Genomic DNA, 114113 nt, shown 5'->3' with positions numbered 1-114113 from the left:
CATTTAATTGTATTTCTCCTTTATTATTCAATCTTTTAGCCGATAAAGTGATGGTTCAAAAAATCTTTCATATATTCTATCAATTTACCATTTATTAGAATTTAGAAAACATGATAAATATTTTATATTAGAGGCTGTAAATGTTTAATTTTAATACTAAAATTAAAAATAAAATTCTTATTTCTGTACTTATTCTCAGTATTTTAATGGTGGTTGCAATCTCAATCTCCACTGTTACTTCATTAAATAATGCCAAATCACAAGCAACAGAGTTATCCAGTAAATCATTAAAATCTGTTGGCATTGACCTTATCAAACAAATGGCAAATAAACGCATTGTTGAGATTGAAAGTGTCATAGAAAATGCCATTAAAATATCTCAATCTTTATCAAGTGATATCGCTTTTACTTATAACCGTAATACACTTGAACATTTTCCTGATGAAACTAAGCGAGAGATCGTCACACAAAAGCTACTCAATATGCTAAAAACGTATCCGAGTTATTTAGGTATTATGATGCCATTTGAACCAAATGTTTTTGGTAAAGACGCTGATTTTACTTATCATGATTCAAAAACAGTTGTAGGAACTATTGTATCTGGTCGTTTGGTACCTTATTGGTATAGAGAAAACGGTCAATACTTAATGGATAGTGTTAGCTCTGTTGTTGATGATACTAAAAATCAATATTACACCTGCCCGAAAAGTCGCCGATATCCGTGTATTATAGATCCAACAATTGTCGAATTAGATAAAAAAGAATATCTTCTCACCACAATAGCCACACCAATCATATCTAACAATAAATTTTTAGGAGTTGTTGGTTTAGACTTCTCAGCAAACTTTGTTAGCGATATGGTTGTGAAAAGTGATGAACAATTATACCAATCTCAAGGTGAGGTATATCTAATAAGCCAAAATGGCAATGTTATTGGATATAGTGAAGATAGTAACTTTAGTGGAAAATCAATTTCATCAATTAACACATTACTTCCTGATTTATTAGATGACGCTATCATGAAAAATAAACAAACAGTGTCTGATGACGAAAACAATACCTATATAATTACGCCAACAAAAATAAAAAATCTTGACAAACAATGGTACATGGTTATCTCTATGCCAACTCAAATAATTACTGAAAAAGCAGATGAGATAAATGAAACATTGGCAGATATTTCAAATAGCATGCTTTATAAAATCATAACTGTTTCTTTAGTATTAATAGGGATCTGTCTATTTGTGGTGCACTTACTTGGAAATAGCGTTGTAAGACCGCTTCATCAGGTAATTTCAATTATGCGCGATATTGCAGATGGCAATGGTGATTTAACAAAACAAATTAATGTTAAGTCACAAGATGAAACTGGGCAGCTCGCGGGGTCTATTAATCAGTTTATCTCAAACTTGAAAGACATAATTATTAAAATTGATGTAATTTCTAAAAATATTGATCAACAAAGCGATCAAGTTGCTGAACAAAGTGGGCAATGTAGTCAGCTGTTAATACAAAGAAAAGATATGATCAACCAATTGGTTGTCAGTGCAGAAGAAATGGCAGCGACGTCTTTAGATGTTTCACAAAATATAGCACAAGTATCAGATATAACAGATAAAACCCAAACACGAATAGAAGCTGGCCATACTAGTATGGGCACATTAATGAACTATATGAGTGAGCTTGGAAAACAAGTCAATTCTAGTAATGATACGATTAATCAACTTGATGGCAACATGGCTAAAATCAATGATATTTTAATTAATATTCAAAGTATTGCAGATCAAACAAACCTATTAGCACTCAATGCTGCCATTGAAGCTGCAAGAGCTGGGGAGCAAGGTCGAGGTTTTGCTGTAGTAGCTGATGAAGTGAGAAACTTAGCTAAAAGAACACAAACGGCCGTCGAACAAACACAAGGAATAATAACAGTCATAAAATCTAGTTCAGATGAGGCGGTAAGTGCAATGTCGAATGGACTTGAAATTACAGCACAGTCACAAAACCTCGCAATAGAAACAGAAAATCACTTAGATGAAATTAAGGCCGATATTGTAAATGTGAATGATATGACATCATCCATATCAGCGGCAGCATCAGAGCAAAATTCAGTTGCAGAATTAATGACACAAAGCATTACCGAAATAGGCTCCGAGCTAAATGATATAGCTAATACTATGGATGAGTCAGCAAAAACGACCAATGATTTAGCGCAAGAGAGTCATTCACTTCAAGATGTGGTCAATCTTTTTAAATATAAGTAATTTTAAAAAGCTGAAACAAAATAAAAAATATCTGCTGATATAAGAGAACAGCAGATATTTTAACAATCAGCAGTTATAAGTCTTTTATTTCAATCAATATTGGTTTTATTGACATATCAATATGAAATGCACTATAAAAATCTTTCATACCATCAAAATATGCCCAATAACCTTTGGTTTTTGGTGTTTGCTTAAATATTAATTCAAACCCTGTATTACCATCATTAAATAAATAGCTTTTTGCGCTTTTAGCTGCTTTATTATCAATCAGGTCATAAGTCAGAAGCTGTTTTAGCATGCTATTTCTACTCAAAGTGCCGCTGACAATAGGGTTGGGAACAGAGTAAATTTCATGATTGATAGTGGAAACTTTACTTTTATGTGCAGCGATCTTTTTTGTACTTAAACTAAATGAATCACCAGAGGATAAAAGGCTAATATCTATATTGTTAGCAGTGAGGCCTTTGGTTGTATCTCGCCTTATTTGTGAGTTTGAAATATCAACAACTGTAACCATACCAGGTCCAATAACAGTAAAGGTATTGCTACTTGCATTAAAAACCAGTGCTGTGTCTTCATCAATACCAAAACCTAACTTTTCATTTTGTTTATGTAAAACAGCAATGAGTCTGCCTAAGCGCGCTTTACGGTCAAAATGTTGATCTATCACACCATGAGCAAAAAAACCTAGCCCTTTAGATAACAATACAGGTCCATTTTCTTGTTCATCCATAGAGTTATAATGATCAGTAAAGCCCATTTTTAAAGCACTAAAGCTGTCACCTGAAGCTACCATAGAATTGCTCATTATCGCCGCACCAGCACTTGTGCCACCGATAGTGCCACCTTGATTGTAAATTCGACGTAACTGTTCTAACACTAATGAATCGGAACCATCTTGATTGACTAAGGTGCGTGTTATTCGTGTTTGATCGCCGCCTGTAAACCAAACTAGGTTTTTATCAGAAAGTTGCTTTGCAAACTTAATATCATTGGCATTGTTAATCCAAGTCGATTCGTCGAAACCTTTAGTTGATGCATCATCAGTTACCGCAATAGGCAATATGTGAATCGCTTTGCTATCAACACCTAATTCAGTCATTTTATTTTTAAATAAAGTGCCGTATCTACTAGGTTTGCTACTTGCTGCCGGAATAATAGCAACTTTAGCATTATTAACACCGCCAACTGAATTTAACATAGCGTTAAAAACAGCATAGTTACTATCAGCTAATGCACCGCCTACTATAACAAGTGTGCCAGAGCCTGATTTATTAATTTGTGATATCTCTTTGTTACTCGCTTTAATCTTGGTCGAATTAAATATTAAAAACAAAAAAATGAAAATTGATGTGGGAATTAATTTAGATTTCATAAAACACCTTAATTTAAAGGCGATATTAATAAAATTAATATCGCCTTTTTTTATTTAGTTTGAACACTTTTCTATCTAGAAATATGTTCAAACATACCTTTACTAATAGCTTGTTGTTTTGAAACGAGGTGCTTACCATTGCTCCAAACTTCTTGCGGGATAAAGCTCTTTTCATCAATTAATATTATGTCGGCATCGCCGCCCGCTTTTAATGTGCCTTTATTGAGCCCTAATACTTTGGCCGGATTAGAGGTAATGCTCATTAATGCTTGTTCAATAGAAACATTAAAAATTTGCACTGCTTGAATAAAAGCATCTAGTAAACTCGACTCCTTACCGATATCCATACCGATTAGTTCATTTTCTTCATTAAAAATAGGTAAGCTGGCATGCCCATCTGAACTCATCGTCAGCTGAGTATCATTAACACCATGGCTTAAACAAAAAGCTAAAGCTTCTGCGGCAGCCAGCTCACCATGAGCAAGATCATGATCTGTAGTACTGGTCGTAAAATCAATAACGCCACCTTGTTTACAAAATTTAATGCCTTGCATTACTAGGTCCGAATTGCGATTCATATGTGTCGGATAAAATTGTTTAATTGGAATATCTGTTTTATCTGCAACCTCAAATAACAGGTCTAGGCCTTCTTTACTTGGTCCTATATGAATACTTACAGTGCCTGCTTTACCGCTTAACATGCCTGCGACACGAGATTGTGAAGCAACTTCTGCTAATTGTTGCATTGTGGGTTGACTACTGCGATGGTCGGCAATAGCAACTTCACCAACACCAATAAATTCATCTATATACATGATGTCGTTAGTCAGTGAGTCGGTCAGTGTTGTTACCGGCAGGTGATAAGAACCAGAATGGCAAAATACATTTAAACCTTCTTCTTTAAGGCCTTTGGCTTTCGCAATTAAGTTATGTAAGCTACGACTGCTTGAATCAGTGCCAAGCGCTGCAACAACTGTTGTGATACCACTGGTACTCGCATCAGATAATTGCATTTCAGGTGTTCTACTGGCAAATCCGGCTTCACCACCACCGCCTGTAATATGTACTAGTGAATCTACAAAGCCTGGGGTTAAAATCATGCCTTGGGCATTTATTGTGTCGAAATGAAGATTCGAATCAAGTGTGATATTAGACTCTATTGCAAGTACCTTAGTACCCGCGAATAAAACATCTACTTTTCCGAGATGTTTAGGTGCATACACTTGTGCACCTTTAATTAGTGTAAACATAATTACTCTATTTAATAATGTGTTAAATGATTAAAGAAAATATTATTAATTGCTTTAACAAATATAATCAGTTTCTTTATTGATAATTGATAAAATGCGCGATGAATATAAAACAGCTAGCCATAAAAAAGAGGGCGAGTTGAAAGCGCCAAATAAATTTAGCCCATTGTGTCCAATTCAATTTCACGATACTTAAACAACCAATTAAACTAGCAGAAGTAGGGATAAATATATTTGTTAGGCCATCACCTAGTTGAAACGATAAAACAACCGTTTGTCTGGATACATTGAGTAAATCACCTAATGGAGCCATTAAAGGCATTGTAATTGCGGCTTGTCCTGAACCGGAAGACACAAAAAAGTTAAATAATGATTGAAATGCCAACATACCCCAAGCAGCAATATAATCTGGTACTTGAGAAATAATAGTTGCGCAATTAAATAACATTGTATTGAGCAAAGAAGAGGTTGTTAAATCACTGCCACCGAGTATTAAAACAATACCTTTGGCCATAGCAACTAATAATGCAGCAGGTAATAACTCTTGCGCGCCTTGTTTAAACGATTCCGCTGAATCATTAAAACTCAGTACTCCAAATAGCTTCGCTATTATGGCAGTTACGATACCGATACAAAAAAATTGCGCTGATAGCTCTGGAATATAATATCCAAAAGACATTACGCCAATAATGATCCATACAATGCCCATTATAAAAGCGACCAAAATAGACTTATCTGCTAAAGATAAGTTAACTTGAGGTTGCGTTGACTGCAGATCTTGTGTTGAGGTTTTACTTTTATTTGCATATTGTATTGTGAAAATTAATCCCATAATAGTAAATACAAACCAAGCAACCACTCTTAATGCTGCACCGGAAAATATAGGTACATCAGCAATGCCTTGGGCAATTGCAATACTAAATGGATTCATCCAGGAGGTGGCAAAACCAATTTGGGTTGCAACATAAGTCACTAAAACAGTCACTTTTGCATCATAACCTAGCTGCTTCATTATAGGTAAAAGCACAATACAAAAGGCAATGGCTTCTTCACCCATGCCAAATACAGCACCGCCAATTGAGAATAAAACAAACATTAACGGCAAAAATAGCCAGTTAATACTTTGTGTTTTATTGATCAGCGCTAAAATGCCGTTATTAATAGCACCTGTCTGCATGATGATGCCAAAAGCACCGCCAGTGATCAGGATAAAGGCCATAACACCAATTGTTGCGCCATATTTATCACCTGAAACAAGCCCTTCAAATAAAAAATTAGCTAATCCAATTTCACCATTTTCGGCAAATAGCGGTGTAGGCTCAGTAGTTGAAGATGTTTGATATTGACTTAAAGATACTGTTTTAGCATTTGCCTGTGTATCAAACTTGCCAGGTACTACTAGGTAGCTGCTTATAAATGCAAGCAAAGCAACGAGCATTAAAATGATCGATGCATCTGGCATTTGCAGTGTTTTTTGCTTCATAAATAATCTCGATAAGATAACGATTAAAGATTTTAATGTAGATATTTAATGGATATAAAGGGCCTAAATAGACCCTTTAGCTTATACCAATTCCAATAAATATGTGATCAATCTAAATGCTCTAAATATACAATAGCTACGTTGCTTTCAATCACAATAACCAGCTATTGCTCAATCAAGCGCCTTGCTCTTGAAAATTTATCCTAATTTATATTTGATCACTAACTTAATAGAATTGTTATTAGAAGGTAGCCTATTAAAAAGCGTAAGTGAAACTTACACGATAAGTTCTACCATCAGCATCATGATTAACCGAATCAAAACCACGTTGAGAAGCATAAGCAACTGGCGGTTCTTCATCTAAGATGTTATTTATTGATAAACCAATAGACATGTCTTTAAAATCGTACCCTGCATAAAGATCAAATACAGTCCAAGAATCAATAACATGATCACCGTTACTATCTAAAACGTTTAGTGAAGCTAATTCATCTTTTTGACGATCTTTTAGGCCCTCAATATCATCAAGGTAAGAATCTATATATTGACCTTTTAAACCTATGTAATAATCATCAGCAGACCAGCTTAACTTAGCACTGATAATGTTTTCAGGGTAACGCCAAGTGCCAACCAGTGATTCTATTTCATCTGAACCAGGTTTGTTTCTATCAAAAGTTAAATAATGCGTTGCATCAAATGCAAACTTGATATCTCCTTGATTAAACATAAACCTATGATCAAATTTAATATCAATACCTGCTACTTTTTGCGTACCAGTATTCTCTAAAGGGATCACATGATCACGATATAAAGAGGATACATTTCTTACTTCATCAGCAGGTAGGCCTTCTGGGTTATTATAATCATTCCAGTTAGCTAATATCTGATCTAAATTAGCATCTTCTTGAGAGATATTTAAACCATTAGAATCATAAAGACTGTCAACTTCACATAAATCAGCTTTAAACGAGATACCAGTTTCACCATCAGCAACAACACCACAATGACGTAAACTTGCATCTGATAATGCTTGAGCCATAATGCCTGTCATATTAGTATCAACAATATCTTCGTGCTCAAATTGCCAATAATCAACCGTTAAATTAGTATTTTCTGATGGGCTAAAAGCAAAACCAAAACTAATTGAATCAGACTCTTCAGCATTTAAGCTTGGGTTACCTACTTCTATGGTGTTAGGACTTACTTCATTCGTTTCACCATTACAATAGAAATCTGAAACCGCTTGATTGGCACCACAATCATATGTTGACGTTGTGGTTCTTAGTTTAACACCTGCTTGTGTAAGTGATGGCGCTCTAAATGATGTTGCCCATGAACCACGTATCACTAAGCTGTCAGTCGGTCTAAATGTCAGGCCAATTTTAGGGTTAAATGTACTGCCAAAATCATCAAAGTGGTCATATCTACCAGCCAGTTGTAATTCTATTTCATCTGAAACTGGCACATAAAATTCAGCGAAAGCACCATATTGCGTACGATCCGCTTCAGAGATACTAGAGCCATAACCAAATACATCAACTAAGTAATCATTATCTCTATTTGCTTGTGAGTTAAGTGATGGAATATCTGTTAGTTCTTCTTTTCGATATTCAACCCCCATAGCTGCACGAACATAATCATTACCAAACTCAAATAATTCGCCATTAATTCGTGCATCCCAACCGTAAACTGTACTTTCACCAGAACGTGTCGGTTTTTCTTGTGTTGCAGCTAAAATACTATCGTTTGCTACATCATCCGAAATAAATGGGTTATATGCGTTGAGTAAATCACCAGTATTACAGCTTAGTTCACCATTGTCAGCTGATGCCAATGAACCATCAGAGCATAATTCGCCAGCCAGTGCACCATGGAATTTATACCGATTATATATGCCTTTAGTTGCTACTTGATCTGAAGTTGAACGAGATAAGGTAATGCCTGACTCCCATTCCCACCCACCGATTTCGCCTTGCAAACTCGATACTAATCTAAAACTTTCACTTTCTACTTCAACTGTTCTTGGATCATTAAATCTGGCATCAACTTTAATACCATACAATTTACGATCGGCTTGTGTATAGAATGGGTCAAAATATAAGTCGTCGTAAGAAAATGCTAAATCAGCACCGTCACCAAAAGCATCAAATAAAGCATCTTCAGGTACCCAAACACCTTCACTATCATCAAGTTGATTGATTGCTGCAGGAGATGACTGTGCCATTGATTTTGTTTTACTAAAAAAGAAATCGGTATGCCACTCTAAATTTGAAATTTGTTTATTGAAAGTAAAACCAGATGAAATACTTTCGAATGGCGTTTCTAGTAAATCATCATCATTGCCATAATAAGCACAAATTTGTTCACCAAATTCAGTCTCAACAAGTTCAGTTTTACAGTTTGGTGAAGCAAGTTCATTACCGTCACGGCTAGAGAAGTAATAGATGTTTGGCGCATTTTCTAGTTTAGGTAAATATGAATAGTAGCTTTCTAACTTAGGATCTTTAGTAAAACTTCTATCTGTTGCTGAAAAACCATTACGGTCAAAGTAATTAGCAAAAACAGTTAGATTGCCATCAGCGACTTGTGTACCAAAAATGAAATTTAAATTTTTTCTGCTTTCATCAGTACTTGCTGTACTATCTTGAAATGATACATCAACTTCAGCACCTTCAAAATCATCTTTTAAGATGTAGTTTATTACGCCAGCAACTGCATCTGCACCATAAATTGCGGATGCACCCGTAGCTAATATTTCAATACGGTCAATTGCAGCTAGCGGAATACTGTTGATATCGACGAAGTTTTCTGTGCCTGAAGCAAATGAACTTGGTGCTACACGTCTACCATTAATTAATGTGAGTGTTGATGATGGGCCTAAACCTCTTAAACTTGCAGCTGCTTGACCAGCTGGTGTTGACGTTGAAGTACCGCCACTTTCAGAAGTAGAAAACGAGCCATCTCCGCCGCGAGTTTGTGCTAAATCTGATAATAATTCAGATATGGTATTTGCGCCGGAGCGTTTTATATCATCTTGATTTAATACTGTTAATGGTTGTGCGCCTTCTAAATCAACGCCTTTGATACGAGAGCCAGTTACAACTATTCTCTCAACTTCTTCCACTGAGTTTGAATTATTGTTTTCGGCCGCTTGAGTTGAACCTGATATAGCTGCAGATACAGCTAGAGAAATTAACATACGTTTCATCACATCACCTGTTGTTCAAGATAGCAGGGATCTATGATCACAAGGATCAATTATAAAATTGATCGCAATCAAGACAACTGTATCTTTAAAAATATTTTTTAATAATTAGAATTATTTTGTGAGGTGGCGGTTATTAAATAGCACTGCCACGAACTAGATATAGTTCGTGTGGCTACTCGTCGAACCACTCCGAAAGGTAGTGTGGCGAGTAGAAGTATGTAGTAAGCGATGGTGCTTTTTTTAACATTTCTACGTTCCTAAAAAGTTTTCTTTGACAGTTGTTAACACTAGATGTTAACTTGCCCCCGTTCTCATTTCATTTTTAGTTATAACACAACCCAAATTTTGGGTGCAACATTTTTTTAATAAAATTTTTGCTTAGAGGCTTAAAATGAAACTTTCATATTTAACGAATTTACTTGCTTTTTCGATACTTTTCCTTGTTTTATCTACGATTTTACCTGGTTATTTAAATGCAAAACCAGTTAACCAAAGTTTAATATTAATTGGCGGTGCTTTAAAAACATGCAGCAGTTTTTCACAAAAAAACTGTCAATCACTTACAAAAATTCAACAAATAAGTGCTAAAACTACGGCACAATACAAAATAAATTCAGCAGTAATAGAAAAAATAAAACTCTTTTGGCCAGATAAAAATGGCAAAATTAAAAATAAAACAGTACGAATTTTATCTTCGTTTAGCCATTTAAAAAATAAAATAATTGATAAATCAGTTTTAGTTGATACTTGGCGTAAAACGAATAAACAAAATCTTAATTCACTTACTGATCAGCAATATTATTTTGTATTTGATATGTTAGAAGTTCAGGTAACGAATAAAAATGGTAAGCGATTAAAAGAATCAGTTTTAACAAGCAATAATAAAATTGAGGCTTCAACACAAATCCTATCTGAAATCATCAAACGCTTAAAAATGGTAAATCAGCATCCTAAAATTATTGTTACAACAGCATCTAGTAGAGATCCTTATGAATCAGCTGATTTTTATGAAGGCTTGTTTGCAAATCACGGGGTTGAAGTAGAATGGTTACCGCTTACACCTGCTTTGGCTTTTGCAATTGATAATAACCAATGTAATAACTTGCCTAAACTAAGGCAGGGTTTATCTGGCAGTGTTAATCGAGATGCAGTTTATCCAGATAGAACAGCTGCGGAACTGACATTATGTAAAGCAGGTGAACAAGTTTTGATTAACAAGCTCAAATCAGCAGATGCCATCATGTTTAATGGCGGCGATCAAACCTTAACAAAATCTATTTTTTATCGTAAAAACAATACTGCATATCCTTGGACTAAAACAATTAGAGAAACCGGAATGTTAATTGGCACAAGTGCGGGTACTGCGGTACAAGGAGGTGGTATTAATAAGCTTGGTATGGTTCCGATGATCACTAATGGCTCATCAAAACAAGCGTTACTTACAGGTGCTATTTCATCTATCAGACCTTCTGAAGATTGCGAAAAAAATAACTCATGCTCTGAAAATGTGCCAAGTAAAACGCTGACATATGATGAACAGGGTGGTTTGGCAAGTTTCGATTTAGGTATACTAGATACCCATTTCAGTGAGAGAAATCGAAGTTTAAGATTATTTACGCTTGTTGCCCATACAAATCAAAAGTACGGTTTTGGTATTGATGAAACAACAGCTTTAGTTGTTGATACATATGATGGTCAAAAACAGTTATCCGTAGTAGGTCAAAGCGGTGTAGTTGTCATTTCACCCATATCTAAGAATGAGTTTAATTATTCATATTGGCCATCTGGTAGTCAGATTTCTTTTGATGGAAATAAATTTAGTTTATCTTCACAGCATGAAGTAAAAGCTAAAGCACACGCTAAAGTTAAAATGCCGCTTATTGAAAATGTTTTGTCATCAGAAAAAATGAAAAAGTTAACGCAATTAATGTGTTTAACAGATCAAACATCTGCTAATGCGTATGATAAAGACCAAGACTTGGATCTTAAGCTTACTTATTCAAAAACAGCCACTACACAGTTTTACGTTATGACAAAAACTAAACAAACTTGTGGTATTGAAAACCTTAAAGTTTCAATAGATAGAAATGTAATTTAGGAGTTTCTTTTTAAGGACTAGTCAATGTTAAATAAGAAAGCCCATATGGGCTTTTTTGATATTTCGTAGACAACATGATGATTCTAATTTGCTAATCAATTCCCCAGTTCTAATATCTTCACTGATCAAAAACCCCGACAAGCAAGCAATTCCATTACCCGATAATATGAGTTGCCTTATTGTAAGCTTGAATTATGCAAATTTGTTAAATAATCATCAAGTGTACAAACCTTTGCACCACCAAAAGTTAAAGATAACAAATTAGCGGCAATGATTTGTTTACCCTCAAATGATTCATCTTTATATGCTAATTTTGGTGCTGCTATTGCATCTTCAATTACAGTACATTGGTAGCCTTTATGTGTTGCACTGCGGCAAATTGTTTGTACGCAAGCTTGTGCCATAGCACCAACTATTACAAGATTATGAATGCCTAGCTCTATTAATGTTTGCTCCAGATCAGTATCCGTAAAGCTGTCTATATAATGTTTAACTATCACCACCTCGTTGTCTTTGGGAGCAACACTATGATGAATTTCAATTCCAATAGTATCAGGAGCAAAAAAAGTAGCTTGTTCATCTTCAAATATATGCTGTATATGAATAACAGGCAGATTTTCATCTCTGAATTTACTTAATAATTTACTTGCTTGATTTGCTGCTTTTTCGGTTTCTTCCAATTGAAATTTACCTCCTTCAAAATAATCATTTTGAAAATCAACTAATACTAAAGCTGTGCGTTGTTTTTCATTCAATGGTTCAGTCAATTGCGTTAAAACACTGAAATCATCTTCTTCTAAATACCATTGTCCATCATCAGCTAAAGTCCATAGCTCCTTACTAATAATGCCACTGGCAATATTCATGCTCCAATTTGCAGATAAAATAGCTTGTTTTTTGTTTAATACTTTAATCTGTATATTTTTATAAACTAAATCAGTTGGGTTACTTTTAGCAAAGTTTAGCCAAAAATCTGAAATTTCTTGTTTTGAATTAAACTTACCAAAAGGATAGACCTGCATAATTGCACTTGGTAAATATCTATCTATACATGCCTGAACATCGCCATTATTAAAATTTTTTATCCAGTTGAGAGATGCGCTCTTTACATTATTTCTAATTAATTGACTCATTTTGTATTTCCTTGTTATTTGATTGAGTAAAGTTTATTGTTATTATATTAAAAGATAATTAACCAAAAAGTGAAGTTTATGTTCATTAAATCTGAACAAAGAAAGCTGGCTTATCAAATGCTAGTATTTGATGAAGTCGTAAATAAAGGGTCTTTTACACTGGCGGCTGAATCTTTAGGTCATACTAAGTCAGCAATTAGTCATTACATAACGCAATTAGAAACAGCATTAAATACAAAATTATTGAATAGAAGTACACGCACATTAAATTTAACTGCAGTAGGGGTATTATTAGCAAAAAGAAGTACTCAATTGGTTGATTTACTAACTGATACTCTACATGAATTAGATACATACAATAATGAACCTGCGGGACGTATTACAATTACAGCCCCTCATGCTTTTGAAGCGAACTTAATAACACCAATCATTGCAGGATTATGCGATGAATACTCGAAACTAACACCTGAGTTAATTTATACTGATGAGCGCTTAGACTTGCTTAACAATAAATTAGATTTGGCTATCTCTGTAGGTCCACAAAAAGACAGTAATTATAATGCGATATTAATTGGAAAATTAGACAGTATTTTAGTAGCGTCACCTCAATACATTGCGAAATCTGATTTGATAACTGATGAGAACTTAACTCTCCAATCACTTATCTCTTTGCCTTGGCAATCAAAAAGTCATTTACGAAATCAAAAGTCTGACACTTTAGAATTTAATAGTGATACCTTAATTAAGGTGAATACCTCTACAAGTGCAATTAGCAGCATCAAATGTGGTCTCGGTATCGGCTTAATACCATCGGTGTTTATAAAAGAAGAATTAGATTCAGGTCAATTACAACAGGTTTTACCTGAATATAAAGGAGAAGTGAGGAATGTTTATGCAATACACTCATATCAAAATCGGCTGCCGTTAGTATTACGAAAATTTGTAGATAAATTAAAGAAAAACTTTATAAAAAAACATTATTAGAAAATTTTAAAAGCCAACTTAAATGTTGGCTTTTAGTTTCTTGTAAATCTAATTTCTAGTGACTGTGGGTTTCATCATCATGACTATGCATAAGATTAGTCAATCCAGGCCCTGTAGCCGTAAAACTAGAATCTGGTGATCCTTTAAAACAATTTAAAACCCAAGGAAAAGTATTGGTAATGTAATAACCATATTGATCATTTACTGTCATGCCATTACATTCATCTAGATCACCCGATGCAGATGTAAATTCATAATCTCCTCTAAATTGACCATCGTAATTATTACTATTGATACCGCCTACGCCTGAAATTGGAGTACTATACCCACTTATATCTTGGCGGATACCTGATTTTAAAGTATAACTAGAGCTTGCTTCTCTAATCACACCATTATCATTAATACAAGGACCAAAAATTGGATATCCATCAGCTGCAAAACCAATAACAGGTGACTCAGTTGCATGTGCTTCACATTCAATATCAAAAAGTGCTAAAGGGTTTCCATGATAATGGTAAGTACCATCTGGTTGGGTATGAGCATTATGTTTATCTGTACCAAAACCATTTAATGAAGACATTGGATCATAACGCCATGGGTGATTTATTTGATCTGGACCACAGCCTATTTTTTCTTGCCCTAAAGGTTCACCACCGATGTCATAACATGCGGCTGCGAGCAAATCGACCATAACGCCATTCAAAAAAATGCCATTTCTTGTAGCTAAGGTAATATCGGTTACATTGTTAGCCATTGTAGGAGAACTTTCTATTTGGTAGCTACCCGTTTGTGTTGATACGTTTGTTGCAAAAGACGCACTTTCATCATTAAAATCATGATTAGGAATTTCATTTACTGTCACACGACATTTTGAGCCATTCATACTAATTGAGATACTGCCATTAAAGGCTATATTTCTTTTTATATCAGATACATCTGAATAGTAATCACCTAAATATTCAGAGCAAGAACCTGCCTGACTTGTAAGTTCAATATTTGTAATATCTATTGATGTTGAACCTTGCTCAATTGCGTTAATTGTTACATTTACTTGGGGACTATTAATTATGCCGTCATTGACAACTAAATTAAGTATATAAGTACCAGCAGTATCAGCTGTAAATGAAGTAGTTTGATTTGTGACACTTGTTAATTGAGCATTACTCGCTGTAGGAATAGAATTAAAGGACCACTTAAAGTTAAGTGAGTCACCATCAGGATCTGAACTAAGAGCGGCCGATAAATTAACTAAATCATTAATTTGTACTGATTGGTTACTACCTGCATTTGCTGTTGGGGTTGTATTTACGTCAGTGACAGGATCGACTGTATTGCTATTATCGCTGGAAGAACCGCAGGCAACAAGTGCGCTTGATAAACATAAACTAATAAGTGTTTTTGTGAAAAGGTTATTGTTTTGCATTTGATTCTTCTCTTATTCATTAACTTAACTTCATAATTGCAAATAAATGTGCAAAAAGTGTGGAAGGAATAAGGAAGAATGTGTAAACATCCGATTATAAAAATTTAATGTTTATGGTTTACACCTACATCTGGTCTGTTTGTGTGTTGATGATTTACAGTATATTTACTATCAGGTGCAGGAGGGGGCATAATTTGATACTGGCGTGATTGCTGAAGTTCATGGCCTTCAGGACGAGGTTGGGGTGGTAAAGTATCTTTAGCAAGTTTTTGATTGCCTAGGTGTTTAATTACTTTGTTTTTCGATAAATGTATTTCTTCATTGTTGGTTATATTTTTAGAATTTTTTTGGCTTTGAGCGATATTTTGTACGTTATTGACTTGTTCATGATTATCAGCTCTTGTATTTGATAGACTTAGTACACGCGTTACTTGTGTAGTATCTTCATAAAAAAGTATATTTTTTTCTTTATTTTGAGAAAATATATATATAAAAGAGATCAGACAAGCTAAAAGGGCTAAAAAAATCATTTTTGTTTTGGTTGTAATTGTTTTCATAGTTAACTAAAATATATTGGATATTGCATGCAAAGTATCATCTTATATTGTAGCTAGACAAGTAAATTAATAAATTATTTGCTTCAAAAAATTAAAATTATTGTAACTATCAAATTTTATATCATTAATTCTACAGAAAATCATTTAGGTTTGGTTGCTTGCCTTATCAATGTGACGATAAACTTATATCTTATGGTCAACTAGTTGAAGTTATGATCCTAAATTGATTAGGCTTCGTTGGTCGCACCTTACACATGTATCCACAATATTTTAAAGAGCTTCCCGTTGAGCGTCTTATTGGTAAAAAGGGATCAAAGCTGAGTATATTAATGGCGATGTGCTAGGATGTTGCCTTGATAAACTTTATGAAACGGGCGTGTCAGACATCTATCAAACTTTATCGACGAGTGTTGTTGAACATTTAGGACTGCCATGCAAAGAGATTAATTTAGATTCGACCAGTATTCATGTTGAGGGTAATGACTTGTTGCTTAATGGTTTACGCGGCGCTGGAGCATAAAATTAGAAGAGAATTAAAGGCTCAGTCAGTCTATTTTCCCAACTTAAAATATAAACCTTGCCAAAACCCAACCGCATTTGGCTTGATGTTTTTGTGGTCAATAAAATAGGGCACATATTTATCAAAAGTGAGGTTATAAAGTTTTTAAGTCAGGAAAGTTAAAAGGTCAAACTTTAATTTATGTGGAAAAAGTAATTTATTTTCCAATACTTTAGTGTTCTGAAGTAATTTTCTATTTTTACATTTGTTACTTTCGCTGAATCAAAATCCAATATATAATTTTTATTATTAACAGCGTAATTGTATTAACCACCATTTGGTGAACTTTATCGGACTATATATACCCAAACCACTTCAAGATGCAGGATTCAGTTGGAATTAGAAATGCTTTAGGCAAGGCATTGATTGAAGAACATGGTTATTCCCTTTTCAAAATCAATAACGCTGCATAAAGTATTTATAAACCAACCTTACAGGGACTTCTGAGCAAATCATGCTCGTTGTTGCCTGCATGGATGTAGGTACTAGAGCAATGCAGGAGCATATTGCCGGTCCATCTTTTTTTAAGGGAGTAACCATTAATGCAAAGATGCGCCTAGATCATGAATTGCTCAGCAGTCCTGAACCTCACATCTTGAAGTGGCTTGGGTATAGTGAAAATAGATCGCAACAAACTTAATACGTTATTGCGTAGCGGTTTAAACCCAGAAATAAAAACACGTAAACATCTTGCTGCCCATTTAAGTTTAGATCCAACATCTCTCACCCGATGGTTTGCCAGTCGAGATCGATTAGGTAATCCAAGATACCCTGTAGTACCAGATAGACATGTTACAAAAATCCTTCAGCTGTTTACCTTAGATCCTGATAGCTTAAATTTAAATGATGAAAATTTCACCAATATTGTTTTGAAAAATAATTGTTACAGAGCAATCACCACAATGATTTAAAACAAAAAAATAAACAGAGGTTAGAAAACGCCTCAATCAGAAAATTAAACATACGGATTATTCAAGCAACAAAATGAAAATACCCCGCTATGTAATAAGTGCCTTATCAATATTATCTGTCGTGGGATGTTATTTTTTTATTGAGTATTATTTTAGTGATTCAATTTTGATAGAAACAAATAAAACAGAAAATAATGAAAAGTGCTGGATCGGGTACTCTGAGGCTTTGGGGGTCTTTTGCTTATGAAGATAAGGCAGATCCCTGTCATTACGCAAAGTTATTTCATAATGCTTTAATGCAGTTAAAAACACAAAATAGTAATTTAAATCTATCAATACAAACCAAAACAGATTTTTCTACGCAAGATTATATAAGCTTCCTTTTTGAAAAGTTAGAACACCGCAGGATCACAGATAATATAATTCTTCATATTGAACTGGGTAAAAGTGAATTTCATCGTTCAAATTACCTCGCTGCTAAAAGTTACTTTCACTCCGCGAGTGAAATGCTAACGACTTTACCAAATGAAAACTCAGAAATGTTTGCTGAAATATCTATTTATAGGTCAAGAATAAACTCTGAACTAAAATAAGTCACTTAGTGGTCAATCCGTCTATATTACTTGCAGATGAACCAACCGGAAATCTAGATATTAAAAATGGTGGTGACATTATGGATTTATTTGATGAATTGCATGATGAGGGCAGAACGATTTGTATGGTAACTCATGATGATCGCTTTGCTAAGCGAAGTAAAAGAGTTGTGCATTTAGAAGACGGTATATTGCGTTAAGCATCATTACTTTCTCAAAAAAAGATTAAGAGTTTAATTTAGTTAGGACAAAGTCGTTAGGATCAATACATGTTAATATTTCATATTATCGCGGGAAGTTTTGTCTTACTTTTTGGCTATACGGCTTTGCTTGCGCTGAAAGGTTTACGTCTTCATAAATTCGCAGGCAATATATTTTTTATTGCTATGGTTATTTTATCTTTAAGTGCGGCTTATTTAGAATATCAGTTAGGAGACTTCCCAATTATGGGTATTCTATCACTCTATTTTGCAAGTACTTCTTGGTTTACGGTAAAGCGTAAAGAAAAACAAATAGGCTTATTTGACTATTGTGCATTTATAAGCATTTTAGCCGTCGCTATTACGTTTTATAAATGGGGCTGGGACTTTGCGTATGGTTGAAATAAAAGATGAAAATAACGATTTGATCGCAAGTGTAAAGAAAACCATATATGTTAAGAAAAAAGGTAAAAAGTTGGATTGATAGCCAATTTTCACCTACAATTGAGCTTTTAATTTTATCAGTTTGTTAGCTGATAGTAGGAATATAATGAAATTAAGAACATTCATATTACTTCTCTTTAGCCATTTGTTTATCGCCTTTCTCGGAGTTGCGATTGGCATTTATTCACTGCCAATAATCACCGCACCGCCAGCTCCAACATTGGCAAAAATAGAAAAAATATCTTTAGCGGCGGATTATACGACCCAGTTTAAAATAAACCTCAAAGGCAGTGATATATTTCATTGGGGAGAAGGTGAGGTTTCAGTTGGAGAAGACTATATTACTTTAAAAGGAGAGCTCGCTCCAGGCCCTGATTATAAGCTTTATTTGTCACCTAAATTTGTTGAAACAGAAGCTGAATTTGAACAACTAAAGCACTCAATGATACAGCTTGGTGATGTAACAACTTTTGAAAATTTTATTGTTGAAATACCACCTTATACGCAACTAGAGCTATTTAATACTGTTGTGGTTTGGTGTGAGTCTTTTAATGAGTTTATAACATCAGCAAAATACCGTTGAGAAGTCCTCAATGTTCGATCTGGGGATTTATAGACTCAAGGCTATTCGTTTTTTAAATTAATTAACGTCCGTAATACGATCTAGGTGATAATGCTATGAAAAATGACCATGATCACAATAGACTCAAAATAGCCCAAAGTTATTGTTTAAGGGCTATAGCCTTACACGCATCGAATAATTTAATAATATGATATTATTCATGTTAACCTTATTTTCATTCTCTACCATAAAACCAAACTTCTCAAACAAAGGTTTAGCTACAATTGAAGCCTCTACATATAGCTCTTTTAAACCGTTTTTTTTTGCGATATACATTGCGTGTTTTAACAACTTTGTAGCAACACCTTTTCGTTCAAATTTTGGTGTAACATAAGTACAATCTATATGACCATCAGACTCTAATTCTATAAAGCCAGCTACTTCATTATTAATTGTGAGTATAAATGGTTTTTTTATATTAAATCTATTTGCCCACTTTAAATAATTAATAGGTAATGGAGCCCAAGCATGCTTTTGTTCAATAGAATATATTAACGTATTAATTGAATGCACTGAATCATAAAAAACATCTGTTAAGTCTTTTGCTAACTTAGGTGAGTACTGAATTATTTTCATATAGCTATTTATTTGTATAATGTGTATGCATGTTATTCTTGATTGTTAGAGGATATTATACCCGTGCTACTTGGATATATATTGTTATTTTTTTTAAACTTTCTTATTTTTGCACGCATATTTTTCATCGGCGACGAAGTATTAAATTGGATCATTTTTCCTAATGTATATTTATCGTACCAACATACACCATAAAGCGTATCATTACTCAAAGTCTCAACTAGCGACAATAGGTCGGAAGTTGTTGTTTGAAATTCTGCTACAAGATCGCTATAAGTCCATTTTTGGTACTGAGTATGAAAGGTTTGTGCCAATTTCCCTAGCTCATTCCACTTATACCCAGTTTCAGGAAAATCAACTTTTTTACCAGCGGACTTTCGTCTATGCCATTTTAAAACTAGCTTACCCCAACCAATTAAATAAGCTAGGGTATCACAGATGCTTATTTCAGTAGCCTTAACATTGCCTTCAACTCCTGGATAACGAGAATACTTTTCAGGAATTGACAAATAATCAGCAATAATTTTTTCATATGCCACCGTAATAGCCTGATGTAGTTCTTGCTTATTTTTTGGTACCGATGATGTCATTAATGACTCCATTCATATAAAAATTTAATATCATAACTTTTGGGAATGTCATTTGTTAACTTGTAAAATTACTAATAATATTTAGTAATTTTAATAGCTTATCATTTTAATGTATGAGCAACAATTTGATAAACGGCATTATTCTACATACCGCACATTATGAGAATCGCTGCCACCTGTGACTTCGCAGTCTTTAATTTGGTGTTTTTTATCCGTATTTAATGATTTTTAACTTAATTTAAAGATTTTTAGATTATTTATGCGTTGTCATTTTTTCTTTAATAACTATGAGTTCTTTAATTTTTGACTTGTTTAATTATATTAAATTCCATTATTTTTTAATTGTTTACGTTGTTATTTTGTGTTTTTTCGTTTTTAGCTTGTTATAAAACGCCTGTGTTTGTTGTAAGTTTTTTGATTTTATGTCAATAAATTGTTGTTTTTATTCCCTTGACAATAAAATGATTTCGAAGTACAAATGTGCATGGGTAAAATATAATCATTAAAATACACTCATAACAAGCAACAATTATAAGAATGTGCTTAATACTATGAATAGAATGAAAGGGGATTTATACATGAAGCCAGTCACACTACGAAAACACTCAAAAACGTTAATCGCATTAGCAGTAACACATATTTTACTGGGGCAATCAGTTTTGGCAGAAGAAGCAAAAACTGAAGAAAGCAGTAAAAAAATAGAACAAATCATGGTTACTGCGAACCGTCATTCACAAGATATACAAGAAGTTTCTTCATCTATCACTGTTTTAGGTGCTGATGATGTTGAGCGAGCTGGAATAATTGATATAACGGGTTTACAACAAACAGTCCCAGGACTAAAAGTTGGTAGTTCAGGTGGCGAAGTTAGACCTGCGATGCGTGGTGCTCGTACAAATGAAGTGGGTGTTGCTGGAACTGGTATCGCAGAACAAATCGTTGGTATTTTCCAAGATGGTATTTATGTGCCAACGACAACGGCTGGAATGGGGGCTTTTGTTGATATTGAACGAATAGAAGTATTACGTGGGCCACAAGGCACGTTATATGGCCGAAATACATTTGCTGGTAGTATTAATGTAATTACAAACAAACCAACAATGGGTGAAGTTGAAGGGGGAGTTAAAGTTACAGTAGGCGCTTACAATCGTAGTGCGTACGAAGGTATTTTAAACCTCCCCTTATCTGATGATTTAGCAACGAGAGTTGTTATTGCATCTGATCGTCATGACGGTTATATCAATAACCATTTTATTCCAGGTCCATCTGATGATTTACGTGAAAAAAATCAATTTTATTTACGTTCTGTAACACGATACGAACCAAGTGATGATTTTAATGCGACGTTTCGTGTAGATTACTCAAACAAAGATGCCAATTCTGAAGCTATTTGGGGTTATCAACAAATCGCTGGTTACTCTCTAACAGAAACAAGTCCAGGTTCTGGTGTATTTAGCCCAAATGCGACGGTAACTCCGGGTCATATTTATCAGCCAGGTGATGTGCAACGCGATGATATTGGACCATATGATGTTTATCGTAATGCTTTATCTATGGATAAACAGGAAGCATTCTCGGCTACAGCTGTTTTTGAATGGACAGGGGGTGATATTGCCGTTAAATGGACTTCAAATTATTCAGAGTTAAGTGGTAAGCAATTCTATGATAATGACTATAGTGATGGTGGATTAGATTTTGTCGGAGGCTTTGGTAGACAAGATGATCAAAAAACATTCTCTTCTGAATTACAATTAGCTTCAAATGATGATAGCCCGCTACAGTGGATTACAGGTATTTATTATTATGATCAAGAAGCAGATTGGGAATGGGTATGGCGTGAAGATACAACAGGCAACGGCACCCCTGACTCTCTTACAATACCAAGTTGGGGTAACCCAGATTATGACCCACATGAAGTAGAATCAGTAGCAGTATTTGGTCAATTACGTTATGAGTTTTCAAAAGACTTACGTCTAGTAGGTGGTTTACGTTATAACAAAGATGAAAAAACCTTTACTGGCAATAACATACCTGATTGGGATGACTCTGCAGTATTATGGAAAGCTGCATTTGAATACGATCAAAGCGATGATTTAATGCTCTATGCGAGTGCTGCTACTGGATATAGAACAGGTGGGGCTAATGATGCCCGTGTCGTAGCCCGTGGTGCGGATCCTTTATATGATAATGAAGATGTTATTTCTTATGAAGTGGGTATGAAAAGCAGTTTACTTGATGGTGCGATGCGTTTAAATATATCTGCATTTATTAATGAATACGAAGATGTAAAAGCTCAGTTGTTCGCTGTCGCGTGTAATGATAGTACTTCAGGACAAACAGTACTTCAATGTGTTGAAGCTGGAACGAATACAGGTTTCGAATATTATGAAAATGGCGGAAATATAGATACCTTAGGTGTTGAAATAGATATGCAATGGTATCCAGTTGATAACTTAACACTCTCTGGAACATTAGCTTGGCTAGACTCTGAATTTTCAGATGATTTTGCTGTAGGTAATTCTCAATTACGACCATTACTTGGATTAGGTAATATTGAAGACCGCCAAGACATAAATGACAATAATAGTCAATTTAGCTTCGCTGGTTGGTCTCCTGCTATGTCTCCAGAATATAGCCTTGGTTTTGCGGCGACTTATGAAGTTGATTTAGGTAATGATTCATATTTAATACCACATATTCAAGTTAACTATTCAGATGCTTATTATGCATTTGACCTTAATATACCTGAAACTAAAGTTGATGCTCATGCAATGATTGATGCTCGTATCAGCTGGGTAGTAACAGAAAATATACAAGTTGATGTATTTGTTAAAAACCTAACTGATGAAGCTGTCTTAACGCGGGCAGTTGTTCATTCGCAAATTGTAGACTCTAAGCCTGTTAATTCAGTACAAGCTAACTGGAATGACCCAAGAACATGGGGTGCTAGTTTAAAATATACTTTTTAAAATATAACTAAGTACTCATTGCAAACCGCAGTGGCCATTATGGCACTGCGTTTTTTTATATTTAATAGTTTTATACTTTATTATATTGCTGTTATGAAAAAGGCGATATATCTTACATAGTTGATGCTGTGTCAATATTCAAAACTCGAGATATTTTACATTCATTTGGAAAAGCATTAAATGCAGGTGAAATGTTGTTTTGCCAAGGAAATATCACAATATTGTATTCGCATGCTTATGGTGTGAAGAAGAGTTATACAAAGTCGCTCTCAATTATCAATAATATACTTCAAGATGCAGGATTCAGTTGTTGATGGGATAAAATATAAAGCGGTATTTATTAATTAGATCTGATGTTAGTTATAGAAAGAAGCTAACAAGTGACTGAAATTTGTGTTTATACCCAGCCACTTCAAGATGCGAGTTTCAAGACTGCTAAGAACTAGGCGCATCTTTGTATTAATGGCTTCTCCCTTGAAATAAGATGGACCGGGAATATCTCCTGCATTGCTCTAGTACCCACATCCATGCAGGCAACAACGAACATGATTTGCTCAGAGTCCCCGATGGGTTGATTTATAAGCGCTTTGGGCTGCGTTATTGATCTTGAAAAGGGAATAATCTATTCTCTGCAATTAATGTCTTGCCTAAAGTGTTTCTAATTCCAACTGAATTCTGCATCTTAAAGTGGTTTGGGTATATACAAGTATGATAAATAGCTTATTCATTAATCAATTTATCACACAAGGAATATAAATCTTGGATTTAACTAAAACTTAATTAAATCCAAGTAGAGAGGGTTGAAATTATTTAAATTACTGGATATGTCAGCTGAAATCGTTTACATAAAGACAACCAGTCAATTTGTAATTGCTCTTGCACAATGACATTATCTTTAATCGTTATAAAAGATAGAACAGGAACACGTATACGTTTTATATCCCCATTGAGCAAATAATCTCCCTCTATTTGCCACTGTATCGCGACCGTATTTTGTTGTGAGTCATAACATATGTTTTCAATTTGGCAATAACTTCGATTAATGCGGTTATGCATATTTATATGAAATGTTCTGAGCGATTTATAGCCATTACTATTTCCTAAACCTGCAATATTAATTTTGCTTTTTGCATTATAAATTAACTCAAAATCTGCAAATTGTTTTTCTTGCCAAATATGCCACCATTGATTTAACAAAGCCTCTGTGTCTTCTGGTAAATCGCAGAAATCACTTGGAATGGCATGATAACTTTGCGGGTGTAATTGGTGGTCAAATTGGCTCAATTGTAAGGGATCAACAGCAGGTAGCTGCTTTATTAATTTACTCACATCTTTATGTTTAAATTGAGTTGAAAGTAGGCTATCAACAATGCAATGCAACTTTTTAATATGCGTTTGATTATGTTCAAAGAAAAATGATAAAGAGATAGATCTATTGGCTGAATCTGCCGCTAGCTCAAAATATAAGGCACTAAATTTATCACTTTTAACGGTTTGTTGGTTTTTTAATTGTAAAAATCCAAACTGCTGTAAACTTTTAAGCCATTGACTTTCAATTTGCATATGACCATAGGCCGTAAAATCGTGCTGCTTCCATGAGGTGCTATGAAGAATACTTGAGGACAATTGAGCAAGATCACCCTTAGTATATAATGCTATTAATTTGTTAAACATGTTTAAGCTCCTGACTCAGACAATGTAATATTCGCGCCTGATTCTCTGATCATGTTGGCATACAAGGCGATTTCATCAAATACTGTGATTTCTTTAATAATTTTTTGATTTCTAACACGCAAATGCGAACAACCCAGTACAAAAAATTTGTTACCTTTCAATGATGCTAGACGTTTACTCTGTGGGTTATACGTACCTGAAATAGACCATCGAATAGCAATATCAATGGTATTTTCATCAAATTCAACTTCGGCTAAGTGGTCAACAGTCATTTTTGCATCAGGGCATTGAGACAGCCACTGTATCAAGCTACCACTAATTTGTGCTAATCCAGTCGATTGACGGCCACCAGGCCATTGATGTGAAGCCGCAACATGGTAAAAATCTGTCAAAGTAGAAAATTGTTTTTGATTAAATAATGTTTGTGTCCATGATTTAACAAAGCTTTCAGTGTCCCACTCCTTTGATGTTACTGTTAGATCTATTCGATGTTTTATGCCACTTACACGCTTATACTCACTATCAAACCAATTTTTAAATGTTGGATCTGGTTCTAATTGTGCAAAGCTAATTGCGGCATCAATTAAATCGATACCAAGTTGATTGATTAAAAAGCTGTTATCACGTACTAACCATTCTTTGACTATTTTATTTTCGAAACAAACACAGTCAGCAATTGTTGTTACTCTGCCAGTTTTGTGTGTTGCTGAACCAAACTCAGAATTACCAGTATTTGTCATGATGCTGGTTATTAAGTGAGATGAATAATAACTGTCATCAGCTTCAGCTTTCCAGATCACATTTTCACCGATTAAACTCCGATCAGGGAAAGCAGCGATAGTTTTTAATGTATTTTGAACTACTTGTTCAACACTTTGAGAATAACCCCCTAAAGTATATACAGGACAAACATCAGCGTAATATTTGTAGCATAGACCGATATTTTTTTGTTCCCAAATTCTATGCGTTATACGAATGATATAATCAACAATATCAATAAACTCGTCGTCAAACCCTATCAGATCTTGTGATTTTTTTCCTACTGGTTTTAGTAACTTAGCTAGCGGTTGCCAATATATTTGAGTTACTGGTCTATCTTGTTCTGAATTCATATTACTTACTCGCTGCTCTTAAATAAATTGCTCAAAGGAGAATAAAAATATTAATGTAAAAATAAAGAAGGCGAATAGTGCGTAGCACACCTTATCTACTTTACCTGGCACTAAATACCAGCCATTTTCAGTTGTTGGTGAACCGCTATCAGCAAAAGCTTTTATTTGACCTTTAATAGTGTAAGGTGAATAACTTTTCTGTTTTCCATCAATTGCGATACTGGCGATAATAGTTACAAAAATATTTACGAAGGCACCTATGGCTGCATACCAAGGCCAAGCGACATCTGTATAAATAGCTGTGTAAGCAACTGCAATAACACCAACAAAAGTCCCTACTAATAAACCGCGTTCACTTGCATGTTTAGAAAAGAATCCTAGAGCGAACATGCCAAGTTGTGCACCGACAAAGTACGAACCTACTTTGCTTAATACTTCTAAAATGGAGCCTGTACTATGTAAGTGATACATAATTGCAGGAAATATAATGACAGCAGCCCAAAATACAGTGAATACACGAGAAATAAAAAGGTAATGACTACTACTTTCATTTGGTTTGAAGTATTTTTTATAAAAATCTATGGTTGATACAGTTGATAAAGAATTGAATGCAGAGTCTAAGCTAGACATAGATGCAGCCATCACTGCTGCTGCAATAATCCCCATTAAACCGGGCATGCCATAATCAGCCGCGAACTCTAAAATAATGGTATTTTCATTGTCGAATGGTTTGCCTTGGTAGTAGTTATAAAACAAGATCCCCATGATAATAAAGAAAAAATAAACAAAGAAAGCAAGAAAGCCCATTAATAAATAGGACTTTTTAGCATCACCAATATTTTTAGCAGCTAATGTACGCTGCACCATCATTTGGTTCGTGCCGTACACTGTAATATGATAAAGCGTCATTGCGAGTATACCTGACCATACTGTTGTAACATTAGTAAAATCAAAGTCGAAATTTAGAGGATTAGTTTTACCCTGAGCTTTTAGCTCAGCTAAGCTCTCCATGACAGGAGTCGTACTACCATCAATGAGTGCATACATTATGATGCCAGCACCAATAAACAAAATACCTGATTGAATAACATCGGTCCAAATTACTGCTGTGATCCCACCTAACACGGTATAAATTAAGGCAATAATTGTTACTATGATAATACAAGGGATTTCAGGAATACCTGTAATAAAGCTCAGTACAATCGCTGTGGCGTATAGCACTGCAGCTGAACTCATGGTTTGAGATATTAACCAAATCCCAGAAACCAAGCCTCGTGCTTTTTTACCAAAGCGTTTTTCTTGGTATTCATAAATGGAGGCAACGCCTGCATTGTAGAAAAATGGGAAGAAAAATGTGATTACCGCAATAATCACCAAAGGGTAATTTAAATGAATCGCGATTACCGACAAACCATCTTTATAGGCCCATGCTGGGGCACCTAAAAATGTCATCGCACTGACATAAGTCGCAATAACGGAAATACCAATTGCCCACCAAGGGGTTTGTTTTTGTCCTAAATAAAAATCATCAGCAGTGTTGACTTTTTTACTGATCACAAATCCAAGTAACAAATTAGCTAAAATATAAACAATTAAAATAGTCCAATTAAGGGGTCCAAACTCAGTCATTTTTACATCTCTTATTATTTTCAGTCTGAAGTATAATTATATAACAATACAAATTGACTTCGAAGTCAAATAAAAATAACATTGTTTAAAATTTAATTAAAGAAGTTGTTGCATAAATAATGAGGCTTTTGAAGTTGGTTGCTTAGAATATCGTATTTGATTATTTAAAAGTGAGCATGTAAAAATATAAAAACTGACTTCAAATGCAATAATAGAATAGTAAATAAAAATTGGTGGAGCCAACATGAGTACCGAACAACAAAATAAAGAACTGATACTTGAATATTACCAAGCAATTGAGCAGGCAACACCAGAAACAATAGGCGATGTATTAACTCAATATATGAGTGAAAATTGTCAATGGTATGGTGTACATCCTTTTAATGAACAAAAGGGGCCAAAAGCAGTCAATAAGGCTTTTTGGCAACCATTTATGCATTCCTTTAAGCATATACAGCGTCGTCAAGATGTATTCATGGCTGGAGAAAGTGGACAAAATGGTGAAAACTGGGTAACCAGTATGGGCCATTTTATGGTGCAATTTGATCAAGATTGGTTAGGGATCCCTCGTTCAGGAAGAGTTGCGATGATCCGTTATGCTGATTTTAATTGTATAAAAGATGGAAAAATTATTTGTTCTGGTTTTTTCTGTGACATTATCAGTGTTATGCATCAAGTTGGAATTAATCCGTTGCCACAATCAACAGGACACTCGTTTATATATCCAGGTCCACGTACCCATGATGGCATTCAATTAGACGATAAATCACCTGAAGAAGGTGAAAAAACCATGAAAATTCTTAACCAGATGATTGATGACTTATCGCAACTAAATCAAACAGCGAATGACAATTACCCACCAGAAATTTTAGAAAAAACGTGGGCAAAAGATATGGCTTGGTATGGACCAGCAGGCATAGGTGCAACTTATACTATCCCTAAGTTTCAAGAGCAGCACTCTTACCCATTTAGACAAGGGTTAAAAGATAAAGTTTTTAATGGACATATTTGCCGATATGCAGAAGGTAATTATGCGTGTTTTTTTGGCTGGCCTAATTTAACAAATACATCTATAGGTGGTTTTTTAGGTTTACCGGGTGCTGAAATACGGGCAGATATGCGTGTGGTAGATGTTTATCGTCGTGAAGGGGATAAGTTAATGGAAAACTGGGTACTAATTGATATTCCATATTGGTTAAAACAGCAAGGTTTAGATATTTTGGAACGTAGTAGAAAAATAAATAACCCAAGCTAAAATAGAAATTGCATTTGTAATAAAGATAGCAGCACAAGTGGGCTGCCATTTTTATTTGTTTTTTATTTTCCTTTAAACTGTTGTTTCATCATTGTAAATACATCAAGACCCATTTGCATGCACATATCTATAATGTCTATGGCTACCCAGTTTTCTTTGAGGAGTTCACCTTCTCTTCGCCATATATCCATTACTCTAAGTGACAACTCTTTATTACAAGGTGGGAGACCTAACCAGCCGCCAAATGAGTGTGTGCCATGCATATGTGGCCAGCCACCAGTTGCAACGTAGTTACCATTAGCAATAAGAGTGGCTTTATGATCAACGCTACGATCTGGGAAGCTAAATACAAATGGTTTTTGATGATTCGCTCTAAAGCCTTCAATACCGCGAGTAGTGCCAATAGCGGCTGGTCCATACCACATAAAGTCACTGTGCCAAAAGTTATGCAATTGCATACTTTTTAATGACTTTCCATCAAATTGGCCTAATTCATCTAACATGTTAAGCACAAGTTGTTGAGACTTCTCTGATTCAGAATCTCTTACTTGTGTTCTAATTAAACCGTCCATAGTTGATGGCGGCATAATCAGTCCTTCATGACCTAAGCTTTTTCTTAAAGGGTTCACACCAGCTTGATTCATCGCATCTATAAAATCTAAAATAATAAAACACGTATTAATTTTATTATTATCTACTTGCACTAACTCTGTATATCGTAAATATAGGGTTCTATTAGTCGCGGGAATTTCAAATAAATCTTCAGAAAATGTACCTACAAAATATCCTGTGCTTGCAATCCATTTTTGGCCTTTATATTCATTTTCAATATTGATAAAGGGTTTACGTTCGATATCGGGTAACGAATGGTGTAAAGGTTTCCAAAATTGTTCGAGCATTTGTGATTTATTTTGCAGCTCATTAATTGGTGCACTCACGAACCATTTTACATCTTCACTTATATAATCATTGGCTTGATCTGCAGATGATGTGAGCCGTAGGTATAGTTTATCTATTATAGTTTTCAATTTAATTCCCCCATTAGGTTATTTTTACTTGATTTAGATATATTTCAGCGTACCATTGAGTGACTTCGAAGTCATTTGTTATTTTTAATTAATTTTAAGCACTCAGTTGACGTTTTAACATTAGGTTGGAATGAAATAAATTGATGAAAACATATATAAAACTGAAAGAGGAAAAAGATGAGCGACCTATATTCTACACATAAATCATTGCTTCAGCCGTTGCAACAAGCATTATTCAATTTTGAATCTAGTCAAGTTTTAACTCAGTTGAATAAAGTATTAGATCCTGAGGTCGTTGTACATCTCTGTTTTCCCTTTGAAACCATGAAAGGGGTAGAACAGTTTTATGAAAGAGCTTATGCTCCTTTATTAAAGGCTATACCCGATTTAGAGCGGCGAGAAACAATTGTGATGTCAGGCAGTTGCGAAGATAAAAGTGAATGGGTTGGTTTTTGTGGCTATTATACTGGTAGTTTTGAGCAAGCTTGGCTTGAAATTCCTGCAACAGGGCATCAAGTCGCCATGCGGTTTCATGAGTTTTATCGTATAGAAAATAATAAAGTAATAGAGATTCAAGCGATTTGGGATATTCCTGAAGTAATGATGCAAGCTAGCGTATGGCCTATGGTACCTAGTTTAGGTCGAGAGTGGCACGTTCCAGGACCTTCAACTCAAGATGGTTTAGCGATTGAAAATAAAAACTCGACACATGCAAAACGCAGTTTAACCTTAGTGAGCAATATGCTAAGTGGTTTGGGGAAATTTGCTTCAGGTGGTGTTGAGGCCATGCAATTAGAAAAGTATTGGCATCAGCGTAGTAGTTGGTATGGGCCCTCGGGGATTGGTACAGGTCGTGGCATTCAAGGTTTTAGAAATTGGCATCAAATTCCATTTCTGAGTGCGATGCCTAATCGTACAGCCAGTGTTGAGCAAGGGTATATTTTTGCTGAAGGCGATTATGTCGGTTTTACTGCTTGGCCTGGTATGTCTATGCATATCAGTGATGGCGGTTGGCTTGGTATTGCTCCTGCAAATCAAAAAATTACCATGCGCAGTTTAGATTTTTGGCGTTGTGAAAATAACATGATCAGAGAAAATTGGGTATTGGTTGATTTACTTCACGTTTACCATCAACTTGGTGTCGATGTATTGGCGAGAATGAGAGAGTTTAATAAGTCTCGCCGTTAAAATTTTATTGTTGAAATAATTAGGCGCCAATCATGGCGCTTTTTATTGATTTTTTGCAACGGCATCCGCAAAAATTTGTTGTAATTGTTGTGCGCCACTAAGCATAAAGCCATGATCTGAACCTAATAAAAATAAACTCACTCCTGATGCAATCCAATGAGGTAGTTCAGTCAGGTCTCCCACGAACATGCCACAATTTTTACCATGTTTTTGAGTTGATGTGACTATTTTCTCAACTGCTTTGAGTACATCAGGGTGACTTGGGGTCGTTTGCTTTAATGCGACGGTTAAATCCATTCGACCAATAAAAATACAGTCAATGCCATCAACCTGACAAATGGCATCTATATCATCTACTGCTTCAAGATCTTCAATTTGTGCTATCACGCAAGTATTACTTTTATTAGCAGCTAAATTACCGGATAATTCATGTGTGGTGTAACCTGCAAATCGTGTTGAACCAGCGTAGCCCCTGCCATCGGGTCCAAAAAAGCTTTTTTGCACTACACTTCGTGCATGCTCAGCACTTAAAATATGTGGTATTACAATGCCATCAGCTCCAAGATCAAGTGCGTTTAAAATCGTGGCGTTTTCACTATCGGGTATACGCACAACAATGGGTTTATTTTGAGACTTTGCCGCTAATATGCTCGTATCTATCGCAGCACGATCAAATGGCGCATGCTCTGCATCTAGGCATAATAAATCTAAACTGGAATACGCTAATACTTCAGTATTGTGAAAGTGTGGTGTTTTAACAAAAGTGCCAACTAACGGTGTTTTTTGGGCTAAGCTTTGCTTTAAGTTCATGACTATTTTCCTGTTTAACAGCACAAAGTTAATTGTTATTAGATAAATACCATTGAGATAAGGCATTGGATACCTTGTCGGTTTGTTCTAGTGGGGAGAAATGTCCACAATTGCCAAGCAGTATTAAATCACTGTCTGGTAATGCTTTATGCATTTCAAGTTGATGTTCTACAGGACAAATATTATCTTGTAGTCCACCAATGATTAAAATATCGGCTGCCAGTGCTTGTAATATGTGTAAGCCATCGGGCCTGTCTTCAATAGCCATTACCTGTGCTGAAAAACAGTCAGTACCTAAGGTAAGTGCCATATCAATAATTAATTTTTGCCAATCAGACCTTTGTTGATTTAAATAATTAGGCATAAATACGTCTTTGATCAGAGATAATAGCTCACCAGATTGTGCCTGTTTTATCTGAGATGACCTGTTCGCTTTTCTGTGTGGTAAATCTGCATGGCAATTAGAATTAACCATAGCAAGTTTAGCAATAAGGTGGGGGTGTGTTTTTGCAACTTCTAACGCAACAATGCCACCCATAGAAAAACCTATTATAGCTACAGGTTGTTTATGTGTCGCTTGAATTACTTTATCTGCCATTTCAGACAAGCTCGTTTCATTGGTAAATTGCACAACCGATACGTTATCGGTGAATTGTTTAAGATGTAATATTTGTTGTGTAAACATTGCCTCGGTACATAGGGTACCAGGCAATATAAGTATAGGTAATGTGCTCATGATTAATAACCAAATTAAGGTCGCCTAACTGAGTTGCCTTTGATTAACATACCTGTTAATACACGGGCTTCAGGTGGTGATTCTGGGTTTTCTATACGCTCTATTAGCATGTCAACAGCAGCTTTAACAAGTTGCTCAAGTGGTTGCTTGATCGTTGTTACTTGATAGCTAGACCAAGATGAAGAAGCGTAACCGTCAAAGCCAACTACTGACATATCATTCGGTATATGAATTTTGTGATTTTCTCTGGCTTCATCAATAACGCCTACCGCCATGCTATCGTTACTACATATAATTGCATCCGGAGCAGGGTGTTTTTTTAGCCATTTGGCTAAACAATCTCTACCTGACTGATATGAATAATCACCATATAAAACAGAGACATGATTTTCATCTGACTTTTTTAATAAATTCAGAGCTATTTCTCGGCGTTCATTAGCAACATCAGAGTCTTTTGGCCCAGACAATACTAAATAATTTTTTGGTTGATTAATTTGCAGTTCGGCAATAAGTTGTTTGATCCCTAATTCGTGATTACAACATACTGTATTTGCCATCGCATCAGGAACATTTCGGTTATAGAGCACTACAGGTATATTATGCTGCTTAAATTGTGCCAGTCGTTGGCTTTCAAAATGCGCAGCAAGTGCAATGACACCGTCGACCTGAAATGTCCTGATCTGTTCAAACAAATCGTCTGCACTTTCGGCGTCATCTAAGGTAAATAATAAAACGCGTTTATTACGAGCCGCAAGTTGTTTACTCACTTGCGAAAGTACTTCAGGGTAATTGATATTTGCACGTGATGAAACAATAACAGCCACCATACCTGACTGTTTGGTGATCAGCATTCGCGCAATAGCATTAGGCCTATAGCCCATTTTATTCGCTGTTTCCATTACTTTATCACGTGTTTTTTGTGAGACACTCAGTCCCGGACGAAAAACGCGAGATACAGCTGATTGTGATACACCGGCTTCACGTGCTACATCATAAGAAGTTACTTTTTTATCTTTATTCAAAGTTTACCCTTTATATCTTCTTAAGCGGATATCCGCTTGCTCCTTATGCCCTGCAAAACCTTCAACAGCACACAGTCGAGAGCAATACTCGCCAACAACAACAGAAGCTTCTTCGGTTGCGCTTTGGAAAGTACAGGTTTTAATAAATTTACCTACCCATAATCCGCCAGTATAACGTGCAGCCTTACGAGTTGGAAGTGTATGGTTAGTTCCAATACATTTATCACCATAAGATACGTTTGTTTCAGGGCCTAAAAATAACGCACCAAAGTTACGCATATTTTCTTTGAAGTAAGGTACATTTTGAGTCATTATTTGTACATGTTCAAAGGCTAAGTCGTTAGCAACTTCTACCATTTCTTCGTAAGTATCACATACGATTACTTCACCATAATCTTTCCAAGCAGCACCAGCTACTTCAGCTGTTGGTAAAATGGTTAATTGCCTTTCTATTTCAGCTAACGTGTCTTTAGCTAAAGCTTCGCTATTGGTTAATAAAATAGCAGGTGAAGTTGGGCCATGCTCCGCTTGACCTAATAGATCTGCGGCACATAATTCACCATCAACACTATCATCTGCAATGACTAAAGTTTCAGTTGGTCCTGCAAATAAATCAATGCCTACACGTCCAAACAATTGTCGTTTAGCTTCTGCAACAAATGCGTTACCAGGACCCACTATCATATCAACAGGTGGTATACTCTCAGTTCCAACAGCCATAGCTGCAATCGCTTGCACTCCGCCAAAACAATAAATCTCATCAGCGCCAGCAAGGTCCATCGCTACAACAATGGCGGGAGAGGGTCGGCCATCAAAAGGAGGTGCTGCAGCAATTACGCGTTTTACACCAGCAACTTTTGCTGTCACCACACTCATATGTGCAGAAGCAACAAGCGGGTATTTACCACCGGGTACATAACAGCCAACACTTTCCATCGGAATGTGTTTATGGCCTAAAGTAACGCCAGGTAAAGTTTCAACTTCAACGTCTTTCATAGAGTCTCGTTGAATTTGAGCAAAATTCCTAACTTGTTCTTGTGCCCATTTTATGTCTTCAATGATATTATCATCAAGCTCGTCATAGCAGGCTTGAATTTCTTCTTTAGCCAACCTAAATGACTCCGGATTCCATTTGTCGAATTTTTCAGAGTACTGTGAAATGGCTTGATCACCATTAGTTTCAATATCTTCAATTATTGTTTCCACAGTAGACTTAACCTGCTGTAAAAACTCTTTTTTATCTTCTTCTTCTTTACCTTTCTTTAAATGTTTAATCACTGTGACATCTCCTGTTGATTTGATTTTAATAAAATTATATTTTTAATCTTTACTTGAATATGAATTAATCCTACGTAATAATGACTTCGAATGCAATAATGAATTTCAGGATATTTTATATGAGTTTTAATAAGGGGTTATTTACCAATAAAACTATTTTGGTAGCAGGTGCAGGTAAAGGAATTGGGCTAGCTTGTGCAACTATGGCTGCGCAATACGATGCAAATGTCATTGCGGTTGCAAGGACGCAAGCAGACTTAGACAAATTAATCGTGCTTTATCCAGATAATATTACCGGATGGGCAATGGATGTAACCAGTGAGTCGTTTTTTCAAAAACTAAAGGCATTACCTGTTTTACATGGTTTAGTAAATAATGCGGGTATTAACCGTGTTGGTCAAATGTTAGGTCAAACTGATGAAAACATTGATGCTGTGATCGACCTTAATATTCGTACTTTATATAAAATCTCTCAAGCTGCTATCACTCCGATGCTTAATTCTGGTGGTGCTTCCATTGTTAATATGTCATCACAAATGGGGTTTGTAGGCTCACCTAATCGCACTTTGTATTGTATGAGTAAACATGCAGTAGAAGGCGTAACCAAAGCCATGGCAGTGGAACTTGCAGAGCATAATATCCGTGTAAATACGGTTGCGCCTACATTTGTTTTAACCCCAATGACAGAGCCCATGTTTAAAGATGAAGCATTTCATAAATTTGTTTTTGACATGATCCCACTGAGTCGCTTGGCCAAAGTCGATGATATTGCAAATAGTTGTACATTTTTATTGAGTGAATTGGCATCAATGATCACAGGTACAAGCATCAAAGTCGATGGCGGTTGGACCGCTAGATAATCAATAACTCTCATTGAATTTTAAGAAACAGGATAAATAATTATGATACTCGCGAATCGATTAATCAGATATTCAGATCTCAAACCTTGTACTAATGCTTTCATTGATACGCGTAGTCCAGGAAGTGATAAAAAAGAAAATTTTACATTGATTGGGCCTGGAGTTGCTGAAAATCCAGACCAACATATCCATATTTCTATTCCTCATGGTTTTAACATTGGCGGAGCACGCCAGCCAGCAGGATGTTTAAATTCACAACATAGTCATTTAACAGAAGAGGTTTTTGTAATTCACCAAGGAACTTGGTCATTTATAAGTGGTGTAAATGCTGATGATGGTAAAGTAATTTTAAATAAAGGCGATATCATTTCAATTCCGACGGATATTTTTAGAGGGTTTGAAAATGTGGGGGATGATATTGGTTATCTTCATGCTGTATTAGGGGGAGATGATCCGGGTCGTGTATTGTGGGCACCACAGGTATTTGAACTTGCGAAAGAATATGGATTAGTTTTATTAGAAGATGGTAGCTTGGTTGATACAACTTCAGGTGAAACTATTCCGGATGATAAAGAGCCTATGCCGATTACTTCAGCTCAACAAATTGCAGAACATAGAGTTGTAGATAGCGTAGATATGGAGTCTATAGTACAGCGTTTTGATACATTTTCTTGGAATAAAAATACTGGTCTAGCACAGTTTGATGGTGTTGAAGAAGTTGCGTTAGTTGGTCCTGAAAATCAAAGTGAAGACCTACCTGCAGCTAAGTTAGACTGGCAACATAATTTTGTTGTACGTGGACTTAAATTAAAAAAACATGCTGAAATACCTGAACATATTCGATATGAAGAGGAAGTAATTTTTGTTCAGCAAGGACAGTTTGAAATAACGGCTAGCGGTGAAACTTTGTTATTAGGCAAAGGGGATACTTTCACTACACCCATTGATCTTGCACGCAGTTTCAAGCAAAAAGGGGAAGAAGAGTGTATTTTATATATCACTCGCCGCCATAATAACCCTAAAGCACCTACGTTTATTTAAAAATATCAGAGGAATAACAAGATCATTAATTAAAAATAACTACTAGTTAACCTTGCGACGAGTGCCTGTACTTGCCGAGATTGTTGCTTATGATGAGATAAGCTTTTTATGGCTGCTAATGCTAAGAGTATCGTATGCTTTACTTGAGATGTTTGTTGTAGTTGTTGATAAATAACCATCTTTTTTTCTAACAATAATGCTTTGCGCAAACCAGCGGCGTTTTTTAGTAGTGTGTCGGTTAATTGTATGGCATGGTTATATTGCTGTAGAGCAAGGTGTAGTTTTATTGCAGGGTCAGCTAGACTGCTAATGGTTCCTAAGGTGTTAATACCTTGATGTAATATGGTTAATGCAAGTTGTTGACCTTGATCAGGCAATTTTTGTGCGGTGATGGCGGCATGTAAAAAGTCATTTGGTTGGGGTTGTTGTTGTAAGTTAAGAGCAGTTTGATAAAAACTCACGGCTTCACTAATCGCGTGTTCGGCTAAGTGAATATCACCAAGTAATCGATTGGCTTTAATTTTTCCTGCCGGGTTTTTGGCTTGTTGATAGAAACGCAGAATTTGCTGTTCGGCGCTTTGATAATTATTTAAGTGAAAGTTAGCTTGGGCCGCGTAATAAAGTGCATCACTATGCTCGGTTTCAAGCTGTAATACTTGTTGTAAATCGTGCAAGGCGGCATGATATTGTTTGTTTTTGTATTTTAACTTACCCGACTGTACTAATAAGTGAATGTTATGCTGGTTATGAGGATGTTGATTTAATTGGTGGTTGAGGCTGTGAATACGATGTGTTAAATCATTGTGAGCAATAACATAGGGGCTTATGCTAAGTAAGAATGGGATAACTACTTTTAGTACTGTTACTGGATATTTAATGATGTGATTCGCTAACATAACAGATTTCATTGATAATTTATAAATTTAAAAGCAAAGGACTAAGGTGGCCTAGCCCCTTACTGGTGTTATTATTACCGTATATAGCTTAAATACGGCTTAAGTTATATAGTTACGCTATGGTGTTGTTACATTTAACGATACTATTCTGGGCTATATACTTGTATTTCACTGATTTCATAACCCTCTGTATTTCCTTGACTACGGGCTTCGGCATATAGGCGTATATAACGATAATGGCCTGTTATAGATACGTTGTCGGTACGCGTACCAAAAGTGCCATCGGTTTGTTGTGATAATGTATCCCAGCTAGCATTGTTTAACGAGCCTTGTATGATGTAGTCGCTTGGGGTGAGCTGTTGCCAAAATATTTTCACTTTGGCAAGATCATAGGCTTGACCTAAATCAATGATAAACCAACTAGAATTTCCCCAGTAACTTGACCAGCTTGTGGTTAAATCGCCGTCAATAGCTAAGCTTGCGGCTTGTAATTCACTACTGCCTTCTGCTTGTACTATCGGTAATAAGTATTGGTTATCACCACTGCTGTCGCCGCTGTCAGTGTTTAACGTGAAGCTTAAGTCGTATAAGTTAAATTGCGCGCCATCGGCAACAAATTTTAGTAAATGCTGTCCTTGGCTAAGGCCAATGTTAATTAAGCTTTTACTTTGCCATGACTGCCAGCTACCTGTCGCTGGGGCGGTAATGGTGCCGGTAATATTTTCACCGTCTAATTCAAGATGGAAAGCACTACCAACACTGGCTGAAGCAAGTCGGACATCAATGTTATATAGACCCGTTTCAGCAATATTTACCGTATAGTTTAGCCATTCTCCGTTATTGATCCAGCCAAGGTTACAGCCTAAGCTACCTTGTTCCGTATCTACATTATCGCTACGGTTGTGGCAACTGTTGCCTGAATTACCTGCACTTGTGTCATAGTAACTAATGCCCGCGCCGCCTTGATCATACGAAGTTGCTAGAATCACACCTGGAATTGCTTGGCCTTCGCTTATAATTTCATCTTGGTATAAGCCAATATCAATATGCGTTGTGTTACTAGCAGCGGTTAGGCTTAACATGGGGCTTGTGGCGGTTGCTATTGCTATGTCGCTATTAAAGTTACGGTCATTACCCTGGTTTTCAGGGCTAATATTGTAAATTCCGGGGGTGAATTTTATGCTATAGTTGCCAGCGTTAAGGTTAGTAAAACTGTATTCACCTTGGCCATTAGTGGTTTTACTGGCAACAATATTTCCTTGTTGATTTATTAATTGTACAGCAATTGCAGCTAAATGAGTTTCATTGCTGTTACGGATCCCATTTTTATCTTGATCAAGCCAAGCTAAGCCGGAAATACTGGCTTTTTGTGGTGGTAATTCACCACTTTTACTTATGGTGAAATAGTCTTGTACTGCGCCGTTGTCATCAATAAAACGGGTATTTAAGGTGAGTCCGTCTACTTCAATAATAAGTGAGCCTAATTCGTTTAACGAGGTAAACATGGCAGCATGGTCAAGTGCACCACCGCTTTTTTTACCTGAGCTACCTGCGGTTATATATACTGCCCCTTGGTGTGCCGGGTTACCTTGTGCTTTGGTGTAAGCACCAGTGCCATCGGCATGACCACCGTTAGCGTCTATGGCGTGTTGGCTATTACTAAAAGTGTTTGACAAACCGTAGTGACCGTCAATAAATTTAGTTCTTTCATAAGAATGGCTGTGGCCATTGAGTACTAAGTCTACGCCATTTTGTTCTAATATAGGTAAAAAGTTTTCTCGCATTTGAATTAAATCACTTTCAGTGTCTGAGTTATGCGAGCCTTTGGTGTAAGGAGGGTGATGCCAAAATGCGATGGTCCAATCGGCGGTTGCTTGTTGTATATCGTTTTGCATCCAGCTGATCATGCTGCCGTCAAGGTGGCGCGAGGTTTCAAAAGAGTCGAGAACAATAAAATGTATGTTGCCATAATCAAAAGAATAATAAGCTTCGGTGCCAGAAGCAACACCGCCAATTTCGCCTTGACGTGGAAAAGTAAAAATATCGTAATAAGGACCAGACTCTGTCTCTGAATCGGCACTGTGTCCGTCATGGTTTCCTAACGTTGACCATACTGGAGTGGTACGTAATAGTTGTGGGTACATGTCAAATACCGCTTCTTGGTATTCGTGATCTAACCCGTCGCTGTAGGCGTTGTCACCTAACATAATAAATAAGTCAGTATATTGGCTACCGGTTTCTGCTAAATAGGCATTGTAAACATTACGCTGGTTATTGTTTTTGGTACCGGCATCACCAACTACCCACATACGGGTTGGTGTCGCTGTACCTGGTGTGGGTGAAGTTTCAAAATAGGTTGAGTTGTCGCCAAGTAATATACCGTCGTTGCCGGTTGAACCAATACTATAATAATAACGTGTATCTGCCGACAACCCAGATAAGACCACTTCATGCTCTGTAGTCACTTGGCTACTGCTAACACTTTGATCTAACGTATTAGGATCAGTGCCATATAGCACTAAACTGTCGGTTGATCCGTCAGTACGCCACTTTATTGTCATACGTGAGTCTGAGCCCATTTGTAAATAAGGGCCACGCAATAAGCTACCGTCACCGGGGGAAATTTCACCTGCACTGGTGATTAAGCTTAAATCAAAACTAACGTCTGAACTGCCAGAACTTGCTTGATGCACTTCAACGGCAATAAGATTACTGCCGTTGACTAATAAGTCAGCCGATAGTGTTTTGCTAAAATATTCTTTTTCACCACTGCCGCCAGCGGCATTTGTGGCAGGAGTTAAATAGTTAATACTACCTTGAGGTAGGTTAGAGCGAAATACTTCTTGACCATTGAGATATACAACAGCGCCATCATCACGTAATAAATTTAAGGTTAAGCCGTCTACTGTGCTGGTGTCGGTTACTTGAAAGAAGTGACGAAAATAACTGGTAATATATTTACTACTTCTGCTGTCGCCGTAGCTAATAACCGTGCTTTCGTCACCGTCGCCATAACCTAATTGCCCAGCACCTTGTGCCCAGCTGGTGTCATTAAAGCTGCTGGTTGTCCAACTACTGGAAAGTTCACTGCCATTGTCTAAATAGCGCCAAGTAGCACCTTTATCTATTAAGTTGTTGGCTACAGTTAATGCTGAAAATAAGCTGAGCACTAAAGCGATAGAAATATGCTTGACTACGGTGTAACTGTGTTGTTTTTTTTGGGGATGTTCTGTCATATATTCTGACTCCATTCGTTTTTTTATTTTTTTCAGTGGCTTACAGTGGAATAATAAATACTCTCATAAACGGGTTAATATCAGCTAACAGATATATTGAACAGTACAACGGCTAATAGGTGTTGGACGGCATATTACATCTGGTTAAATATAGTAGCTCTTTACATTATTACTGTAAGCGCTTTCATGGTAAATGTTTTTTTTAAATTTACAATTAATTAATTATTTATTTTAATTTTACTTTTTCAGGGAAAGAGTAATAAATGCTCTAGCTGAACCTGTTGTTAATAAATCGCTATACTTTTATTATCTATTGAAGGTTTTTTGTTAGTTTTTATGGGATTGTTATCATTAATGTAAGATTCCCTTGCCCTGTAAATAAAATGACATATTTTTAAAATAAAAGTGTCACCTATTCGAAATCTAAGTGTCATTATTTCCACCTAAAATTCTCTGTAATGTTTTTGTAAAATAACTTACCTATAGGGTTATAGTGATGAAATGCGTTAAACCTCTGTTGTTAGCGACAACAATTGCAATGAGCTTCAATAACTTTGCCAGCGACCTAGATAAAGTGATTGATTCTAGTAAAAAGATCAATCAATCAGCAATGAAATCACAAGATAAAATCGATAAAATTGCAGATTCAATGCAAGCAAGATTACAGCAATTTAAGACTTTAAATAAAGAAATTGATGGACTTGAGGTTTATAACCAGCAAATCACCAAACAAATTAGCAATCAGATCATAGAAATGGATGATTTAAATACATCTATGGATCAAGTGTCTGTTATTGAACGCCAAATAACACCTTTAATGCTACGTATGATTACCGGTCTTGAGCAATTTATTGAATTAGATATCCCTTTTTTAACGCAAGAGCGTACAGAGCGAATCAATAAGCTTAAAAGCATGATGGATAAAGCAGATATTACTTCAAGTGAAAAATTCAGACGTATTTTAGAATCATATCAAGTTGAAGTGGATTATGGCCGAACAATTGAAGCATATACACAGCTATTGACTGTTGATGGCATGGAGCGTGAAGTTGATTATTTACGGATTGGCCGCTTAGATTTTATTTATTTGACACGTGATGGTAAAAAAGCGGGTATTTGGGATAAAGAAACGCAATCTTTTATCGCTTTACCTGATTCTAATATCAGTCAAATCAGCAAAGGGTTACGTATCGCACGTAAGCAACTTGCTCCGAATATGATCAGTTTACCAGTTCAAGCTACGGAATAACTGGGCGAATATAGATGAAATCATTACGAAAAAAATTACAGCTTAGTAAGCAATATATCCATCTTTTATCAGTACAAGTAGCAGAGTAGGGAAATAGCAATGAAATTTATCAAATCACTTATTTTAACCAGTGTGCTAGCGACTGCTACTTATGCAAATGCGCAAGCAGTAAACCTAGATGAGCTCTTAAAAACAATAGACCAAGGTCAAAAAGCACAAGCGGCAGAAAATATTTCTCGTGAAAAGGCGTTTATTGCTAGTCAGTCAGAACAAGCTACAAAGTTAAAAAAAATTACTCAAAGTAGAAATAATCTATTACAACAATCTTCAACTTTAGAAACACAATTTGAAGAAAATGAAATTAAATTAGCAAACCTAACCGGTGCCCTTAATACAAAAATGGGTTCTTTAAAAGAACTATTTGGTGTTTTACAGCAAGTTGCGGGCGATACTAAAAATAAATTTGCCACATCAAATGTATCCGCTGAACTGCCGGGTCGTGGCGTATTTATGGATGAGTTAGCCCAAAAAATGGGTGCTAGTTCTAAACTTGCTTCAATTGAAGACATTGAAAAAGTGTGGTTTGAATTACAACGTGAAATGACAGAGCAAGGTAAAGTGAAACGCTTTGAGTCTGAAGTTATTGTTGCTGGAGGGGAAAAAATTAGGCAAGAAGTGGTGCGTGTTGGTGCCTTTAACTTAATTTCAAATGGTAAATACCTTCAGTACAACGATACCACTAATACTTTAGCTGAATTAACCCGCCAACCAACGGGTCGATTTTTAGCAAGTGCCCAAGCATTGCAAGACGCCAAATCTGGTTTTGTTGACTTTACCTTAGACCCAACAGGTGGTTCGATTTTAGGGCTATTAGTTCAAGCCCCTAAAATTGAAGAACAGGTTCATCAAGGTGGAATTGTGGGTTATGTGATTTTAGCTGTAGGTGTTATTGCATTACTGATTTCATTAGAGCGCTTTATTTCTTTGTTTTTTATTGGTGGTAAAATGCGTCGTCAATTAAAAGATAAAGTAGCACGTGATGATAATCCACTAGGTCGCGTAATGAAAGTGAAAGACCAATTCCCACATGTTGCTTATGACACATTAGAGCTGAAACTAAGTGAAGCAATTTTACGTGAAATGCCAAAGATCACACGTAACCTAACGTTAATAAAGATTATCTCTGTTGTCGCACCCTTGCTTGGTTTATTAGGTACTGTAACCGGAATGATAAATACCTTCCAAGCTATCACTTTATTTGGCACCGGCGATCCTAAACTGATGGCTGGTGGTATTTCACAAGCACTTGTAACAACGGTATTAGGCTTAGTGGTAGCGATACCAACAGTATTTATTTATACCATTTTAAATACGCGTTCTAAAGGCTTGTTATTAACTTTACAAGAGCAAAGCGCAGGGATCATTGCTGAACGTAGTGAAGTTAATGAGCCAAGTAAAGAGGGAGTGTAAATCATGGTTCTGATTCTGGATGCTATTACTGCTATCCGTGAATTTTTAGACACGGGTGGCCAAGTATTAGTTGTCATTGGTGTGCTGATATTTGCAATGTGGTTATTTATATTAGAGCGCTTTATTTTCTTATTTGGTGGGTTTAAAGCGTATAAAAAATCATTACAAGCAACTTGGTTTGGCCGTAAAGAACGTAATAGCTGGAATGCGCAACAAATAAAGCAAGCTAATGTATCAAGAGCATCAATGAAACTTGATGCCAACTTGCCAATGATAAACGTTATGGTCGCGCTTTGCCCATTATTAGGTTTGATGGGAACAGTGACTGGCATGATTGAAGTTTTTGATGTGATGGCAATTACTGGTACTGGCAGTGCACGTTCTATGGCTTCAGGAGTATCAAAAGCGACAATTCCAACAATGGCTGGAATGGTTGGTGCGTTATCAGGAGTTTTTGCATCTACTTATTTACAGCGCAAAGTAAAAAGAGAAGTAGAACTGTTAGAAGATAAGATGGTTTTAGATCATTAAAACAGTTTAGACAGCTAATTAGAGCGAGACGCTCGCTCTAATTATTTCACTCAACATAGTGATGAGAGCAAGATTATGAGAGCACCATTAGCACAAATTTTTCAAGAAGATGAAGCCGAAGAAATTAATATGACACCGATGCTAGATGTTGTATTTATCATGCTGATTTTCTTTATTGTAACAGCTACTTTTGTAAAAGAGTCTGGTATTGATGTCAATCGCCCTGAAGCGGCTACGGCTGTGAAAAAAGAACGTGCAAATATACTTGTTGCGATTTCTGATGAAGGTGTTGTTTGGATCAACAAACGTCAAATAGATATTCGTGCAGTACAAGCAAATATCGAGCGTTTAAAAGCTGAAAATCCACAAGGTTCAGTGGTGATCCAAGCAGATAAAAAATCAACAACAGATACTTTAATTAAAGTAATGGATGCAGCTCGTGCGGCAGGTGTTTTTGATGTATCGATCGCTGCGCAAGAAGCATAGTTGATAACAAGAGGATAAAAACAATGCGTTATTTAGTGTCATTTTTTATCGCAGTATTTATTACTTTGGCTTTATTTTGGGGTATGCAGTCTTTAATACAAAGTGGCGATGGTCAGCTAAGTGAGACTACCAAAGGCAATGTATTGGACTTTGTGCGTTTGAAAACAGAGCAAGCGGTTGAGAAAAAACAACGTAAACCGCAAAAGCCCCCAAAACCTAAAGAGCCACCACCACCTATGAATTCACCAAAAATGGATCAAAGCAATGCACAAGCTCAAACAGGTCATTTTGATTTTGGTGCCAATATTGAAGCTGATCTTAATTTAGCGAGTGGATTATCTTTAGGATCAAGTGATGGTGAATATTTACCAATTGTCAAAGTATCGCCTGTCTATCCTAGGCGTGCATTATCTCGTGGCATTGAAGGTTATGTTATCGTTGAATTTACGGTAACTAAAAGTGGCACAGTGACAACGCCAATAGTTGTAAATGCAAAACCGCAAGGTATTTTTGATCGTGCTGCAATGGATGCTGCCCTTAAATTTAAATATAAGCCGCGTGTTGTAAATGGTGAAGCTGTTGAAGTAGCTGGTGTGCAAAATAAAATTAGTTTTCAAATCAGCGGTTAATTAATCTATGCCTAAACCTCATCAGTAGATTTAGGTATAAATAGGCGTTTTCATTCGCCTTTTTATAAGAGAGAGCTCAAATGAAATTATTAAAATCAACTTTAATCTATAGTGCTTATTTTACTGCTGCTATTACTTTACCGAGTATCAGCGCGATTATTCCAGGTATCAATGTTGATAGTGTTTTTGCCAATGAAGTGAAAACTAAAAAAGTACCTTCGTTAAGAAATAAAGTTTATTCGCAATTAGCAAGAGCACAGAAATTAGCAGATGACGGTAAAGTTGATAAAGGTTTGGCTGCACTTGATGATATTCAACGTAAAAAATCGAGTATGAATGATTATGAAGTTGCAATGATGTATAACTTTTATGGTTTCATTCATTACAATCAAAATGATCTAGCAAAAGCTATGGCAGCTTTTGAGTTAGTTGTTGCTCAAGAAGCGGTCCCTGAATCATTAAAGCTTTCTACATTATTTAGCCTAGCGCAACTGGCTATGGCTGATGGAAAATATAAAAAAGTAGCATCTTATTTAGCGCGTTGGGATAAAGTAAATACAAAGCCTAAAACGGATGCTTATTATGTATTAAAGTCACAAGCTTTATATCAAGATAAACAATATCAATCATCACTTGAAAGCATTTCACAAGCAATTTCGCTTGTTGAAGATAAGCAACAAATACCAAAAGAGAATTGGTTAGTATTACAACGTGCCTTATATTACTCTTTAAATAAATCTCAGCAAGTTGCTGACGTATTGGAAAAAATGGTTAAGTTATTTAATAAACCTGAATATTGGCTGCAATTAGGCAAGATGTATGGCGAGTTAGGTGAAGAAACTAAACAGTTGGCAATCTTAGAAGCAGCTAAACAGCAAGGTTTTATTACTAAAAAATCTGATATTCGTAACTTAGCACAAGTTTATTTATTTAACGGTTTAGCTTTTAAAGCTGCGCAAACAATGGAGTCTGGTTTAAATACGGGTTTAATTGAAAATACCAATAAAAACTTGGCTTTTGTTGCAGAGTCTTTCATGCAAGCAAAGGAGGATAAAAAAGCGATTACATTTTTTGATAAAGCTTCAAAATTAACGCCAACAGGCGAATACGATCAAAGATTAGCTGAACTGTATTTAAATAATGAAATGTTTGAAGAGGCAGCTGATTCAGCACGTGAAGCCTTAGATAAAGGTCTTAAAAATGGGGAGTCTAACTCATATATTGCATTAGGTATGGCGCAGTATAATTTAGAAAACTTTGATGCTTCTATTTTGGCGTTCGAACAAGCTGAAAAACACAAAAAAGCAAAAAAATTAGCATCACAATGGCTTAAGTTTGTAAAACGTGAACAACTCAATGCAAAAGCTATGAGAACAGCTTATTTGTAAATCAGGATAAGTCGCCTGACTTTTATTTAACTAAACGGTTATCAAACTTAAAATCTAGTTTTATGTGAGTTGATAAAGCTTTTGGAAAGTTAACATGTTTAATATTTATTAAATAGTTAGCTTCTCTGATGACGATAGTAGAAGGGATTTTTAGGGCGAGACTAGAATTGGATTTTAGCCAATCGTCACCAATTTCAGCAGTCTCTGAAGGTGCAGGATCTGCTTGCCAGCAATCAGGTAAAAATTCATGGTTTAATTCCATGATATCTGCAGGATTAATATCAACGGTAAATAAGGTGTAATGATCTAAGGTATCTGAATTATCTAAATGTACTAGTATTTCTAGAATCGCAAGAGACTCAGAACTAGCTAAATATACACAAGATTGCCCTTTACTATTCCAACGTCCGCCATAAAGCCTTGCACCTTCACCATCAAAAGCAGAATCAGCCCATTTAGTTTTTACGATACGATAAGCTGTGATCATACTGATTTAGTGTTGCTTTTAAGAAACTTAATATATATGTTCACGCAAAAACACCATGCTCTAAACGACCAATTAAATCCAACACCGCTTCAGTTTCTGCAGATGTTGCAAGCATATCAACAGGACGTTTATTGCCAAGACCTCTCACTTGGCTTTTAAGCCATAGAGACGCGCTGTCATTATTGCCTTCAAATAAATCTAAAGCAGCTTTAAATACTTCAGCAAAACGATATAAACGATCGCTTTCATCTCGGTTAAACTTGCCTGATTTTGCTCTACGTTGCAGTGTGGCACTGGCAATCACAGTGGCACTGGCTAGGTCTGATTTATCTAGACCTGATAATTTAGCAAGCTTAGAATAAACATCAAATGGAAATCCGTCATGTAAAGCTTGATGTAACTTTGGGCCGCGAGCAGGAAAGCCGACTTTTCCCCAAAAGCCCAAAGGTTTCTGGCTAGGTGTAAAAACATTAGCTTGATTCATATTATTGCTCCGAACTATCATTTGATTGGTTAAGTATATATCAAATGGTTTTTAAATCAATAATCAATTATTTTTTGCTTTCTTATACTTGCTATACCTTTATTTTAATATTGGTTTATTTTGAAAGAAGCGAATATAGAATGTCTCAAATTTGAAAAAATAGAGGAAAAACGAGAAAGGATTAAAAAAGAAATGGGCATAGAACTAGGTTTATAAAATCAGTATGCTGCAAAATGCATCAAGAAAATTTGATTTTGTATTTCATAAATTTAAAATAAAACTGTCATCTTTTCTTTAATAAATCGTCACCTAACTGTCACAAGAAATAATTACCTTATTGCATTAATTAATTTAGTTAAAAAATTAACACTTAGTGGAGATGGTAATGAAAGGTCCTGAATTATTTAAAGTAAGTATGCTAACTTGTGCTTTATCGCTAGCTGGTTGTGGTGGTGATATTAACTTAAATGTTGAAGGTGAAACTGTTGTAGCACCTACACCGACTACTCCACCAATTGGTGGTTCGGATAAAGTATTAGCTGGGGTTCATAGCCCAAGTCTTTCAGCAACGGTATCTGCTGCTTTAGGTAAAGATGTTACAGTTCAAGTTTTATCAGGGCGCATTACAGCTGATACAGAATTAACTACAGATGCATTTTGGGCACTAGATGGAGCCGTATTTGTTGGAAACGATAATGCAGATAGTGCAAGTCTTACAATTAATCCTGGTGCGGTTATATTCGGGAACAGCGGTAAAGATTATTTAGTTGTAAGTCGTGGTTCAAAAATTGAAGCGACTGGTACAAAAAATGACCCTATCATCATGACTTCTCTACAAGATGTTGTGGGTGATACAACAGCTTCAGGTCAGTGGGGTGGTGTTGTATTACTGGGTAATGCACCTTCAAATAAATGTCCTGCAGAGGGTGATTGTGCACTTCAAGTTGAAGGTGTTGAATCTGGTGCGGTATTCGGTGGTACTAACTGGGAAGATAATTCAGGTACTTTAAAATATGTTGTTGTTAAAAATGCAGGTTATGAAATCGCACCTGGTAACGAATTAAACGGTGTTACGTTCGGTGGTGTAGGTTCACAAACTGCAGTTGATTACTTACAAGTTCATAATAACTCAGATGACGGTGTTGAGTTCTTTGGTGGCGCTGTTAATGTTAAGCACTTAGTTTTAACAAGTAACGATGATGATAATGTTGACTGGGACAACGGCTATAAAGGTAAAATGCAGTTCGTTTATATCGAGCAAGATAAAAACGCTACAGATGCAAACCGCGCGATTGAAGCTGATAACGATGGTAAAAACCCTGCAAAAGATCCTAAATCTCAACCTATCATTTCTAACTTAACTGTTGTTGGTAATAACTTTAAAGGTGAAGATGAAGCAGAAGGTATCTATTTACGCGAAGGTACTGGCTTACACTTATATAACTCCGTTATTTCAGGTCCATCAGAAATGGGTGAGTGTTTTGAAATTGAAGGCATCCCTAAAAATTCTACTTTCACTGAAAGTGAAACAGTTAATAATGCTAATAACGGTCTTATCAAAGTAGAAAATACTGTTATGGCGTGTACTAACGATGAAAACTTTAAAAACCCTAAAGATACAGATGGTAACGTTTTACTTGACTTAGAGCCTTGGTTTACAGCACAAAATGGCAATAGCGTTAATGATAAAGCCATGATTGGTGTAAACGGTGAACCATTAGCAGGCTCTCCATTATTAGAAGCAGGTCAAGATGTAAACAACACTGTAGATTCTTTCTTTGATTCAGTTGATTTTATTGGTGCATTAGACGGACAAAATGACTGGCGTGAAGGTTGGGCATTTGGTTTTGGTGGCGGTGAAGTAACTGCACCAGCACAAGCTGCAGGTTGTCCAGCAGGTACACAGTCAATTTCACCAATTGATGGTTCAACTACAACATGTGAAATCAGTGGTCGTATTACTGCAAACTTAACGTTAACAGCGGGTAACTACTACGCACTAGATGGTGCAGTATTTGTTGGTGGCGATAAAGAAAATTCAGTAACTTTAACAATAGAGCCTGGTGTAACAGTTTATGGTCGTAACGGTGATGATTACATCGTTGTAAGCCGCGATTCAAAAATCATTGCAAATGGGTCACAAGATAAGCCTATTAGCTTTACTTCTAAGCAAGATGTTTTAGGTGAATCAACTTCTGCGGGTCAATGGGGTGGTATGGTATTACTTGGTAATGCACCATCAAATAAATGTCCAACAGATGGCTCGCAATGTGCGCTACAAGTTGAAGGTGTAGAAGCCGGTGCAGTATTTGGTGGAACAGACTCATCAGACAATTCAGGTATCTTGCGTTATGTGCGTGTTATGAATGCAGGTTATGAAGTTGCACCTGGTAACGAATTAAATGGTATTACGTTTGGTGGAATTGGTGCTGGCACGACGGTTGAGTATGTTCAAGTACACCAAAATGCTGATGATGGTGTGGAATTCTTTGGTGGTACAGTACAAGCAAAATACCTTGTATTAACAAGCATTCAGGATGACAGTATTGACTGGGATAATGGTTTCCAAGGTAAATTACAGCATGTATTAGTTAAACAAGCGGCAGACAACTCAGATGCAAATCGTGGTATCGAAGCGGATAACGATGGTAAAGCACCGGGTAAAACACCACGTTCAAATCCAACACTTGCGAATGTGACGATTATAGGTAATAACTTCAAAGGTGAAGATGAAGGTGAAGGTATTTACTTCCGAGAAGGTACTGGTGCACAAATGTATAATATAGTTGTAACGGGTGCCGAAGGTATGGGGGAGTGTTTAGAACTTGAAGGTATTCCTAAAGATTCAGCTTTCACAGAAAGTGAAACTATCAATAATACACAAGATGGCACTATTAAGTTTGTAAGCTCTGTGATTGCATGTTCTGAAAGCTTTAAAGACCCATCAGGTATTGATTTTAACTTAAGCGATTGGTGGCGTAATGTGCTTGGTAATACAGTAGCTCAAAGCCAAGAGAATGTCGTTAATGGTATCTTTACGACAGATGTAACAGTTGCAACTGATGTGAAAGCAATCGACGGTTTCTTTGATACAACAAACCATATAGGTGCAGTATCACAAGATAATAATTGGACAGCTGGTTGGACAGTCGGTCTGGAATAAGACTAATCCCACAGTATGCCAAGCTAGTAATAGTTTGGCATTAATAAAGTGAATTAATTTAGCTTATTTCGTCGAGGCAAAAAATGAAAAACACATCAGTTAACTTCGGTTTATCGGCAATATCAACAGCAGTTTTATTTTCATTAGCTGGAACTGCATTTGCAAATGAAGTAATCGAATCACAAGATGAAACAGTATTAGAAGAAGTAGTTGTCAGTGCGAGTCGATTAAAAGGCACTGCAACTGCTGTATTAGAAGAGCGTAAACAACAAGCTTTTGTAGCCGATATTATGGGAGCAGAGCAAATATCACGCAGTGGTGATAGTGATGCTGCCGCTGCGCTTCGTCGTGTTACAGGTTTAACATTAGTTGATGGTAAATTTATTTATGTACGTGGTTTAGGAGAGCGTTACTCAAGCACGCAATTAAATAGTGCAGCAGTACCAAGTCCTGATCCTACTCGCTCTGTTATACCTTTGGATTTATTTCCAGCAGATATTATTGAAAGTTTATCAGTACAAAAATCATTTTCGCCGTCTATGCCTGCTTCTTTTGGTGGTGGAAATGTTGATATTCGTATTAAAACAATTCCAAATGATTTTGTATTTAATATGAGTGGTTCATTAGGTACTAATTCAAATAACTCTGATGATGGCATAGCATATCAAGGTGGTGACGACGACTGGCAAGGCTTAGATGATGGTACACGTCAATTACCAGCTTCTATAAAAGCAATCTATGATTCAGGTAAATCATTAGATGATTTAACTACAGAAGAAAGTCGCCAATTAGCAATAGATTTAAATAAGAACTATGACCCTAAAAAAGTAAATGTTAATCCAGATTATAGTGTGAATTTTACATTAGGTAATAGTACTGAATCTGGTGATTGGAGATACGGTTTTTTATCATCAATTAGCTATGATAATGAATACTTTGTTGGTAAAGAGTACCAAGGTGAGCAGTTTGTTTTAGGTGAAAGTAGTGCTGCGATGATACAAGGCTATGATGATGTTAAAACAACAGAGCATACGGTTAAATGGTCTGGCATGCTGAATTTTGGCATCGAGTGGCGAAAAAATCATCGTGTTGATTTAAGTTCAATGATTTTACATGATACTGAAGATACGATACGTGATAAAACAGGTATATCAGAAAATGTAAATGAATCAGATAATCGTCGTATTCGTTCTTATGATGTGTCATATGAAGAAAGAGAGTTAATCGTAAATCAAATTAAAGGTATGCATACTTTTGATGAATTAAACTATGCAGGTTTTGATTGGAAATATTCAATTGGGCGTTCAAATCGTTATGCACCTGGCAATATAAATACGCGTTTTATTGTGACTGATAGCAATTTAGATGGGATCTATAACGTATCTAATGAAGCCGCACTGTCAAATTCAACTACGGCTGCACGTTATACATTCCAGCAGTTAGATGATGAAGTTGAGAATTATGGATATAATTTCACACTGCCGCTGTCGCTAGAATCAACTGAAATCGAATTAAAAGCAGGCGCTGATTATATTTCTAAAGAGCGTTCAGCGAGCAACCGTCGTTTTGATATCAATACACGCGCCTTTGAAGATGTAGATTTTAAAGGCGATACGTTAAATGATGTGTTATCAAATGAAGTTATCCAAGACGCAGCTTTAACCCGTACAATTTTAAATGACACTACAGTTGATGGTGATGATTATTTATCAGCACAAAAGATTGACGCATATTATTTAGAAGCCGACTTTTTCTTTGATAATACATTTAGAGTTAGTGGTGGTGTGCGTTGGGAAGATTTCCGCCAAGTATCAGTGCCATTAGACCCTTATACAGGTCAAGTTGTACTTGATAGTGATGCGACTAATGATGATTATCAAGAGTTAGCCTTTCAAAATGATGATCTTTACCCAGCTTTGGCATTAACTTATTTACAAGATGCTGAAACGCAATACCGTTTAAGCTTTGGTCAAACAGTTATTCGTCCAGATTTACGTGAAATTACTAAAGCGAGTTACATCGATCCACTAACGGAATATCCTGTAGGCGGTACCCCTGGGCTACGTACAACCTCTATCAATAATTACGATTTTAGATATGAAAACTATTTTGATACAGGTGAAAACTTCTCTGTTGGTGTGTTCTATAAAGATATGACAGATCCAATTGAGACAGTGCAATCTCCTGGTCAAGATGGCCCACCATTAATTCGAATTGCCAATGCAGAAACAGGTTATGTTGCAGGTGTGGAATTTGAATTTTTGAAAGATTTTTCATTCTTAGAAGGTATTGGTCAAGATATTTTCATGACGGGTAATTTAACTGTCAGTGATTCTGAGATTGAGTTAAATAGACAAGCGATTGTGGAACAAACAGGTGTTTCTGCAGCGATCACGAATGAAAAACGTCGTTTAACTGGTCATTCTAAATATGTTGTCAATATGCAGTTAGGTTACGATGCACCAAATGGTAATCATGCTGCAACTTTAATTTATAACGTATTTGGTGAACGAATTATTATTCCAGGAATAGAAGGGCAACAAGATGCGATGGAACAACCATTCCATTCACTTGACTTGAACTACAGTTATTTTCCAGATTTTAATTCAAGCATTAAATTTAAGCTTAAAAATCTGTTAAATGAAGAGCAAGAAATATTAGCTGATAACGTACTGGTGCGTAGTAAAGAAAAAGGGACTGAATTTTCTGTTCAATATACTTACCAATTTTAAAGTCATTTGACTTAAAATCGAGCAGTCAGTTCACTTAGGTGAACGGCCTAAGCCCCTTCAAATGAAGGGGCTTATTATAGTGTTATAACTCGAATGAAAAGAAAGTATCGGGAAGTTGATCTATAGATCATTTAGTTACTAATGTTCTACGCAACTAAATCAGGACACTTTTCTTAAAGAATTTTCATAACTAATTTTATATTCAATTGGCGACATATCATTCTCATATGTAATGTCATATATATGACGTATACATAAATACTTTTCCTTGCTGCTGTGAAACAAAAGGCAACGTAAGGAAGAGGTTGTGGGTATGCAGCTAAATACAGAAAGAGTAAAGCAAGAACGACAGAATAGAGTATGGAGTCAAAGTCATTTGGATGAGGCTTGCGGTGTTAGCTTAAGAATAATCTAAAGTATTGAGAGGTCAGGCACTGCTTCTCAGGAATCGGTCAAAGCTTTAGCCGCTGTATTTGACTTAACAATTGAAACTTTATGTTACCCAGACAAAGACAATATAAACACTAGCCCAGTGAATACTAGAATAAAACGAGAGATCACCAAGAGCAAGTTATTTGTACCTGCGCTATTTCTATTCTTAATGGCCATAGCGTTCCAGTTTGGTTCTCAATAAGTCACTTGATTTTGGAGTGAAAAGGTGCCGATAGATATATTATTGGGTATGGGGTCATTCTCATGTTGGTATTTAATCTCTTGGGGTTTTACAGAGCGTATCCACTACATGGAACTTCAAAAAAATTCACATCATGTCTTCAGATTAATGTATCACTTTGTGTGGATACCTAAGTATCGACGTAAAGTTTTTTCTGAGCCTTATCGTGAAGCGATGAAAATTATAATTCAAAATATTGGCTATGCAACAGAAGATATAATTCGAAAATATTTGCAAAACCAATTGGTTGAATAGGATAAAAAAGAAGCTCACGGAAATCAGTTGGGACTCTTTTAAACTCGGTCGCTTGCGGCCGATTCTTTTATATAGAAAAGTTCAAAAGAAAAAAAGACATACATCGATTAACTTGATTTTTGTAATGTTGCAGTAACAGCTCCTGAACCGATTAACATTGAGCCACTAATTTTATCAAAAATTATCTGGAATTTTATTGAGTTAACTTTGCTACGCAAATAGCCAGAAAAAAATGAATAAAAAGAAGCACTAAGTACGGAGGTAGCTAAAAATGATAAGCCCATTATTAGCATTTGCGGTAATGCGGCATTATTTGTATTCATGAATAATGGAAAGAAAGCTATAAAGAAAATGATACCTTTCGGATTTAAGGCTGTAACAATTAAAGCTTCTTTAAATATTTCTCCACTTTTTTTCTGAGCTGTATCAAGTTCTTTCGTGTGAGGTTTAGTAAACCATGCTTTTAATCCAAGATAAACTAAATACCCAGCAGCAATCCATTTTAATGCACTAAATAATACAGCAGATGTTGCCAATAAAGCTCCTAATCCGACAAAAGATATGCTCATTGCAATGATATCACCACAAAGCACACCCGTAATCAAAGGAATTACCGATTTTTTCCCGTGATTTAAAGATTGGCCAATAACGATAAAAACCGTAGGGCCAGGAGTGAAACACAACATCATTGATGTTAATAAGAATGAAATCCAAACTTCAATACTCATACATGCTCCTTTAAAGTAACCGAATTAATTGGCAAAAAAGTTGTTGGTTAAAATGAGTGACGAAAGAGTAAAATCCAAATTTCTTTATTTTTTTAATGGCTTGTATGGATAGTATACTTACCTATAAACCTATTCAAGTTTTAGCAGTAACTAGTTACTAAATGTCGTGACTCTGCATACATTGCTAGCAAAATTTATTTTCTGGTCTTTTTATACTCTTGTTATGTATGTTAAATATATGCTTTGTGTGAAGTTGAATATTTTTTTTATTTTTGGTGATTTTTATAAAAAGATGCAATATCTGTTGATGTGCATTATGTTATAACATATCATCTAGTAGGTGTTATATTATCACGTTTAATAAAGTTTATTTATAAGAGGCATCATGAAAAAAATATCACTAATTATGAGTGCATTACTTGCTATTAGTGCAAGTAATCAGGTTTATGCAGAGCAAGTACAAGGAAAAATCATTGGCAATAATGGAGATGTTGTTGCTGGTGCGACTGTAAAAGTGATGGGAACAAATACTTTGACACACACTGATGAAGAAGGTGTATTTAATTTAAAAATAAAGCCTGGTCGTTATGAATTACATATTGTTGCTAATAACTTTGCTCATAAAAATATAACACTCGATATAAGTGATAATAAGACAGCACAAGTTAACGTATTGCTTGATAAGTCTGCCATTGAAATTATTGATGTGAGTGCCACACCTTTTCATAGCTCTAATATTGAATCAGCATTACCTATTACTGTGTTACATGGTGAAAATTTACGTATGCGTCAAGCTAATACTTTGGGTGATACTTTAAGTAAAGAAGTGGGTGTACATAGTAATTTTCATGGTGGTGTTGCTGGAACGCCTATTATTCGTGGACTTGATGGGCCAAGAGTTTTAGTTACTCAGAATGGTTTAGATGCTGGTGATGCTTCTCGTGTTGGTCCAGATCATGCGGTTTCAACTGAAACAGTAACAAGTGAACGCATAGAGGTGCTTCGTGGACCAGCAACACTGTTTTATGGAAGTGGTGCGATTGGTGGTGTAGTAAATATTGTTGATGAACGAATTCCTACTAGTACAGATATCAAAGGTGAATGGTTAGCAGAATATAATAGTAATAATGAACAGCAGCTTGTGTCAGGATCTTTTACCAGCGGCATTGATAATGTTGCTGTGCATGCTGATGGCTTTTATCGAGAGAGTGAAAACTATCAAATACCAGAAAAAAATGGTGTAAATGAAGTAGATAATTCAGCAGCCCAATCAAGCGGGTTTACACTAGGTAGTAGTTATTTACTTAATAATGGTTATGTCGGTTTTTCTTATCAAAATCTAGCACAGGAATATGGAATTCCAGGTCATAGCCATGGTGATGAGAATGTACAAGTTTTTGCCGATTTAGATCAAAACCGTTGGCAAGTTTTGAGTGAACTTAATTTTGATAACGCATTGATAAAGTCACTGAATACTAAATTTTCTTATACAGATTATCAACATAGTGAAGTTGAATTAGGAGTGATAGGTACTACTTTTGATAGTGAATCTTTAGAAGCGCGCTTTGAAGTATTACATCAAGATATTTTTGAATGGCGTGGTGGTTTTAGTTTTCATTATAAGCAAAGTGATTTTACTGCTATCGGAGCTGAAGCGTTTACACCTCCATCCAAATCAGAATCGATAGCATTTGCTTGGATGGAAGAACGTCATTTTTCAGATGTGTTATTTCAATTAGGTGCGCGTATAGAGCAAACAGAAATTACAGCAGGAAAAGTACGTTTACCAGAAATTGAATTATTTTCAGCACATGATAATGAACATGAAAGTGCAGGTTATACTAGAAACTTTGAAGTAGATCATAGATTTACACCAATGAGTTTATCTGCTGGCTTAGTTTGGGACTTTACCGATGGTTATAACATGGGCTTGTCTTTATCCCACTCCCAAAGAGCACCATCTGCATCTGAGCTATTATCATTTGGTCCTCATATTGGCACGCGTTCTTATGAAGTAGGGGCTTTATTTGCATTGCATGATGATGAACCGTATTTTGGTTTAACTGAACAAGATATTGTAATGGAAACCGCAACTAATATTGATTTAAGTTTACGTAAATTTAAAGGTGACTTTGGTTTTATTTTAAATGCATTTTATAATCAAATAGATGATTATTATTACGAACAAGCAACAGGTTTTTCCGCGGGTGATGGACATGATCACAGTGGACATGATCATGGTGATCATGAAGAAGAAGAATCACATACTTTACCTTTATATACCTTTACAGCGAAAGATGTCACTTTACATGGTTTCGAAGCGCAAGCTGTATGGCAAGTCACAGACACCTTTTCGTGGCGAGTTCAAGGGGATATCATTCGTGCAAGTTTAGATTCTGGTTCACAGTTACCACGCACACCTCCTGCACGTATTGCTACAGAGTTTAGCTATCAGGGAGAATCTATCTCAGCAGATTTATTTGTAAGTCATTATTTTGAACAAACTCATACAGCTGAACTTGAAAGTGCCACAGATAGCTATGTTATGGTTGATGGCAACATTAATTACCACTTCAACAAAGCGCAGTATGATTTAGCTGCTTACCTTAAAATTAATAATTTAACTGATGAATATGCCCAAGTGCATACCTCTTTCTTAAAAGATCTAACGCCATTAGCTGGTCGCTCAATTATTTTTGGCTTACGCGGCACATTTTAATTAAATTCGTACTCAATGCCTATGTAAATATGGGCTATTAACATCTAACTTTAAGGAAAAACATGAAAACCATGAAAACCATTGCATTAAAAATCTTATTACTGACATGTGCAACAGCGGCATTAATTGGCTGTGGTGATAGTGATACCAATATTACTGAAATAGAGCCGACACCAATCCCTAAAGAAGATGGACATGATCATGATGACGCGCTAGGGAAAGGACGTTTAGCTATTGCAGACGCAGAGCAAGCCGTTATTCATTTTTTTGATTTAGAAGACAATACACTGGTTGAATCGGTCAATATTACGCATCCGGCTGAATATTTATATGCCAGTCCAGAGAGTCGCTATGCGGTTGCTGTTCAACGCTCGGTAGATCACGTTGAATTTATTGACGGAGGAATATGGCAAGAGTTACATGGTGATCATTATGACCAACATACTGATGCACCGACATTGAAAAATTTTACCTTAAATGATGTTAAGCCGACGCATTATGTACCGCGAGGTGATAAAGCTGCTGTCTTTTTTGATGGTGATCAAGAAACTGGCGCAAATGCGAATTTAAGTTTATTAAGTGATGAAAGTATTGTGCAAGAAACTATTATCGCAGAGCATCATTTTGATACGTATATGCATGGCACTGCTGAAATTAGAGGCGACTTTGTTTTAACAACTCTACGTGATAGTAGTTCACAAAGTAGTTTACCCGAACAAGTTGTCTTGTTAGAAGTTCATGGCGACCACTTTCATCAAGAGCAAGTATTCGAAGAAACGTGTCCTGCTTTACATGGCAGTTTTCAAACAGAAAACTACATTGCTTTTGCATGTGGTGATGGTGTACTTGCTATTGAACAAAAAGGAAATGTTTTTACAGCGCATAAAATTGCTAATCCAGTGGATATGCCTGAAGGTGTTCGTATTGGTTCATTAAAAGGCAGTGCTGAAAGTGATGTGATGATTGGAGGTTCTCGTGCAGGATTATTTTTAGTGGATTTAAGGGCTGAGCAAATTACTTCATTTAATTGGCAACCTGAAGAAGATCTTTCTTTGATTTCATATGGTTTAGATGGTCATAATGAACATAGTTTAATTATTGATAATACTGGATACTTAAATGTATTTTCAGCTGAAAATAATTGGGAATTAGATAAGCGTATATCGTTATTTAGTGATTTAGCCGAAGATGCTAAACCATCAATTATTGCTTCAAAAGCACATGAGTTAATTTATATTATTCATGAGCAAGAAGTAACAGCAGTAGATTTACATGATGGTGAAGTTATTGGCCACTTTGACTTAAACTTTGTACCAGCTAAAGCCACATGGCTAGGTGTCGCATCAAAAGAAGAGCATGGTCACTAATTATTAGTAAATAAAAAAGTAAAAAGGAGGTCGAAGTATATTAATTTAATGTACTTCGATAATCATATAGCAAGCGCCTAAGTGTTAGGCCTACCTAAATACTTTTACGAACACTAGAGCACCGATTAGTTTAAATTATTACCAAACAATCCTTGGAGTAACTTATAGAATTATGCAGCCAAGAACAATGGCAATCTATTATTGAAGAGCAAAAATCTAGCTGTTTAACTATCGTTGAGTATTGTCGCCAACATCAATTATCAATATCCAGTTTGTATGCATCCCGTAAAAAGCTAAATTTAGCTAAAACTCAAAATTTTGTATTGGGATCAAACTGGCTTTATTTAAGAACGAGAGTTGATGAAACTCTTTGAGTGTATGGGTGACCCCAGCCATTTTCACGTTATATATTACTCTGCTTAAAGGTCTGCTTTTTGAAAATATTTAATCACTGGAACTGACGCTAAATATGAAGCCAGCTCACCTAATATACCATTACTTTCAATATGTTTTATATAGGTCTGATGATACTCAATACTAAGCCACTCTTCTTCAAGTAACATTTCTGAAGCCTCTTTATCAAAATAAACAGTCACACTCATGCAGCCGATAAACCCTCTAACATTAGGTAATTTTTTTTCTAAAAAAGGTAATAATACTTCAAGTTGATCGGGCTTTACTTGGCAGTTAAGAGTTACTCTTACTCTCATTATTTTACTCCGTTGATTAATTAACAATGGTTATTTAATCACGAGAGAAAAGGTAAACTACTCATAAACACGCAAAAATGACGTTTTTCAATCAGTTATTTTGTTTTAATTGTTTCGGTGTTGTTTTGTACCTTTCTTTAAAAGATTTAATAAAATGAGATATATTTTCATAACCTAAATCTGCAGCCACATGTGTCACTGTCAATTCTGTATTCGTCAATTGTTCATAAGCACGAGCTAATCTTTTATTTTTTAACCATTGTTTAGGAGCTATGCCATATATACCCAAACCACTTCAAGATGCAGGATTCAGTTGGAATTAGAAATACTTTAGGCAAGGCATTGATTGAAGAACATGGTTATTCCCTTTTCAAAATCAATAACGCTGCATAAAGTATTTATAAACCAACCTTACAGGGACTTCTGAGCAAATCATGCTCGTTGTTCCATCTTTTTTTAAGGGAGTAACCATTAATGCAAAGATGCGCCTAGATCATGAATTGCTCAGCAGTCCTGAACCTCACATCTTGAAGTGGCTTGGGTATATTGATTTGAAATCTCGAGTAAAAGTAGAAATACTTCTCCCTGATAAATTTGCTAAATCACTGATCGATAATTTTAGAGTATCGCTACTATTTAATAAACGAGTAAGGTTTCGTTTTGGAGGGTTTGATGCTTGGTTTGATTGAACCTTTAACTTAACCATTCTAATAAAGTTGAAAAATAAGTATGCCCAAAATTGAAGAAGCTTTTTTAATTAAATTTTTGGTGCGAAAAGACAGATTAACTTTGGAACTAAAAAATTACTGAGGCTTAACAGCTAATAGCTGTAGCCATACTATAAATAGGCTGACTACGAAGTTTTAATTCAGATGGGTGACGGGTGCATATTCACACCAATAATACGAATTTTGTGTGTGTATTAATAAACAACTGAACTGAGTGCACAGAAATATGTTTGCTTGGTTTTAAAAACCTCAAGCAAACACGCATACTTACTTGATCAGAGCTTACTAATGAGTGCCATGACCCAATAATTATTTTTCGTTAATAAATATTTTGACGACCAAAAAATAAGATCTCCTTGTTAACGCTAATCTAAATCCCGGAATATAAGTTAACTAAGCTAAAAATCATCAGATAATAAGGTATGTGGTGAACTTAAAGGTGGCAATTTATAATCAATAAGATAAAAGTGTCTTAAAATTTTATTTGATAAAAATTAGACTATAAAAATAGGTGATTTAATTACTTGTCTGTCATATTTTTCCAATTAACTTATAACTTAATTGTGTAAGTTCATGTTTTTTATTATTTTAATTTTTAATATGTTTTTACAAATTATAAAACTTTGATGTTGACAGGTGTTAAGTTTTACACTAAATTACGGTTTCAAATTTAGGTCAATATTATGGAAGATATATGAATACCCTAAAAAATCAGCTCAGCCAACTTATGTTGGTTAGCCGACATTGGTTTTATGTCGCACTCGCTTTAATTTTTGCAATCACTTATATTATCCCAACATATGTACTTAATAATGCAAGCACTGCCAGCTATCAAACATATGATTTAACCACGCAATACAGTAATCAACTAGATTATTTTCCCACGAAAAATGAAACAAAAAAAGTAGTTGTTATCGATATTGATGAAGCAACATTGGCATCAATGAGTGATGAATATGGTCGCTGGCCTTGGCCACGCTCTGTTTTAGCCGAATTTTTAGAGTATCTTTCACTCGCTGAACCTGCTGCGGTTGGTATTGATGTTTTATTTACTGATCCGGATAAACAAAATATAGAAGGTGATAGTTATCTTGATGAGGTTATTGGTTCACTTGAATATATTTATTTATCTGCATTAAGGTTACCGGCACATAATGACAAACTATCTGCTGTTTCGGTTGGCATGTTACCTAGTATGGGTAAAAAACCATCTGCTAAAGATGACAAAGTAGCTGTTTTGTTACCATTTTTGCCTCAAACGCTCGATAGTCAAAAGTTTGGTATGACGAACTTTGCTCACTTATCGAATGGTGACGGGATTGTGAGACATTATCCCGTTGCGTTAGATATACATGGTTACCGAATTCCAACGTTAGCAGCACAGTTGGTAAAACAGTCTGGCGGTACATTACCAAAAAGAAATAAAATATTGCTTAACTATTTATCAGCTAAAAAAAATATACAAGAGTTTAGCTTTGCTGAGACATTTAAAGCATTACAAAATGAAGACACAAAAGTTATCGAGGATCTCTCTGGTGCGGTAATTGTTATTGGTTCGTCTGCGCCGGGTTTGTTCGCGGTAAAACCGACACCTATGAACTCTGAAACACCAGGCGTGCTGATTTTAGCAACTGCAGTTGAAAATTTACTTAATAAACAATGGTATGAAGAGTTAAATGCATCTATTGGTTTATATTTCTTAATCATTATGCTTATATTTGCGACTATTGTATTTATTTTTGGCTTAGGTAGTAAGTTACTGGATTTAATCTTTATTGGTGTGGATTTTATTGCAATATTTATTGCGGCAGGTTTGATCCTTTCAATGGATAGTTTTGCTGATATTACTTTTGCGAGTCACTTTGCGATTGGATTTTATGCAACTGCACGTATATGCCAGGTGATTTTCAGGCAACAACTCCGAGAAGGGCGTTTATTAATAGGTCATAAAGATCATCCATCGATTGATCTTGTTTGTGGTTCATACCGCTATAAAGTAGAAGAAGATCACATTAAAAACGCAGTGAAATTGAGAAAAGTAATTGAAAAAACGAGTCCTCATATCGCTTTTTCAGATACCGTATTTAATAAAGAAATTGGTCTATTACTCGATTATGCTACCAATGGTGGGCTATTTTACGCTGTTACGCCTAAGGGAACAGGCGAAGAAATCATGCGAAAAGTAAAAGATGTAATTATAAAGCTTCATCCTGAAAAAGCTGTAATTGATGTCGTAATCAGCTGCAATACGATAGAAAAGAATAGGAAAGATTTTGTTGAGAAGGCCTTGTCAGAATCAATGCCGTCTATGTTGGAACATATTAATAAGGAGATATAACTTGAAATTTGAAAAGATAAAATTATTGGCTGCTGTGCTGGCTGTCTTGTCACCATTGGGTGCACAAGCTGAGTTTGCCAGCAAAGATATGGATTTGCTCGATAAGCCTTCTCGAAAAGCAAAAAGCCTGAGCTCTATCGCGGCTAGTGCAGAAGTTGTTATTAATAAGAAAAAAGGCTTGTGGTTAGAAGTGAGTGTTGATGGTGCAACTGGTTGGGTGCGAAAATTACATATTCGTAAAACACTCCCCAGTGTTAGGAGTACTGAAGGTTCATTAAGTTCCGCAGCAAGTATGGGTACAGGGCGTAATGGCTCAGCTAATGTGGTGAGCTCAACTGGTGTCAGAGGTCTGGATGCTGATGCATTATCAACAGCAGAGTTTAATAAAAAAGAATTTGAGAAGTTTCTGATACTTGCCGTATCAAGTAAAAAAGCTAAGAAGTTCGCCAAAAAAGCTAAACTGAAAAAGGTGAAAATATAATGAAATTATTAACAACAATTACCCTAGCATCTGCATTAACAATTTCTGGTTATACTGCCGCTATTAGTTTTGGTGATTTAGTGGATAGCGCCACAAAAGTAAAAGATAAAGTAGATAAAAATCCTGCACTTTGGACTGGTTATACTTATGAAGAAGAGCGTGCGATCGGAAAGCAACTGGCTGGTAGCATATTAGGGGCATCAAAATTAGTAGACGATGCTAAATTACAGTCTTATGTCAATCTAATTGGCCGCTGGTTAGCTTCACAGTCTGAGCGTCCAGATATTGACTGGGTATTTGGCGTTATTGAAAGCGACAGTATCAATGCGTTTGCTGCACCGGGTGGTTATATTTTACTGACTAGTGGTTTATACCGTCGTTTAGATAATGAAGCACAACTGGCTGCAATTTTAGGTCATGAAATTGCACATATTACCAAAAAACATCACCTTGATTTAATTAGAAAAAGTAGTTTAGTTAATGAAGGCTCTAACTTGGTTAAATCACAATCGAGTGGTAAAGCGGGTATGGCAGATGATTTTGTACAAAATCTGATTGGTAATGGAGCTGAAATTATGGCACGTGGCTTGGACAAATCATCTGAATATGAAGCCGATCGGGTAGGTATGATGTTAGCGGCAAAATCTGGCTATACGCCATTAGGTATTGCTGAAGTAGTCACTAAGTTAGCAGAAAAACCGCCTGTTGGAGGCACTATGGAGCTATTAAAATCTACACATCCTAGCCCGGCTCAGCGACTGGAAGAAATTGACGAGGCCTTAGGTAAAAATCTTGAAAGGCGGATAGATCAACCTTCTCTAGAGTCAAGGTTTGCTTCACATGCATTAAAATAGGCTGAGATTAATATTGATACTTTTAAGTAAGTATCAATAAAAAATCACTATTAACTAAAAGTATATAAATAGACTATATTCCCATGATACCTCAAAATGCCCGATTTCAGCGAGAATTAAATAGGATTTAGATAAGGCATTAATAGAAGATAATGGTTGTTCCCCTATCAACATAAATAACGCGGTAGTTGACCATTTAAAACCCGCCCGTAGGGAATTTATCAGGTAAGTAATCACTACGTTACATCAGTTAGAAAAGCAATAAGCATTCCTAAAATGATGTGCCTTGTGCTAACTCACCTGATAAATTATGAAACAAGCATTATCAAGTGGCTTGGGTATAAACCCTGTTTAAACTCGCCGAGAAGGCGTTTCTGAGCAAACCCACTTCATCGTTGCGTTGCTTTGAAAGGTGCCTACTTTCTGCATCAACACGCCTTGAATTGGGCTCGCTCAGATAGCTCTGAAACATGCATTTTGAAGTAACATGGGTATATTTTGTGTTTTAGATAAAAAAACAGGAAAATTAAACTGGCATTTTATAGGAAAAATATCGTCAGAAAATAACCATGCCGATGTCATAAACAAACCCAAAGTTGAAATGCATACTTTAAGTTTCAGCCAAAAGGCTGTGTATTCTACTTATACTTCTGTTTTAAGTCTTTTATTCATAACTAATAGAATAAAAACATGTGATTATATTGACATTTTTTTTGCGATAAGTAGGCTACTTTAAAACGAGCTGATCTCCAGCTTTGATTAACGGAAATTATCATGTCTTATCCTTATTTAGAAAGTGTTCTACTGGATTTTACCGGTATTGATACTGGTACACAATTTATCCCTATGTTTGGCTTATTAGTGATTTCAGCTTTATTGATTTCACTGCATTTTGGCAAAAAAAAATTAGCGCAACTTAATCTTAAAGATTTAGATGGTGAATACTTTGAAACCACAATATTTTATGCTTTTGTTGGTGGTTTGTTAGGTGCAAAGCTTTTACATGTATTTGAGTTTAGAGAATACGGCATCACCGAACAATTATTTTCTCGTGGTGGATTTTCAATATATGGCGGATTAATTTTAGGGTTTATCACAGCGATTTTTATGCTTAAAAGAAAAAAAATAGCGATATTACCTACCACGGATATCGTTGCGCCATATTTAATGCTTGCTTATGGTATCGGTAGAATTGGTTGTCAAATTTCAGGTGATGGTGACTGGGGACAAAAAGTAAATATGGCAGCTAAACCTAGTTGGTTACCAGATTGGTTTTGGACACAAACTTATGATAACAACGTAGCAGGGCAGTTAATTCAGGCTCCAGGCGTTTACCCTACACCTATGTATGAAACACTATTAGCTTTTATCAGCTTCTTTTTATTACGAGCTTGTTTTAAATATAAAGCATCGGCAGTTGGTTTTACATTTGCAATGTACTTAATGTTGTCGGCAGTAAATCGTTTTATGGTAGAGTTTATTCGCATCAACCCAAGATACGATGTATTAGGTTTTGAATTATCTCAATCTCAAATCATTTCTTTAGTCGTATTAAGTGGAGGTTTATTTTTTCTTGTTAAATCTTTAAAACAAAATAAGTAACTTTTACCTTTTTAGTATTGGCTGCTAATTCAGACAATACTATATCTAAGGGCTGTTGATCTTTCGAGATTACTTTTGCAGAGAATTGTTGGGCGTTTATACAAGGCAGAGGCTTTGTCATGTGGTTGTTCCACATAAAAAGGCGATAACGCAGTAAAAATGCCCAACAAACGCTGTCCGAAGGATTCGGCTAAAAGCATTTTATTCTTTGTTGAGTCGTATTTACTTAGAATGACTAGGCGACACACGACTCGCCGCGACTAAAATGCTTTTATCTCGAAAAAATTTAACCCTGAAAGATCAACAGCCCCTAGTTTAATTATAAGCACTAATTTAATCCCACATTTTAATTTCAATTCTATTTTCAATTTCAATGATTACTCTTTGGCTGCCTGTTTTATTGTTTATAGGTTAGCGTATGTGACCTTTAGTACAAAACCCAATGTAAATTATTTGTATATAAAATGATTTTTTTGTTTATCTTTTAGGTCCAGAATGTTATTGATATAAAGCTGTAAGCTTTTTATTATTGTGCTTGTTTAACGCTAATAAATCGGCTCGGTTATTCAAAGTACGATCAATAATTGAATGTCATGCTTATTAATAAAGTATCGATTTGTTACTTAACCAGAAAATTTTGGGTTAATAAATAAAGGGCTTTGATAAGTAAATGATGTTTTTAAAGTAACATAATCTAAATAAAAGATAATAAATACGAAAGGTAATAAATATGATTATAAAATTTTTAAAGTTTTTTTTAATAACCACAATTTTATTATTTTCTGCGCAGAGCTGGACGCAAAGCTATATCTATTTAACCAATAATACCCACCAACCATTAGATATTTCTGTTAATCAAAGTGGTTCAGCCCTAGTTGAAGGTGAGCATTGGTTTCAACACGCTGTGTCTGTTCCACCTTTGGCGACCGTTCGTTATTTAGAAACTAATCGTGATACGGGAATTAAATGGGGCAAAGATTATTATTTTGATACTACTGTTACGGCAGTAGATGGCACTAATACTGTCCTTAAGCAAAAATTAACAGGTACTTGGAATTTTAGTAATATTTGGCACGGTGCTCAGGACTCACCTTGGTATAATGATCGAAATATTCATAGTGTTAGTCAAGACTTTTCAGGTGTTGACACAACTATCGCTTTTAAAGCCCAATATGCACGTGTCAATGGAGATGATTATTATTATGTAATTCACCCTCAGCAATTAAGTATTTCGCGTGGTTTAGATAATAATCTAAATGTATTAGCTTATAATGTATGGGCCTTATTACCGGGTGTTGTTTCTAAAAGTGTCAGTGAGCGTTTGAACCAGATTAAAGACAAAGTTAATGGTTATGATATTATTGTGTTCTCTGAATTGTTTGACAATAGCCGCCGCGAGATTTTTCTTAATGCATTAAAAGATGAATACCCTTACCAGACTAAAGTGGTAGATAAATTGAACTCTATCGAAGATGGCGGTGTAGTAATTATAAGTCGATGGCCGATTGAAAATGAGGCACAAATTACTTTCAATGACTGTGATGCAGAAGATTGCATGTCTGCAAAAGGTGTTATGTATGTGAAAATTAATAAGGGTGGTAATCCTTATCATATTTTTGGTAGCCATACTCAAGCATGGACTAAAGAAAAAAATCAAGTAACACGTACCAAGCAATTCCATCAAATGCGTGACTTTATTGATAACCAATACATCAGCGAGAGTGAACCAGTAATTATTGCCGGAGATCTTAATGTAGATAAGATCAAATATCTTGATGAATATTACGCAATGTTAAATATTCTAAACGCGCAAGAGGTGCCAAGAGTGGAGGGGTATGAGTACACCTTTAACGGTGCGGTTAATAATTGGACTAGTGGCACAAAAGAAAACCTAGATTATGTTTTATATTCAACGGCACATCTTATACCGATAACGTCATATTCTAAGGTATTGATACCTCGTAGTATTCACGCTGATGTATTTACAAAATATGATCTTTCTGATCATTTTGCAATTACAGGTAATTTAACATTTGATATGCCAGAAGGAGATAAAGATACAACCGAATTTAATGGTGTTATTAACGCAAGTTGGCTCAATTCTGGGGGTAGAAGTCGTTCTTCAGTTGATAATCCTCGCTATATACTTACTGCTGAGAAAGGAGCAGTCATTAGTATTGATTTAATCTCTGATATTGATAGCTATTTATATATTGAAGCGATGGCAACAAATGAAATTATAGAAAATGATGATGGTGGTCAAGGCCATAATGCTCGAGTATCGATTGATAATGAATCAGGGGAGGGCCTTACTTATTATAAGATCACCGCGGCAACATATGCCAATGGGCAAACTGGCAACTTTAGTTTAAAAGTCAGTTCGGGTATTAGTCTTGTGTTACAAACGGATTAGTGAGTATTACACATAATATACCCATGCTCAGAAGTCCCCTATGGGTTGATTTAGAAGTGCTTTAAGCTGCGTTATTGTCTTGAAAAGGGTAATAACCATTCTGTGCAATCAATGTCTTGCCTAAAGCGTTTCTAATTCCAACTGAATCCTGCACCTTGAAGTGGTTTGGGTATAAGTAATTGTTTCATTTGTTAACTAGGGGCTGTTGATCTTTCGAGATTACTTTTTCAGCGAATTGTTCGGCATCCATACAAGGCAGAGGCTTTGTCATGTGTTCCACATAAAAGGTGATAACGCAGTAAAAATGCCCAACAAACGCTGTCTGAAGGATTCAGCTAAAAGCATTTTATTCTTTGTTGAGTCGTATTTACTTAGAATGACCAGGCGACACACTACTCGCCGCGACTAAAATGCTTTTATCTCGAACAAAATTTAACGCAGTATACGGAAATTTTAGCCTCGCCCGCAGGGAAATGGCCGGTGATATTAATTCACTGAAAATTCACGAGAAGTACCTGTATATGGCTTGATTTCTCCCGTCCAGCCATTTTTCCAATCACCTAAATGTATAATACGATAAGTACCGAGATCAGCCGTGTTGGGTATGTGCCAGGTTATCTCAATTAAAGAGCGATCTGTACTTTCTCGGTTCCATTTATAAAGTGTATTCCAATCAGCATCATTGGCAATTGTTATCCAGTGGTTATTTACTTTCTTTTGAACTTTTAGAAATGTGCTTTGGGTTTTCAGATTGTTTTTTGGATGTCCACCACGATAGTTTACTTTAACAATATCACCACGATTATAATTTGGCTTGGCATCTGTTTTTACCTGACCAAATGCTTCCCATAAGAATTTTCCGTCCCAGACGACACCTGTGCGTTCATTTCTCCATTCGTGCAATCGATCAAGTGGTTGCTTATCATCAAAAACATCTTGATTGTTGCTAATGGCAGCAGCTAAGGAATTAAATTCTTGTCTATAAGCAGCTAAGGTGTATTGGCCATAGACAGTTGAAGCGCCCTCATAATGTTGTTTTTGGTATTCTTCTTTTGTTGCAATATAACCACTGTAGGTATTAGATAAACCTGCAATCACAACACTTGTCACACCCTGTGACTGTAGTTGAGATAAGACATCAGCTCTGATTCTTCGTCCTGCCATCGTCGTAATTTCGCCCGGTGCGCCAATAATAGCAAGTTGACCAACAACAAAGATCTGGAAAGGAAGTGTTTCAGGCACCCAATTTAATTTTCCTGTCGGTAATAAGACGGGCTTAGGGTGCTGACAGGGATCATCTTCGGCCAATTTTACACTACTGAAAAATAAATTGATGATGCCAGCTAATGCCGAGTCTTTAAACGAGTCTAGTGCCCTATCAACCCCTGTATTTTGTATGGTCATGCCTTCATGAATACTCGGGATGCCAGAAGGACCATTTTCAGCCCCTGCGACAAAAGAAAAACCTCTGGCTGCACTACACAGAGCTTGGTCATTGGCATCAGTAAATTGATTGCCGACAATATAGTTTTCCATATCTGCCCAACGATGGCGATATTCAACGCTGCCATTTAGCGTTAAACCAGTTTGATTATAAAGTTGCCAACCTTTGTTAAATAGGCGTACTCCTCCTGCTGTTGCATTGGCAATCTCGTCAGAGCTACCTTTAAAGTCTCCTCGTGAATTAGCATTGCCATCAACAATAAGAGAGTCTCCTAAGTCTGAAGAGGCGAATGAAGCAACAAAAGTTTCACTACCATCGAATTTAGTCGCTTTTTCTTTTTCGAATTGGTTTTGTGCATAACCTGAAATATCAGCACTTAAATAATGCCACTGATTACTGAAGCCTGTAGGATGAACGGCAAACCAATTGATCATGCCGACTTCTTTGCCATTGTCTTTTTTAAATTTTAAAACCGTCATAGCATTATTTGTCTGTGACGCTAATGGATCATAGTCATCATTATTTTCATACGCTGGTAAAGATCGGTTACGAGTCGCACCATCTAAAACACCTTGGACTAATTCAATTGAACCAGGTGACATAGTGTTATGGGCGCGTTGGATAGCATTGACGATACCTTGCACTATGACTTCAAAATTTTCTGAGCTGTAACCACCCAAAACCATGGCTTTGCTTGCTGATGCAATCTCAAATAAAGTGTAATGAGACGAACCACCAGCACCTACGTGTGTATGTGTAGCGGATAGCATGACGTTTTTAGCAGTATAAGTTTCACCATATATACTCTTGAGCCGCTTGATCACCTCAATTTTTACCCCTTGAGAGATCATGCCTAAATCAGCACTGACATAAACTAAGCGATTATTTGAATTTTGGCTTTGTATTATGTAAGCGTGCGCACGTAAACGTGTATGCAGACCTTGCGTTTGTTGCTCCCAGTTTGAAAACCCAAAAAATCCATTTTCAGCTGCGGGGCCTGTAATATCATAGACACCTGTTCCAATGTTATAATCACTCCCTGCTTGTGCAGAAGAGACACCTGTAACGAGCAAGGCTGTTAGGATCAAGCTTTGGTTAAAATTTCGTATTTTCATTAATTATCCTTTATATGTTTAATGAAATACCAATCAAAAGTTAAATCAAACGAGTTTTACAAAATTAATTGTTGTGATTGAACTTTGAACAGTTGGTATTATTTTTTGTTGTAACTTATTTGTGTTTTATTTGTAAGTAACTTGTAATTAAAGTACCTTTACTAGGTAATTTAGAGTAAATACTTTCAATTGTAAAATCCATACTTTTGTTCGTGTTGGCTATTTTATAGTCTAGGCGCTGTTACGATATAGCATCTTGACTACTTTTTGTGTACTAGCACCAATTGCATAAAGAAGTTGAATATTTTATAGAGTCAAAATTGTGGGTAGCTACGTTAATATTATTTACTTAAATTTAGTTGATGTAGCGTCATTCGATAGGCAGGAAAATACTTTGTGTCGATATAAAATTGCTTTCTTTATTTATGCAATAGGAATAAATAGATCGGAGTTACTTTATGGGTAGTTATAAAAAAATGTTGTTAATGAGTATTTTATTGTTAACTTCAAGTGTGGGTTCTGCGACGGAATGCGAAGGATTAAATGATGATGGTGCATTATGCGTGTGGTTGAGAAATAAAACCGACGAGCCTATAACAGTAGTTAGTTATGGGCCATATTCACAAAGTGCAGATCTCAATGATGATTATTACATTGCTAATTTTCCCCTTGTTATTGCGCCGGGACAATCCAAAGCCTTAGCCAACATTGATGACCAGGGGTGGGGGATCTTTAATTACGACACAGTGAAATTTAGAGCACAACTAATACTAAAAAAAAATGGTAATAACGTAACCACTTATGGCGCCTACGTTAAAGCAGATTTAGGCGCTGGCATTGTAAATGATTTTGAATATGGTACTAGAGACTCTGCTTGGGTTGATAATACAGTTAAAGCGATTGAAGATTATGGCGACGCGGGTCGATACCAAGTTACTTTTGCTGAAAAGTCGTATTTGGAGGGATATTTTACCTATATTGATGCTGATCAAAAACCAGATTTAACAGATCAAGAATGTGAATACCTTGATAATGATGGTGCATTATGTATTTGGTTAAGAAATACCACTAGCGAGGCAATTACGGTAACCAGTTTTGGACCTTATTCAAATAATGCTGATTTAAATGATGATTATTATATTGCGAATTTTCCAATGGTGATTGAACCTGGGCAAGAACGAGCATTGGCAAATATTGATGATCAAGGCTGGGGAGCATTTAATTACGATATCATAAAAATGAGAGCACAATTGCTGCTAAACAAAGGAGGAGATCAAATAAGTACTTATGGTGCCTTTGTTAAAGTGAACATTGATGCAGGCATTGTTGGTGATTTTGAATATAGCCTTGATGGTAATCAGTGGGTCGACTATTCAATCAGCGATGTTAAAGATTTAAATAGTAGCCTCTATCAAGTTTCTTTTTCAGAAGAATCTTACCTAGAAGGCTATTTTTCTTTTATGGATATACATAAAAAATCAGGAGTTTATGCATTATCAGATTGGGTATCACAAGTCTATAAAGAACGAGGAGATACAACATTAAGGCAGATGGTGATACCGGGCACCCATGATGCAGGTACATATAATATAAATGAAAACTCTGATCTCGCACCTGATTTATCTACAGAGTTAAAAATTGCTTATGAAGCTGCCAAAAAATCAGCTGTTGGTTGGTCAAAAACCCAATCTTTTAACGCCAAAGAGATGCTTGAGCAAGGAATTCGTCATCTAGATTTAAGAATTAAAAAACATCAAGGTAAATTTGTGATTGTACATGGCTTTGTCGGCATGAGAGTTGATGAACTATTGAAACAAGTAAGAGAGTTTGCAAACGAGCATCCGCAAGAACCTATTATTCTTGAAGTTGCAAAAACACCATCGACTGCAGATATGCCAGCATTACTTGATATATTTGATCAATATGTAGGTGATCGAAAACCAGATAGTAATATTAAAATCACCCAGTTAACCTTAGATAAGATCTGGGAAAAAGATCTTAATGATGATAAAAATAATAATGTGATAGTTATTTGGCGTTCAAGTAGTTTAGAAGGAAAATCAAGAGGTTACTACGGTAGTGAAGCATTAACTGGTAGTTGGGCTAATACCGAGAAAAAAAACGAATTACATGATTATTTATTTAACGCCTTAAAAGAAGCACCGACCGATAAATTGTATTACAGTGCTTTCACTTTTACACCAAAAGATATGACTGTTGTACTCGATGCACTCAACCCATTTTTTGACCATGATTTACTGAGTTGGACGACGAATAAAATGCGTAGCTATATCGGTGATTGGGTACCAAAATGGCATGAATTAGGCTATCGTATAAATATTATGACTGCTGATTTTTATGAATATACCACATTAGTTGCGACTGCAATTGAGCTCAATACTGTCGCGTCATCAACCCCTGATAAAAAGCTAATGTATAAATTAGGTCACAGTTATAACGTTTGGCAAGGCCGAAGAGCACATGAAGATGTTGATATATGGCGAATTACTCCTGAATCAGGTTTTTATTCACTCGGTGACATCGCAAACTCAGACAATAATTTTGCTCTTAATGTTAAACCCTTATTGATTAAAGGCGAGCAGCCTGGTGTAACCTCACCACTTGGTTATAATTGGGTGTGGAATAATAAAGGCGCTCATGACAGTCAAAATAATAAAGTCAGTATTTGGCGTCCTATTGCTCCTGCTGGTTTTGTCTGTTTAGGAGATATAGTCACATTAAATCATGGTATTGCACCCTCCGTTGATTTAATGCGTTGTGTGCATCAGAGTTATGTTGAAATAGCTACTCGTGTTGCAAAAACATGGGATGATAGAGGATCGGGGGCTGATTTAGATGTATCATTATGGTACAGCGATAATACAATTGAAGAAACTCTTAATATAGGCAGTATGCGAGCTAATTTAGGATATAGCCAACCTGAGTTTGATATACTTTACGTGTTAGATAATACCAAACTGTGTAACGAAAGTGACTGTACTACTGATTAAAAGCGACACCGTTTAAATTTGTTTTCACACAGTGGATATCTGTGTGAAAACAACATTGATAAGTGAAACTATAGATAAAATAAAAAAATTCACCCTGTACGCTGAGATATTTAATGTAAACTATCAATCTCATAATTTTCCCAACCAACAAGACAGTTTAGCAAGACGTTGCAATTGATACTGAGTCACTTAGTATCAATCACGAAGTTAATTTAATCGTTAGATGTGAAAGCACTGTGCACTAATTGTGCAAATAAATAGGAAGTTTAAAAGAATTATATAAAAATCAGCGTGAGTGCATTAGATTAATACTATTGGCGTAATTAAGTAATAGATATTACAAATGAAGATCCACATTAAACTCTTTTTGATTATATTTAGTTTTAGTTTGGTTATGGTCGCTAGCTTAATACTTCTAATGCAGTGGAGTTTAGGTAAAGGTATGATCGATTATGTGAATACTAAAGAGATTGAACAGCTAAAGCCTTTAATTACGCAATTACAAACCGTGTATTCAAAAAAAAATAGTTGGGACAGCTTAGAAAATAACCATAGACAATTTCAACGAATGATCGCATCACAATTACAAAATACTGAATTTGAACCTCCTATTAAAAAACGGCCACAAAGACGAAAAGATCAAAGAAGGCCGCCTAGAGATGGTTACAGACAAAAATATCAAACCGACTTAGAAGGTTTTCCTGAACCTAAACATCCTAAAAGGCCAAAAGATGTTTATGGCAATGAACATAATAAAAAATCGCCCTCAATAAATGATAAACGGCCACCACCAAAACCAAAAGTCAGTTATGCGGTTTTAGATAGTGAACAAAACTATATAGTGGGTCATTTTGATAAAAAAAGAGATTATTCATTAACGCCTATTACCTTAAATACAGCTGTGATTGGTTACTTTGCAATTTCTAAAAGACATAAACTGGCGCAAGGCTATGAGCTCGACTTTATAAAGCAGCAGCAGTCTTATATATGGTTAATTGGTTTAGGTGTGATGGTATTGGTGATTATTATTACATTGCCGTTAGCGAGACATTTAGTACAACCGATTAGACAACTAAAGTCAGGCATGCATAAACTCACTCAAGGAAATTACAGCCAAAATTTAGATGTAAAACGTCAAGATGAATTTGGCCAATTAAATCGTGATTTTAACGAGCTTACACAAGCATTAGATAAAAATGAAACAGCACGTAAACGTTGGCTAGCGAATATTTCTCATGAATTACGAACACCTGTTGCTATTTTAAAAGGTGAAATAGAGGCTATGCTAGATGGTATTAGGCCTTTAAACCTAGATAATATTAAATCAACACAAGAAGAAGTCGCGCATTTACAAAAGCTTATTGAAGACCTGCACCAATTAACAAGTGCAGACATAGGGGCTATGAAATATCGAAAAAAAAATACAAACTTGGCTGATTTAATAAACAAAGAATCAAACCGTTATGAAGGTTATGTTACAGATGCAGGACTATGTTTTGAATACACACAATATGCAAAGGTCATTAATGTATATGTAGATCAAACACGTATTTGTCAGTTGCTCGATAACTTGATTAATAATGGTATTAAATACGCATATAGCGGCTCACAAATACAATTATCTTTATCTGTGAATAAAAAAGTAGCAAAAATAATAGTAGAGGATGATGGCCCAGGGGTAGCAGAACGCCACTTACCATATTTATTTGAGCACTTATATCGCGTGGAGAATTCTCGAAATAGAGGGACAGGGGGGACAGGGTTGGGATTGTCAATTTGTGCACATATTATTGAAGCACATCAAGGTGAAATTACTGCTTCTAGATCTATATTAGGCGGCTTAAAAGTAACGATAACCTTACCATTATTCTGAAATTACTTTCAAAATTTAATAATAAAGGGAGTGACGTAAACGTCTGTTATCGCTATGATAAAACTACTTTTGGCTAAATGTAATAAATCCAGTGAATATAGAATCCGAAAATCGTATTTTAATTGTTGAAGATGAAATAAAATTAGCAAAATTATTGGCCGACTATTTCACTCAAGCACAATTTGCACATCACTGCATTCATGATGGTTTACAAGTAGTTGATTGGGTAAAACAAAATAACCCTGATGCAATTGTATTAGACATAATGTTGCCAGGTAAAGATGGCCTACAAATATGCAAAGAAATTCGCCAATTCTCAGATGTGCCAATTTTAATGCTGACAGCCAGAGTAGAAGAAATAGATAAATTACTTGGTCTTGAAATCGGAGCAGATGACTACATTTGTAAACCGTTTAGCCCTAAAGAAGTTATCGGTCGCGTAAAGTCGGTATTAAGACGCTCACAGGGAAAGCTTATTCCAGAAACAAGCTTTAAATTAGACGAAACTCGCTTTGAAGTAAACTTCAAAGGTCAGAAACTTGCCTTAACAGTTGTTGAATTCCAATTATTAAAACCGCTGTTTTCAGAACCGGGTCGTATTTTTTCAAGAGCGCAACTGATGAATACTATGTATTCAGATAACCGTGTAGTAAGCGATCGTACAATCGACAGCCATATCAAAAAATTGCGTAAAAAACTCAATGAAATTAGCCCTGAACAAGAGTTAATACAATCAGTATATGGCGCAGGGTATAGGTTGAACTTTTAGTTTTTTAAGCTGAAGAGCCAATTTTTAGGCCCTATAATTTATTTTTTAACATCATCAAGTACTTGAAATCTTAACCAGTCTTTAAATTCTTGTGAGTTACCATTTTTCCGCTCAATAACTTGGCAGTCGTTGGCATCTTTTCTATCAGAAATACAATAACTTATTGCTGTTTTATTTGCGTCTTTTTGGTTTTTTAATCCATATGAATAACCATAATACCCATTTTGAGAAATAGCCCAGCTTTTAAAGTTTTTATCCTGGGTATATTCTTGGTAGTGTGCTGATAATTCAATAAGGTCATTATCCCTTTGCATTTCAAAAGAAGATGCTTTATCAAAGTAGAAGGTTGATTGCTTTGATCTTGTGATAATTCTCTGTTATTTAAATAAAAGGTGATCAACCAAGACTGTGCATAGAACATGCTTAAATCAGTGCTTTTCCAGTCAGTCATTTCACTAGGATTAATGATATCTTTGGCTGGTAACCATTTTTCATAGCCTAACCATGCTAACCTGCCTTTTTGAATAGTCCCCAAGATGAGTTTATCATTACTGATTTCTACTCCACTTAGGTATTCTGCTGTGCCTTCTTCAAACCAGCGAGGAAAGCTAGCCTCACTTTGGACATGAATATAGTGAACATATTCATGTAAAATTGTGCTGATCATTTGTTCGGTTTTTCGATAATATCTAAGGTAAATAATATTTTTATCTAAATTATTATCGAAATAACCACCTATATTTTTAGAAATACCAAACAGGCTAGCTTCATCTTTACTCATGACATAAATATTAGTCGGAAAATCACGCGTATTATTGTCTTTGTTAGTTAAATTAATAAGTGTTCGAAATGCTTCTAAGTTTTCTAATATAGATTTATTTTCAGTCTCATTTAATGTGCTATATAAGGTAAAGTTATTTGATTGACTTTTGAGCCAGGCTTCAGATTGTAATTTTTCAACACTGGCACAGCCTTGTATTAAAAATATAAACACTATTGAAATTAAAACTTAAACATAAAATCCTCATATGGATGAAAGGGAAGCTATTACTCGAATTATTGATTTTTGAAAAATAACATAATAAATGATGATTTTTAACTGAAGTTTTTGAAGGGTGATTAAGGTTTCCTTGACTGAGTTAATAAATTTTATTTTAAATCAATGGATTTTTAAAATTCAGATTTAATGCTGTGGAATATGCTACTAAACTATTAATAATAGCTAGGCGTACTGCCTAGTTGCCCACTTACTGAACATAAACATAACTTTTCTTTCTTAACGGATGGATAAAGTAATTATGTTACTACATACTATTGGACTTTAAACCCTTATTAGTACTATAGTCTGCATTTGTATGAATGAGATATTTATTTCATTAAATAAATCCTGAATGGAGGATACTATGAAATTACGATTACTTCGAAGATCAATTAAAGATGCAATGTTTGGTAAAACAACAAACAAATACATGCTTAATATTCAAGCTAATGAAATGGCAGATGCTCGTTTAGGGGTTATGTATTTACTAGGTAATACGACGCTTACTAAAGCCGCTTCCCTATCTAATGCGCATATATTCGAAAATTTGATTGTTGGACTTGAGCCTTTGGCTGATCTTAAAAATGCTGCAAGTAAAATTCTTGAGAAAACAGATGCCGTTAATAAAATATCGAATAGTAAACTCGGAGATAAGGCTCGCGCTCTATCCTCCGCGACAGGAAACGCAGCAAATCGTTTCAAACAGACTCAGGGAGGACAAAAAATCGTTAAAGTTGGCGAGGCAGTGGGTGGTGCTGCTGCTTCAGTTGTCGCGAAAATTAAGCAGCTAATTTCAGATTTTTTTAGCATGATGATGAATAAAATACGTAATGTTTATGGTGAATTACTTCATGGTGTCGAAACATTTGCTGAGATTGGTACTTGGTTGACCGCTGAGTTTTCTTGGAACTTATCAAGTTTAATTGACTCTTGGGGATATGCTCAGAATGCTGCTGATACCTATTCTGGTGTCAAGCAAGCTATTTTTAAGTCTAAGGACCTCATTACACAGATTTATGCTGGTCGTGGCGTAAATTTATTAGGTGGTCACCCTAGCATCATCGCAAATGCACTAGCTCGTCATTCTGCTACTGGGGTATTAGGAGGTATCAAGGATACGGCTATAGGCATAACAGGTATTGCTCTACAAGCGGGGGGAGACGCATTTGCTGGAGCAGGTACCTTAGTTGCGCTTGTGAAGGGAATCTTTGACCGAATTGTTAAAATGGTTGATTATCTGATACAAAAAGCTCTGTTGAGTAAGGTGCTTAAGAGAGCAAAAAAAGAATGGACAGCAAGAGAAACACAAGGATCTTTAGTTAAAAATCACAAACAATTTTCAGAGTGGTTTCAATCAGCAGTTATCTCAACACCTATCGTAGCAGCATTGGCTATGGGAAGTGGATTTGCTGCTCACCCATACAAATTTGCGCAGCTTCTAACCCCAAAATATGATTATATATCTCAGGGAGAATATGAAAAAGCAGTTGTGTATATTAATAAGCTTAAATCACTATCAGGTAAATATGTTCAAGAATATACCGACGGGTATGGGGTTCAGTTTTCTAGTACAGATGGGCTTGTAGACTCTCGTTTACGTGAGTTACAAGAAGGTAAAGGTGAGTTAGATGGATATGAGTTTGTTACGACTTGAACACCGTTTTTTGCGGTATAATGTAACAACGACTGAAAAAAGCTCTATTACCTAATCGTTCCCGTAGGGCAAGACGATAAACGGTCAACTGTGTTGTGATAGGATATTTGTTGATAATGACTTAACGACACATTTTCTGTCTCGCATTTGACATGCTTATCGACTTGCTGATAGTGCACATGTCCATGTAGCATGGGTATGACTAACTTTGCGAGTAACACTGGTAGATCTTGTAAAAAATACAAAATAAACATTTTATTCTTTTTTTGCTTAACATTTGCCAATGCGTTTCTATCAAAAATAACCACTCTAACTCTCATAAAATGCTTTTATTAATTGAATATATACCCAAGCCACTTCAAGATGTGAGGTTCAGGACTGCTGAGCAATTCATGATCTAGGCGCATCTTTGCATTAATGGTTACTCCCTTAAAAAAAGATGGACCGGCAATATGCTCCTGCATTGCTCTAGTACCTACATCCATGCAGGCAACAACGAGCATGATTTGCTCAGAAGTCCCTGTAAGGTTGGTTTATAAATACTTTATGCAGCGTTATTGATTTTGAAAAGGGAATAACCATGTTCTTCAATCAATGCCTTGCCTAAAGCATTTCTAATTCCAACTGAATCCTGCATCTTGAAGTGGTTTGGGTATAAATAACCTAAAGCTAGTTATTTTTTTGATGCATCACCCCTTACCTATAGATAAATAATGTTAAACTTCATTCAAAGTACATATTTACCACACAAAACACACCATTCAAGCTTTTATACCGCAATACGGCAATTTTGTAGGTTCTAAAGCTTCTTCTCATCACCATAGTTGATATAAAGACAGCTGTAATCAATTAAACAATGATATTATCGCTCTCAGTAAATACTAGTCGTATTTTATGAGCTAGGAATACATGTACAGCTATTTTTAATTTTTCCTAATTGAACCGGGGGTAGCCTTAAAGAATCTCTTGAATGCTTTTTGAAAAGAACTATCGGAGTCATAACCAACTTCTTCAGCAACTAAATTTATTGGCTTGTTTGTGTTTTCAATTAGTTCCAGAGCAAGCATCATACGCCATTCGTATAAATATTTAATTGGAGATGTTCCAATACAGTCGGTAAAACGTTTGTGAAAAGCAGCTCTAGACATTGCGACCTCTGAAGCCAGCTTCTCAACACTCCAGTTATATTCAGGTATTTTATGTATAAGTACTAAAGCTTGTGAAAGTTGCTCATCGACCAATGCAGATAAAAAATTTTTGTTATTTATATTCTTGTTGGCAAAGGCTCTTAAAACTTTCACAAACATAATTTCAGTATATTTATCAATGATAATACTCGTACCAATATTAGATTCTGAACTTTCATTTATCACTTGTGTAATGATATTATCTAACCAGCAAAACTGCGATATAGTGGCTTTGTTTATATGTATTAAATCAGGTAACTGTTTCAGAAATGGATGAGATAGAAACCGAGAAAATTCAACATAGCCACAAACAATCGTATTTTTTTCATCCGGTCCTATAAATAATGGTATCTTATTTTGATAGGCATCAATGACTTTTTCAGCAGGGATACATTCAGAATTAACTGTATCTGAAATAGTATGAGAAGCACCTGTGGGAAACAGAACAATATCACCTTCGGCTAATCTTCGTACCTCTGAAATAGAGTTAATCTTCAGCCAAGCTTCACCTTTAACAACAATATGGAAAATACACTTCCCACTTTCTGCTACACTCATACCCCAAGAAGTACCAAAACATTCATTAAAATAAACGCTACCTTTTAATCGAACTACCCTCAGGATTTCTCCTAGTACATCCATTTTCTACTCAACTAAATTTGGATTAATTAACTATTATTAAAGATTCTCAGACAAAACACAACGATAAAACTCTACTACAATACCTCACGAAAACATAAACTAAAGAGAGAGTATGAATATGTTAAACTTCACGAAAAGATTATTTGTCGTTACAGCACTTTTATCTGGCAACAGCATTCTTAGCGCCCAAGCCGCATTACCCGACCCAGGAGTTGTATTTGAAAAAGGAAATACTGCAATTGTTATTACTGACCCACAGAATGACTTTTTAAGTCCCAATGGTGTGACATGGGGACTAGTGGGTAAAAATGTTACAAAAAATCAAACAGTAGAAAATATTGATCGTCTTTTCAATATTGCAGAGGATAAAAATATACCTATGTTTATTTCCCCACATTATTATTATCCAAGTGATCACAAGTGGGAACATGGCGGTGCTTTAGAGAAAGCAATGCATAGTATGGGGATGTTTGATCGTAAAGGTCAACTATCAATAGATGGCTTTAAGGATTCAGGCGCTGACTGGTTGAAACAATATAAACCGTATATAAATAACGGTAAAACAGTAGTATCAAATCCACATAAATTGTATGGTCCAGAATCCAATGATATGGCTCTACAGTTAAGAAAGCGTGGAATTGATAAAATTATTTTAGCGGGTATGTCTGCTAATTTATGCACAGAATCTCATCTGCGTGAATTTATGGAACAAGGCTTTGAAGTTCAGGTGGTTTCTGATGCAACAGCAGCAGCACAACTTCCAGGTTTAGATGGTTATAAAGCAGCAATGACAAATTTTAGAATGATTGCGAATTCAGTAAAAACGACAGAACAAACGATCAAACAAATTAAAAAAGAACTTTAAATATACTATTAAATTATGTAGTTATATAAGCTATTCAATAAGTAGCCAGTTAATATAACTAGATATAGAGTTTAGCCATCTAAACGTTAATGAACTAAGCTTAAACAGTCGTTTCATTAACGTTTGGGGTGGATAATGGTTAAAGCGAGCATCGCACCCAGAGTTTCTTTAATCGATGGGCTTTTATTTTAATAATATTTATTACATATTTAATTTCTAACATCATTACTTTTAAGCTAATGTTCGAAGGATTATGCTAAATTACTTGATCAAACATACTGACCGTGCGTTCGTAAAATCATATATAGAAATTCCATTGCTCTATCGGCTACCGATGGTAATATTTATATTAAAAGTATGTAGATCTAATAGACTAAAAACGATATCTACCTTGTGCTGATTAATTGGATAATATTTCATTAACCCGCTGCTTAAGCGGTGGTAATAAAGTATTTTCAAACCAAACATTGCGCTTTAACCAAATATTATTTCGTGGGCTAGGATGCGGTAAAGCAATCATCTCTGGCCAATAGGCTTGCCAATTTTTCACGTTTTCGGTGAGTTTTTTACTGGCATTTGGTAAATGATATGCATGGGCATATTGGCCAATTACAATTGTGAGCTCTATATTTGTTAGTTCAGCTAATAGTTGTTCTCGCCAAGCTACTGCACATTCAGGTCTTGGCGGTAAGTCCCCAGACTTAGCTTTTCCAGGATAACAAAACCCCATAGGTAAAATGGCAAATTTTTTATCATCATAAAAATCGTTTTTATCAACCCCTAACCATTCTCGCAATCTCTCACCACTGGCATCATTAAATGGTGTGCCACTTTGATGTACTTTTAGACCCGGGGCTTGACCGGCAATTAACACTTTAGATTGAGCACTTATCTGAACAACAGGTCGGGGCCCTAGAGGTAAATGGGCTTCACATATAGTGCAGCCTTGAACTTGCTTTATTAAAGTGTATAACATTTTTCTCTTATAAAAGTAGGTATATAAAGCTAAATTCAGCAACGAGAGGAAAAGATACAAATAAAAGCAATAATATAAAAATATAGCCTAAAAGGTGCTTTTGTATAGAGTGCAAAGGGTGAAAGTGACTCATCTTAAACTCCAAGTACAGATAATTTACGATACTTATAAGTATAGTTGCTAAGCATTCTGAAGGTTATATTTATTGCCCTGTTATTATAAATTTTATTTTTAAACTAAAGACAATTAGCAGTATTTCATGTTTTTAATTCAGTTAACATCTTAGATAAACGTTCTATTTTTATATTTGATAGTTGGCGATAATCTAAATAAGGACAAATAATAAGCTTATTTTTCTTATCTATAGCGAACTCATCATCTAACCAGATGAGTTGAGCCAATAATTTACCCGAGTTAATCAGTTCTTTTGCATAAGTTCTTCCACAAATGATATGTAATATCTCTAAGTTTGAATTAAGAACCGGAGGGTTAAATAACAGTGCGGTACGATAGTTATTTTGTAATAAATAGTCATCTCGGTATTTTTGCCAAGTATCTGAACTTTTGCAATAATTAAAATCGTTATTATTTAATGCAAAAAGTAGCTTAGCATATACATTAAATATTTTGCGCCAACCATTGCCACACGCTTGGCCTATTGAATAGATTTCACCTTGAGTTAGCGATAAAACAGTATCAAGATTTTGATATTCAATCATATTAGGCTGATTATTGATGTAAATTGCAAAATCAAATTTAGGGCAGCCAAAGCCAATTGGAGTGTTCATGTGATAATATTTTAAAAAATCAGAGTATCATTTATTTTAAATCATTGATGTTTGCATTAATACTTAAACCTTTGAATTCAAGATAGGGTTTTATTTGTGTTATCTCAAATAATACACGCCTTAGCGCAAATATACTTTTTGTATATTCAATTGTTATACATTAAATTATTGAGATATGGCTTAGATGCTAATCAATTTAAGATGAAATATAGAGCTTACATGTGACGTATATGCAAGAGATAATAAAAGACAATACACTGGAACTTTCACCCAATACATTTTCAAATTTAAATAGTCAATTTTGGACTTTACAAATTGCAGGTTGGCTAGGCTATGCCGTTGTGGTTTTTATTGCGATAGTGAGACCGCAATTAGATGATCCAAACTTTAATTTTTCAGGTCAAATTATTAACTTATTAGTTGAAACCATGAGTGGTTTTTTCTTGTCATATATTCAATGGCGACTTATTCGCCGTATTGTTCACTTACCTTTAAAATTCACTTTGAGTCTTAGTTTTATCTTTGCGGCAATCCTAGGTTTAGTTTATAACATCATAAAGTTAAGCTGTTTTAAGGTCATTGTTTATCATCAACAATGGAATGAGGCATGGAATATGCTGGAGTTTGGTGGTTGGCTATTGTTTTCGCTAACAACTATGTTTGTTTGGACGGCTATATTCTTTGTGATGCTATATAATACGAGACTACAAAAAGAACATGAAATGCTACTAAGGGCGCAAACTGCAGCTAAAGATGCGCAATTACAAATGCTTAGGTACCAACTTAATCCACATTTTATGTTTAATACCATGAACGCAATATCAACACTTATATATAAATATGATAATGATAAAGCCAATGAAATGCTGGATATGCTCTGTGATTTTTTTCGTTATACGTTAGATAAAAATGATAAATCGAATACAAGTTTAAAAAAAGAAATTGAATTATTAGATCTTTACCTTTCAATTGAAAAGGTGAGATTTGGTGAACGATTAAATATTGAAATGGATATTTGCTTTTCTGTACTGCAAGCACAAGTGCCAAGTATGTTATTACAACCTTTAGTTGAAAACGCAATCAAATTTGCCATAGAACCAAATAAACTACCCGGCACTATTTTTATTATGGCTAAGCAAGAAAATAATCGATTGATTTTAAAAATTATAGATGATGGTGAAGGAATAAAAGCAAAATCTAAAACGGGATTTGGTATTGGCTTAACCAATACTAAAGCACGCTTAGATGCGATGTTTAATGGTAATTATGAAATAAATATATCCCAAGGTGATAGTAAAGGCACTGAGGTTTATATTTCTATTCCTTTTGAAAAGTGAGTGCATAAATGAATGAGCAACCTCTTAGCGCGATAATTGTTGATGATGAACCTCTTGCTCTTGAGGGCCTAAGGTTAAGGCTGGAAAAAATACCTCAAATAAATGTCATTGCCGAAGCCTGTGATGGTGATCAAGCAATACAGCTATGTCATGAATTATGCCCTGATATATTATTTTTAGATTTACAGTTACCAGGCTTAAACGGTATTGAAGTTGTGCAAGCTTTGCAGTCAGATATTTTACCTATGATTGTATTTGTCAGTGCTTATGGGGAATATGCAATTGATGCATTTGAATTAAATGCCATAGATTATGTATTAAAACCAGCTAATCTTGGGCGACTTAAAAAAACAGTTGAACGTATCATGCAAAGGCGAAGTCCACAACATGCAGATAAAGAAAAATATAAGCTACTAAAAGCATTAGAAAAATCCTCTGGTCTTGCAATTTCTGAACTCGAAGATTGGCTAGAAAGTGATTCAGAGCTACCGACTAATTTTTGCCAAGAATTAGTGATAAAAAATAGCGATCATGAAAAGGTATTTTTATCTGTAAAAGAAATTCGTTGGATTGATGCTGCAGGAGATTATATGTGTGTTCATACTGCTGATGAAACACATATTGTGCGTGTAACCATGAAAAAGTTAGCAGGCCAATTAGATGAGCGTATTTTTAAACGGATCCATAAATCTACTTTAGTTAATATCAATAGCATTAAAAGTATTCGCTCATTACGTAATAGTGAAAGTATTTTAGAACTAGGTGACAACATTCAATTAAAAGTCAGTCGAAATTATAGTAATGCGATTCAAGAGTTATTAAATTCAAAGCAGCTATAATTTTAGCTTATGGGTAGTGTTTTATATTACATATTCATTGTGAACCGAACAATATTATATTTAAGCTGATTTATCGTAAAGGTGAAGTTGATTTTATAATCATAGAGCCTATTATTTTTAGGTTTCTCTATTTTTAATTTTGCATCATGGATTGCTGAAGAAGCAAAGTTTTTAGTCAACAACTTAGCATGTAAGTTTTGTAAAACACCTTTAACTAAAACACTAGGGGCTGTTGATCTTTCAGGGTTAAATTTTGTTCGAGATAAAAGCATTTTAGTCGCGGCGAGTAGTGTGTAGCCTAGTCATTCTAAGTAAATACTACTCCGCAAAGAATAAAATGCTTTTAGCCGAATCCTTCGGACAGCGTTTGTTGGGCATTTTTACTGCGTTATCGCCTTTTTATGTGGAACAACCACATGACAAAGCCTCTGCCTTGTACAATTTCCCAACAATTCGCTGCAAAAGTAATCTCGAAAGATCAACAGCCCCTAGAGTAATTCTAAATATTGAGGCGAATTTTCAATACTTTATAATTTTCTTCAACTCCCCAGCATTGGTGATATAAATTAGCGAAAACAGAAATTGGATAAGCTTTAAGATCTGTTAATGATGAAGCCAAAACCTCTGTCATAAATGACTAAGTCGCCTGTTTGAGTTTTATTTAAATACTTTATCGTCATTTCACGCTCTCCTGTTGAGTGAATTCCTATCTGCAAACCTAGGGTAATATTATTATTAACATCATAAAGTTGAGAAAGTAGAACGTCAGGCATATACCCAAGCCACTTCAAGATGTGAGGTTCAGGACTGCTGAGCAATTCATAATCTAGGCGCATCTTTGCATTAATGGTTACTCCCTTAAAAAAGATGGAACAACGAGCATGATTTGCTCAGATGTCCCTGTAAGGTTGGTTTATAAATACTTTATGCAGCGTTATTGATTTTGAAAAGGGAATAACCATGTTCTTCAATCAATGCCTTGCCTAAAGCATTTCTAATTCCTACTGAATCCTGCATCTTGAAGTGATTTGGGTATAGTTGTATGTGAACACGCTTTACCAAAATGCTTAAATAGTTCATCAGAGATAGATAATTTGTGACTGAGCCATTAACAGCTAACAGTCGATGGCTCTAACATTCATCAATGGTTGCAGTTTCATAGAACTCTTGGCAAAGATAAGGGACGTCATTCCAATAGGAGAAAGCATTTATATACGCTCATGCTATTTTAGTTAATTTCAGCAAAAATAACTCTTGCCTACAAAAAATACAGAATAGGTGATAAACCATGTTTAGGAACTTTGAGGCCAGTTCTTGAATCGTGTATTATTAGTACCGATTACAATACATTTTTGAACGGTAAATATACGAAATATACCTAATATAATAAAAAAAGGTCAAGACAAATGCTAATTCATGGGGTTGTAATACGCGCTAGAAAAATTGCAGATAATAGTTGGTTTTTACACTTATCCTATCACAATAATCCACTTTAAATTTTGACATATTACGAGTTTAATCCTCCTTATTTTCACCTAATTAAATTTCACATTTAGGAAGATTTTATACTCGTAACCAAAGTTTAACATTCATGATATATGCTCATTTATAGCAAGCAGAATACCTAAAACTTTTATTTAACGCGCTTTAAAAAGTGTATTTTTTACATTAATCGCACAGTTTTCTGTATTTTAACCACATGATATTTACATTATTTTTACGCTGAAAAATTCCTTAAGTAATTGTTGTAAAAAAAGATTGTTTATTTTATGAACGCTTACAGTATGAAATTCGATCAAAAAGTTGTTGGCAGTGTCAGGTTATGGAAATAAGGTACATACAGGATACCCAAAAAGGGTACTTGAAATTTCCTGTTGTATGGAATGACTTTTATACAAACACAGAAAGGGAAATTGAATTGAAAACTATTTTGATTCAATAATCGGCTTGGGATTAGAAATTTATTTGAGGAATTTTGCGTAATGGTGAAATTGAAAAAGACATTATTTGTTATTGTGTCAGTAGTGCTATCCGGGGCCTTGTGTGCAGCAGAACGGCTATCGATGGATATATTGCAAGAGCGCTTTTCCAAACAGTCAGATCCTGAAAGTTTGCAAAAATTGACGTTAACAGATGACTTAAATTGGCAGCTAAAGTTATTAAAAAGAGATCAGGAAAGTGATCAAACCTATCTTACTTATCAGCAGTCTTATCATGGGATTCCTGTTTGGAATAAACATGTCATTGTTGCTACTTCTAAAGAAGGCGACTTTAAACAGGGTTACGGAGAGCTGTTTAAAGATATGTCTTCAGATTTAAAGAAATCAAGCAAGTATGAGAAAATATCTGCTGAAAAAGCTAAGCAGGACTTTTTAAATACGATACAGAATGAGGATAAGCAATTACTTAAATCATCGGCTGAAAAAATTATTTACATTGATAAAAATGACCAAGCACATTTTGCCTATAAAATTCAGTGGATGACAGTTCAAAACAATGGGAAGACAAAGGTTGAAAAAACACTCACCATAGTCGATCAAAATTTATCGGTGCTTGCTATGTTTGATGCTTTACAACATGCGACTCTTGAAGGTGGAAGCGGACCATCAGGTAATAACAAAGTACCTCGCACAGATTATCTTCAGGAAGGATATCAATCTTATCCACCAACGACGTTTGTGGTTGAGCAGTCTGATGATGGCCAAGGAACAAGTGTTTGTGAATTTGATGCACTTGATGTTGACACTCGTAATTCAAATCATGATGTGCAAACTCCAGTAGAGACATATAGTTACGATTGTACTGAATCAACATTTAATGATTTTAAAGCATATAATACGGCGAAATCCCCGCTTAATGATGCGCACCATTATGCACAGGTGACACAGCTTATGTTTCAAGATTATCTTGGACTTAAAGCGTTTAATAATGAAAAAATAGTTCAACATGTACACTTTGGCCAAAACATGGATCAGGCTTTTTACGAAGATGGTCAGGTTTATTATGGTGATGGTGATCTTTTGTTCTATCCAATGGTGGCATTAGATGTCGTAGCTCATGAGATTGCTCATGGTTACACTGAAGAGTTTGGAACAAATAGCAAAAAACAAATGCTAACAGGGCAAGCCAGAGCTATCAATGAAGCTTTTTCTGATATGACTGGTGAAGCTGTGGAGTATTTTTTACGAGGTTCAAATGATTGGCGTGCAAATTTTGATGCTTATCAATTTGAAGGGGCACTGCGTTATTTTGACCAACCTACCCAAGATGGGGTTTCAATTGACCACATTAAAGATTATGACAATACGGTGAGTGCACATCATGGAGCCGGAATTTTTAATAAGGCGTTTTTTCAGTTATTAACACAAACAGTTGATAGTGTCGAAAGTAACCCCTGGACGCCTAAATATGGTTTTGTCGTTTTTGCTAAAGCCAATCGACATTGTTGGACTGCAACTTCGACCTTTCAAGAAGCTGCACAATGTGTGTTAAATCAAGCTTCCTCAGCTGCTAATAGTATGGCGACAGATAGTGTTTACAAATCCGACAATCAGACCTGGCAAAGTGTTGAATTAAAAAACCATATACGTAAGGCATTCGCACAGGTAGGGATCAACCTCGTTGTTGGCGCCGGTATAGAAAGTGATTTCTCTACATCTCAGTCATTTTTATCAGCTCAGTTTAATAATATTACCAGAAAAGGTGGGCAGCAAATCAGTCTTGAGGATCAGGGTTGGCAGTGGTTGTGGTCATTTGGGGAGTTTGATGAACAAGGTGCCGAGATCACCAGTACTCAATTCAGTCCAAGTCATACATATGTAACAGCAGGGAATTTTCCAGTTAGTTTGACAGCTACCGGACCTAGTGGTGGTATAGATGTTTACCAAATAATGCTAAATACCTGGAATGATTATTGTGCTGTTTCTGGTGGTAATGAAGATAGATATTTCATCGATTCAGTGACTATTAACGGCCAAACTAAAACTAGCGGTAGTAGTACATACTCAAATTTTACTGCAGATCCTATTGATGTCATCAGTGGTGGTCAATTCAATCTTGAGATCAAAGCGGGATCTCATGAGAGCACTAATGATAAATCTAAACGTTTTTATGTATGGATAGACAGTAATAGTGACGGTATCTTTCATAAGACTGATGAGCTTGCATATAATGGTACGGCAACTGATAAGGTTAATACGTTTTTGTCCGTTGCTGGTCAAGTCGACGATATCATTCGGGTTAGAGTCATTAGTTCATTTGGTTTACTTACCGAAGCATGTGGCAATTTCACCTGGGGTGAAGCTGAAGATTACAGTTTGAAAATATCCAGTGTTGATACAGCGCCCACCTTGGATATCCAGATAAAACAACAAGTTAATCATATTTCATTTGATAACAAAACTATCGACGGGAGGATCCATAGCTGGCAATGGGATTTTGACGATGGTAGCGCAGTGAATAATGAGGTTTCGCCAACACATTGGTATCAAGCATCAGGAGATTATCACGTTGTCGCCAAGGCACTTGATTTCAGCAACAAGGTTTTGGCTTCTTGGGAAAAAGACATATCTTATACGACTACTACCACAGCGTTATTTGAACCAAGTATTAGCAACCGTAGTGTATCGTTGAATGTTGAGCAAAGTATTATGCCGGCAGGCACAACTGTGCACTGGGACTTTGGTGATAATGATACGTCCACCCAATCCACTATCAATCATCAATATCAACAAGATGGAAACTACACTATAACGCTCACTTTAGTTAATCCAGATAATCCACAAGGCGTTAGCTTAAGCAAAGACGTTTATATTTTTAAAGGACAATATCAACCTATATTTCAGGCGAGTTATGTGGAAAATCAAGACGGTAGTTTCACAGTGACATTTGATAACAGCAGCGCAATACCAGAGAATGCCAACTGGCGCCACAAAATTAAGATGATTGATGCAAAGTTAGAATGGAGTTTTGGAGATGGGATAGAAGATTCACAATCCACTACGGATTTCGACAAGGATAACTCTCATAATTATGCTAAAAAAGGAAGTTATATCGTCAAGTTAAGTATCACCTATCGCAACACTTGGGAGAAAATAAAAACGGCTAGCACTGAGATCAATCTCGAATTGAAAAGTAGCCAAGCAGTTGAATATTGTCAGGCAAGTGGATTAACTGATTATGAACATATCTCGGAATTTATGATTGTTGGCAGTGACCCTTTCAGTAATGGCATTGCGGGTGGGGTTGTCAATCCTGAAAATCCAATCCAGTTACAGGCAGGTGTACCGATAGATTACCGTCTTCTTGCTGGTTACAGCGGTGCTGATAAGTATGCGGAAAACTATCATATTTGGATCGACCTTAATGGCGACGGTCTATTTGGTGATGGCGATTGGCGTAATGATAAAAGCGAACGCCTAGTGGCTGAGTTTGATCAGGTTTCTGGTGAAACAGGAACAGGAGAGATAACGGGAAGCTTTACCATTCCTACTCATCTTGTGAGTTCTGATCAGCTAGCGACAAGAATGCGAATTATGCAGTATTACGATCTTACCAGAGTCAATTCTATTGACCCATGTTCAGATTATTCAAACAGTTCAACAAGCGGTAGTGGCGAGATTGAAGACTACCTGATCGTTATCAATAAATAAGCAATAAACAACTATAAGAGACTAAATGATATGAAACACTCAAAGACCTTATTATGTCTACCACTTACTGTGGCTATCGCTGTTAGCTTAGCGTTGACAGCAAATGCAAGCGAGAAAGATATATTTGAAACACCTTTATATAGTCAAATAAAACAGGTAAAAAATATCATAGTTGAACGCGATGAAAATGGCGTTCGAAATTTGGATTTGACTAATATAAACCATTATAACCTAGCGAAATCTAGATTACAGAAAGCGGGTAAATTAGAAAAAAGATTCCCACAATTACACAATAGCCTGAATGAAATACGACAACAGCAACTGTTACATAAAAAATTGCCAGAAAAAACAGCAGTCAATAATGTAGCAGAGGTTCCAACTCAAGTCGATATTATTGAAAATGCCCATTTTTTCTTAGATATGAATGTAGCTGTTTCTGGCGACAATAATGAACCTTACCTGATGATCCGTGCTAAAAGCTCAGTATACGGTGGAACACAATCTACTTATATTGACCTATTGATAGAAGATGGTAATGGTGGTCAATTAGCCCCAATGGGAAGCACGTTAAATGTGCTAGATGGGAAAAACACCATCGTTTCTTCAGTGGTTTCTTTAAAAACCCTTAAGCAACAATTTCCAAATCTAGAGAACATTTATGCGAGCTCTTATGTTGAAACAGAAAACGCTGACGGTAGTTATACCTCTACTTTAAAATATACTGAATATCCTTTTTCGTGGGGGCATATCGATATTGCATACGGTGATATATTAACTGCTGATAAAGCAGACAGTCCATCATCAAATCAAATGGAAATTCTAAATAATGATGGTCGTCCAGTTTATACCGCAGTTGATCCCGTAGATAAGAATAACGATGCCGTGATTAAAGTATGTTTGAACAGGGACCACAGTGATTGTGATTATGCTGCAGATCAATATCAAGATCCTAATGAAATCACAGATGTAAATATACCTTTTCAAGGGCAAATTCGAGTAGGTCATGAAGTGACTGAAATTTATGCAACTGATTTGGCCATTGAAGACCGCCCAAACGGAGTAGATGAAATTACCAATATCTACTTGCAGGAAGGAAATTATGGCGGAGCAACCAAACAAAGTTACTTAGGTTTAGATAACAGCGTGAAGAACTTTTCTGATTATTTACAGTTTGATGTAGATACTGAAGCAAAAGAAACATTAATTAGCTGGGACATTCCAAGAGAAGAAGGACGATTTGGTAATGCGAAACTTTTTTCTAATATTGCTGAAGCAAATTGGTATATCACATTTGCAGTTAAAGGGTATCCGTATTTTATAAAACGTGGGCGCGGTGCGACGGCAAGAGCATTTCAAATATCAATTACCTCAGAAGAAGCAGCACGCTTTGGCAATTATTACAGCACGATACTTCCTAAAATTAAGTTAGGTTACAGCTGTCTGGCTAAAGGCACAATGATCACTATGGCTGACGGTAGCCAAATGGCAATCGAAACTATTGGAATTGGTGATCAAGTTAAGGGCGCATTAGCAATGAATCCATCGATTAACGAAGCAATGGAAGTGGCTGATGTATCTGTAGGTATAGAGGCGATTGAAATGTACCGCCTTCACTTAGCTGATGGAAATTCAATTCTTATGACAGAAACACATCCAATTTCTACCTCTAATAAAGGAATTGTTTGGGCTAAAGAGCTTGAAGCAGGAGACAGAGTACTTAACCTATCTAAGTCTGTGTTGATCACCAAAATTAGTAAAGAGTCGTACAAAGATAAGATCTACAACTTGAAATTGAAACCTCTGGAAGGATCAAAGATCTCGTCTGAAGCTGATTTAGGTATGTTCGCTAATGATTTATTAGTGGGTGATTTGTCTACACAAGATAAATTCAACTACAAAGATCAAAAAAATATGCTTTCAAAAGATCAAATTCTTAAACAGCTTCCTAATAAATGGAAAACCGATTACCTCAACAGCCTTTAGTTTTTAGGGTAACGCTTTTGCGTTACCCACAGTTTTGAAGGAAATAAATATGAAAATTAAACCTATATTGATTGGAATTGCAATGGCTCAGTGTCCTATAGCCATAGCTGATGTAACCACAATGCAAAGTAAGCAACAAATAGAAAGACAACGTTCTGAAATAAGTGGTGAAGGTATAGATACCCTAACATTAGGTACCGCGTATCATAGTGAAAAAGATGGGTTTTATTCGTTTCACAGTGTTACCGGAACTGAAAGTGAGGAATACGGTAATACGGAGCTCGACTTCACAGTTGGTGTGGATATGAGCTACAACCGTTTAGCAAATATGCTAGATGGAAATTTAGGCGCACAACTAGATGTGCCAGCGGTTAAGGTAGGCATAGGTGCTAGTTACGCAAAAGAAAATGCGGCAGACGAATATACAGGTACTTATACCCTTTATTTGTCGGTAAAACCTAAGAAAAAAATACTTATTCCATCTGATGGTAGTGGCTTAAGGCCGACTCAGGCAGCAATTGATTTAGTTAACGCTGCACCTGGTGATAAATTTGACAATGTAGGAAATGAGTTTGTTTCGGCCATTGAATATGGTTCACAGGTTATGGTTAATCTTAAATTTGAATATAAAAATGATGAAGACAAAGTGAAATGGGGAGGCCAGCTGGATGTTGATTGGGTTGGAAAAGTAAGCCTCAGCGGTGCTTTGGAAAAAGTTGATGATGCAACCAAGCGTGATATTAAAGTAACTGTGTCGGCAATTCAGTTTGGTGGAGACACCAACGCATTATTGTCTGTCATTCCAGATCAGTTAATTAACTGTACTATGTCTGATCCAACGCCATGTTTTCAAATTTTTGAAAACACCATTAATTATATTAAAGGTAATTATATCAACCAGTTTACTAGCCTAGATAAATATAATGTAGCGAAAGTTTATACTAATACTTACACCCGCTCTGGCCCTGAACTAAATCAGCTGGTACCAGATAATCCGTACCCAAGTAGAAATGTGTTGACCAAAATGGCTACTAAAAACCTGAGTGAATCATGGATAAATGCAATTTTGGATAATCGTAGAGCTGAAAACCTTCTTAATTTCTATACCAATGAATTGAGTTCAGCTCATAAAACAGCACTTGAAAACATTCGTGATGATGCCCTATTCAATTCATTCTTATTGGCTGATGCAGTGTCTTACTGCAACAGTAACCCAATTGGAGATTATTGCAGAACACGAGAACTAGAAAGTAACAGTAGAGTTATTAACTATAACTCCGATTGGCTGGAATTATAAGGATTGATGATTATGAAACATAAAACTAAATTTTTATTTGCTACAACATCCTTACTGTTTAGCAGCTTAAGTCTGGCCCAAGTAAGTGTATTTGAATCAAAAGATATTTTGACTAAAGAACAAGCTCTTGGCAGGTATCAATGGTTACAGCAATGTTATTCGGACGTATTGATCTCGATTGCTGAGCAAATACTCGACCCTACAATTCCGAGGACGGGAGAGCAAAAACAAGCAGCGTTAAAAGAAGTATTGTTATACAAAAACGGGCAATTAAAGGATGACGCAAAATACGTTACTTTTGGTGATGATACGGGGAAAAACCCGAAGCGTTGGTATGCGGGAAAAAGTGCATCAGATACGTGTACACAAATACCATCCGATTATTCTATTAGCGCTTTAATGTTAGTAAGTTCTTTGCCTGCTTATTGCCCGGCACAATCGCGAGAAAAAGGCTATGAATACATTAAAAGTGTGAAATTTTCAAAAATGGAAAATAACTCAGATGCTGCTTTTTATTCAAATTTTGTTGGTCAGACTGCTCGTATTTACAAAGACAGAAGTTATGAGTTAACACTGACACCAGGGTTTACTGATAGCGAAAGTTATCCGGAAAGCTGGCATGTATTTGTTGACTGGAATCGAGATGGTGATTTTCTGGATACCAGTGAATCACAATTTGCGGGCGTTTCTCAACAGTCGGTTTCACTGCAACTTACGCCACCATCTGGTACGCAACCGGGTCTGACTAAAATGCGTATTTCAATGGATTATTTAGGTGGAAGTTTAAATGCATGCAGTGAAATTGATTCGGGCGAAATTGAAGATTATCTTCTTTATATTAAATAGTTAGGAGGCAATATGAAAACTCTAATATGTCTTGGGCTGGCTATGGCCTCAAGTGCTGTACTAGCAAAAAGTACACAAGAGCAGGATCTCGTTGAGATGGCAATGTCCAGTGCGCGTAGCAGCGAGTTTCAATCTTATATTCCGGGTCTGATCAACGATCATGTGATATTGGGTACCGCATATAACAGTGATACTAATGAATTTTTAAATGTACAACCTATTGCTGGTTCGGTAATAGAGAACCTGGGTAATACTCAGGTTCAATTTGAATTAGTTAATAATGCCTCATATGAGGACGTACTTAGCCAACTAAATGGTAATGTAGATGTAGATGTTGCCTTCCCTGTAGTAAGGGTAAATGCAGGAGGCCATTTAGCAAAAGAAGCTGCATCTACAGAATTTTCTAATACTTATACTTTTCAGGCTTCGTTAACACCAAAAAAGAAAGTGCTCCAACCATTAGACATTAATCAAGGGTTTAGTCTTTCCACTGTTGGTAACGAGCTCGCCACCAATTATCAAAGTAAACTGATGAATTTAGCGGGTGATTCATTTATCACTGAGATTGAATATGGGGCGCAATTGTTCATTAATATGAAGATTGAGTATTTGAGTGAACAGCATAAAAGTGAGATTGGTGGATATCTGGGTGTGAGTTATGGCGCTGGTAATATTGGTATTAATGTCGATGGTAAGCTCAATTACATTGATGAAGAACTGAAAAAAAGTGTGAGAATTACGGTAAGAGCATTGCAAAAAGGAGGGGAACCCACAGCCTTATTGAAAGTGATACCAAACAATATCATTTCGTGTTCTTTAGATAACTATACCCCTTGCTTTAACTTGTTTGAGCAAGCAGTCAATTATGCAAAAAACGATTTTGGTGATCAGTTTAATGCATTATCTGACTATAACGTTGTTCGTTACAAAGCTGTGCCTTACAAATATAGTTCTTTAGAGGTAAAAAAATTAGCCGCAGAAGAACAAGAGATCCGCTTTGAAACCAGATATCGCACATTGTGGTTGGAGGAGCAGTTTAAGAAATCTGTGAATCATGAACATCGTGCTCGATCAGTATTGGCAAAATATGCTTCCTGGATGACTCAAGAGCAGAGAAATACGGTACAGACAATAAAAAACGGTGCCTACAATAATGCCTGGATTTACCATGAGTTTGCGACTCACTGCCGAGATAACCCTTATGGAACTGCTTGTGCTGATAATTGGACTGATTATCAAAATAGCTGCAGTAGCAGTGAATTACCTTGTGTTGTTAGTTATAACTTAGGTGATCTTAATATTCCATCTGAATCTTTATCTACCTTCTTCAAATGTGAAAATGCTCGTGAAGCAACCGCCAATTTTGGGGTTGAAGATAATGATACTTCTTTGGGATTCCGTAACCTTGGCTGGGCACCTACTTTTGTTGATCCAGAAGAGCCAGAAACTGGAGTTATGGTTTGGATGTCTTGTAAACAAGCGTTAGATACCTATGGTTCTGCATTTGCCGATTAAGATAGTAGGGGACTAATCCTCCCCTATTAAATTTTGTTAACGAAGAGGAAGGCATCATGAAACTAACCTTACCAGTGTTATTGCTGTTTTTATCTAGTGACGTACTAAGTACGACTTATTATGCACTAGGATCTGAAAATGAAACATTGGGCCGAGGCTTTTCAACCAGTTTAAGTATGCCGCTTTCAAATTGTCTTACAGGAGAGCGTTTATTTCATGGCGGCAACAAAGGAGAATTAATTTATCATCAATCGATGGAAAGTAATGAATTAATGAGCTCCATGACAGGAAGTGTAAAAGGTGGCGTGAATTTAGTCTTATTTGGTGGTTCAGCTAAGTTTTCGATGCGTAAAAAAGTAACTGAAAATACCAATTCTGTCAGTTCTGTATTGCAATTAGGTTATGTACATGGCACCCATTCTTTCGAAAATCGTCAATTAAATGATGTGGCAAAAGGTGAATTGCAATCGCAACCGGGAGCGATAGAGAATATCTGCGGAGATGGGTTTATCAGCAGTATTACAACAGGATCTAATCTGTATGTGACGGCAAAACTCTATTTTAGAGATAAAAGCGAATATGAATGGTTTCAAACTAAGATAAAAATACGTGTATTGTTTTTTAGTAAAACTATCACCAAAACGAAAGAGTTTTCAAATGCCATTAAAAATGCTGTATATAGTGTGCAGATACATACGGATGGTGGCTTAACCCCATATTTAAACACACTTGGAACAGAACGTTTTTGCCGTGGTACAGACGTGACCGCATGTATTGATTATGCAGAAACATTATTCAAATATTTGTTAGATGGAGGAGACTATCGCAACGACATTCAACCTGAACTGTTAAAAACCATAAAATACACCGTTGAACCTTATGAGAACTCGGGGCATATGCAGTTGATCCCGCCCCCTGCATCCAATATGCCCGAAGCTTATATTGCAATATCAGGACGACTAAGGGGATATCAGGATTTGGTGAATGATGAACTGGAAAGATTGAAAGCTTTTATTGCTGTTGCAACAGAAAGTGAGCTGGCCAGCTTACAAAATGAATATGATTTGCGCCAGACTGAAGTTTCTACATTAAATGCCGCGAGTGATTATTGTGCGGGATTACCGGGAGTAACTTTGTGTGAACAGCAAGTCGAAAGAGCAATTAGTGAAGTACATTAGTGATTAAGTAGGCATCACATAAAAGAGAGCGTTCATAATTCTGTGTCAGTGTATAAATTCTAAATATCGAGTACGCTGTCTAAGCCCCTTCAAAATAAATAACCAACTGAGATAAACAAAGATTCCAATTGTGAATTGGCATTGTCCATTTTTCTGTGGCGTTCGATATTTCTATTTTTATTTTACAATTTAGCACGTTATAGCCGATTGATTAATAAATAATCAATAAAAGTAAAATGGTAATAGTTTGCATTAACATTTTACTTTTGCCATAATTGCTCACCAATTTTTAGCTAATGGTTTCGCTGCAAGGCATAACGAATGAGTTTTTTAATTAATGCAGCTGCACTTTGTTTGTGTTGGTTTAGCTGTGTAGCTGTGTATCTTGCTTCAGATCGACAATTAATATTGTCACGACAAGTTACGAAAAAATTTGGATGGTCGCTTTTCTCTATAGGAGGACTTAGTTCGTTTATCTTGCTGCTAAACCTACATCATTGGCTATCAGCCTTGTTGATTCTTATCGTGCTAATTATGTTAGTTTGGATCGTACTTGCTTTAGTTGTTCCTTATTTTCCTCATCAGCCTAAAACACTAATATATGGCACTTCAATGATAACCGTTACGGCACTTATCGGAGGTTGTTATGTGGTATGAATCATTGTGGATAAAATCTTTTGTTGGTTTTTTTCTCGGTTTTTTATTGAGTATGAGCCTGTTTATGAATATTGGCTTTATCGCTCCTCTATCCAGAGATGTTTTTTTATTCATTGCTGTTATTGGAGGCTTTACGGTATGGAGCGCACTAATTAGCTGGTTTTATTGTGTGCAATCAATTAAAAAGCCAACATTAGTTTGTTTGGTAGGGTTATTAATAACTAGCATGGTTAACGTTTATTTTTATATTCAGGCAGGCGCATGAAGTCAGAAACATTGAAAAATGCATTAAATGCACATGGTTGGGTAGGTTTAATTATTTCATTACCGTTGTTTATAGTTTTTTGGGCTGGCGCTATAACATTTTTTCATCCAGAACTAGATCAATGGGCAAAATTACCCTATTACGATATTGATACTAAGGCTAAAGCGCGGGGAGATTATATTGATTACAACCGTTTAATTGAAGAGCAGATAACAGCTCATGGTATTTTGTCTGAAGATCGAATTTCATTACGCTTGCCCAATGAAAAAACACCTTATTTACGTATGTTTTTTCAGGCATCTGTAGTGTCTGAAGAACAACAGATTAACACGACGAGTACTGATGGTTCTGCCGACTTTAAACCTATAGACAAGAAGTTTTTTGATTTACTTATTGATCCATATAGTGGTGAAATATTTACTGAGCATAACCCTTTTGAATTGGCAGGTTTTTTTTATAAGTTACATTACAACCTGCAACTTCCACAGGGCTTGTATATTGTAGGTGTTATAACGTTATTTTTCTTTGTGATCACTATCACTGGGGTTGTCGTACAGCTCAAAAAAATTGTAAAAAATTTTTTCTTGTATCGTAAAGATCAAACGACACGCTCGCAAATGACAGACATGCATAATGTCGTTGGTGTGATAAGTTTGCCGTTTGCTATTATGTATGCTCTATCAGGTGTCATATTAAACTTATTGATTTTAGTACAAATCCCTAGTGTGTTAGTACTCTACAAGGGAGACTTAGATGGTATAACTAGAGATGCTGGCTTTTACACTCATAAGAGTGAAGCAAGTGGTGAGCTACTTGATATGCCTGATCTTACCTCTATTATTGCTAACCTTTCTCAAGAACATAAAGCTGAAATCACCCAACTAAATATCTATGGGTATGGTGATAAGAATGCTGTACTGCAATTTAGTGGGCTTTATAACACTGGTTTTAATCGTTCGTTTTCCCGATTTTATCAAGTATCAACTAATAGCTACCCTCAAAGCATGAACTTGCCTGAAGATAATGTTTTTTCAGTAGGTCTTCAAATGCTGTACTCCATGCATTTTGCCAATTATGCAGGTACCGATATGCGTTTAATCTATTTTGTTTTAGCTATTGCGTTTTGCGGAATGATAGTCGCAGGTAATGTGTTGTGGATAGTTAAGCGGCAACGAAAAAATGAATATCCAAAAACACTCGCTTTAACCCGAGGCTTAACACTTGGTGCCTGTATTGGTGTTATAACAGCGACCGCTTTGAGTTTCTTTTTAGAACGCAGCTTGCCCGAAACAATAAACGAACGAGAACATATTATTGAATATGTTTTTGGATTTACATTATTACTGATCACGATAACCGGCTTTTTTATCAAAAAATTACGACCTTTTATCGGATATAACTTGATAGCAAGCAGTGTTTTTCTTTTTGCGACTGTAGCATTCGAATGGTTGATATTGGGTAAAACAATGCTTGCGATGATAACAAGTGGATATTGGCTGCTGGGCTATGTCAGTGCTGGATTTTTAATTATCGCTGTGCTGCTTTTTTGGATAGGGTTTAAAACACTAAAACTTATTGAATCAGTGGCTATAGACAAAATAGATGATGTTTCAATGAAGACTTCCCTCATCTGAATTGATACTACGGTGGTTAAACGATCATAACAATATTTAAAAATTAATTTTAATATAAGACCTAGGGTATACCTTAATGAAAAACTATGCAAAAAAAAGGTTAGCACTTGCTGTTAGCATCGCCTGTTTCTCCGTTTCAGCTGAGCAAAATGAGACAACAGAAACTAAACAAAATGCTATAGAAAAGATTGTAGTAACAGGTCAAAAGTTGGCCAACACCTTGCAGGATACTAAAGAAAGTATTGCTGTTTTTACACAAGAATCACTTGAGCAACGTAACTTGCAAGAGTTAACCGATGTTTTTTTACAAACACCAGGTGTTAGCGGTAGTCAATATAGTTTTCGTATTCGTGGGGTTCGAAATAGTGATGGCGCATCGCTACCAAATAGAGGTGATCTCGCGTCGGTTGTGGTTGATGGTGTAACATTATCAGGTTGGGTGAAAAGTGAAGCGGCTGGAAACCTGTGGGATGTTAGCCAAGTAGAAGTACTACGTGGGCCTCAATCCACTAACTTAGGCCGTAATGCATTGGCTGGTGCTGTCGTTATTAACACCACAGATCCTACTTTTGAAAATGAAGCTAAAATTCGCTTAGGCTTTGGTGAATACGGTAAACAAGAAATTAAAGGCGTAGCTAATATCAATTTAGTTGATGATGTTTCTGCCATCCGCATTGCGGTTGAACAAAATAAGTCTGATGGCTATGTTGATAATATTACTCGAAATGAAGATGACTATGGTCATGCTAATAATGATGTTTATCGTTTAAAATGGCTATATCAGCCAAATGATGATTTTAGTTCTGTTTTTTCTTACCAGCGTATTGAAAGTAAATTAGGTAGTACAAGTAGCTATTTAGTGGACGGTTATACCAGAGAAGATCGCGTAATTAGCGCTAATGATAAAGCAGTCTTTGATACAGAGGCGGACTTATTCTCACTCAACATAGATTATACAATTAATGATAACTGGTCATTAAAAAGTATTTCTGCTTATCAAGGCGGTGAACGTACTCGGTTTAGCGATTCAGATAGAACATCGAAGTCAGTAGAGAACGGTGGTAGTATTGTCAGCCGTCTTAGTGAAGATAATAACTGGTCGCAAGAATTTCGCTTTAACTTTGAAGGCGATAGTATACGTGGTAGCTCAGGTGTCTACTTTTCAGGTATTGAAGCTAAGCGTAGCCAAGAATATTCTGGTAATTATAATTTACCAGTGTTATTTGATGAATTTATGCCCGGTTTAGGCGCTGTTCTAACCACGACAGCGGTGTTACCTGTAGCACTTTATGCCCCGTTATTTCCAACAGTTCAATCCGGTGTGACCAATGTAGACACATCTACTTATGCCATTTTTTCTGAATGGCAAGTTGATTTGAGTGAAAAATGGGTTCTGAATGCTGGCATTCGTTATGACAATGAAGAGCAAAAGTATTTAACATCTTCAATCACTGAGAGCAGCTATGAGTCACCACAAATGGGCGGGCCATTTGGCGCTGTTGATTTAGGCGGCATGACCATTGATCAGGTTATCTTTTTAATTAACAATCAAATAACGGGGTTAGTTGCTGAAGTACCAGAAACAGAGAAAACAGAAAGCTTTAATAATTTTCTTCCACATGCTGGCATAACGTACAAATGGAATGATGATGTAGCAACGAGCTTTTTTGTGAAAAAAAGCTATCGTTCTGGCGGTGCAGAGTTGACGTTACTTAATGGAATTAATCATTTTGATGCAGAAGAGTTATGGAACTATGAAGCCTCTCTTCGTGCGGTTGTACTCGATGGTAAAGGTGTACTTAACGCAAACGTTTATTATAGTGATTGGACGGATCAGCAAGTCGCTATTCAAGAACCAGGGACAACAAATGATTCATTTAAGATGACCATTAATGCTGGTGAATCTACTTTGTCTGGTACTGAAATTAGTTTTACTTATGAAGTGAGTGAAAACCTTGCGTTGTACACAGGCTTAGCTATTTCACACACGGAATACAATAAGTTTGATTCTTCTAATGATGACCATCCCTTTAGTGGCAATGATTTTAAATTCGCGCCTAAAGAAACGGCTACTCTTGGACTAAGCTACACCAATGACAGTGGCTTTTTTGGTAATGTTAATATGACCTACACGGGCTCTTCTTATTCAGATGTCGCTAATGAAAGTGAAATGGCAAGCTATACCTTAGTAAATATCAATGGTGGCTACGAATTTGATAACTTAAAGTTAGAGGCTTATGTTCGAAACTTAACTGATGAATTGTACGATACGAATAATAGCCTGACTTCATCAGAGGGAGATCATGGGTCTATATTAGGTGCACCTAAAGAAGCGGGCGTTAGAGCAACATATTCATTCTAATTTTATTAGCAGCTTTATTGAACGACTAAATGAATCAGCTTAGCTATTAATTATTCAGTTATTACTTCACGTTAAACAAAACGTGTGAATAGTATTGTTTTATCTAGCTTATCGGTTGACTTTATGATTTTAGATTCCGCTTACATTTGTGAGCGGATTTCTAAAATTTACTCTTCGTATTTAGCAATGCTCCATGAAAATAAATTTTACATTTACTTTGAGTAAGCTTAATGCCTGTATTATCGGTTCAATTATCGCTTGGTTTAAATCCTCAATGACAATTCAGGTAGCTTAGATAAAGTTAGGTCAATGCTTTCTGAGTAATAAAGATAGCGCAAGAATCTATTGATGTTAATGTCTGCAATGTTTAGAATCTGCCTTTTCAGAAATTTCTGTCATTTATCAAAACTGACAGTTTAAGTAAAACTCCATTGTAATTTTTCAGTTCAAATGCAAATTAAGAAAGTTACTTATGTGAATATCAACCGATTTTATCGTATGTTAATTACTAAGCGTTTACTGGGTTTTGATATTTTAAAACAAAAGTGTGTTTGGATTTATACTCATTAAAACCACTTGTCCTATTTATACCTCTTCTTATCGCATCATCACGTAATTAATCGCAACACCGCATTAACATCTCGTGATGCCGCATTTCAATTGTAACCCTATGTGACTTCTTTCAGTATCTACAGTGGGGGCACGCTATACCGAGGTATTATTAAAGTTATAGCTGTTTTAACAACAGGTCATCATGAATGTCATCAATAGAAAATTAAAAACATTGTTTGATGAATAAAACAGATAAGTTGGTACTTGGATTTGATTATGAATAAAGCTATCGGTAAGTTCACTCAGTTATGTGCTTTAGCATCACTGGCATCTTTGCAAGGGTGTGGTGGTGGTGTTGAAACTAACACCGACACGAGTAATATTTATGTACAAAAACCAGTGAGTGACTGGGAAATGATTTGGAGCGATGAATTTGATGGAAGTCGCATAGATAGTAATAAATGGACCCATGAAGTTAACTGTTTAGGTGGGGGGAATGATGAAAAACAATGTTATACCGACAGCAGTGAAAATTCATATATTGCTGATGGCGTTCTAAATATTGTTGCTTTACCTTCAGCAGATGGCGCTGAGCAACCATATTCTTCGGCACGTTTAATTAGTCAGCATAAAGCCGATTTTAAATATGGTCGCTTTGAAATCAAAGCTAAGCTACCCAGTGGTCAAGGCAGTTGGCCTGCATTTTGGATGCTACCGACAGATGCCACTTATGGTGGTTGGCCAAAATCAGGCGAAATTGATATTTTAGAAGCGGTAAACTTAAAAACAGTCAATGATGAAGGTATTGTAGAAAGCCAAATTCACGGTACATTACATTATGGTAAAGAGTCGCCAGACAATTCCCATTCAGGTAAAGCCTACGCTATTCCTGATGGTATCAATCCAGCTGATGATTTTCATACTTATGCTATTGAATGGCAGGAAGGGGAGATCCGTTGGTACTTAGATGATTACCTTTATGCAACACAGCGCCAATCACAAGTACGCTATAACAGTAAAGATCAAGCTGTCGGTTTAGCACATCAAGGCTGGTTTGCCGAATATTACGATCTTATATCTGGTGAGCTATCAACGCATTGGGATGCCGCACCTTTTGATCAAAGATTCTTTATGATCATTAACTTTGCCGTTGGCGGAAATTGGCCGGAAAATGTCAATAATTTAGGCGTAGATGCGAATGCATTTACTAATGGTCAAAGATTTGAAGTTGATTATGTACGTGTTTATCAATGTAACCAAAACCCTGATACAGGCAAAGGCTGTGAAACAATCAGAGCAGGTTACGATAGCCTTGATGATGCACTTGTTGTTGGTAAAGCACCTATCCCTTCACCTCCCTCTACTGGTATTGCACAAAATTTAACAATATTTTCTGGTACGTTAAACCCTAATTGGCCAGCATGGGATTGTTGTGGCGATTCAAATCCATCAATTGTAAATGATGTAGACAAAGGCGACGTAATGGAGTTTGTTGTTGGTGAAACCGCTACAGTAAATGGCTTTATTTCTAGAGAAGCCAACATTGTTGACCCTGAAGGTAAAGTATCTCCTTTTGATGCCTCACCTATTATCGACTCTGGCTTTTTAAGTTTTGATATGAAAGTGGTTAGTCCACCAAATAATACGGATGCAGCATGGGTATTAAAAGTCGAGAGTGTTGGTGGGACTGAGTTTTCTGAGCTTGAGTTAAATTTTAGTGAAGAAGGTTTAAACCCAGTTACTGGGCAGTGGCAAACCTATACTTTTCCTGTGCAGCAACTTGTTGATGCAGGTTTAGATCCGAGTGCTATTGACGTCGTGATGATCTTCCCTGCATGGGGAGTTGGTGAAGGTGCGGTATATCAAGTTACTAACTTAGAAATAGCAGCTGATATTAGCTCGCCAAAGTTAATGGTATTTGAAGATGAAGAAAATACGAGTTGGCCAATGTGGGATTGTTGTGGTGGTTCTTTACCAACAATTGAAATGGATGATGAAATACACGGTAGTGTTGCTCAATTTTCAATTGGGGCAGAACCTACGGTAATGGGCTTTATTTCACGTGAAGCCAATATTACAGTTCCTGATGTACAGCCTGCGCCTTTTGATGCAACAGGCATTTTGGCGAATGGTGTCATTCAATTTGATATGAAAGTTGTTGATATGCCAAACAAGGCTGAAGCAGCATGGGTATTTAAAACAGAATCTAACAATGCTGATACATTTGCACAAATACTCCTCAATGAAAGCTTAGAAGCCAGTGCGCCAGTAAAGGGTGAGTGGCAAACTTATACCTTTAAATTATCAGATTTAGCTAATGCAGGCCTTGATGTCAGTGCAATTGATGTATTAATGATATTCCCTACCTGGGGAGAGGGTGAAGGTGCTGTATACCGTGTTGATAATGTCACAGTTTATGATCCTAATGCTTCAGATGATTATATTGGCCATGTTTTATTTAATGATAAAGCAAAAGATCAGTGGAGTATTTGGGATTGCTGTGGTGGTTCTACTCCTACAATTGAAAATGATGATACTGAACATGGTTTAACCGCCGAGTTTATTATTGGTAGTACTGCAACGGTAATGGGTTTAAAGGCCGCTGATGATGTGTATTTAGATGCTTCTAATTTGTTAGCAAATGGTTTGGTTCAATTTGAAATGAAAGTGATTACAGCTTCTTCTGATCCTGATTCAACTTGGGTGTTTAAAATAGAATCTGGTGATGTAGATACATTTGCAGAATTTGAACTATCAGCTTCGCAAGAAGGTGTTGCTCCGGTTATAGGTCAATGGCAAACCTATACATTTTCGCTACAAAGTCTATTTGATGCAGGGTTAGATATTAGTCAAATTGATGTATTAATGGTTTTTCCTGCTTGGGTTACGGGTGAAGGCGCAGTTTACCGCCTAGATAATGTTGTTATTACAACACCTTAATCATTCGTTATTTAAAAAATAGAGCCATAAAACTGGCTCAATTGAAACTCATTCACAGGTAGGATTATTATGAAACAGTTTAACTTTTCAAAAAATCATTTAGCAGCATGCATCAGTGCGATTATGTTTGCAGGATTTAATACGCAGCTAATTGCAGCAGAAAATACACAAAAGGCAGCTAATACAAGTGCAGCAGAGAAACAAATTGAAGTTATTGAAGTAAAAGGTATTAGAGGTAGTTTAATTAAATCTGCTGATTTAAAACGTGCTGAATCAGGTGTGGTTGATATTATATCTGCGGAAGATATGGGCAAATTCCCAGATACAAATTTAGCTGAATCCCTGCAAAGGATCACTGGTGTTACTGTGAGTCGCTCAAATGGCGAAGGCAGTCAAATCACTGTTCGTGGCTTTGGGCCTGATTTTAATCTCGTGACCTTAAATGGTCGTCAAATGCCGGGGACAGGTAATTCTCGTTCATATCAGTTTGAAAATCTGTCATCAGATGGCATAAGTGCATTAGAAGTTCATAAAACTGCACGCGCTAAAAACCCAAGTGGTGGTTTAGGTGCAACCGTAAATATTGTCACGATGAAGCCATTTAATAGTCCTGGCGAAAAATATTCTTTTTCTGCAAAAGCCATACACGATACTTCTAATGTTGATGGTAATGATGTAACTCCCGAAATAGGTGGTGTTTATAGCAATACATTTTTTGACGACAGTTTAGGTTTTGCGGCTTCTTTCACCCATCATAGACGTGATTTTCAACAGCAATCAGCAAATGTTCAAGGGTGGCAGGCCAATGTAGATTTACCTGATTTAGATGATTCTAAAATCATAGATCCACGTGCTTTAGATGCTCAAGGCGACCCTATTGGTGCACATTATTTTCCACGAGATATGAATTACAACATTGAAGATAATCAAAGAGAGCGTATAAATGGACATGTTACGTTTCAATATGCGCCGATCGATGATGTGATTTTAACCTTAGATTATACCGCTACTGATGCAACAACGGGTATGAATTCTCTAGGTTGGGGTATGTGGAATGATTATGGCGGTAACATTAATGCTTATGAGTTAGATGAAAATGGTACAGCAATTTATGCTGATATCAGTGGTAATGACGGCTCTTATAGTGCGCGTAGAAATACAACCGAAGTAAAAGAGCGTTCAATTGGTTTTAATGTCGCTTGGCAGGCAACGGATTCATTACATTTTGAATTTGATTATCATGATTCAAAAAATGAAACAGATAATGGTGGTGATGCTGGTTTAGGCAGTGCTGGCAGTTTAGTTTTAGGCTCAGACCAACTTGTAACAAAAACCTATGATAATCGTATTGGTGATATTCCTCATGCACAAATATATTGGAAAAATGGTTCAACAACATTAGCGCCAGGTGAAATTGACTCTCACTTTAGTCAGTTCTCACATTCACCAGGCGAATCAACAGTCGATCAATTTCAGCTTCATGGTACTTGGGATAATACTTTTGATATTCCATTAGTAAATGTGAAATTTGGTTTAGTTCGTACAGAACAAAAAATGGGTGGTTCACGTGCATGGAGCGGTTTAATTGGTGGTTTCTTATTTAACCCTTCATATACTGAAATGTTTCCTGATGGCATGTTTGAGTTAAATAATACCAATAACTTTTTAGATGAGTTCAGTGGTGGCGGTAGTGATTTATCACCTAACTATTATTATTCGTTTGATTTTGATGAAGTTGTTGCACGTTCAGAGGCCTTTTTAACAAACGAAGTCTTAGGTGGCGATGATTACTTTGCAACTACGGCTTATCACGATATGGGTACCTATTCGTCGAGTTCAGTTGAAGAAGATACAGATAGCATTTATGTGCAATCGTTATGGGAATTTGAAGTTGCACAATTTCCTGTACAGCTAAATGTTGGCGTGCGTTATGAGGAAACATCGGTTACCAGTAATGTACTACAAGATGTACCCACTTCAGTTTGGTACAAAGGTGGTAGTGAATGGCATACGCAATATCTAGACGGTGATAGCAATACATTGTCACTAACAGGTGAGCATGATGTATTTTTACCTATGATAGATATGAAAGTTGATTTAACCGATGAGCTAGTGACACGTGTGTCTTGGGGTAAAACAATTACAAGAGCACCATTAGGCGATTTAGCGGGTGGCCGTCAGCTTTCACCCAGTCCAAAAGTGGGCTCTAGAAATGGCAGTGAGGGTAATACAAACCTTTTACCATTTGAATCTACTAACTTCGATTTATCTTTAGAATATTACTACTCACCAGGCAGTTATGCTGCAATTGGTTACTTTAGAAAAGATGTTAAAAACTTTATTGGTAATCAAAAAATTAAAACAACAATTGAGGGGTTTCATGATATTTATGATGGTCCTCGTTGGCAGCAAGCTGAGGCCGATATAATTGCTAGAGATGAGCAAGCAACTAATGATGCCATTTTTGCACAAATGCAAACTAATGGGGCGACTTTAAATAGCCAAGGATATATTGAGCCAAATTCAAATGATCCATTGATGGTTTGGGATATATCGCGTCCATTTAATAGTCTTGATGATAAAAAAGTGGATGGTTTCGAACTTGCGCTGGTACATCTATTTGGTGAAACCGGTTTTGGTATCGGTGTAAACGCCACATTTGTTGAAGGTGATGTTGAGTTTGATATCGAAAGCTTAGATCAACAAACGCCTTTAACGGGTTTAAGTGATTCCGCAAACTTCCAAGCTTTTTATGAAAAAGATGATTGGTCTGTAAAAGTCACTTATGCATGGCGAGATGAATACTTAATGGGTGTAGGCCAAGACCAAGGTTCATCTGATAATCCACCACAATTTGCTAAGGAATTTGGCCAGTGGGATATGAGTGTTAATTATAACGTGAATGATAATGTTACGGTATTTTTTGAGGGATTAAATTTAAACAACGAAACAGAGCAAGGCTTTGGTCGCTATGAAGAACAATTCTTGTTTGCACGACAATATGGACCGCGCTATGTTTTAGGCGCTCGCTATAGCTTTAAATAATCTCAAATCTGTGTCGTTCAGTTAGCTTACTGAGCGGCATTTTCTTTTTTATTCACACTCATTTATTTATTTTTAATTGTAGGAACTTTGATTATGGCTAGCATATCAGCAAACCTAGCACAGCAAGATAGCCCCAATGTAATATCACCTAATGAAAGTAATCGTTTTGCATTGGTCTCACTGACTTCACTATTTTTTATGTGGGGCTTTATAACCTGCTTAAATGATATCTTAATCCCCTATTTAAGAGGAGCGTTTGATCTATCTTATACCCAAGCAATGTTGGTTCAGTTCTGCTTTTTTGGCGCTTATTTTATTGTTTCACTGCCTGCGGGTAATTTGGTAGGTAAACTAGGTTTTAAAAAAGGTATAGTGACAGGTTTAAGTGTTGCAAGTTTTGGCTGTTTTTTATTTTATCCTGCCTCAATATTAGAAGTGTATTCGCTTTTTTTATTAGCGCTATTTGTTTTGGCATCGGGCATTACTATTTTACAAGTATCAGCAAACCCTTATGTAAGTGCACTTGGGCCAAGTAAAACCGCATCATCACGATTAACGATGACCCAAGCATTTAATGCATTAGGTACAACCGTAGCGCCGTTTTTTGGTGCTTGGCTCATTTTTAGTGGCACAGAGCATGCCATCACAGATGCTTCAGCTGTTCAAATACCTTATATTATGCTTGCTTCAGCACTCATGCTATTAGCGGTTATTTTTGCTTACTTAAAACTACCTGAGCTAGGTAAAAAAGACATTTCAACGCAATCTACACAAAAATCATGGCACTTTAGTCACTTAAAATTAGGTGCGGTAGGTATTTTTTTATATGTTGGTGCAGAAGTCGCTATTGGTAGTTTTTTAATTAACTTTTTAGCTGAACCTAATATTGCTGGTATGGCGGAATCACAAGCTGCTAATTATATTGCTTATTATTGGGGCGGCGCGATGCTTGGTCGTTTTATTGGTGCACTTATAATGCAGCATATTGCCGCAGGCAAAGTATTGGCTGTGAATGCTGCATGTTCAATTTCATTAATATTACTTGCTGTTTTTCTGGATGGTCCTGTTGCTATGTGGTCGATTTTAGCTGTGGGTTTATTTAACTCTATTATGTTTCCAACAATATTTAGCTTAGCGATAAATGACTTAGGTGATGCTGCAAGTCATGGTGCGGGGGTTTTATGTTTAGCTATTGTTGGCGGTGCAATAATACCCTTGATTCAAGGTGTACTAGCTGATTTAGTCGGTGTGCAACTGGCATTTATTCTGCCTATTTTTTGTTATGCCTATATTGCGTATTACGGACTAATAGGATCAAAACCTGTGACTATTTTAAAAGAAGGATCTTAAGATGAGTATCAATAAACAGTTGATAATCAGTGTTGCGGCACTAACAGGCTTAATTGCATGCTCTGCTAAAAATGAAGGTGCACGCACAGAAGAGGTTAAAAAAGCAATTTGGCCAAAAATAATTTCACAAGTAGCTAAAGATGAAAACGTTGAAGTTAAAGTAAAACAACTGTTATCTAACATGACGCTAGCACAAAAAGTAGCACAAATGATTCAACCTGAAATACGTGATATTACAATTGAAGATATGCGAAAATATGGGTTTGGTTCTTATTTAAATGGCGGTGGTGCATTTCCAAACAACGATAAACAGGCAACTGCACAAGATTGGATCAAACTTGCTGAAGATATGTATCAGGCTTCCATTGATGATTCTATAGATGGTTCGACGATCCCTACAATGTGGGGTACCGATGCAGTACATGGTCACAATAATGTAATAGGTGCGACTTTGTTTCCTCACAATATAGGCTTAGGAGCTGCTAACAACCCTGAGTTAATAGAAAAAATAGCACAAGTGACAGCGACTGAGGTTATGGTAACAGGTATTGATTGGGTTTTTGCACCCACGGTTGCAACGGTAAGAGATGATCGTTGGGGCAGAACTTATGAAGGTTATTCTGAAGACCCTAAAATTGTAAAAACTTATGCGGGTGCTATTGTAAAAGGTCTGCAAGGCAGTGTTGGTAATGACTTTTTAGGCGACGATAAAGTGATCAGCACCGTTAAACACTTTATTGGTGATGGCGGTACAGTTGATGGCGATGATCAAGGTAATAATATTTCTTCTGAGCAAGCTTTACATGATATTCATGGCCAAGGTTATATTGGCGGTTTAACCGCTGGTGCGCAATCAGTTATGGCGTCATTTAATAGTTGGCAAGGAGAGAAGGCGCACGGTAATCGCTATTTATTAACCGATGTATTAAAACAAAAAATGGGATTTGATGGTTTTGTTGTAGGTGATTGGAATGGCCATGGGCAAGTAAAAGGCTGTAGTAATGAAAGCTGCCCACAAGCTGTAAATTCGGGTCTTGATATTTTTATGGTACCAACAAAAGCTTGGAAATCGTTACTTGAAAATACCATTGAACAAGTTGAACAAGGTATAATTGCACAATCAAGAATTGATGATGCAGTTACTCGTATTTTACGCGTAAAAGTACGTGCTGGTTTATTTGATAAACCCAGTCCTGCTAATCGTGTATTGTCAGGTAAAACTGAATTAATTGGTAGTAAAGCACATAGATTAGTCGCACAACAAGCAGTAAGAGAGTCACTTGTTTTATTAAAAAACAAAGCAAATTTACTGCCCCTATCACCAAAAATCAATATGTTGGTAGCAGGTGATGCCGCGCATAATATTGGTAAGCAAGCTGGTGGCTGGACTATAACTTGGCAAGGTAATAGTAATGTAAATAATGACTTTCCCGGGGGCAGTTCTATTTATGATGGATTAGCGACTCAAGTAAAAGCTGCAGGTGGTCAGATTGTATTGAGTGAAGATGGGAGCTTTATACAAAAACCAGATGTTGCAGTGGTTGTTTTTGGAGAAGAGCCTTATGCTGAAGGACAAGGTGATGTTGAAGATTTAGCATATCAAAAAGCAGTAAAGTCAGATTTGAAATTACTGCGCAAATTAAAAGCACAAGGCATACCTGTCGTATCACTTTTTATAAGTGGTCGCCCTATGTGGATTAATGCAGAGCTTAATGCCAGTGATGCCTTTGTAGCCGCTTGGTTACCCGGTTCGGAAGGCAAAGCGATTGCGGATGTATTATTGAAGGATAAAGATAATCGTGTTCAACATGATTTTAAAGGAAAGTTATCATTCTCTTGGCCTAAAGCACCTGATCAAATAGTCAATATTCATGATGAAGAATATCACCCATTATTACCATACGGTTTTGGTTTACGATATGGAGATAAAAATCTATTAGCCGATAACTTATCTGAAACATTTGATTTGACTAAAGGTCAAACTACTGGATTGAATATCTTTACAGGTAAAATAGTCGAGCCTTGGATCGCGAGTTTAACCTCAGAACAGCAATTTACAGCCATTGCTTCAAACACGGTAAGTTTACCGGGTATAAAATACCGTACTGTAGATAAAAAAGTACAAGAAGATGCTTTTAGAATTGAGCTTGATGGTAGCAAATATGCTGGTGTTCAGTTTATTCACACAACAGCAGATTCCGATAGATTAAGTTCTGGATTAATAACGCATTCGCGGTTATTAGTGAATATGAAAAGAGATAGTGAGATTAACTCTCCTGTTTATATCACTATAAATTGTGATGCAAGTTTAGGCTTAAAAGGTCACTGTGATATGCAGCAAGATATAAGCAAACAACTTGCTTTATTACCTAAAGGGCAGTGGTCTGATTTATCTATCGATGCGACATGCTTTTCAAATAACGAAGGGCTTTTAAGTGCAAATGTAACTGCATTGCAGTTGAGTACCGCTGCAGCGCTAAATTTATCAATAAGTGATATACATTTTCAGCCGATCGCATATCAAAACACAGACATTCGTTGTGATTAATTGAGGATAAATTAAACAAATAAAAAGCCAGTAGCCAACTGGCTTTTTTATTGCAAAAATCAAAATAAATGTAACTGGTAACTTCTCACCTTACTTTCATCTCTCTTTGTCGTGAAATAACAAATATCCATACAGATAATTGTTAATGTCGCATTAACATTTCGCAACACCTCATTTTAATTGTTCGTTTTTTTAATTTACCTCATTATCACTTTAGTAACTGTTATCTAAATAAAACCAATTGCATAATAATTTAATTT

Annotated in this window: 84 protein-coding genes and 2 pseudogenes; 53 read left to right on the top strand and 33 right to left on the bottom strand. The window is 36.0% G+C overall.

Annotated elements, in window-relative coordinates:
* Positions 1-140: 140 nt before the first annotated feature.
* On the top strand, positions 141-2264 hold the full coding sequence (locus CJF42_RS00995) for a methyl-accepting chemotaxis protein (protein WP_095364877.1): 2124 nt from the start codon (positions 141-143) through the stop codon (positions 2262-2264).
* Positions 2265-2337: 73 nt separating this feature from the next.
* On the opposite strand, the gene CJF42_RS00990 is transcribed toward CJF42_RS00995, so the two are convergent.
* The 4 genes from CJF42_RS00990 to CJF42_RS00975 form a co-directional block, all read right to left on the bottom strand.
* Positions 2338-3639: a cyanophycinase gene (locus CJF42_RS00990; RefSeq protein WP_095364876.1), complete on the bottom strand. Its 1302-nt coding sequence runs from the start codon at positions 3637-3639 to the stop codon at positions 2338-2340.
* 71 nt (positions 3640-3710) lie between these two features.
* The gene (gene iadA, locus CJF42_RS00985; RefSeq protein ID WP_095364875.1) at positions 3711-4889 is read right to left on the bottom strand and encodes a beta-aspartyl-peptidase; all 1179 of its coding nucleotides are present in this window, start codon (positions 4887-4889) and stop codon (positions 3711-3713) included.
* A 76-nt stretch (positions 4890-4965) separates the two neighbouring features.
* Positions 4966-6372 carry a putative basic amino acid antiporter YfcC gene (gene yfcC / locus CJF42_RS00980; protein ID WP_095364874.1) on the bottom strand — a complete coding sequence of 469 codons (1407 nt, stop codon included), beginning with the start codon at positions 6370-6372 and terminating at the stop codon, positions 4966-4968.
* Between the two features lie 256 nt (positions 6373-6628).
* The gene (locus CJF42_RS00975) at positions 6629-9580 is read right to left on the bottom strand and encodes a TonB-dependent receptor domain-containing protein (RefSeq protein WP_502694764.1); all 2952 of its coding nucleotides are present in this window, start codon (positions 9578-9580) and stop codon (positions 6629-6631) included.
* Between the two features lie 391 nt (positions 9581-9971).
* On the opposite strand from CJF42_RS00975, the gene CJF42_RS00970 reads away from it, so the two are divergent.
* Positions 9972-11678 (top strand): cyanophycinase, encoded by a 1707-nt coding sequence (locus tag CJF42_RS00970; protein WP_095364872.1) that lies wholly within the window; start codon positions 9972-9974, stop codon positions 11676-11678.
* Between the two features lie 176 nt (positions 11679-11854).
* Here CJF42_RS00970 and CJF42_RS00965 read toward each other — a convergent pair whose 3' ends face one another.
* Positions 11855-12811, bottom strand: a complete 957-nt coding sequence (locus CJF42_RS00965; RefSeq protein WP_095364871.1) for a cysteine hydrolase family protein — start codon at positions 12809-12811, stop codon at positions 11855-11857.
* Positions 12812-12889: 78 nt separating this feature from the next.
* Between CJF42_RS00965 and CJF42_RS00960 the strand changes: the two genes are divergently transcribed.
* The gene (locus CJF42_RS00960) at positions 12890-13795 is read left to right on the top strand and encodes a LysR family transcriptional regulator (protein WP_252097491.1); all 906 of its coding nucleotides are present in this window, start codon (positions 12890-12892) and stop codon (positions 13793-13795) included.
* Between the two features lie 55 nt (positions 13796-13850).
* Here CJF42_RS00960 and CJF42_RS00955 read toward each other — a convergent pair whose 3' ends face one another.
* A complete protein-coding gene (locus tag CJF42_RS00955) occupies positions 13851-15218 on the bottom strand; it encodes a YHYH protein (RefSeq protein ID WP_095364870.1) in 1368 nt (455 codons plus the stop codon).
* A gap of 104 nt (positions 15219-15322) precedes the next feature.
* Positions 15323-15775, bottom strand: a complete 453-nt coding sequence (locus tag CJF42_RS00950; RefSeq protein ID WP_095364869.1) for a hypothetical protein — start codon at positions 15773-15775, stop codon at positions 15323-15325.
* Between the two features lie 209 nt (positions 15776-15984).
* Between CJF42_RS00950 and CJF42_RS26550 the strand changes: the two are divergent.
* From CJF42_RS26550 to CJF42_RS00920, 7 genes and pseudogenes are all read left to right on the top strand, one after another.
* A pseudogene (locus CJF42_RS26550) lies at positions 15985-16205 on the top strand (DUF4277 domain-containing protein); the annotation flags it as partial.
* 583 nt (positions 16206-16788) lie between these two features.
* On the top strand, positions 16789-16974 hold the full coding sequence (locus CJF42_RS27100) for a hypothetical protein (protein WP_170940421.1): 186 nt from the start codon (positions 16789-16791) through the stop codon (positions 16972-16974).
* Positions 16949-17245, top strand: coding sequence for a hypothetical protein (locus CJF42_RS00940; RefSeq protein WP_095364868.1), 297 nt, complete (start codon positions 16949-16951; stop codon positions 17243-17245). Before CJF42_RS27100 ends, CJF42_RS00940 begins: the two co-directional genes overlap by 26 nt.
* Positions 17246-17439: 194 nt before the next feature.
* Positions 17440-17838, top strand: a complete 399-nt coding sequence (locus CJF42_RS00935) for a hypothetical protein (protein ID WP_095364867.1) — start codon at positions 17440-17442, stop codon at positions 17836-17838.
* Between the two features lie 5 nt (positions 17839-17843).
* A pseudogene (locus CJF42_RS00930) lies at positions 17844-18038 on the top strand (ABC transporter ATP-binding protein); the annotation flags it as partial.
* A gap of 69 nt (positions 18039-18107) precedes the next feature.
* Positions 18108-18440: a DUF2306 domain-containing protein gene (locus tag CJF42_RS00925; RefSeq protein WP_095364866.1), complete on the top strand. Its 333-nt coding sequence runs from the start codon at positions 18108-18110 to the stop codon at positions 18438-18440.
* A gap of 148 nt (positions 18441-18588) precedes the next feature.
* Entirely contained in the window at positions 18589-19065 is a 477-nt protein-coding gene (locus CJF42_RS00920; protein WP_095364865.1) for a DM13 domain-containing protein, read from the top strand.
* 153 nt (positions 19066-19218) lie between these two features.
* Here CJF42_RS00920 and CJF42_RS00915 read toward each other — a convergent pair whose 3' ends face one another.
* On the bottom strand, positions 19219-19680 hold the full coding sequence (locus tag CJF42_RS00915; RefSeq protein ID WP_095364864.1) for a GNAT family N-acetyltransferase: 462 nt from the start codon (positions 19678-19680) through the stop codon (positions 19219-19221).
* Between the two features lie 32 nt (positions 19681-19712).
* On the bottom strand, positions 19713-20270 hold the full coding sequence (locus CJF42_RS00910) for a ClbS/DfsB family four-helix bundle protein (RefSeq protein ID WP_212668763.1): 558 nt from the start codon (positions 20268-20270) through the stop codon (positions 19713-19715).
* A 578-nt stretch (positions 20271-20848) separates the two neighbouring features.
* On the opposite strand from CJF42_RS00910, the gene CJF42_RS00905 reads away from it, so the two are divergent.
* Complete coding sequence (locus tag CJF42_RS00905; protein ID WP_095364862.1) at positions 20849-23239, top strand: TonB-dependent receptor; 2391 nt, start codon at positions 20849-20851, stop codon at positions 23237-23239.
* Between the two features lie 810 nt (positions 23240-24049).
* On the opposite strand, the gene CJF42_RS00900 is transcribed toward CJF42_RS00905, so the two are convergent.
* From CJF42_RS00900 to CJF42_RS00890, 3 genes are read right to left on the bottom strand one after another with little or no spacing between them, the layout of a single operon-like run.
* A complete protein-coding gene (locus tag CJF42_RS00900) occupies positions 24050-24913 on the bottom strand; it encodes a hypothetical protein (protein WP_095364861.1) in 864 nt (287 codons plus the stop codon).
* Between the two features lie 2 nt (positions 24914-24915).
* Positions 24916-26025: a nuclear transport factor 2 family protein gene (locus CJF42_RS00895; protein ID WP_095364860.1), complete on the bottom strand. Its 1110-nt coding sequence runs from the start codon at positions 26023-26025 to the stop codon at positions 24916-24918.
* An 18-nt stretch (positions 26026-26043) separates the two neighbouring features.
* On the bottom strand, positions 26044-27654 hold the full coding sequence (locus CJF42_RS00890; protein ID WP_095364859.1) for a sodium:solute symporter family transporter: 1611 nt from the start codon (positions 27652-27654) through the stop codon (positions 26044-26046).
* 244 nt (positions 27655-27898) lie between these two features.
* On the opposite strand from CJF42_RS00890, the gene CJF42_RS00885 reads away from it, so the two are divergent.
* Complete coding sequence (locus CJF42_RS00885) at positions 27899-28909, top strand: nuclear transport factor 2 family protein (protein ID WP_095364858.1); 1011 nt, start codon at positions 27899-27901, stop codon at positions 28907-28909.
* Positions 28910-28971: 62 nt separating this feature from the next.
* Here the strand turns inward: CJF42_RS00885 and CJF42_RS00880 are convergent, their stop codons facing one another.
* Positions 28972-29937 carry a nuclear transport factor 2 family protein gene (locus CJF42_RS00880; RefSeq protein ID WP_141235447.1) on the bottom strand — a complete coding sequence of 322 codons (966 nt, stop codon included), beginning with the start codon at positions 29935-29937 and terminating at the stop codon, positions 28972-28974.
* 177 nt (positions 29938-30114) lie between these two features.
* Here CJF42_RS00880 and CJF42_RS00875 point away from each other — a divergent pair, with 177 nt between their 5' ends.
* The gene (locus tag CJF42_RS00875; protein WP_095364857.1) at positions 30115-31125 is read left to right on the top strand and encodes an ester cyclase; all 1011 of its coding nucleotides are present in this window, start codon (positions 30115-30117) and stop codon (positions 31123-31125) included.
* A 42-nt stretch (positions 31126-31167) separates the two neighbouring features.
* On the opposite strand, the gene CJF42_RS00870 is transcribed toward CJF42_RS00875, so the two are convergent.
* Genes CJF42_RS00870 through hisD form a run of 4 tightly spaced genes read right to left on the bottom strand, consistent with a single transcriptional unit; the run spans position 31168 to position 34971 of the window.
* Positions 31168-31935, bottom strand: coding sequence for an HpcH/HpaI aldolase family protein (locus CJF42_RS00870; RefSeq protein ID WP_095364856.1), 768 nt, complete (start codon positions 31933-31935; stop codon positions 31168-31170).
* A 28-nt stretch (positions 31936-31963) separates the two neighbouring features.
* A complete protein-coding gene (locus tag CJF42_RS00865; RefSeq protein ID WP_095364855.1) occupies positions 31964-32671 on the bottom strand; it encodes an alpha/beta fold hydrolase in 708 nt (235 codons plus the stop codon).
* A gap of 14 nt (positions 32672-32685) precedes the next feature.
* On the bottom strand, positions 32686-33693 hold the full coding sequence (locus tag CJF42_RS00860; RefSeq protein WP_095364854.1) for a LacI family DNA-binding transcriptional regulator: 1008 nt from the start codon (positions 33691-33693) through the stop codon (positions 32686-32688).
* Positions 33694-33696: 3 nt separating this feature from the next.
* A complete protein-coding gene (gene hisD / locus CJF42_RS00855; RefSeq protein WP_095364853.1) occupies positions 33697-34971 on the bottom strand; it encodes a histidinol dehydrogenase in 1275 nt (424 codons plus the stop codon).
* Between the two features lie 119 nt (positions 34972-35090).
* Between hisD and CJF42_RS00850 the strand changes: the two genes are divergently transcribed.
* Positions 35091-35831: an SDR family NAD(P)-dependent oxidoreductase gene (locus CJF42_RS00850; RefSeq protein WP_095364852.1), complete on the top strand. Its 741-nt coding sequence runs from the start codon at positions 35091-35093 to the stop codon at positions 35829-35831.
* A gap of 39 nt (positions 35832-35870) precedes the next feature.
* A complete protein-coding gene (locus tag CJF42_RS00845; RefSeq protein WP_170940422.1) occupies positions 35871-36872 on the top strand; it encodes a cupin domain-containing protein in 1002 nt (333 codons plus the stop codon).
* 29 nt (positions 36873-36901) lie between these two features.
* On the opposite strand, the gene CJF42_RS00840 is transcribed toward CJF42_RS00845, so the two are convergent.
* Together CJF42_RS00840 and CJF42_RS00835 are read right to left on the bottom strand one after the other, a co-directional pair.
* Positions 36902-37780 carry a tetratricopeptide repeat protein gene (locus CJF42_RS00840; protein ID WP_095364850.1) on the bottom strand — a complete coding sequence of 293 codons (879 nt, stop codon included), beginning with the start codon at positions 37778-37780 and terminating at the stop codon, positions 36902-36904.
* A gap of 131 nt (positions 37781-37911) precedes the next feature.
* Positions 37912-41004, bottom strand: coding sequence for an SdrD B-like domain-containing protein (locus tag CJF42_RS00835; RefSeq protein WP_095364849.1), 3093 nt, complete (start codon positions 41002-41004; stop codon positions 37912-37914).
* Positions 41005-41500: 496 nt separating this feature from the next.
* On the opposite strand from CJF42_RS00835, the gene CJF42_RS00830 reads away from it, so the two are divergent.
* The 6 genes from CJF42_RS00830 to CJF42_RS00805 all read left to right on the top strand — a co-directional run bounded on the left by CJF42_RS00830 (position 41501) and on the right by CJF42_RS00805 (position 46757).
* Positions 41501-42253, top strand: a complete 753-nt coding sequence (locus CJF42_RS00830; RefSeq protein WP_095364848.1) for a DUF3450 domain-containing protein — start codon at positions 41501-41503, stop codon at positions 42251-42253.
* A 99-nt stretch (positions 42254-42352) separates the two neighbouring features.
* Positions 42353-43723 (top strand): MotA/TolQ/ExbB proton channel family protein, encoded by a 1371-nt coding sequence (locus CJF42_RS00825; RefSeq protein ID WP_095364847.1) that lies wholly within the window; start codon positions 42353-42355, stop codon positions 43721-43723.
* Positions 43724-43726: 3 nt separating this feature from the next.
* A complete protein-coding gene (locus tag CJF42_RS00820; RefSeq protein WP_095364846.1) occupies positions 43727-44254 on the top strand; it encodes a MotA/TolQ/ExbB proton channel family protein in 528 nt (175 codons plus the stop codon).
* 75 nt (positions 44255-44329) lie between these two features.
* Positions 44330-44740 (top strand): ExbD/TolR family protein, encoded by a 411-nt coding sequence (locus tag CJF42_RS00815; RefSeq protein WP_095364845.1) that lies wholly within the window; start codon positions 44330-44332, stop codon positions 44738-44740.
* Between the two features lie 23 nt (positions 44741-44763).
* Complete coding sequence (locus tag CJF42_RS00810; protein WP_095364844.1) at positions 44764-45369, top strand: energy transducer TonB; 606 nt, start codon at positions 44764-44766, stop codon at positions 45367-45369.
* An 80-nt stretch (positions 45370-45449) separates the two neighbouring features.
* On the top strand, positions 45450-46757 hold the full coding sequence (locus CJF42_RS00805) for a tetratricopeptide repeat protein (protein ID WP_095364843.1): 1308 nt from the start codon (positions 45450-45452) through the stop codon (positions 46755-46757).
* A gap of 22 nt (positions 46758-46779) precedes the next feature.
* Here the strand turns inward: CJF42_RS00805 and CJF42_RS00800 are convergent, their stop codons facing one another.
* Both CJF42_RS00800 and CJF42_RS00795 read right to left on the bottom strand, forming a co-directional pair.
* A complete protein-coding gene (locus CJF42_RS00800; protein ID WP_095364842.1) occupies positions 46780-47244 on the bottom strand; it encodes an RES family NAD+ phosphorylase in 465 nt (154 codons plus the stop codon).
* Positions 47245-47284: 40 nt separating this feature from the next.
* Positions 47285-47728, bottom strand: coding sequence for an Xre family toxin-antitoxin system antitoxin (locus CJF42_RS00795; protein WP_095364841.1), 444 nt, complete (start codon positions 47726-47728; stop codon positions 47285-47287).
* Positions 47729-48113: 385 nt separating this feature from the next.
* Here CJF42_RS00795 and CJF42_RS00790 point away from each other — a divergent pair, with 385 nt between their 5' ends.
* From CJF42_RS00790 to CJF42_RS00780, 3 genes are all read left to right on the top strand, one after another.
* Positions 48114-50891 carry a beta-helix domain-containing protein gene (locus CJF42_RS00790; protein WP_095364840.1) on the top strand — a complete coding sequence of 926 codons (2778 nt, stop codon included), beginning with the start codon at positions 48114-48116 and terminating at the stop codon, positions 50889-50891.
* Between the two features lie 83 nt (positions 50892-50974).
* On the top strand, positions 50975-53623 hold the full coding sequence (locus tag CJF42_RS00785) for a TonB-dependent receptor domain-containing protein (RefSeq protein ID WP_095364839.1): 2649 nt from the start codon (positions 50975-50977) through the stop codon (positions 53621-53623).
* A gap of 658 nt (positions 53624-54281) precedes the next feature.
* Complete coding sequence (locus CJF42_RS00780; protein WP_252097490.1) at positions 54282-54551, top strand: transposase; 270 nt, start codon at positions 54282-54284, stop codon at positions 54549-54551.
* 107 nt (positions 54552-54658) lie between these two features.
* Here CJF42_RS00780 and CJF42_RS00775 read toward each other — a convergent pair whose 3' ends face one another.
* Positions 54659-55279 (bottom strand): LysE family translocator, encoded by a 621-nt coding sequence (locus CJF42_RS00775; RefSeq protein ID WP_095364838.1) that lies wholly within the window; start codon positions 55277-55279, stop codon positions 54659-54661.
* A 385-nt stretch (positions 55280-55664) separates the two neighbouring features.
* Between CJF42_RS00775 and CJF42_RS00770 the strand changes: the two genes are divergently transcribed.
* The 3 genes from CJF42_RS00770 to tnpA all read left to right on the top strand — a co-directional run bounded on the left by CJF42_RS00770 (position 55665) and on the right by tnpA (position 59739).
* Positions 55665-57998, top strand: a complete 2334-nt coding sequence (locus CJF42_RS00770) for a TonB-dependent receptor (RefSeq protein ID WP_095364837.1) — start codon at positions 55665-55667, stop codon at positions 57996-57998.
* A 62-nt stretch (positions 57999-58060) separates the two neighbouring features.
* On the top strand, positions 58061-59365 hold the full coding sequence (locus tag CJF42_RS00765; RefSeq protein WP_095364836.1) for a hypothetical protein: 1305 nt from the start codon (positions 58061-58063) through the stop codon (positions 59363-59365).
* 164 nt (positions 59366-59529) lie between these two features.
* Positions 59530-59739 carry an IS66 family insertion sequence element accessory protein TnpA gene (gene tnpA, locus CJF42_RS29455; RefSeq protein WP_502694765.1) on the top strand — a complete coding sequence of 70 codons (210 nt, stop codon included), beginning with the start codon at positions 59530-59532 and terminating at the stop codon, positions 59737-59739.
* Between the two features lie 45 nt (positions 59740-59784).
* On the opposite strand, the gene CJF42_RS00760 is transcribed toward tnpA, so the two are convergent.
* Entirely contained in the window at positions 59785-60075 is a 291-nt protein-coding gene (locus tag CJF42_RS00760) for a putative quinol monooxygenase (protein ID WP_095364835.1), read from the bottom strand.
* A 91-nt stretch (positions 60076-60166) separates the two neighbouring features.
* Positions 60167-60364 (bottom strand): helix-turn-helix domain-containing protein, encoded by a 198-nt coding sequence (locus CJF42_RS00755; protein WP_212668762.1) that lies wholly within the window; start codon positions 60362-60364, stop codon positions 60167-60169.
* Positions 60365-60509: 145 nt separating this feature from the next.
* On the opposite strand from CJF42_RS00755, the gene CJF42_RS27095 reads away from it, so the two are divergent.
* The 5 genes from CJF42_RS27095 to CJF42_RS00725 all read left to right on the top strand — a co-directional run bounded on the left by CJF42_RS27095 (position 60510) and on the right by CJF42_RS00725 (position 66078).
* A complete protein-coding gene (locus CJF42_RS27095; protein WP_170940420.1) occupies positions 60510-60764 on the top strand; it encodes a hypothetical protein in 255 nt (84 codons plus the stop codon).
* Positions 60765-61497: 733 nt separating this feature from the next.
* Complete coding sequence (locus CJF42_RS00745) at positions 61498-63141, top strand: CHASE2 domain-containing protein (protein ID WP_095364834.1); 1644 nt, start codon at positions 61498-61500, stop codon at positions 63139-63141.
* A gap of 1 nt (position 63142) precedes the next feature.
* The gene (locus tag CJF42_RS00740; protein ID WP_095364833.1) at positions 63143-63622 is read left to right on the top strand and encodes an SH3 domain-containing protein; all 480 of its coding nucleotides are present in this window, start codon (positions 63143-63145) and stop codon (positions 63620-63622) included.
* Positions 63622-64476 carry a M48 family metalloprotease gene (locus tag CJF42_RS00735; protein ID WP_095364832.1) on the top strand — a complete coding sequence of 285 codons (855 nt, stop codon included), beginning with the start codon at positions 63622-63624 and terminating at the stop codon, positions 64474-64476. The genes CJF42_RS00740 and CJF42_RS00735 overlap by 1 nt, the downstream gene beginning before the upstream one ends.
* 774 nt (positions 64477-65250) lie before the next feature.
* Entirely contained in the window at positions 65251-66078 is an 828-nt protein-coding gene (locus CJF42_RS00725) for a prolipoprotein diacylglyceryl transferase (RefSeq protein ID WP_095364830.1), read from the top strand.
* A 29-nt stretch (positions 66079-66107) separates the two neighbouring features.
* On the opposite strand, the gene CJF42_RS28325 is transcribed toward CJF42_RS00725, so the two are convergent.
* Positions 66108-66326 (bottom strand): hypothetical protein, encoded by a 219-nt coding sequence (locus tag CJF42_RS28325; protein ID WP_095364829.1) that lies wholly within the window; start codon positions 66324-66326, stop codon positions 66108-66110.
* Positions 66327-66808: 482 nt separating this feature from the next.
* On the opposite strand from CJF42_RS28325, the gene CJF42_RS00715 reads away from it, so the two are divergent.
* Positions 66809-68491 carry a sphingomyelin phosphodiesterase gene (locus tag CJF42_RS00715; RefSeq protein ID WP_095364828.1) on the top strand — a complete coding sequence of 561 codons (1683 nt, stop codon included), beginning with the start codon at positions 66809-66811 and terminating at the stop codon, positions 68489-68491.
* A 486-nt stretch (positions 68492-68977) separates the two neighbouring features.
* Here CJF42_RS00715 and CJF42_RS00710 read toward each other — a convergent pair whose 3' ends face one another.
* Complete coding sequence (locus CJF42_RS00710; RefSeq protein ID WP_095364827.1) at positions 68978-71050, bottom strand: neutral/alkaline non-lysosomal ceramidase N-terminal domain-containing protein; 2073 nt, start codon at positions 71048-71050, stop codon at positions 68978-68980.
* Positions 71051-71508: 458 nt separating this feature from the next.
* Here CJF42_RS00710 and CJF42_RS00705 point away from each other — a divergent pair, with 458 nt between their 5' ends.
* From CJF42_RS00705 to CJF42_RS00695, 3 genes are all read left to right on the top strand, one after another.
* Positions 71509-74061 carry a phosphatidylinositol-specific phospholipase C domain-containing protein gene (locus CJF42_RS00705; RefSeq protein WP_095364826.1) on the top strand — a complete coding sequence of 851 codons (2553 nt, stop codon included), beginning with the start codon at positions 71509-71511 and terminating at the stop codon, positions 74059-74061.
* Positions 74062-74404: 343 nt separating this feature from the next.
* Positions 74405-75934 (top strand): ATP-binding protein, encoded by a 1530-nt coding sequence (locus CJF42_RS00700; RefSeq protein ID WP_095364825.1) that lies wholly within the window; start codon positions 74405-74407, stop codon positions 75932-75934.
* Positions 75935-76031: 97 nt separating this feature from the next.
* Positions 76032-76703: a response regulator gene (locus CJF42_RS00695; protein ID WP_095364879.1), complete on the top strand. Its 672-nt coding sequence runs from the start codon at positions 76032-76034 to the stop codon at positions 76701-76703.
* Between the two features lie 193 nt (positions 76704-76896).
* Here CJF42_RS00695 and CJF42_RS00690 read toward each other — a convergent pair whose 3' ends face one another.
* Complete coding sequence (locus tag CJF42_RS00690) at positions 76897-77697, bottom strand: collagenase (protein ID WP_095364824.1); 801 nt, start codon at positions 77695-77697, stop codon at positions 76897-76899.
* A 409-nt stretch (positions 77698-78106) separates the two neighbouring features.
* Here CJF42_RS00690 and CJF42_RS00685 point away from each other — a divergent pair, with 409 nt between their 5' ends.
* Positions 78107-79396, top strand: coding sequence for a hypothetical protein (locus CJF42_RS00685; protein WP_095364823.1), 1290 nt, complete (start codon positions 78107-78109; stop codon positions 79394-79396).
* Between the two features lie 332 nt (positions 79397-79728).
* Here the strand turns inward: CJF42_RS00685 and CJF42_RS27090 are convergent, their stop codons facing one another.
* Complete coding sequence (locus CJF42_RS27090; protein WP_170940419.1) at positions 79729-79899, bottom strand: hypothetical protein; 171 nt, start codon at positions 79897-79899, stop codon at positions 79729-79731.
* A gap of 420 nt (positions 79900-80319) precedes the next feature.
* Positions 80320-81225 carry an AraC family transcriptional regulator gene (locus CJF42_RS00670; protein WP_095364821.1) on the bottom strand — a complete coding sequence of 302 codons (906 nt, stop codon included), beginning with the start codon at positions 81223-81225 and terminating at the stop codon, positions 80320-80322.
* 112 nt (positions 81226-81337) lie between these two features.
* On the opposite strand from CJF42_RS00670, the gene CJF42_RS00665 reads away from it, so the two are divergent.
* Positions 81338-82090 carry a cysteine hydrolase family protein gene (locus CJF42_RS00665; RefSeq protein WP_252097488.1) on the top strand — a complete coding sequence of 251 codons (753 nt, stop codon included), beginning with the start codon at positions 81338-81340 and terminating at the stop codon, positions 82088-82090.
* A gap of 400 nt (positions 82091-82490) precedes the next feature.
* Here CJF42_RS00665 and CJF42_RS00660 read toward each other — a convergent pair whose 3' ends face one another.
* Together CJF42_RS00660 and CJF42_RS00655 are read right to left on the bottom strand one after the other, a co-directional pair.
* On the bottom strand, positions 82491-83066 hold the full coding sequence (locus CJF42_RS00660) for a uracil-DNA glycosylase family protein (RefSeq protein ID WP_095364820.1): 576 nt from the start codon (positions 83064-83066) through the stop codon (positions 82491-82493).
* A 257-nt stretch (positions 83067-83323) separates the two neighbouring features.
* Positions 83324-83854: a DUF6942 family protein gene (locus tag CJF42_RS00655; protein WP_095364819.1), complete on the bottom strand. Its 531-nt coding sequence runs from the start codon at positions 83852-83854 to the stop codon at positions 83324-83326.
* A gap of 230 nt (positions 83855-84084) precedes the next feature.
* Here CJF42_RS00655 and CJF42_RS00650 point away from each other — a divergent pair, with 230 nt between their 5' ends.
* Together CJF42_RS00650 and CJF42_RS00645 are read left to right on the top strand one after the other, a co-directional pair.
* On the top strand, positions 84085-85191 hold the full coding sequence (locus CJF42_RS00650; RefSeq protein WP_095364818.1) for a sensor histidine kinase: 1107 nt from the start codon (positions 84085-84087) through the stop codon (positions 85189-85191).
* A gap of 8 nt (positions 85192-85199) precedes the next feature.
* Positions 85200-86030 (top strand): LytR/AlgR family response regulator transcription factor, encoded by an 831-nt coding sequence (locus CJF42_RS00645; RefSeq protein ID WP_095364817.1) that lies wholly within the window; start codon positions 85200-85202, stop codon positions 86028-86030.
* Positions 86031-86056: 26 nt separating this feature from the next.
* On the opposite strand, the gene CJF42_RS00640 is transcribed toward CJF42_RS00645, so the two are convergent.
* Entirely contained in the window at positions 86057-86302 is a 246-nt protein-coding gene (locus tag CJF42_RS00640; protein WP_095364816.1) for a hypothetical protein, read from the bottom strand.
* A gap of 17 nt (positions 86303-86319) precedes the next feature.
* On the opposite strand from CJF42_RS00640, the gene CJF42_RS28320 reads away from it, so the two are divergent.
* The gene (locus tag CJF42_RS28320; RefSeq protein ID WP_095364815.1) at positions 86320-86595 is read left to right on the top strand and encodes a hypothetical protein; all 276 of its coding nucleotides are present in this window, start codon (positions 86320-86322) and stop codon (positions 86593-86595) included.
* Between the two features lie 28 nt (positions 86596-86623).
* On the opposite strand, the gene CJF42_RS00630 is transcribed toward CJF42_RS28320, so the two are convergent.
* The gene (locus CJF42_RS00630) at positions 86624-86866 is read right to left on the bottom strand and encodes a hypothetical protein (protein WP_252097487.1); all 243 of its coding nucleotides are present in this window, start codon (positions 86864-86866) and stop codon (positions 86624-86626) included.
* A 1146-nt stretch (positions 86867-88012) separates the two neighbouring features.
* On the opposite strand from CJF42_RS00630, the gene CJF42_RS00625 reads away from it, so the two are divergent.
* The 12 genes from CJF42_RS00625 (at position 88013) to CJF42_RS00560 (ending at position 113853) form a co-directional block, all read left to right on the top strand.
* Positions 88013-91681, top strand: a complete 3669-nt coding sequence (locus CJF42_RS00625; protein WP_095364814.1) for a PKD domain-containing protein — start codon at positions 88013-88015, stop codon at positions 91679-91681.
* A 30-nt stretch (positions 91682-91711) separates the two neighbouring features.
* Positions 91712-93664 (top strand): Hint domain-containing protein, encoded by a 1953-nt coding sequence (locus CJF42_RS00620; protein WP_095364813.1) that lies wholly within the window; start codon positions 91712-91714, stop codon positions 93662-93664.
* Positions 93665-93713: 49 nt separating this feature from the next.
* Positions 93714-94961 carry an internalin gene (locus CJF42_RS00615; RefSeq protein WP_095364812.1) on the top strand — a complete coding sequence of 416 codons (1248 nt, stop codon included), beginning with the start codon at positions 93714-93716 and terminating at the stop codon, positions 94959-94961.
* A gap of 12 nt (positions 94962-94973) precedes the next feature.
* Entirely contained in the window at positions 94974-95807 is an 834-nt protein-coding gene (locus CJF42_RS00610; RefSeq protein ID WP_095364811.1) for a GEVED domain-containing protein, read from the top strand.
* A 12-nt stretch (positions 95808-95819) separates the two neighbouring features.
* Positions 95820-97322 carry a hypothetical protein gene (locus CJF42_RS00605; protein ID WP_252097486.1) on the top strand — a complete coding sequence of 501 codons (1503 nt, stop codon included), beginning with the start codon at positions 95820-95822 and terminating at the stop codon, positions 97320-97322.
* Positions 97323-97378: 56 nt separating this feature from the next.
* Positions 97379-98500, top strand: coding sequence for a hypothetical protein (locus tag CJF42_RS00600; protein WP_095364810.1), 1122 nt, complete (start codon positions 97379-97381; stop codon positions 98498-98500).
* 918 nt (positions 98501-99418) lie between these two features.
* Entirely contained in the window at positions 99419-101056 is a 1638-nt protein-coding gene (locus tag CJF42_RS00585) for a PepSY-associated TM helix domain-containing protein (RefSeq protein WP_095364807.1), read from the top strand.
* A 76-nt stretch (positions 101057-101132) separates the two neighbouring features.
* Positions 101133-103418 carry a TonB-dependent receptor gene (locus CJF42_RS00580; RefSeq protein WP_095364806.1) on the top strand — a complete coding sequence of 762 codons (2286 nt, stop codon included), beginning with the start codon at positions 101133-101135 and terminating at the stop codon, positions 103416-103418.
* A gap of 828 nt (positions 103419-104246) precedes the next feature.
* Positions 104247-106910 carry a glycoside hydrolase family 16 protein gene (locus CJF42_RS00575; RefSeq protein ID WP_095364805.1) on the top strand — a complete coding sequence of 888 codons (2664 nt, stop codon included), beginning with the start codon at positions 104247-104249 and terminating at the stop codon, positions 106908-106910.
* A 69-nt stretch (positions 106911-106979) separates the two neighbouring features.
* Positions 106980-109955 (top strand): TonB-dependent receptor, encoded by a 2976-nt coding sequence (locus CJF42_RS00570; protein ID WP_095364804.1) that lies wholly within the window; start codon positions 106980-106982, stop codon positions 109953-109955.
* 93 nt (positions 109956-110048) lie between these two features.
* Positions 110049-111305: a sugar MFS transporter gene (locus CJF42_RS00565; protein WP_095364803.1), complete on the top strand. Its 1257-nt coding sequence runs from the start codon at positions 110049-110051 to the stop codon at positions 111303-111305.
* Between the two features lies 1 nt (position 111306).
* Positions 111307-113853 carry a glycoside hydrolase family 3 protein gene (locus CJF42_RS00560; RefSeq protein WP_095364802.1) on the top strand — a complete coding sequence of 849 codons (2547 nt, stop codon included), beginning with the start codon at positions 111307-111309 and terminating at the stop codon, positions 113851-113853.
* Positions 113854-114113: the final 260 nt, after the last annotated feature.

This window comes from Pseudoalteromonas sp. NBT06-2 (assembly GCF_002276045.1).
GTDB lineage: Bacteria > Pseudomonadota > Gammaproteobacteria > Enterobacterales > Alteromonadaceae > Pseudoalteromonas.
This window is presented reverse-complemented; position numbering and strand designations above follow the sequence as displayed.

Excerpts from the sequence above, each read along its gene's own strand:
- CJF42_RS00580 (WP_095364806.1), top strand. The coding sequence starts at position 101,133 with ATGAAAAACTATGCAAAAAAAAGGTTAGCACTTGCTGTTAGCATCGCC.
- iadA (WP_095364875.1), bottom strand. The coding sequence starts at position 4,889 with ATGTTTACACTAATTAAAGGTGCACAAGTGTATGCACCTAAACATCTC.
- CJF42_RS00710 (WP_095364827.1), bottom strand. The coding sequence starts at position 71,050 with ATGAAAATACGAAATTTTAACCAAAGCTTGATCCTAACAGCCTTGCTC.
- CJF42_RS00570 (WP_095364804.1), top strand. The coding sequence starts at position 106,980 with ATGAAACAGTTTAACTTTTCAAAAAATCATTTAGCAGCATGCATCAGT.
- CJF42_RS00965 (WP_095364871.1), bottom strand. The coding sequence starts at position 12,811 with ATGAGTCAATTAATTAGAAATAATGTAAAGAGCGCATCTCTCAACTGG.
- CJF42_RS00605 (WP_252097486.1), top strand. The coding sequence starts at position 95,820 with ATGAAAACTCTAATATGTCTTGGGCTGGCTATGGCCTCAAGTGCTGTA.
- CJF42_RS00645 (WP_095364817.1), top strand. The coding sequence starts at position 85,200 with ATGAATGAGCAACCTCTTAGCGCGATAATTGTTGATGATGAACCTCTT.
- CJF42_RS00905 (WP_095364862.1), top strand. The coding sequence starts at position 20,849 with ATGAAGCCAGTCACACTACGAAAACACTCAAAAACGTTAATCGCATTA.
- CJF42_RS00655 (WP_095364819.1), bottom strand. The coding sequence starts at position 83,854 with ATGAACACTCCAATTGGCTTTGGCTGCCCTAAATTTGATTTTGCAATT.
- CJF42_RS00620 (WP_095364813.1), top strand. The coding sequence starts at position 91,712 with ATGAAACACTCAAAGACCTTATTATGTCTACCACTTACTGTGGCTATC.
- CJF42_RS00885 (WP_095364858.1), top strand. The coding sequence starts at position 27,899 with ATGAGTACCGAACAACAAAATAAAGAACTGATACTTGAATATTACCAA.
- CJF42_RS00815 (WP_095364845.1), top strand. The coding sequence starts at position 44,330 with ATGAGAGCACCATTAGCACAAATTTTTCAAGAAGATGAAGCCGAAGAA.
- CJF42_RS00565 (WP_095364803.1), top strand. The coding sequence starts at position 110,049 with ATGGCTAGCATATCAGCAAACCTAGCACAGCAAGATAGCCCCAATGTA.
- CJF42_RS00865 (WP_095364855.1), bottom strand. The coding sequence starts at position 32,671 with ATGAGCACATTACCTATACTTATATTGCCTGGTACCCTATGTACCGAG.
- CJF42_RS00975 (WP_502694764.1), bottom strand. The coding sequence starts at position 9,580 with ATGAAACGTATGTTAATTTCTCTAGCTGTATCTGCAGCTATATCAGGT.
- CJF42_RS00575 (WP_095364805.1), top strand. The coding sequence starts at position 104,247 with ATGAATAAAGCTATCGGTAAGTTCACTCAGTTATGTGCTTTAGCATCA.
- CJF42_RS00950 (WP_095364869.1), bottom strand. The coding sequence starts at position 15,775 with ATGAAAACAATTACAACCAAAACAAAAATGATTTTTTTAGCCCTTTTA.
- CJF42_RS00970 (WP_095364872.1), top strand. The coding sequence starts at position 9,972 with ATGAAACTTTCATATTTAACGAATTTACTTGCTTTTTCGATACTTTTC.
- CJF42_RS00625 (WP_095364814.1), top strand. The coding sequence starts at position 88,013 with ATGGTGAAATTGAAAAAGACATTATTTGTTATTGTGTCAGTAGTGCTA.
- CJF42_RS00920 (WP_095364865.1), top strand. The coding sequence starts at position 18,589 with ATGAAATTAAGAACATTCATATTACTTCTCTTTAGCCATTTGTTTATC.
- CJF42_RS00870 (WP_095364856.1), bottom strand. The coding sequence starts at position 31,935 with ATGAACTTAAAGCAAAGCTTAGCCCAAAAAACACCGTTAGTTGGCACT.
- CJF42_RS00785 (WP_095364839.1), top strand. The coding sequence starts at position 50,975 with ATGAAAAACACATCAGTTAACTTCGGTTTATCGGCAATATCAACAGCA.
- CJF42_RS27100 (WP_170940421.1), top strand. The coding sequence starts at position 16,789 with ATGCTCGTTGTTGCCTGCATGGATGTAGGTACTAGAGCAATGCAGGAG.
- CJF42_RS00810 (WP_095364844.1), top strand. The coding sequence starts at position 44,764 with ATGCGTTATTTAGTGTCATTTTTTATCGCAGTATTTATTACTTTGGCT.
- CJF42_RS00650 (WP_095364818.1), top strand. The coding sequence starts at position 84,085 with ATGCAAGAGATAATAAAAGACAATACACTGGAACTTTCACCCAATACA.
- CJF42_RS27090 (WP_170940419.1), bottom strand. The coding sequence starts at position 79,899 with ATGCTCGTTGTTGCCTGCATGGATGTAGGTACTAGAGCAATGCAGGAG.
- CJF42_RS00805 (WP_095364843.1), top strand. The coding sequence starts at position 45,450 with ATGAAATTATTAAAATCAACTTTAATCTATAGTGCTTATTTTACTGCT.
- CJF42_RS00800 (WP_095364842.1), bottom strand. The coding sequence starts at position 47,244 with ATGATCACAGCTTATCGTATCGTAAAAACTAAATGGGCTGATTCTGCT.
- yfcC (WP_095364874.1), bottom strand. The coding sequence starts at position 6,372 with ATGAAGCAAAAAACACTGCAAATGCCAGATGCATCGATCATTTTAATG.
- CJF42_RS00745 (WP_095364834.1), top strand. The coding sequence starts at position 61,498 with ATGAATACCCTAAAAAATCAGCTCAGCCAACTTATGTTGGTTAGCCGA.
- CJF42_RS00835 (WP_095364849.1), bottom strand. The coding sequence starts at position 41,004 with ATGACAGAACATCCCCAAAAAAAACAACACAGTTACACCGTAGTCAAG.
- CJF42_RS00670 (WP_095364821.1), bottom strand. The coding sequence starts at position 81,225 with ATGGATGTACTAGGAGAAATCCTGAGGGTAGTTCGATTAAAAGGTAGC.
- CJF42_RS00585 (WP_095364807.1), top strand. The coding sequence starts at position 99,419 with ATGAAGTCAGAAACATTGAAAAATGCATTAAATGCACATGGTTGGGTA.
- CJF42_RS00615 (WP_095364812.1), top strand. The coding sequence starts at position 93,714 with ATGAAAATTAAACCTATATTGATTGGAATTGCAATGGCTCAGTGTCCT.
- CJF42_RS00890 (WP_095364859.1), bottom strand. The coding sequence starts at position 27,654 with ATGACTGAGTTTGGACCCCTTAATTGGACTATTTTAATTGTTTATATT.
- CJF42_RS00560 (WP_095364802.1), top strand. The coding sequence starts at position 111,307 with ATGAGTATCAATAAACAGTTGATAATCAGTGTTGCGGCACTAACAGGC.
- CJF42_RS00935 (WP_095364867.1), top strand. The coding sequence starts at position 17,440 with ATGAAAAGTGCTGGATCGGGTACTCTGAGGCTTTGGGGGTCTTTTGCT.
- CJF42_RS00600 (WP_095364810.1), top strand. The coding sequence starts at position 97,379 with ATGAAACTAACCTTACCAGTGTTATTGCTGTTTTTATCTAGTGACGTA.
- CJF42_RS00990 (WP_095364876.1), bottom strand. The coding sequence starts at position 3,639 with ATGAAATCTAAATTAATTCCCACATCAATTTTCATTTTTTTGTTTTTA.
- CJF42_RS00775 (WP_095364838.1), bottom strand. The coding sequence starts at position 55,279 with ATGAGTATTGAAGTTTGGATTTCATTCTTATTAACATCAATGATGTTG.
- CJF42_RS00760 (WP_095364835.1), bottom strand. The coding sequence starts at position 60,075 with ATGAGAGTAAGAGTAACTCTTAACTGCCAAGTAAAGCCCGATCAACTT.
- CJF42_RS27095 (WP_170940420.1), top strand. The coding sequence starts at position 60,510 with ATGCTCGTTGTTCCATCTTTTTTTAAGGGAGTAACCATTAATGCAAAG.
- CJF42_RS00955 (WP_095364870.1), bottom strand. The coding sequence starts at position 15,218 with ATGCAAAACAATAACCTTTTCACAAAAACACTTATTAGTTTATGTTTA.
- CJF42_RS00770 (WP_095364837.1), top strand. The coding sequence starts at position 55,665 with ATGAAAAAAATATCACTAATTATGAGTGCATTACTTGCTATTAGTGCA.
- CJF42_RS00850 (WP_095364852.1), top strand. The coding sequence starts at position 35,091 with ATGAGTTTTAATAAGGGGTTATTTACCAATAAAACTATTTTGGTAGCA.
- CJF42_RS00790 (WP_095364840.1), top strand. The coding sequence starts at position 48,114 with ATGAAAGGTCCTGAATTATTTAAAGTAAGTATGCTAACTTGTGCTTTA.
- CJF42_RS00765 (WP_095364836.1), top strand. The coding sequence starts at position 58,061 with ATGAAAACCATGAAAACCATTGCATTAAAAATCTTATTACTGACATGT.
- CJF42_RS00665 (WP_252097488.1), top strand. The coding sequence starts at position 81,338 with ATGAATATGTTAAACTTCACGAAAAGATTATTTGTCGTTACAGCACTT.
- CJF42_RS00915 (WP_095364864.1), bottom strand. The coding sequence starts at position 19,680 with ATGAAAATAATTCAGTACTCACCTAAGTTAGCAAAAGACTTAACAGAT.
- CJF42_RS00910 (WP_212668763.1), bottom strand. The coding sequence starts at position 20,270 with ATGACATCATCGGTACCAAAAAATAAGCAAGAACTACATCAGGCTATT.
- CJF42_RS00830 (WP_095364848.1), top strand. The coding sequence starts at position 41,501 with ATGAAATGCGTTAAACCTCTGTTGTTAGCGACAACAATTGCAATGAGC.
- CJF42_RS00820 (WP_095364846.1), top strand. The coding sequence starts at position 43,727 with ATGGTTCTGATTCTGGATGCTATTACTGCTATCCGTGAATTTTTAGAC.
- CJF42_RS00725 (WP_095364830.1), top strand. The coding sequence starts at position 65,251 with ATGTCTTATCCTTATTTAGAAAGTGTTCTACTGGATTTTACCGGTATT.
- CJF42_RS00960 (WP_252097491.1), top strand. The coding sequence starts at position 12,890 with ATGTTCATTAAATCTGAACAAAGAAAGCTGGCTTATCAAATGCTAGTA.
- CJF42_RS00995 (WP_095364877.1), top strand. The coding sequence starts at position 141 with ATGTTTAATTTTAATACTAAAATTAAAAATAAAATTCTTATTTCTGTA.
- CJF42_RS00735 (WP_095364832.1), top strand. The coding sequence starts at position 63,622 with ATGAAATTATTAACAACAATTACCCTAGCATCTGCATTAACAATTTCT.
- CJF42_RS00630 (WP_252097487.1), bottom strand. The coding sequence starts at position 86,866 with ATGCGCCTAGATTATGAATTGCTCAGCAGTCCTGAACCTCACATCTTG.
- CJF42_RS00825 (WP_095364847.1), top strand. The coding sequence starts at position 42,353 with ATGAAATTTATCAAATCACTTATTTTAACCAGTGTGCTAGCGACTGCT.
- CJF42_RS00660 (WP_095364820.1), bottom strand. The coding sequence starts at position 83,066 with ATGTTATACACTTTAATAAAGCAAGTTCAAGGCTGCACTATATGTGAA.
- CJF42_RS00705 (WP_095364826.1), top strand. The coding sequence starts at position 71,509 with ATGGGTAGTTATAAAAAAATGTTGTTAATGAGTATTTTATTGTTAACT.
- CJF42_RS00895 (WP_095364860.1), bottom strand. The coding sequence starts at position 26,025 with ATGAATTCAGAACAAGATAGACCAGTAACTCAAATATATTGGCAACCG.
- CJF42_RS00640 (WP_095364816.1), bottom strand. The coding sequence starts at position 86,302 with ATGCTTTTATCTCGAACAAAATTTAACCCTGAAAGATCAACAGCCCCT.
- CJF42_RS00875 (WP_095364857.1), top strand. The coding sequence starts at position 30,115 with ATGAGCGACCTATATTCTACACATAAATCATTGCTTCAGCCGTTGCAA.
- CJF42_RS00795 (WP_095364841.1), bottom strand. The coding sequence starts at position 47,728 with ATGAATCAAGCTAATGTTTTTACACCTAGCCAGAAACCTTTGGGCTTT.
- CJF42_RS00840 (WP_095364850.1), bottom strand. The coding sequence starts at position 37,780 with ATGAAATCTGTTATGTTAGCGAATCACATCATTAAATATCCAGTAACA.
- CJF42_RS00685 (WP_095364823.1), top strand. The coding sequence starts at position 78,107 with ATGAAATTACGATTACTTCGAAGATCAATTAAAGATGCAATGTTTGGT.
- CJF42_RS00700 (WP_095364825.1), top strand. The coding sequence starts at position 74,405 with ATGAAGATCCACATTAAACTCTTTTTGATTATATTTAGTTTTAGTTTG.
- CJF42_RS00610 (WP_095364811.1), top strand. The coding sequence starts at position 94,974 with ATGAAACATAAAACTAAATTTTTATTTGCTACAACATCCTTACTGTTT.
- CJF42_RS00925 (WP_095364866.1), top strand. The coding sequence starts at position 18,108 with ATGTTAATATTTCATATTATCGCGGGAAGTTTTGTCTTACTTTTTGGC.
- CJF42_RS00900 (WP_095364861.1), bottom strand. The coding sequence starts at position 24,913 with ATGTTTAACAAATTAATAGCATTATATACTAAGGGTGATCTTGCTCAA.
- CJF42_RS00715 (WP_095364828.1), top strand. The coding sequence starts at position 66,809 with ATGATTATAAAATTTTTAAAGTTTTTTTTAATAACCACAATTTTATTA.